This window comes from Rheinheimera sp. SA_1, from assembly GCF_001669775.1.
In the GTDB taxonomy this organism is placed as follows: Bacteria; Pseudomonadota; Gammaproteobacteria; order Enterobacterales; family Alteromonadaceae; genus Pararheinheimera.
In genome coordinates, this window is sequence record NZ_LXWK01000001.1 from 1 (window position 1) to 105464 (window position 105464).

Genomic DNA, 105464 nt, shown 5'->3' on the forward strand with positions numbered 1-105464 from the left:
GGGATTTAAGAACGCAACCAATGTTGCGTTCTTCCGGCGGAACAATCCCGAGCTCTGCGAAGGGCATGAAGGCTCCCAATAAAGCCAGAAAGGCCCAGTCTAACGACTGGGCCTTTTTGCTTTATGGAATTTGGCGGTGGATTGCTTGGAGAGTAGTACAGTGAAGACGGGAATTAGAGAAGCCAACAATTTGGCTGCTCTCCGGCTGAACGCCCTGAGCTCTGCGAAGGGCATCAAGGCTCCCAATAAGTCAACAAGCCCGCTCACTGAGCGGGCTTTTTGCATTTTAAATCGGAAAAAATAGCGTATTTAAGCCATTTTGGTAGGTTTTGAATCGTACCCCAAATGCTCACCCGCCATAGGCCATTGCCGCTAACAACAAACTCACCCCAATAATCGCTGTGTTAACCGCAACTTGCTAGCCAGCAATCGTAAGCAGACCCTAGTATCTGGTGAAAATAATAATCACCAGAGAGATCGACCGTGCATTCTTTCATCCAGGGTTTACTACTGACAGCTGTATCAGGTGCCAGTTTTGCGGTTCATGCCAATCAGCCGCTGCAATATGAAGATGTGTTCCAGCTAGAATTTGTCTCACAGCCGCAGCTGAATAAAGCTGGCAGTGAAGTGGTGTTTGTGCGCAATCGTTTTGATCAGACTCTTGATAAAAGAGTCGGCTCATTATGGCTGAGCAATACGAAAACCGGCCAATTACAGCCGTTAGTGGCAGAGCAAGCTGACATCAGCTCACCGCAATGGTCCCCAGATGGTAAGAAATTACTGTTTGTATCTGCGGCATCCGGCAAACCACAAATCCATTTGCGCTGGTTGGACAGTGGTACCAGCGGTCAAATCAGCCATTTACCGCACCCACCGGCCGATATCAGCTGGTCGCCTGATGGCAAGTGGCTGGCATTTTCGATGTTTACACCGGTCAAAGCGAAAAACCCGGTGACTTTACCAGGTAAACCTGAGCAAAACGACTGGGCTAAAGCACCGGTTTATATTGATACCATGCAATATCGGGCGGATGGCCGTGGTTACTTGCCGTCTGGTTATCGCCAAATTTACCTAATGGCCGCTGATGGCGGCACGCCAATCCAGTTAACTAGCGGCGATTTTGATCATGCCGGTGAAATTAGCTGGCAAGCCGATGGCAAAGCGTTTTACTTTTCCGCCAATCGTCAGGCTGATAAACGGGCCCAGGCACAAAACAGTGATATTTATCTGCTGACCCTAGCCGACAAAAAACTGACCCAAATCACTGATCGTTTTGGTCCGGACCAATCACCTTCATTATCTGACGACGGCAAATGGCTAGCCTATCTTGGATACGATGATAAAAAACTCGCCCACCAAGCCAGTCAGCTGTACGTCAAAAACTTAAAATCCGGTGAAGTGCGTAGCTTGACCGCTGATCTTGACCGCAATATCGATAGTTTTGAATGGGATGCCGACGGTGATGCCCTTTACATCCAATACGATGATCAAGGTCAGGGCAAAATTGCGCTGCAGCCATTAAACGGCAAAGCCAAAGTAGTGGTGGAACAAGTTGGTGGTGGTTCATACAGCCGTCCTTACACCGGCGGCAGCTTTAGTGTGTCGGACAACGACAAAATCGCCTTTACCCAAATGTCGAGCCAGGCACCTGCAGAGTTGGGGTTATGGCAAAGCGGTAAAGTCACGGCGTTAACCGCGCTGAATGAAGATCTGCAACTGGCGCGTGATATCGGCAAAGTTGAAGAGTTTTGGGTCACGTCGTCCGTTGATCAGCGCAAATTACAAAGCTGGTTGATTTATCCACCTCAATTTGACCCGAGTAAAAAGTATCCGCTGATTCTGGAAATCCATGGTGGCCCACATACGGCTTATGGTCCGGTATTCGCGATGGAACTGCAGTTGATGGCGGCGCATGGTTATGTGGTGCTCTATACCAACCCACGGGGCAGTACCAGTTATGGTATGGAGTTCGCGAATTTGATTCACCACAATTTCCCAAGTCAGGATTACAACGATCTGATGGATGCAGTGGACGCGACAGTGGCTAAAGGATTTATTGCACCTGATCAGCTATTTGTCACCGGTGGTAGTGGCGGCGGTTTGTTGACGAGCTGGATTGTTGGCCATACCGATCGTTTTAAAGCTGCGGTGGCGGTGAACCCGGTGATTAACTGGTTTAGCTTTGTATTAAACGCTGATATGTATAACTATTTCAGTCAATATTGGTTCCCGGGTATGCCGTGGGAAAAGCCGGAGCATTATTTAAAACATTCGCCGATCAGTTATGTTGGCAATGTCAAAACTCCAACGATGTTGATGACTGGCGAATCTGATCATCGCACGCCGATTTCTGAGACCGAGCAATTTTATCAGGCGCTGCAGCTTCGTGGTGTCGACACGGCTATGGTCCGGATCCCAGGCGCATCGCATTCAATCCATGCAAGGCCCAGCAATATGATGGCGAAGCCTGCCTACATTGTGTATTGGTTTGACAAGTATCGATTGAAAAAGGCTGAATAATCAGTTTCTTAGCACTATAAAAAATCCCCGAATAATCGGGGATTTTTTCACTGACCGACGACATTCGGTATTAGTGAATTAAGTAGGCATAAGCGGTAGTAAATGCGGTTTCCTGGAAGGCTTTCAGGCCGGTATCTTTAAACACCACCGGAATTGGATGGGCTGCCAGCTTGTCTTTAATCGCCGCGTTGGTGCAAATGACGGTATCGACGCTGGTGATCAGCTGCAGAGCTGCTTCGATTTTGAAACCGATGGCCGAACCAGCAAACTTGCCTTTTTGCGCCCGCTCGCGGATCACGAATTTAGAAATCTTGTAATCTTCTGCCAGTTTTGCCATCGAAAACTGAAACTTACGCATTTGTTCGGTATCTTGATCTTTTAACAGCGGGAAACGCACCTGGCGGCAGTCTGGTAAATCAAACAGGCCATCTTGCATTTCCATTAAACATAAAATGATTTCACTGCCTTTAATATCTACGCCACATACCCGCATGTTTGCCACCCACTAAAAAATTTCAACGGGCGCTATTATGCCATGTAAAGCGGTAGACAGCGGTATTTATTGCGGAAAAGCCACCTGAGCTGAGCCTGCAGTATCACAAGCTTTCAACTCAGGTGAGCAGGGTTTATTGATCATCATCGAGGTCCCACTGACTAATCGCCAGGTCCCGATAGAAAGACCAACTTTCTTGCAGTGACAACAGGCAATGCTCAAAAAGCGACTGCAAGTTGCTGGTTTGACTAGGTAATATGCTATTAAAACTTTTCATCATTGGCTCCTGATGGAATATTTCCAGAAACATCAGAGGCCACAGCCATTTTAAGCTGTCCCTCTGATGCCGGCGTTGCCGAAGATTTGCACTCTGCTTTGCATCTGCAGTTATTCCGGAGAACTGGTTTGCAGCATGGCGGTGCGGCCTTCGACCGGACCATTTAATTGCGCTACCAATTTACTCAGGTTGTGCTGACTGACGGCGCTGCTTTCAATTTCATCCGCTCGCTGGAAATCGGCCAGAGCGCCAATATTGTCGCCGGTCAGCATTTTGGCAACGCCGCGGTTGCTGTAAGCATAAGATTTAAGCTCACGGTCTACTTCGGTTGGACGCGTCGCATTCTGACGGCTGACGATGACTGCTTTATGACAGGCCTTGGCGGCTAAATCGAATTGTTCGGTTTTAGCGTAAGCAACGCAGAGGCTCATTTGACGCGCAAACACATCATCGGTTTTTGCCAACGCTGGGTCGGCCAGCACGCTGCCAATATTGCCTGCACTGATTGCTCCGGCAATCAGGTCTTCTTCAATCACCACCATCTTATAACCATTGCTGCCAGCGATACTGGCGAAGCTGGCCAACAACAAAGAGGTGGCCCATAAGGTATGACGTGTTTTCATGGTCGAACTCCCGGTTGGTACACAGCAATCCGGTTGATTGCTGTTGAACCAACTGTAGAGAATCTGACCCCGGGCTGACAAACGAGAAAATTACACTCGACGGCTGAATTGTATTCAACTGTGCTCAAATTCAACTGTGGTTATGCGCACAAAACCGCGCCAGCACCCAGTCGATCAACAACTGAATTTCCGGCCGGCCTTCGCTGCTATCGTGTTGCACCAGATAATAATGGTCGCGGGTATGTAACTCTTCGGCAAATAACCGCACCAGACTGCCGCTGTCGAACCAGGCCTGACTGATCGGTAGCGGAATAAGGGCCACCCCAAGCCCTTGCTGCGCAGCACGAGCGACGCTGAACATACTGTCGAGCTGGATCATCTGTTTTGGCCGAAAATCTTCATAACCGGCCTGATCGGCCCATTGATGCCAACACCAGGGGCGCGCCTGATGGACAATCAACGGCACGGTTTCCAGCGCAGGTAACTCGAGCGGGTCGACCATCAAGCGTTGATACCATTCGGCGCTGCACGCCGGCACATAGCTGATTGGAAACAGCTGGTGAGCTTTTTTGTCAGTCGGTTTGCTGCTGGCGAGGATAATCTGCAGATCGGTATGTTTGGTCACTTCCTGTCGCGACTTGACGGTTTCCAGGCGTAAATTAATCGCCGGATGTTGCGCTGACCAGCCGACTAAGCGCGGCACGAAAAACTCACTGGCGAAAAACTCCGGCAAGGTAATGCTGACCACTTGCTCACGTTTGGTCTGGCAAAATTCGGCAACAGTGGCGGATAAACCCTGCATCAGCGGATTAATCGCCTGATAAAAACGGCGGCCTTCAGCCGTCAGAATCACCGCCCGGGTTTGCCGTTCGAACAAACTCATGCCCAGGCTTTCTTCTAACTGTTTGATTTGATGACTAACAGCAGATGGTGTCAGATACAGCTGACTGGCGGTTTCTTTAAAACTTAAACATTCGGCGGCAACGCAGAAACAACGTAAGCCGCGCAACGGGGTGTGAACTGGCATTTCAGAATGCTCCGTGCTCGGTTTGATCCCAAGTGAAAGCAATTGCTGAACCAAGTTTTAACTGATTGAAATGTATGAATATTAATATGTGTGAAGTTGTCGCGATGCCCACGATGGTCGCAGATTTGCACCAAAATGGCGCGTAGGCTGCCGCTATAGCAGCCCGCTGATTTTCATCCGTTCCAGTTCACAGCTGATCAAAAACTCCCAGGCTTCGAGCTGCCGTTTGGTGTGTTCCAGGCTCTCGCCCCAGACATACAAACCATGACCCCGGATTAGCAGACCACTGGCAAGTTCGCCAGCGCGGCGATTGATTTCGGCAGCTTGCAGCTGCATTGGCTGGAGCGGATCAATAATGGCCAGACTACAACTATGGCGGTGCGCTGGTTGCTGGCTGATGACCGATTGCAGCTCATAACCATTGAACAGATAGTGATCGGCTTTAATCAACCGCGACCAGACATTCGCCGCCACCGACTGCGTTTGCAGTACCACTTTGGCCGCTGGAAACGTTTGATATAAAGCCACATGTAACAACACGCTGTCTGCCGCTTCGGTACTGAATTCCACTTCACCACGACTCCAGCTGATTTGCACCAAGTCATGTGGACTCAGTTCGCCTTTGTCTTTATGGGCTCTGGTGATCAAACAACTTTGCTCGCTGCTACGAATGGAAAAGTTACCGCTGCCAGCGGGCGCCCATTGTTTAGCGCTGATCCAGCGGCTTAAAGTGCATAGCTGAATGGCATAAGGATTTAATTGGTGGTTGGCTGTCGTGTTCATCTTTATGTTTAGACGTCTATACGTGAAACTGTCTGAATGATAGCATCGCCGTCCTGCTGCGGCCAAGACGTTTTTTGTTATTGGGGCAGACTGTCAGCTCGAAAAAAATGCTAGCATCAGAGCTAACCGCCCGCAAAAATCCAGTCAGCAAGGAGCATTATGGAACTGCGCAGTAAATTACCCTGGGTGGGTACTACCATTTTCACCCAGATGTCTCAGTTAGCGACTGAGCATCAAGCGATTAATTTGTCTCAAGGTTTTCCCGATTTCCCAGCATCTTCACTGTTGTTAGACGAACTGAATCGTCAGGTGTTCGCTGGCAATAATCAATATGCGCCGATGACTGGGGTTGCGGTATTACGCCAGCAAATTGCCGCTTTGACCGCCCGTTGTTATGGCCGTCAGGTTGATGCTGACACTGAAACTACAGTGACATCCGGTGCCACTGAAGCCCTGTTTGTCGCTATTCAAGCCGTGGTGCGACCCGGTGATGAAGTGATAGTGTTTGATCCGGCCTACGACAGCTATCAACCAGCGGTGGAACTGGCTGGCGGCAAAACCATTCATATTCAACTGGCGGCGCCCGATTATCAGATTGACTGGCAAGCGGTGAATCGACGGGTCACCGATCAAACCAAACTGATTATTGTAAATAGTCCGCATAATCCGACCGGCATGGTGTTCAGTGCCGCTGACTGGCGGGCTTTGGCCGATTTAGTACAGCAACACGGCTTATTTTGTATCAGCGATGAAGTATATGAGCACATGGTGTTTGATGGTGCGGCGCAGCTGAGTGCCCATCAGCAGGCGGCGATGTTGGACCGCACTTTTGTGGTGAGTTCATTTGGCAAAACTTTTCACGTCACTGGCTGGAAATTGGGTTATTGCATTGCGCCGGCCAATTTAAGTCTGGAATTTCGGAAAATCCATCAATATGTAACCTTCTCCAGTTTCACGCCGGCGCAATTTGCCATTGCGTCGGTGCTGGAGCAAACACCGGATTTAATCTCGGAACTGGCTGGCTTTTACCAGCAAAAACGTGACCAGTTTGCCGGTTTGTTGCAAGGCAGTGCATTCAAACTACTGCCGTGCAAGGGGACTTATTTTCAGCTGGCCGATTACAGTGCGGTAAGTACTTTAAATGATGTGGAATTTTGTCATTGGCTGACGGTTCAGCACGGTGTCGCTGCGATACCCTTGTCGGTGTTTTCGCGCCAGGAGCAGGACAGTAAAATTATCCGGTTTTGTTTTGCCAAACAACCTTCAACACTGGAACAAGCGGCGGAGCGTTTATGTCGATTAAATCCGTAACAGCAGAACTTAAAATCGCCATTATTCAGAGTGAACTGGTGTGGCAGGATGCGAAGGCCAATTGTGATAATTTTGCCAGTTGTTTTGCACAGCTGCGAGACGTTGATTTGGTGATTTTACCTGAAATGTTTAACAGCGGCTTTTCGATGCAAAGTGCCCAGATAGCAGAGCCGATGACCGGACCGACAGTGCTGTGGTTGCAGCAACAAGCGCAGTTTTATCAAGTTGCGATTGCCGGATCGCTCGCCATCAGCACTGAACTTGGGGTGGTCAACCGGCTGATGTTTGTTCATCCTGATGGTAGCTTAGAGTATTACGACAAAAAACACCTGTTCCGGATGGCCGGTGAACATCAACATTATGCGGCGGGTTCGGCGCGTAGTGTGGTGTTGTATAAAGGTTTCCGGCTGAATTTGCAGATTTGTTATGACTTACGCTTTCCGGTGTTTGCCAGAAATCAGGGCGATTATGATGTATTGATTTATGTTGCGAATTGGCCGGAACCACGGCGCCGCATTTGGTCGACATTACTGGCCGCCAGAGCGATGGAAAATCAGGCTTTTGTGCTTGGTTGCAACAGGGTCGGGCAGGATGGCAATCAATTCAGCTACAGTGGTGACTCGGTGGCACTGAATTATCTGGGGGAGCCAATGGCAGAATTTCCTGCCGGGCAAGCCGGGATCCTGATCGCAACTTTGCGTCTTGACGATCTGCTGAAGTTTAGACAGCAGTTTCCGGCGGCGCTGGATGCTGATGCTTTTGTGTTACTCGACAAAGAAAGCTAAATCCAGCGTTGAGGTTTAGGTCTAGTACCAGACATTTTCGGCCAATCATTGCACTTTTCGTAATTTAATTTCACCTTTTCTAAAAAGTTAAGCGCTTACTTGGCGAAATGATCGGGTATAATGTAATTTAATTACCAAATTGAGTCTGAACCATGTCCCGCTTCCACCCAACCGCGTTAATTTTTTCCGGATTCTTCTTATTGGGGATCCTGATTATTTTATGGGGCGTGTTGCTGCCGGATTTAGCCAAATCGTTGCAAATGACCTCAGCGCAGAGTGGCTGGTTTTTCCTGGTGATGGCGCTTGGTACTGTTTCCGGCGCCTACCTTGGCGGCAAATATGTACAGAAATTCAATTTCCTAAAATTGTTTGCCGGCTTGGCGCTGACCGAAACTGTGTTGTTAACCTGCTTGTCGTTGGTCACCAGTGTGACGCAGCTGCTGGTCGGCATTTATCTATTTGGTTTGTTCTGCTCAGTGATGTTCACCATTGGTCATACCCTGATTGCCCGTTTACATGCCAATAAAAGGGCGCAAATGATGGGGTTAATGGACTTTATGTTCAGCCTCGGCACTTTAGCGGCGCCGTTTTTGGTGGTGATGTTGTACTGGTGGCAGGAAGACTGGCGCTGGCCGCTGCGGATTCTAGCGGTATCGCTGATTGGTCTGGCGGCCTATGCCTTGGTGATAGCCCGCGCTATTAAAGCCGGTCCTGCGCAGGCTGAACCGCCACGCAAAAGCCTTTCTTACACCGCAGTACTGAAACAACCGGCTTTTGTCGCTTTGGCCTTGGCGATGTTTGGGTATGGTGCGGTCGAGTGGGGTAACGGCAACTGGTTTGTCAGTTATGCCAGCACCGCTTTGGAATACCCGACCGAGCAAGCCCGGCTGGTGTTCGCCTGGTTTACCGGCGGCATGGTGATTAGCCGGTTATGTTTTTCCTGGTTAATTCCGGTGTTTGGTGCGCGGCATTTGTTGCGGATTCTCGCTAGTTGTATGCTAATCGGCGCTTTATTGCTGAAGTTAGCCGACAGTACTCTACTGCTCGGCGGCGGTAATTTCTTGCTGGGCTTAGGTCTTGGTGGTTTGTTCCCGTTATTATTAGCCACGGCGATGGATTTAGATCCACAAAACGGTGCTGTGCTGTCGGGCTTGTCGAATATCGGCGGTTCTTTAGGCTGCCAGGTGGCGGGTTTAGGCACCGGATTATGGGCGAATAGTGCAGGTATTGGCACGGCGTTTTGGCTAATGCCACTGTCTGCGTGCTGGTTATTTGCGACGGTGTGGCTGTTTAGCCGCCGCGCCACGCCCAGAGCTGTTGTGGCATAACTGCGGATGTTTGTCTGATCAAGGTGAACGATGGCTAAGCCGATTTAGCCATCTGGCAGTGTAAATGTTGCTGCCTCTTGGCAATTAGCCACAAAATATTAGCAATTTCTGCATTAACACCCCGTCAGATCTTGATTCTGTCATCAAATCAGGGCATAACAGGCTGCCCATGGTCACTATGAGTTTTCACTTGATGAACACATCAATTGATTGGGCTTTACTGCAACAACAAGCCCGTGCTGCCTCTGAGCAAGCCTATGCCCCTTACAGTCATTTTCCGGTTGGTGTCGCCATTCAGGCTGGCAGTGGCAAAATTTATACCGGTTGTAATGTCGAAAACGCCTCTTATGGCGGCACTATTTGCGCAGAACGTAATGCGATTGCTGCGGCAATCGTTGCCGGTGAACGCGAGTTTCAGGCGTTGGTAGTATTTACGCCACAAGAACGCCTGACGCCACCTTGTGGCATGTGCCGTCAGGTCATCGCCGAATTTTTTACCCCCGAAAGCCCGGTTGCCAGCTGCAATCATCTGGCGCAAATCCAACAATGGTCGGTTGGTGAATTATTGCCAAGTGCTTTTACGCCGCTCTATCTGGCACAAAGCGCCAAAGTCGAAACCCGTAAGCTATTTGACGCAACCGAAGCAACTGGTCCAACTGAATCATCGAATTAATCGGAGTCTGTTTTGTATTTACCTCAGGAAATTATCAAATTAAAACGTAACGGCGGTCAGCTGCCAGAAGCCGCAATTCAGCAATTTGTCAGCGGCATTACCGACAACAGCTTCAGTGAAGGTCAAACTGCGGCACTGGCGATGGCGATTTATTTAAACGGCATGGCGACTGAAGAAACCGTGGCGCTGACTCGTGCGATGCGTGACTCCGGTGCAGTACTGAACTGGGCTGGCAAACTGAATGGTCCGGTGGTCGACAAACATTCCACCGGCGGTGTGGGTGATAAAGTCAGTCTGATGCTGGCGCCGATGATTGCCGCTTGTGGTGGTTATGTACCAATGATCGCAGGCCGTGGTCTGGGTCATACCGGCGGTACTGTCGATAAACTGGAAACAATTCCGGGTTATAGCTGTACCCAGCCGCTGGCAAAAATTCAGGCCGAAGTGGCGCGGTTAGGCTGTGTCATTGTCGGCCAAAGTGCTGAATTAGCGCCGGCCGATCGTCGTTTGTATTTAATCCGCGATGTAACGGCGACGGTTGAATCCATTCCACTCATTACCGCCTCAATATTGTCGAAAAAACTGGCCGCTGGTTTAGATGTACTGACGATGGACGTGAAAATCGGCTCCGGCGCCATTATGAAAAATGTCGCCGATGCTTCAGCTTTAGCGACCAGCATTGTTAATACTGCTAAAGGCGCTGGTGTCAAAACGCAGGCACTGCTGACCGATATGAACGAATGTCTGGGCGCAACCGCCGGTAACGTACTGGAAGTCATTGAAACGCTGGATTACCTGACTGGTAAATACCGCGAACCTCGCTTGCATCAGGTCACGTTAGAACTTGGTGCCAGCATGCTGCAATTGTCCGGTTTATTTGCTGATAAAAGCAGTGCAATCGCGGCACTGGAACGCAGTTTAACCTCAGGCAAAGCCGCCGAAATTTTCGCGCAGATGGTCAGTAGTCTGGGTGGTCCGGCAGATTTATTTGAAAAACCAGCACAGTATTTGGCTGCAGCACCAGTCGTGGTGGATATTCAGGCGCCACAAGCGGGTTATTTGGCGGCGAGCGATACTACGGCTGTTGGTATGGCAGTGGTCCGCTTGGGTGGTGGTCGGGCGCACCCGGCGCAAGTTATTGATCCAGCTGTTGGTTTTAGCGATATCGTTGCGCTTGGCGGCAAAGTCAGTCAAGGTGATGTGATAGCGCGGGTGCATGCTGCGTCGGTGGAAGCCGCGCAAAAGGCCACTTCGGAATATCTGGCGGCTTTAAGCTGGTCTGAATCTGCACCGCAGCTGCATCCAATTGTGCATAAAATTATTGATTAAGCAGGAAGCATAATGAGTATCGGGAAAATGCATGAAAGCTACCCATAACCCATGGCTGGTCTGGGGCGCTGTTGCGACTGCGCTCGCCGCCTTATTGCACTTGCTGATTATCGCCGGTGGGCCGGACTGGTTCCGGTTTTTTGGCGCCGGTGAAGGCATGGCGAAATTGGCGGAGCAGGGTGATTGGTATCCGACCGTGACGGCGGTTGCGATCTCGGCCATGTTGTGGGTGTGGGCGATCTATGCCTGGGCTGGCGCTGGTTTAATGCCAACCTTGCCATTGCAAAAAACCGTGTTAGCGCTGGTGACTGCGATCTTTTTTGGCCGGGCGTTAATGGGCTTTTGGTTGGTGCATGCGCCACAGATGCAAGCTTTTGCTGAATTGCAGCAACGGCCGATGTTTTTGTGGGTGACATCACTGATTTGTCTGGCGCTGGCGTGCTGTTATGGCATTGGTCTTCGCAAGCTCTGGCGCTTACAGCAGATAGGCCGGCTGGCATGACTTTCTGGCAGTGGCTGACCGCGTTGATGCCTCTGCTCAGTGTTTTTAGTTTGTTAGTTTTACTGCGTCTGCCTGCCCGTCAGGCCATGCCACTTAGTTTATTCGTCACGGCAATCCTGGCTTTTGTGGTTTGGCAGATGCCCGCACTGCAATTGGCCGGTGCTGTGGCCGAAGGGCTGGTGATTGCAGCTACGGTGTTGTGGATAGTGTTTGGCGCTTTGTTGCTACTCAATGTACTGACTGATACCGGCGCGATGGACAGCATCAAAGCAGGCTTTTCGGCCATTTCGCCGGACCGGCGGGTGCAACTATTATTGATTGGCTGGTTGTTTGTGGCTTTTCTGGAAGGTGCCGCTGGTTTTGGCACTCCGGCAGCGATTGCCGCACCGTTACTGGTGGCACTTGGGTTTCCTCCGGTCGCTGCGGTGGTGTTAGCGCTGATTGCCGATTCCAGCGCGGTGTCGTTTGGCGCTATTGGTACGCCGGTATTAGTTGGCCTCGCGCAAGGTGTGCCGGGTTTAACCGAAGCTGATTTACGACAAACAGTACTCTACGCCGTCGGCACCGATGTGCTGGTAGCCAGTTGGTTACCAGTCATGATGTGTGGGCTACTCAGCCGATATTTCAGTGAAGACAAAAGCTGGCGCCCAGGCTTGGCTATTGCACCTTTTGCCTTGTTGTGTGGTTTGTCTTTTACTTTGTCTGCTTATGCAGTGGCTTGGTTTTTTGGCCCTGAATTCCCCTCTGTGCTGGGGGCGCTGGTCGGCTTGATGCTGATGACGCTGCTGGCGCGATATCGGATTTTGTTGCCGGCCACGCCTTGGTACTTTTCGGCGGACGATCAGGCGCAATCTGATGTTTTTAAATCCAGATCTCCCACCACCAAAGCCATCAGTCTGAGCCGGGCCTGGCTGCCATACCTAATGCTGGCGGTGCTGCTGGTGCTTAGCCGTATTCCGGAACTGGGTTTAAAAGCGATGTTGCAGTCGGTGCAATGGCAATGGAGCGCGATTTTTGGCACAAAGCTACAAGTGGCGGTGCAACCCTTATATTTGCCTGGCAGCATCTTTGTACTTTGTGCGGCCATTGCTTCAGTGTTGCTGTCACAACCACTATCACTATCACAATCACAGCCCGTCAGTCGCTGGCAACCTTTTACCGCCGCCTGGCGCCAGAGCGGCCGCATGTTGTTGCCGTCAATAATTGCACTGGGGGCTGCTGTGCCGATGGTGCGGATTTTTTTACATTCCGATGTCAATGCTGCAGATTTACCGGCGATGCCGCTGGCGCTGGCGGAGCAGGCTGCGCTTTATCTGACGAATAGCTGGGTGTGGTGCGCGCCTTTGGTTGGTGCTTTGGGCTCTTTTATCGCCGGCTCCGCGACTTTTTCAAATCTGATGTTTGGCTCCTTTCAACAGGCGATGGCGGATAGTTCGGGCATGCCAACGCCTATCGTGTTGGCGCTGCAGATGTTGGGCGCCAATGCCGGAAATATGATTTGTGTGGTGAATGTGGTCGCTGCGGCCAGTGTGGTGAATTTAGCCGGTCGCGAAGGTGAGATTATCCGGTACACCCTGGCGCCGATGTTGTTGTATTGTGTTGGCGTCAGCGCCGTGATGTGGCTGCGTGGTTTTGGTTGAAGTTTTAAAGTGGAGCCTGATGCTAAATGAAAACACTTGGCTTAATTGGTGGCATGAGCTGGCAATCGACCATTCCGTATTATCGTGAAATTAATACCCAGGTGCAGCTCCGTTTAGGCGGACTGCACAGCGCAAAAATCGTGCTGGCGAGTGTCGATTTTGCTGAAGTGGAACTGTTGCAGCGGCAGGGTGACTGGCAAGCTGCCGGCAATTTATTGGCGCAACAAGCTTTGGCATTACAAGCGGCCGGCGCCGAAGCGATCGTGCTTTGTACCAATACCATGCACAAAGTTGCTCCAGCGATCGAAGCTGCAGTACAAATTCCTCTGCTGCATATTGCCGATGCTACTGCGCAGCAAATTCGGGCACATGGTTTACAGCGAGTGGCGTTATTGGGTACGCGCTTTACCATGGAGCAGGATTTTTACAAACAACGGCTGCAAGATCGCTTTGAGTTGCAGGTGTTGACGCCGAACGAAGCGGATCGGCAATTAGTGCACGACATCATTTACCAGCAGCTGTGCCATGGCATTATTCGTGATGATTCCCGCCAGGTGTATCGGCGGATCATGCAGCAACTGGTGCAGCAAGGCGCAGAGGCGATTATTCTGGGTTGCACCGAAATTTCGCTGTTGGTTGGTGCTGCCGATGCGCAGGTATTGTTATTTGATACCACGCAAATTCATGCGCAGGCTGCAGCGAACTGGGCATTGGCTGGTTGATTAAAATAAGCTAAAGTTTCACCTCCTGCGACATTGGTCGCAAATAATTCTTGCCATACTGCGACCATTGTCGCAGTATGCGATTAACTTCTTTCTGAACAGCCGTTCCGCTATGCACCAACCCACCGCGCCTGAACTGGAAATTCTCAAACTACTTTGGCAAAAACAACCGTTAACTGCCCGCGAATTGCATGACGAGCTGGAAACTGTGCTCGGCTGGGGTTATTCATCGACCCGCAAAACACTGGAGCGGATGGGCGAAAAAGGCTTTGTATCAGTGCAAGTGCAGGGCAACAAAAATATTTACCTCGCAACGTTGGACAAAATGACCACGCTGGCTGGTTTTGCTCAGGACTTTGCCAAACGGATCTTCGAAATCGATGGCCCATTGCCGGTGGCGATGTTCGCCGATAGTAAACTGGTCAGCGCCGCTGAAATTGCTGATTTAGAACAGCTGTTACTGCAGCTTGCTGCCGCTCAGGCAGCAACCAAACCGGCTGATTCTGAGGAGCCTTGAATTGTTAAGCCTGCTACTCCTGAAATTATCAGCTTTTGTGCTGTGGACGACATTGCTGTCACTGGTTTTGGTGGTATTGCAACGTCGCAGCGCACCACTACTACAATGGCCGACTTTGTATTGGTGGCTATTGCTGCTGGCCTCGGTGCCGTTGTGGCCACAGTGGCAATGGCCGGTTGTAATCCAGTTGCCGGAGACCTTTTTATTGGATGCTACCGAGCAGATCGGGCAACTGACGGTGACGGCGCAACACCCTGCACTCGTTAAATGGCAGCCGCTGGACTGGTTGCTACAAACACTGTTTGTGGTGGTTGTACTCGGCACATGCTGGCAGTTATGGCGGCTGACCCGGCAGTATTTGCAGCTTCGGGCTTTATATCATCTGGCGCAGCCCGTTTCACTTGCAGAGCTGTATACACTTGAGCCGATGACTCCAGAGCAAGCGATACCAAGCCTTGACTCGCGACTCCAGCATATTCAAATCCGGCAGCACGGCCTGGCGATATCACCTTTTATTTTTGGAGTCCGCCAGGCCGTGCTGATGTTGCCGGCTTATTACTGGCAATTTAACAATCAGCAGCGTGCCTTGTTGCTGGCGCACGAATTACAACATTGGCAGCGTCGTGATCCCTGGCAGTTATTGGGCTGGCGGTTGGTGGTAGCTGTCTGTTGGTTTAATCCGGCGCTGCGGCATTTTGAGCGATGTTTTGGTCAGGCCATGGAACTGGCGGTAGATCGGCAAGTGCTGGCGGCACAACCGCAACAGGCATTGTTATATGGCCTGACACTCGTCGGCAGTCTGAAACTTTGCCAGCAACAAGCGACTCCCGGACTTGCCAGTTTCACTCAGGCCAGTGGCGATGAAGCAAGTTACCGGCAGCGACTGGCGGCTTTGTTTCAAACCAACAATATCAATGCCCGATTGCTGCTCTGGTTGCCGCTTGTGCTATTGAGCCTGGCGTTACTGTTGAATATCGGTTGCAGCGTGCTGCAGGGGCAGCTTGGGCCTTCTGGTCAATGGCAATTACCGGTGGCGCAGGCGAAGGTGAATTCCGGCTACGGCACCGTCAGCCCCATCCGGCAGAATCGACCACATCAGGGTATAGATTTTGACGGTAGCACCGGTGATCCGGTGTTTGCCAGCGAAGATGGCGTGGTGCTGATTGCCGATAGTCAAAGCTTGCATTCACGCTTCGGCAAAGTCGTACTGCTGGACCACGGTCAGGGTTACCAAACCTTGTATGCGCATCTGGACAACTTTTCGGTGCAATCTGGTTCGCGGGTGAGCGCAGGTCAGCAGATTGGCGCTGTGGGTGCGAGTGGTATTGCGACTGGCCCACATTTACATTTTGAGTTGCTGCAACAGGGGCAGCAGCTTGATCCTACACCCTTGTTGCAATGGAACCGTTAGTTTTGTTCGTACTTGATTTTATTTGCTGACAATACGGCAAAGCACAGTACGGTAGCGTGCTGACAGACTTTTGATTGGATTGGAGTTTTTTGATGGGCCTTTTTTGCTCGCGGTGTGTGTTGCTGATGTTGGTGTTGTGTTGTTTTCGAGTGTTTGCCAGTCCGGCGGGTCCATCAGAGCAGCAATTGGTGGCAGCTTTTGAACAGGAATTTCAGCAGAAGCTGCAAAAAGCCAAAGTGCCTGGCGGTGCTTATGCCATTGTCAAAAACGATCGGATCATCAAAATTGGCAGTTATGGCGTGCGGGTGGTTGGCGAAAAAGCCAGGGTCAATGCGGATACCGTATTTCGGCTGGCCTCGGTTTCCAAAACCTTTGCCGGTGTGTCGCTGGTGCAGGCACAGGCACAACAGCAATTGCAGTTACAGCAACCCTTGACCCGCTATGTGCCCGAGCTGAAGTTACGCACACCACAGCTGTCGCAAAGTTTGACCATGGAGCAAGTGTTGTCTCACAGCAGTGGTTTTTGGGCGCACGCCTTTGAGGATTTGATCGAAGCCGACAAAACGCCGGCGCAAATCTTACCAAGATTAAAAGAACTCAGTCCGGTATGCCCGCTGGGTCGTTGTTACAGTTATCAGAATGTGTTTTTTGGTTTGCTGGGTGATGCGTTGGAGCGCGCCACTGGTCTGAATTACGCTGATTTACTGCAGCAACGGGTGTTTAAACCGCTGGGGATGCAAACTGCATCGGTCGGACTGGCGCCGTTATTGGCGTCACGCAATAAAGCCATGCCGCATCAACGTGGTGGGAAAGGCTGGCGGGTGGTGAAGCCCAAAGCGAATTTTTACCGCTTTGGCGCTGCAGCAGGTGTAAATGCCAGTGCCCGTGATTTGGCGGTGTACCTACAAGCAATGTTAGGACAGCAACCAACGGTATTGCCTGAGTCTTTACTGAGTCAGTTGCAGCAACCTTTAACGAAAATGCCGGGCAAACCACGTTGGCCGGTGTGGCAACAATTTAAACAGGTCAGTGCCTGGTATGGTCGGGGCTGGCGGATGGTGCAATATGATGGTCAGTCGTTGTACTACCATGCCGGAGTGGTGGATGGTTATCGCCCCTATATCGCTTATTCGCCGCAAACAGGTTACGGTTTAGTGCTACTGACCAACGCCGAAGCCGATGTCACCGGGCCTTTGGCCGGTTGGTTCTGGCAGCAATTGTTGCATCCGGTGAAACAGTCGGGTCGTTTGACGCAACAAGGCAGATCCGCAGTCAAAGCAACCGGCAAAGCCAGAAGCTAAGGACAACATACCAAGGGCAGGTGATGAAACCTGCCCTTGGCGATATTCAGTGCAACGGCTATGGAAATTGTGGCTGGTTAACGCCCAAGATGGACACGTCTTCTGACTAAACCTTTTTGCTCGAAATCTTCCATATACTGCGCTAAATCATTCTTCCAGCGCTCGTTTTCGTCACTACCTTCCGGGCTTTGACTGGCTTCAATATGATCTTTGCGAATTAACAGTTCATGCGCCCGCTGATGTAACTCGAGGGCGACTTCGGCGTAAATTTGTGGTTCGCCAGCTAATGCGCAGAGCTTGGTATGAAAATGATACGAAATCATCAGTAATGAGAGTGAAATTAACACCAAAATAAATTCCATGTCAGGCTCCCGTTGCGGCGATATTGATGGTCTTTCTATATTCATACAGCCAGAGATAAGTGACGACTGGAATAATGGCGATATTCGCCGCAGGAATAAATAATTGGTAAAAGTTTGCCATCAGCCCGCTATTGGTCGTTGCTCGGTCAATAAAGTCGACGGCTTGTACTACGCTGATTGCTAGGATTAACGTCGACACCGCTATTGCAACTGAGGATGCGCGAAGTTTTTGTACCGAATGAAACTGATAGATCATCCAGATAAAAAACAAATTACTAATGATCCAAGTGCCATACCACGAAAACTTATAAAGGATGCCTTCATTGGATGCGAGTTGGTACAAAAAAGGGGTGACTGCGATGGAAAATGCCTGCCAGCAACATAGGGCAAAGAATGCAGTGGTAACTGACGACATTTTTTTATACACAACAATTGAGAAACACAATAGTAAGATAAACCCAAAAAATAGGTGGTTATCAAAGCTAACCATCAGCGTAACAAATTCGTTTTGCATATTTTTCAGTGACTTACTTAAGGGGTTAATGAGGGGCTAGTTGCCGTATCGCTGTCAACTGCCGGTGCTCCCGGTGGTCTGATCCCCGTTCCTGAACCAAGTGGTGTCACGTCAATTGGAGGGGTTGGTTCTGATGTCTGTTGTGACAGAGCAATAGCCTCTGCACTTAGCGTTAAATTTTCACCGCGGCCTGTAATATTAGCTGTGGTCTCTGCTGCAGCGCCCATATTAATGTTACGGGGCTGATTATTAGTTTGCGCCAGAGACGTGCTATACAACGCAGCATAACTATTCTGAATATTAAGATTAATTCCAGTCATCGGGCTATTCCTCTTGGGTCGGTCGTGTCATTGCAGATGAATTACAGCTAAAAGTATGGCTGCAGCATCAATGTAAAAATGTGCCTGTTAACTCATCTAAATAGTTGATAATAATTTGATATTTGTTTGATATTTGTATTGTAGGTGGTTTTTTCTATTCAGCCTCAAGTCTTTGGCGCTGGTTGATATGAGTCATTTCAGGTAAAACTATTCAGTCGTGGTTCTTTCTGGGCATCAAATTTTTATTTTTGGAGAGCATATGCACACAGTGATTAAATCGGTTTTGGTGATGGTAAGCCTTGGGGTTAGCACAGTTTTAGCAGCACAAAATTTCGGAGGAAAAGTCGACCACACAGCATTAACGCCCATTTCCAGTATCGTCGCAGCGCCGGACAAGTATCTGGCGAAGCCAGTGACAGTGCAGGGCGAAATTATCAGTGTCTGTAGCAACAAGGGCTGCTGGATGCAGTTGGCGTCCGATGCTGCAGAGCAACAATTCAAAATTAAAGTGCGGGATGGCGATATGGTATTTCCGGTGAGTTCCAAAGGAAAAAAAGCCTTTGCCACCGGTCAACTAGTGAAAACCGAACTTGATTTAGAGTCCAGCCGAGAACATCTGGCGGAAATTGCCGAGCGAAATAACACGGCTTTTGATGCTGCCTTGGTCACCAAACCGATTGTGTTATTGCAGTTAATGCCAACCGCTGTTGAAATCAGTGAGTAAAGTTTGACGGTGCCACATCTCTGTTGACGGGCAATGGAAAGTCATTGAAAGTTTATCTGACGATATTTGGCGCTTTAATATTGAATTAATGCCGATTTTGTGTTTCATTTGCTTTCGAACTTGTGGGTGTCACCCGATAATTCTGGTGCTGCTGACAATAGTTAAAGCAACTTCTGACACAGGACCAGACATGACCGATTTTAACCGCCGCCATTTTATGAAAGCTTCGCTGGCTACAGCGGCGCTTGGCGTACTCGCCAATACCGTCGCTTGCAGTCAAACCCAAAAACCACAACCCAAAGCGCTGGGTAAATCGGTGATGGGTCTGGTGGTGCCCGCTATGCCGTTGGTGCGGATTGGTTTGATTGGTGTTGGTGAACGTGGTGTTGGTTACATCGGGCATTTTTCCAATATCGAAGGGGCGCTGATTACGGCGATTTGTGATACCGACCCCATCACCATTGCCCGTGCCAAAGAAATGTTCCAACAAAACGGTAAGCCAATACCAGCCTGGTATGGTGATCATCCGCAATCCTATCTGGAATTACTCAACCGCGAAGACGTCGACATTGTGGTGATCGCAACGCCATGGCAGTGGCATCATCCGATGGCAAAAGCGGCGATGCTGGCAGGGAAACACGCTTTTGTGGAAGTGCCGCTGGCGCTGACGCTAGAAGAGATGTGGGATCTGGTGGATACCGCCGAGCTGACCCAACGTAATTGCATGATGTTGGAAAATGTCTGTTATGGTCGTGACGAACTGATGGTGCTGAATATGGTCCGACAGGGCGTATTTGGCGAGTTATTGCACGGCGAGGCAGCGTATATTCATGAATTACGCTGGCAAATGAAAGAAATTGAGCGCAAAACCGGCTCCTGGCGTACCGCTTACCAAGCAAAGCTAAACGGAAATTTATACCCAACCCATGGCCTTGGGCCTATCGCGCAATATATGAATATCAATCGCGGCGACCGCTTTGATTATCTGAATTCAATGAGTTCACCAGCATTGGGCCGTGCTGCCTACGCCAAACGTGAGTTCCCGGCGGATCACCAACGTAATCAACTTAATTACATTTGTGGCGACATCAACACCAGTATCATTAAAACCGTGCAAGGCCGTACGATTATGCTGCAGCATGATACGACCACGCCAAGACCATACAGCCGGCATAATTTGATCCAGGGCACCAATGGCGTGTTTGCCGGTTTCCCAAACCGGATTGCGCTGGAGCAGGGCGGCAATGGTGATTATCACCATTGGCAAACCGATATGGAGCCTTGGTATCAGCAGTATGATCACCCGCTATGGCGGAGAATGGGCGCCGATGCCGAGCGCAATGGCGGGCACGGTGGCATGGACTTTCTGATGTGCTGGCGGTTGATTTATTGCCTGCGTAACGCCGAACCGCTGGATCAGGATGTATATGACGGTGCGGCATGGTCAGCGGTACTGCCGTTGTCGGTCGCATCTGTATCGGATCGTGGCAATAGCAAAGATTTTCCGGATTTTAGCCGGGGAGTCTGGCAAACCGCCAAACCATTACCGGTGATTGGCGGTTAACTTACTGTTCTTGCTGTTGTTCACCCGGTTGCGTGCATTGGCTAACGTAACCAACCACGGCTAATGTGGCGGAACTGGTCGGTAGCGGCCTGTTCCAGCCATTCAAAAGCCAGCATTTCCTGACTGATGATCTGCGCGCCGGCCTGTTGCAACCGGCTGAGCGCTAATGCTTTATTGGCTGGAGTTCTTGAACCAACCGCTTCTTCAACCACAAAGACTGAAAATCCAGCTTCGATTAAATCCATCGCCGTTTGCAGTACGCAGACATGCGCCTCGGTACCTAGCAACACGAGTTGTTGTTTTTTAAGCTGCTGTATTTTGTGTTGAATAGCCGGTTCGCGCCAGGCACTGAAATGGATTTTTTCCAGAACTGTTGCTTCGGCGAGCAAAGTCGCAACCTCTGGGACTGTTGGCCCCAGACCTTGCGGGTATTGCTCGGTGCAAAGTACGGGTATGCGCAGCTGATTGGCGATTTGCAGTACCCAGCAGGCAGATTTCATGACGGCTGCAAGCTGATGGATGGCTGGCGCCAATTTTTGTTGTAAATCAATCACCAGCAGTACAGAACGGTCTTTATGCACTAACATCAATACCCCCTGACATTGCGTGGACTGCTTTAAGAGGCACGCAGGCATGATTCAACACAAAACCTGACGGCAGCATATTTGGTTTCAACTGTGCTGCAATAACCGGCTAACGCTCATCCGGCTCGTCAGCAGCCTGCTTGCGTTCCTGGCGCTCGACCATTTCAGCAAAGGCGGCTTTGATTTCTTCCAGCACTGAGTCAACATCAGCCGCTTCGGTTGGATCGGTAAACTCACCGGTCAGTTCGGCTTCCGGATCAAAATCACCCGCCTGATATAGCGCCCAGATTTCTTTGGCAAAACGGGTTTGCAACAGTTCCGGTGCATACTGGCCGTAGTACTGGGTCATATTGTTAACGTCCCGTTCCAACATCCAGCCGGCATTGTTATTGGCGGCGGCATCAACCGCCTGCGGCAAATCAATCACCACCGGGCCGTAGCTGTCGACCAACACGTTAAATTCGGATAAATCACCATGTACTAAACCTACGCCCAGCATGCGCATAATGTAACGCATCATAATGGCGTGATCTTCAATGGCCTGTTCGGCTGACATGGCAACATCATTGAGTCTAGGTGCGACATCCCCGTCAGCATCGGTCACCAGCTCCATCAGCAACACGCCGTCGAAGCAGCCATAAGGTTCCGGCACCCGCACACCGGCATCGGCCAGTTTATACAGGGCACTGACTTCGGCATTCTGCCAACTGTTTTCTTGTTGTTGCCGGCCGTATCTGGAGCCCTTTTCCATCGCGCGGGCACGACGGCTGCTGCGAACTTTACGGCCTTCCTGATATTGCACGGCTTGCTTGAAGCTGCGGTGATCGGCATCTTTATAGACTTTGGCGCAGCGAATATGCTCGCCACAACGCACGACAAATACGGCAGCTTCTTTGCCACTCATCAGCGGACGCAGCACTTCGTCGACCAGGCCTTCGTCGACCAGCGGTTGGATTCGTTTTGGAATTTTCATCAAGCCGTTATACCTTGTTTCGTGCGGTGTTGGAATATCCGGTTGCAGAAATCCCTGAGCCGGGAAGAAGGACGTCATCAGCTTGTCGAAACAGTTTGCACTGGCGAACCAGTTCGTTTAAAAAAGCTCTGCTGTTAACCTTTTCTTTGTACCGGCGGTCCAGGCTGGTTAAACATCTTCAACAGGAAGTTCGAATGAATCTCAAAATTACATTATTAATAGGCTTGTTACCGCTGATCCCTGCCTGTGCCACTGTGGCAGAGGCGCCTGCAACGGTCACTCGTGCCGGAAAAGTTTCCCCGGCAACAACGCTACCAACGGCTGCAGTTGCACCGGTTCGTCAGACAGAACAGCGATTAAAAGCTGGTGATTTAATGCCGCTGACCACCCTGACGTCGATTGAAAACCAGCAAGTTTCACTGACCCAGCCTAACCAGCGCAAACTGGTGATTTTCTTTGGCACCACTTGCCACGATTCACAACGTGCCTTTCAGAAAATTATCGCATCACCTTTGGTTCATCAAAAAGACCTGCAAATTGTTGGCATCGGCCGCGAAGAAAATGTGGCGAGTCTGCGCAAGTTTGCAGCTGATTATCAGGTGAAGTTTCCGCTAGTGGTTGACGCCGATCGGGCGATGTATCATCAGTTCACCAATGTCGGGATCCCACGAATTGTGCTGGTCGATGAAAACAATCGGATCGTGAAAAGCTTTTTGGGCGAGATCCCTGATGTGCTCACTGAAATTCATTGGTAAGTTCTGGCAAATAAAAAGCCCGGTACAGAACCGGGCTCGTAGCTTCAGTGCTGGGTTTAGTCTTTCTTCGCCAGCAAATAACTGACCAGTTCCTTTAACTCGGCATCAAAGTTTTCCGGATCAAGTTTGTCGAATTTCAGCTTATATTTACCGTTGACCAGCAGCGTCGGTACGCCGGTTAATACTCTGTTTTGACTCCAGAATAGTTGATGCTCTTTCATTTTTGCCGCGGCAGACAACACCGGCATGCTGTTGAAGTTCTTATCAAAAGTAGCGGCGTCAAAATCGTTCACTAACAACAAGTTGCGGATATCGGAATCTGTTGTGAAAGTGGCTTGTTGGCGATGAATATAATTAAAAATCATCGCCGCAACCTGTTCGCCCTGGCCAGCATTTTTGCCGACAACATAAGCGCGGGACAAGGCAGCTTGCATTTCCGGACTCGCGGCTGGCAGGAAATCGACATGCACTTTTTCCAGCTCAACCCCTTGTGGCAGGTTTTTGCTTAATTTGTGGGCGAAAGGTTCGAACGCGAAACAATGGCCACAATAAAAAGAAAAGAATTCTTTGATTTCCGGCTTGCTGGTGGACTTCTCTGCCACGACTTCGTAATGCTCGCCAGCAACAAACTTGTTGGCATTCGCATCACAAGCATACAGTGACAACGCGGCAAGCAAACTGATAAAAGTACGATAGAACATAACGTCTCCGGCGCGATTAAGGTTGTTGCAATAAGAAGTTGATCAGGTTTTTGAAGTCCTGTTCCTGATTGTTCCGGTCAAGTTTCGCGACGTTAATTTTGAAACGACCATTCACAATAAAAGTTGGTACGCTGTTTAACACTCTGGATTTGGTGAATGTAGCTTGCTCTTTCTGGATCAGATTCACCTGAGTTTTCACCATGAAATTATTCAGATGTTTATCATAAGCTGCGGCATCAACACCGGCTGCCACCACCACGTCACGGATTTCGGCGTCATTGGCAAAGGCTTTACGATCTTTATGAATATGGTTAAAAAAGGCTTTGTTTACTTCATCGCCTTTACCCTGAGTTTTAGCCAGCACCATGGCGGTGGTTAAGGTTTTTTGAATCTCCGGAGAAGCTGCACCCATAAAATCGACATGATATTTTTTAAAGGTGGTGCCTTCTGGCAATGATTTCATCACAGTTTGCACCACCGGGTCGATCGCATTACAGGCTGGGCAATAATAAGAGAAGAACTCTTTCACTTCCGGTTTAGCGCTGCGCTGCTCAGAAATCACTTCGTAGTGTTCACCTTCTTCGTAGGTCGTTTGCGCAACCAAAGCTGGTGCCATGAACAATGCCGCGACCAAAAACATCAATTTCTTCATCGTGTTATTCCACCTTTATCATCAAATCAGCTCAGGCCCACCTGCGGCGAACCCACAATTTAAAACTTGCGCACAGCTTACACCAGCAGAATTTACGCTGTACAGCAGCACGACAAGTTAATAATCATATGGATGTAAGCGCAGCGGTGGTTGCTGCATGCGCAGGCACTGATCCTGCAACACTACCAACTGCTGCTGCCAATAAGCATCGGTATTAAACCATGGGAAATGCAGCGGAAAAGCCGGATCCGACCAACGCCGTGCCAGCCACGCCATATAGTGCACCATCCGCATACTGCGCAGTGATTCAATCAGTTGTAGCTGGCTAAAATCAAAGTCACAAAATTGCTGGTACTCTTCGAGCAACAGTTCTAGTTTGTAGCGTTGTTCAATGGCATCCCCGCCCAATAACATCCATAAATCCTGCATCGCTGGCGCTTGACGGCAGTCGTCTAAATCAACAAAAAACGGCTGCTGATTAAAAAACAAATTACCCAGGTGGCAGTCACCATGGGTACGAATAAGCTGTTTTGGCCGGAATTGCTGGAGGCAAAGTTGGGTAAGCTGTTCAAGTACAGTGTTGAGTTGTTGTTCGATATTGCGGCTTAACAGCCCACTCGACACTAAAAACTGCTGACTGTCGATAATAAATTCCTGTACCGATAAAGTTGGGCGTGCGGTAAAGGGTCGGGCACTGCCTAGTTGGTGCAACTGACCTAAAAATCGCCCGAGCTGGCAAAGTTGCTCGTCATCATCGGCTTCCAGGGCGCGTCCGCCACGGCTGGGGAATATTGCAAACTGATAACCCAGATAAGGTAATAACGACTCGCCTGCCACCTTCAGCGGCGCCACCACCGGGATTTCTGCCGCCTGTAGTTCAAAAGCAAACTGATGTTCTTCCTGGATTTGCGCCGCAGACCAACGCTGTGGCCGGTAAAATTTGACGACATAACGCTCGCCATCATCGGCTTTAAACTGGTAAACCCGGTTTTCGTAACTGTTTAAAGCCAATAAACCAGACTCGGCATAAAAGCCATAATGCTGGCAGGCATCAAGAATTATATCAGGGGATAATTCAGAAAAATCAAAGGCTGCAGCCATGGTTGACCTCATATTCACAAGGCGCCAGTGTAACGGCTTCCCAGGGTTGCAGCTATCCATTTATACCCTGCATCCTTGAAGATGTGGGGTTGTTACCTTCGCTCGCTCGCTGGGGCGCCAGTCCGACCCAGTCACATAGGACAACTATGCTCCGGGCCGGGCTGGCGCTCCAGTCTCGCTCACTTGTCGCCTACCCACATCTCCAATGATTTTGGGTATACCGGGTCTGTTCGTTGCTGACAGACCCGTTCAGGTGGCTACCGCCCGGCGAAAAACTTGCTACCTTGGGTCAGTTCAATATCGGCATCAGCTTTATTTCGCACCTGAAACTCGATATCCAGCACCGGTTTGGTCGCGTCGGCCGGGTCCAGGGATAAGCTGATCGGAATACCAGCTGTGTCGCCGCCTTTAATGGTGACTTCCTGCTCGCCAATCCAGCTTGCTTTTTCAATTCCGGTGAAACTCAGCACAAAGGTTTGATCTTGTTGTGATTTATTAATAATTCGGATGGTATAGGTGTTTTCAATCAGTCCTTCATCTGTTTCACGGAACAAGCTGCCCCGATCACGGACAATATCCAGTTCTGCCGGCACCCGCGTCCACAAAGTAACGCCAAAGGCTGCAGTCACCACCACCAACACCATAAAATAACCCAGCAGTTTTGGCCGCAATATTTTGCTTGGTTTACCTTGCAGGCTATGCTCGGTGGTGTAGCTGATTAAGCCTTTGGGGTAACCCATTTTGTCCATTGTATCGTCACAGGCGTCAATACAGGCGCCGCAGTTAATACATTCGTATTGCAAGCCGTTGCGAATGTCGATACCGGTAGGGCATACATGCACACACAGATTGCAGTCGATACAATCGCCAAGCCCTTTTTCCTTGTAAGCTGCATCTTTACGGGCACGTGGCCCACGATTTTCGCCCCTGGCACTGTCATAAGTGACGGTGAAGGTGTCTTTGTCAAACATCGCCGACTGAAAACGGGCGTAAGGGCAAATATGGGTGCACATAATTTCCCGCATCCAGCCCGCATTGCCATAGGTACACACCATAAAAGTAATGACACAAACCATGGCCCAGAAGCTGGCGTTACCGCTGAAGAAATCAATAAACAAATGTTCAACTGGGGTGAAATAACCGACGAAAATCAGCGATGTCAGCAGCGAAATCAGCAACCAGCTGACATGCGTGAAGGTTTTTTTCGCGACTTTACTGAGCGACCAGGGTTCTTTATCCAGTTTCATCCGCTGATTGCGAGTGCCCTGGACTTTTTCTTCGACCCAAATAAAGAGGAAAGTCCAGACGGTTTGTGGACATAAATACCCACACCAGACCCGGCCATAAAAGGTGGTGACAAAAAACAATGCATAAGCGGAAATAACCAGGATCCACGCCATAATGGTGAAATCCTGCGGCCATAAGGTCATGCCGAAAATATGAAACTTCTGCTCGCCGATATCAAATAAAATGGCCTGATGCCCCTCAAACTGCAGCCAGGGCAACAGCATAAACAACCCTAAAAATACAAACCCCATATAACGTCGGAGTTGTTGATGTAAGCCTTTGACCGCTCTGACATAAATCCGATCACGAGCCGGGTAGGCCGCGGCATCTTTCGGATTGTACATGTCTACTTTAATCGGAATGGGTTGATGCTTGGGTTGTTCAGTCACTTGTTACCTCGGTTGCTGCAACGGTTGTCACTTCAGCAGGAAGCGTCAACTGTCGGCGATTATAGCAGTAAATGTTGACAGATCATGGTCTTGGCAACCTCATACTGGATCTGTCAATGTTATCTTTAGTCGAATACTCATGGATTATGCAAAAGCTGAACCAGAACGGAGGTTGTCTGTAATTCATTGAAATAGATAAAAATAATACTTTTCTACTAAGGTTGTTGCCATCTTTGTTGATAGCTCACTGTCAACGACGGTGACAGCCTGCAGCCAGGTTCATCCTCGTCTTGCCAGAAGATTTGGTATTTAGTGGATTCGCTGTACAATAAAGCCGTGCTGAATGATTGACTGAAAAGATGTAAGGTGTAGTCATGAAAAAACTATTGTGGATTATAGTCGCTGTATTACTTCTGGCGACGTTTTCGGACCATCCGGTGCTGCTGCCCTACAAGCAAAAGCTATATGCTAAATTTACCGACACTACCCATAACGCCAGTCAGGTAAAAGCCGAACAAGCATTACAAAAACTGGCGAATCGTTTACAGGAGTTTGGGGCTACCTTGGGTAAAGGCCAACAAACTGAACTGCAAAAAGTCGGAAGCAGTAAAGCTGCTGTGCTGGAATTTCAACAAGCTTACTGCATCGACCGCCAGTTCCACCCGCTGTTTTACGGCGAGCCGATCGGTAAAGTTTGTACCATTATTCAGGATTCAAGCCACGGGCTGTAACTTCAGCCCGTGTTATACCCGTCATCCTTGAAGTTGCGGGGGTGTTGACTTCGTTTACTCGCTGAAGCGTCAGTCCGACTGGAACGCCAGCGCGGCCAGTCACATAGAACGGCGATGCTCTTGGGTCGGGCTGGCGTTCCAGTCTCGCTCACTCGTCGCCTACCCGCATCATCAATGCTTTTGGGTATTTCTTATTCAACTTTCTTCACCACCACAGATTTAACCGAAGTGGCCGCCGAACTTTGGTTTTGTTCGTTAACGCTCAAAATAAGCTGGCGGATTAACTTAGATTTAGACACGCCGCTTTCTTTACTTAATTTATTCAACACTTCGATAGCTTCAGCACTTAAGGTGAAAGTGGCATGCCGCATCGGGCCGCGGCTCAACAGATGTGTTGAGTCTTCGGCTGGTGCCTGCCGGATACTAACGATTTGGGGAATACCCATCGCATAGTTTTCAGCATCGGCAATAAATTCTTCCACGGTAAAAGTACGTTTATTCGATCGTGTTGAATTTTTTTTCAGATCGGTCAATGCCATCTTCTTGAATTGCCTTCATTGCCATCAGTTCAATAATTATGTCTTTGATTTCTGTAGCGGCTTTGCCATCCGGCTCAGTATCCATCACAGACATACCTTTTTCTTCGCTGTCGTCGTAGATGTTGCGGCTGTAAGTGACACCGTTCAGTACTCTTAAAGTAAATGAACGTACCACTTCTTTGGCGTCCAGGATCCGGCTCGCCTGATTTGGCAACGACGGACATTGCGTCATCACGCAAGCGACAATCATATCCGGGTTCACCACATTACAATTGCTGACCAGATCTTCCAGGTGTTCCAGCGTTTTTAAATCCCGACGTTTCGGTCGCAGCGGCAACAGCACATGTGATGCAACTGACATAGCTGAGCGCAATGCAACGCTGTCCTGTCCACCGCAGTCGACAATGACATAGTCATAATGGTGTTCCAGACTTTTCAGCTCGTAGCGGATTTTGCCGTACATCTGCACACAGTTAATCCATTGGACATTGGGTGACAAATGGCGTTCCTGTACCCAATCCGACGTTGTTCGCTGTGGATCACAATCGACCAGAATCACATTAGCGTTCTTCTGGGTTGAAAAATACACGGCGATATTTTGCGCCAGGCAACTTTTGCCACTGCCGCCTTTTTCCCCACCGACTAACAAAATCATGTACATTTCCTCATTGTTGCGACCACGACAATTCAGCACTGCTGTTGCAGAACTGCAGGTTGAGCTGAGCATAAGACCGAATATTCAATGTTGCTTATGATCAGTTTTACAGTGTAGGAGACAACCGGGCAGACTGGCAAAGTTTGGTTTGCGCTTTCTTTCGTTGTTGTGTCCTGTTAAAGCTCCATTTTTATAGTTCGACTTCGATGGCAGCAATCACCCGCAAAGCTTTATCTACCGCGGCCTGTACTGTGTCGGCCTGAGCCAAACCCACACCAAGCCTGCGTTCGCCCTGAATTTCGGGTTTACCAAAAATACGAATTTCAGTATCCGGCTCGGCCAGTGCCTGCTGAATATTGTGGTACACCATTTGTTGCGATTGGCCGCTAGCCAGCAATACCGCCGAGGCCGTTGGACCTAATTGGCGAATAACCGGGATTGGCAGACCTAAAATAGCGCGGGCATGCAGCGCAAATTCTGACAGATTTTGCGACATCAGCGTCACCATACCGGTATCGTGTGGCCGTGGTGACACTTCACTGAACCAGACGTCATCACCTTTAATAAACAGTTCTACGCCAAAAACACCAAACCCACCGAGTGCAGCGGTAATGCTGCGTGCATAGTCTTCTGCTTTGGTCAAAGCTGCCACTGACATGGCCTGCGGTTGCCACGACTCGCGGTAATCACCTTTTTCCTGCCGATGACCAATTGGGGCGCAAAATTGGGTGCCGCTGATAGAACATACTGTCAGCAACGTGATTTCGTAATCAAAATCAATAAAACCTTCGACAATGACCCGGCCTTTGCCGGCCCGGCCGCCTTCTTGGGCATAAAGCCAGGCGGCAGCTAAGTCAGCGTCACTTTTCAGCACCGACTGGCCTTTACCTGACGACGACATGATAGGTTTGACCACGCAGGGATATCCGATGGCGGCAACTGCTGCCAAATAGCTGGCATGATCATCAGCAAACTGAAACGGCGATGTTGGCAGTTGTAGCTCTTCGGCGGCAAGGCGGCGGATGCCTTCACGGTTCATTGTTAGATTGGCGGCACGTGCACTTGGGATCACGTTGAAGCCTTCGAGCTCCAGTTCCAGCAAAGTTGCAGTCGCGATGGCTTCGAGCTCGGGTACAATCAGATCAGGTTTTTCTTTGATCACCAATTGCCGCAGGGCTGCGCCATTTAGCATTGAAATGACGTAGTGCCGATCCGCGACTTGCATCGCTGGCGCATTGACATAACGATCCACTGCGATAACTTCGCAGCCGTAACGTTTTAATTCAATACAGACTTCTTTTCCCAGCTCGCCGGCGCCTAATAACAGCACTTTCGTGCTCGTCTGGCTGGCAGGGGTGCCAATACGGGTCATAACAACTCCAAACGCAATTGATCTGTGGGTGATGTGATCCCACGCCTGAAAAGATAGATTACCAAGAAAACAGCATCTTGCATGCAGTTTTTTACGAGGGAACGGACTATGTTGAAGGGATAATTTTTAGAGGCAAGAACAAACGGGAATACGATTTTGATACAGAGTGAAATAAGCACGAATTGCAGTCATCGAGATATAAACCTCAATGACTGCAGAGGTAAATATATTTAAGCAAATTGTGGCTGCACAATTGCTGTCGAAGGAAACAATTGGCGACGGCGGAACCATAACAAGCTGGCCAAGGCCGCGAGGAACAACGCGACCACAGGCGGTGCTGCGACGTCTGGCGTACCATCATCGCGTGGTGTCAGTCGACCGACGTTAATCTGCGCATTACCAACCCAGGAGTTCGCAATTACCTGGCCCCAAATCGGTGCGGTCGTTGAGTGGATAGCTGCTTTTGGCGCCAGCACAGTACCAAAGACGTTTGATGCCAGTTTTACATTGCTTAAATCATTAAAATTAAACAGTACTTGCTTGGCAAGTGGCGATGCATTGCGATCTTTACTGGTATCACCCGCAGTATTTACCCCGTTAAATTTAACGGTTTCTAATTTCAGCACAGCACAGCCGGTGTCACCGGTTTTACAAAAACCACCGTTGCTGTAATTTTTCATGGCGTATCCAGTGGTATTGCTGACATTAAATACCACCAACGCATCGGATTCGACACCTTCGATATTAATGCCGTAAGAGCTGTCTAACATTTCTTGAGTTAATTCAAAGACGTAAACTTTATCAGCGCTTGGAACTGCCGGCCGGAAAGTTAAAGAAGCATTGGCACCCGGTGTGGTGGTGGCCGATGCGGTCATTGCGGCAAGCTGATCTGAGAGTGAATTTAAATGTTTAAATGCGGCGTCAAAATCGACCGGTAACTCAGACTTATTCACTTTGCTGGCGGTGCCGCTGCCAATCTTGTGGCCGTTGACCAAGGTGCCGCTATAAACGGCGGTGCCATGGTCGATGCCGGTATTATGGATTTGCAGTCCGCCGCCTTGTGCATGCAGTTCGATATTGCCACCCACCACTAACGACGGGGTGCCTGGAGCATGCACCATATCGCCAACACTGTATCCGGCATTGGTTTTATCGTGACTGTACTGATGAGGTTTCACGATAAAATTGCCACCGACCGCAATTCGACCCTGAGTGTCAGAAGACGACACCTGGAAGTTGTTCTGTACAAAAGCGTTATATTCGGCAGCCTGACCCAGATTGATCTGGGCAGCGAAACCTAAAGGGCTTAATAACAGGCTGAATACGGCGCTTAACAGCGACAATTTTTTCATAGCAGGACGTCCGGAATTGCTGAAATATTGCGCAATGATAACTGATCAAATAACTAAATGACAACGTTGTCTTTATTAAATATTTGCGAATGCCACGCTGTGGCTAACTACTGCGACAGTTATTAATTAAATCAATTAATTAGAGTTTCAACTAAATTAGATAAATACATAAAATTAAGAAAATTATGTATTTAACGTAGCTGTTTTCGCGATGTTAGCGCTTACGGTCAGTCCAAGTTGGCATTTATCTTGTCTGCCAGCCGCTGTTCCGCTGGCTGCAGCGTTTTGGATTGAATTTTCTGCATTAAAGTCTTTGCTTCAGCCACCCGATTGAGCAGGCGTAAAGTCTCGACTAAGTGTAATTGAATCATCTGGTTATCCGGTGAGCGAATCTCCGCGTCCCGTAATACACCCAAGGCTTGTTCTGGTTTTCCTGAACTCGTTAATGCCCAGCCATAGGTATCAATAATTTGTGGATGTTGTGGCAGTAACTGATAAGCCTGGCTGGCAAATTTTAAGGCAGACTCTGGTTGTTGCGGTAGTAGCAAAAAAGCCAAATTATTCAGTAGGATCGGTTGTTTTTCTAAATCAGGTGCCTGTTGATACAGCTGCTGAGCTTGCGCCAGGTCACCTTGTTGGGTCATTAAATCTGCCAATTCCAACCTTGCCGCAAGGTCTGAGGGGTTTTGCTGCAGATAATCGGCCAATAGCTGTTGTAAGGCTTTGAGATCGCCGGCGGCACGATAGGCGGTGATTAACATGGCAAAATAACGTCGATCAGGAGTTTGTTGATATAACCCGCTTAGCAAATGGATCGCAGCCGGGTATTTGGCGGTTGCCAATAACAGATGTGCGGTCAGTTCCTGAAACTGTGCGGTTTCGCCGCTGTGTTGTTTCAGTTGAGCAAGCTGTTGTTTTGCCTGGTCGAATTTACCTTGTTGCAGCGATAGTCTGGTTTTCAGACTGAACAAATCACCGGCAGGGGCGGCCAGTTCCATCAGCCGTTGAATAGATTTTTCTGCCGCTTGATACTCGTTATTACGTAATTGTAAATCAGTCAGCGTTACCAGTTTTTGTGGATTGTCGTACCACAACCCAAACAAAATTTCTGTGTTGTGGCGCGCAAGTGCAGTGTTTTTCTGCAGCATCGCCAGCTTCACTTTCGCCTGGTAGATTTCTGGTTGCAAATCAGATTGTTGCTCCAGTTGCTGCAGTAACAACATGGCTTTTTCGGTCTGATGATCAGCGAAATACAGCTCGAGCAGTGCCAACCGTGCCGGGAACAAACGGTTGTCTTGTGCCGATAATTGCTCCAGCGCTGTGATAGCGCTACTGACATCTCCTGATTTTAATGCCGCATCGGCCAGTAACTGCAAGGTCAGGCTGTCGTTTGGGACATTTTCCAGAATTTGTTGGTAATAACCGATGGCTTGTGTCCATAACTGTTGATTAAGTGCGATACCAGCCAGCGACAATAATGCCGGTTTAAAGGTTTTATCCAGTACCAGTGCTTGCTGAAAAAACTTGCTGGCTGCAGCGGAGTCGCCGCTGCGAAGTGTGACGTCACCGGCAAACTGGAAAATTTCCACTTTTGACTGATCCAACTCCAGCAGTTTGCTGGCATTCGTTGAGGCTTCATTGATGCGGCCTGCTTCCAGTTGCAGATAACCCAACTGTAGTAATTCAGCCAGTGGATTGTCGCTGGAAGTAGCGCTGGCCAGTACTTGTTGCGCCTGGGTCGATTGGCCGGCACGCACCAGTGCCTGGGCGTAAGACTGACGCAGTAAATCATCGCCGGGTGCTTGCTGATACGCTTTTGCTAGCAGCTGCAGTGCTTCGTCGTGTTTGTTTGCTGCTTGTAAAATTGTCGCGCCAATGAGCACCAGATTTTCATCATCCGGGGTCAATGCTAACGCCAGTTTTACCTGGGTTTCGGCTTCACTCAACGACTGTAAAAAGAAATGACTTTGTGCCAGCAACTGATGCACGCGGGCATTGGCCGGATACAACGTCAGATATTGTTTGAGTTTGCGGATAACCTGCGCAAATTGACCTTCGCTAAAGTCAAGAATGGCCGTAAGCATTAACAGTTCCTGCTGCTCTTTTTGCTCGTTGGACAGTCCAGACAGCTGCTGTTGCACCTGTTTGATCATCCGGTCGCGCTCAGTACTATTGCCTTGCTGTCCGACTAAAGCGGCGTGGATCAATTGGCCATAAGGATTATTCGGATATTGTTCACGGAAATTTAAAACCAGCTGTAAGGAAGCGTCGATCTGACCGGTCTGTAGCAACAACTGAGCTTTGGCCAGCAAGGCAGCGGCGTCTTTTGGGTCTTTTTTCAGCAGTTGATCATAAATCTGCAAAGCTGCGGCGGGTTGTTGTTTCTGTTGCAACTGCGCCAATAAGTATTGCGCTTGACGGAAATAACCAGAAGCGGCGGGGACTTTGCGCAGACTATCGCTGGCTGCAACAGATTGTTGTTTAAACTGCAATTCTCCCAGTTCAAACCACACTTCGTCGGCGAGGGCGGCAAGCTGGGGATGTTGTAAAGCCTGTTGGAAAAACTGGTTCGCTTCGTTGAACCGGCCGTTGGCTTTTTCGACTTTGCCTTGCATGATGAGATAAGCTGGCTGATTAGCAAACTGCTGATATTGTTTTAATAAGTCGTTGGTTTCGGCAGTTTTTTGTTGTGCCAGCAGCGCCCGCATTAAATCAAATACCAGTGGATCGGCTGCCGCACCACCCTGAAGTGCCAGTTGCAGCTCTTTTTCTGCGGCTGGCCATTGCGCTGATTGCAATAATACCTGGCCGAGCAGTAATCTGGCTGGCAGGTAATCTGGTTGTTGTTGCAGGCTGTTACGAAGTTCCAGTTCTGCTTCCCGGAATGCTTGTTGCTGCATGTGTTGCAGCGCCTTTTCATAGGCACTGGCGGCGGTATTCGCGAGCAGCGGATGACTTTGCAAACTTAACCAGCAAACCAGCGGCAATAGATAAATTTTCATCAGCGGCTCCTTTCTCAGCAGGCGCACACTTTAAATGATAGCGTTGTCATACGTAAAGTAGTGTTTCCGGCAGGTGAATGGATGGTAGGACGTCCAGACAAGGATAAGATACATTTTATCGTTATCTGGGTATTAAGTGTGACATGAAGTGCCAGCAAGGTTTTGCCGGTGCAAGATCAGCGCTGCAGGCGTTAACTCAGTTCCCTGACAACTTAGACCAGTGGAGTATTTATCGTGACAACAGCCGCCATCGTTCATCATCCGGACGACCAATGTTTTGTTCTGGAATGGCAAGGCCAACAAGCCCGGCTTGATTATCAATTGCTGAGCGCGAGGGGTTTATCACCAGCGTCGCTGGATTTTACGCACACCTTTGTGCCCCCTGAATTTCGTGGCCAAGGGCTGGCGGCACAGCTGGTGCAATACGGTCTTCGCTGGGCGGCGCAGCAACAGCTGCAGGTGCAGGCCAGTTGCTGGTATGTGGCGAAAGTGATGCGGGACAATGCAGCTGCTACTGTGGAAAAGCAAGCTGACGAAGTCAATCACAACAAGGATTTGGGATAATACCGCATGCAAAAAAATGATTGGAGTCTGTCTGCGATTGTCGCCGGTTTTGTCGCGGTGTTGGTTGGATTTGCCAGCTCGGTTGCCATCGTGTTTCAGGCCGCGGCTGCTGCGGGCGCCAGTGCAGAAATCACCGCCTCCTGGGTTGGAGTGTTGGGCTTTGCGATGGGGATCAGTTGTATTGGTTTTTCCTGGTACTACAAAGCGCCAATCCTGACCGCCTGGTCAACGCCTGGTGCGGCGCTGCTGGCGACCAGTTTGCAAGGCATTAGTCTGGCCGAAGCAGTTGGGGTATTTATATTCAGCGCAGTGCTGACTACCGCACTGGGGCTCAGTGGCTGGTTTGACAAACTGACCCGGCGCATTCCGTTGCCGATAGCGGCTGCGATGCTGGCAGGTATTATGTTGAAGTTTGGGCTGGATATTTTCACCAGCATGCAGACTTCGCCGATACTGGTATTGCTGATGATAGGTGTTTTTTTGCTGGCAAAACGGTTTTGGCCTCGTTACGCGGTGCCACTGGTTCTGCTTACAGGCGTATTGTTTTGCTTTAGCCAGCAACAGCTCGATTTTAGCAGCGTTGAGCTGAGTTTGGTGCAGTTGGTGTGGGTGTCGCCTGCCTGGTCCTGGTCCGCTATTTTGGGGGTTGGGGTGCCACTTTTTGTGGTGACGATGACGTCGCAGAATATTCCTGGATTGGCGGTTTTACGCTCGAGCGGCTATCAGACGCCGGTATCGCCGATGTTAAGCTGGACCGGTTTGATCACGCTAGTCAGTGCACCTTTTGGCAATTTTTCAATTAATTTGGCGGCTATTACTGCCGCCATCTGTAGCGGGCCGGAAGCGCATCCGGATCCAGACAAACGGTACACTGCCGGTATTGCGGCCGGGGTATTTTATTTACTGACCGGGTTGGCTGGTGCCACTGTGGTTGCGCTGTTTGCAGCCTTTCCAAAAGAATTGATTGCTACTGTGGCCGGATTGGCGCTGCTTGGTACCATTGCCGCGAATCTGGCAACGGCCACTGTTGAAACCAAACATCGGGACGCGGCGATCCTGACCTTGTTGATCACCGCTTCTGGTGTGAGCTTTTTTGGTATTGCTTCGGCGTTTTGGGGCTTGGTGGCAGGGTTAGTCACCACTGGCTGGTTTAGCTGGCGCCGGAGTCAGGCATGAGTTGCCCGCGCTGTGGTGCTGATAATCAATGTCAGGTGGCGTCAGCGACAAACGCCGGCACCAGTGTCAATGCCAAGACCGCCGTCTGCGCCGGAGATCTAAGTTGCTGGTGTTTTCAGGTGCCGATAACGGCGGAACAACGTTTGTTGTTACCAAAAAGCGACAGCTGTTATTGCGCTGCCTGCCTGGATGCGTTGGTGCGGGAAATAAAAACTTAAAAAAACGGTGGCAACAATGGCATCCAAAAATGCTGTTGTTGCCACCGCCGCAGAACTAAATCTTGTTTTTACGTTGGGCGCGACGGCCAGTCCATAACAACAAACCAGCCAGTAAACTCAGCACACCCAAGCTGCCGCCTGAGGATGAATCGTTATTGGCGACTGGTGCCGTGATCAGTGTGTTTGGCTTCGGTTGTAAGCTGGCAGCGCTGTTCACATCGTTGTTGATGACGGTAATACTTTCAATCACCACCAGATGGGCTGCAGTTACCGGCACCTTGGCTTGCGCATCGGCCGCCGAGTAATTACGCAAAGGCAGACTGGTAAAATTAGCGATGGTTGATAATTGGTTCGGCAGCGCGGCGATGGCATCGACGACTTCCATGCCGGTTCCGGTAACCTGACCGAAGACAGTGAAACCGCTGTTTTGTAAATCGAGATTACTGCTGTTATCAGCAAGGTTGATAAACCATTGATTGGTGGCGCTATTGGCATTTCCTGAGACTTTTGCCATGGCAATGGTGCCACGCACATTAGACCATTTGGGTTCGTTTTTAACCGCGGCTTGAGTGGCTACTGCGGTAAAAGGCGCCGCGTTATTACCGCTGAAACGAAAACCACCAGCCTGAGCGACAAAGCCTTTTTCGGTGCGGTGGAAAATAGTGTTCTGATAACTACCGTTGTTGACGTAACTTAAAAAGTTAGCCACATTCGCCGGTGTAGTCTGGTCATAAAGATTGACTTCAAAATTACCCAGGCTGGTTTTAACCAGTACCACGGTGGCATTGGCAGACAAGGCGGTGAACGACAACAAACTGGTGACTACTAAACTGCGGAAAATCGACTTCATAGGTTTACCGGATCCTGAAAATTTGATATCCGGCAGCTTAAACCAGGCTGATAGACCTGCGCCAGCATCATTACAAATAGTCACTAAACTCATACAGATGGTTGTAAAAACTCACGCTATTGATGATGTTCCGTACTTTGTCCTGGCTGCGTGTTACTGGTTGGGGCTGTTAATTCGGGCCATTGCTCCAGAAAACGTTGGGCGTTTGGATGCTGCCGGGCTTTTTCAAAATAGCCTTTGGCTTTTGGGTAATCCTGCGGCACCATTTTACCTTCAAAATACAATAAACCCAGGTAATAGTTGGCGCTGGTGCTGCCTTTGGCGGCGGCTTCTGTAAACAACGCGATGGCTTTGGCGGGATCAGCTGCGACGCCTTTGCCAAATAAATATAACAATGCCAGTCGGTTGATTGCCGGTGCATAACCACGTTCGGCGGCATAACTGAAAAAACGAAAGGCATTTTCATGGTTTTTCGGTACGCCATCGCCATCATCCAGCATCACACCGGCGTTAAAAGCACAACTGCTGTTTCCTTGTTTGCTGCAGAGTAAATACCAACGATGAGCCCGTTGTAAGTCTTTGGGAAGCAGGGTTCCTTCTTGATGAATTGCCCCCATTCGTAACATCGCCCTTGGATAAAACCGTTCGGCAGCACGCCGGAAATTTGCCAGTGCCAATCCGGTTTTTTCAGCGCCGAACAGACCATCTTCATAGCCGTAAGCCAGCAAGTAAAAGGCTTCGGGGTGATAATTTTGTACCGACTGTAATAAATATCGTTCGACTTCCATTGCCTGCAGTGGCGTTATGTCCTGCTGCATCATTTGTGAGGCATAGAGGTATGCTGCTGCCGAGCCGCCCTGATCAGCCAGCTTTTGCAGTTGTTGATTGAGTTCTTTTTCGGTAAGTTTTTCTTTTTCATGGGCCGATAACGCCCAAAAAGCGCTGGCATCAGCAAAACCGGCTGCAGCAGACTGCTGTAACCAATAATCACCCTGCATGGCATCTGCATTTTGATAACTTTGATTGTAGTAATATCGGGACAGTTGCAGTTCAGCCTGGCCTGGCTCGGTCATCGCTGCGATATATTTTCTGATTTCAGCGACTTTGGCTGGATCAGCTTTCCCGAATTGCCCGTTGTGATGCAAAAAGTGCAATAAGTGCAGTGCCGGTACGTAATCGCTGTCTGCCGCTTGCAATAACTGATGTTCACATTCTTTTTTTGGCAGCACATGCTGACTAATGGTGCGATAACACATCTCGGCGAATTTTACTTTTGCCTGCAGCGAACCACCGGCAATTGCCTGTTGATACAAGGATACAGCCTCTTCCATCCTATTGCCGGCCAAGGCTTCGGCGGCGCGTGGTAACAACAAAATGTGATTGGAACGGGTATTTTTGGTCAGCAACAATTCTTTCCAACCATCGACTAACCCCATAAAAGGGAAGGGGATTTGATCAATTGCATGCAAATAACGCTGATTTTCAAAGTACAAGGTACGGAATTTTTGTTGAGTCGGGTCGTAGACCTGAAATACGTAGTGCAATGCATTATTGTCAGATGAAAGTTCAGTGTAAAAATCGACGGTTTGCACTTCCAGTAACCGGACTATTTCATGCGCGTCGAAATAACTGTTCAGCTGATAGGCACTGTAGTTCGCTTTGCCATTGCCGCTTTGCAGGATACCGTTGGTGACATATTGCTGATACTCGCGAAAGCGTTTGATTTCTGCTGACGCCGGATGTGCGGTAAAACACTGCTGAAATTGTTGGTAAAAAGTAAGATTCCAGAACTGTGTCGGTAGTTGCTGTTGCCATGGCAACTGCTGGCAATTTTCCGGATCTGCGGCCAACAACTGTTGAAAACTCAACCAGGCGGCGGATGTTTCGAGGACTTTCGGGCTTTGCAAATAACTCTGATACAGCTTGGCATAAGGCGGTAACTTTGCTGCTTCAGGCAAAGCTGCCAGTTGTTGCAGGTACAAATTATCAGTAGTTGAGGTTGCAGGCCGGTTTTGACAGGCAGCTAACATCAACAGAAAAAAACAACTGCAAAGTACGCGAAATATCACAAGGTGTGTCCTGCTACAACGATAGAAGTGACCACGATTTGCATCATGGTAGTTAGCAGCGTCAGCTTATACTTTTCACCCTTGAAGACGCGGGGTTGTTGGTCGCGCGTTCCAGTCTCGCTCACTTGCCGCGGTTCCAATGTGGCCATTTCGCATCTTCAATGATTTTGAGTTTATTCTTCGCCGAGCCACGGTGTTTGTGGCAGTAATTCCAAATGCTGCTGATAACGCGCCAGATTAAACTTTTGTTCCTGTTCAATGACCGCCACCATTTCTGGGGCGAGGGCGCACGCCATTAGTTCCAGCGCATCTTCGCGGCTATGACCGGTCATACAAAGTCGTAACAAGGTTGCTTTGACGAACGCGGGTTCACCATCGGCCAGCTGATTTTCAATCACTTCAAATAACAAACTCTGGTCGATCAAATCCTGTTCAGGTGCAGACATTTCTAGGCTCCGGCAGAAAAGTTGCAGCATGCCAGAATTGGCAGACCTTGCCTAGTTCCTGAATAGGTTCTAAAACTGGTTTGGTCGATAATAACTGTCAGTTTTGCAGCTGAATCTGCAACTCTCGATAAAAATGCCAAAGGCCAGTAGCCCGCTGCTGAAGGGATCGGCTAGAGTGAGCACCAGGCATTCACAACCACAACTATAAACCTATGTCACATTCCGATTTATCCTCAACCGGCCTTCGCGCCAAACTGGCGGCTTTAGGGCCAGGCATTCTACTGGCAACTGCTGCCATTGGCGGTTCTCATATTGTCGCTTCAACTCAGGCCGGCGCCTTGTTTGGCTGGCAACTGGCCTGGCTGATTTTGCTGGTCAACGTACTGAAGTACCCGTTTTTCCGCTTCGCAGTGGAGTACACGCTCAATCATGGCGAAAACCTGTTGGTTGGCTATCAGCGCAAAGGGCGTTGGTATCTGCGCGGTTTTGTGCTGTTAAATCTGATTGCGGCGGTGGTGAATACTGCCGGTGTCTTGCTGTTGACCGCCAGTTTACTGAAATACTTTTTGCCCTGGTCATTATCGTTGCCGGTGCTTTGTTTGTTATTACTGGCGGTTTGTTTAGCTATTTTGCTGGCAGGCCAGTACAAATTGCTGGATCAGGTATCGAAGTGGATCATGGTGCTGCTGACCATCACCACTTTGGTTGCGGCCTTTATTGCCTGGCAAAACGGCCCGGCAGCGCCGGTTGATTACGTAGGCCCATCGCCCTGGACTTTAGCGGCTTTGGGTTTTCTGGTGGCCTTAATGGGCTGGATGCCAGCGCCGATTGAGGTGTCGGCGATTAACTCGTTATGGTTACAGCAAAAGCAGCAACAAGGGAGCATCAGCAAAGCCAATGGTTTGTTTGATTTAAACCTCGGTTACTGGAGTACCACAGTGTTAGCCTTGGTGTTTCTGGCTCTGGGAGCGCTGGTGCAATTTGGTTCAGGCCAGCCAATCGAACTGGCAGGTGCAGCTTATACCGAACAGTTTGTCGGTATGTATGCCAGCACTATTGGCGATTGGTCGACCTTGCTGGTGGCCGGCGTGGCATTTTTATGTATGTTTGGGACAACCATCACAGTGTTGGATGGATATGCCCGTACCTTAAACGAATCGATGACATTGCTCGGGGTGCAAAAAAATGCTAACCAGCGCAGTTACAGTTATTGGTTGATGGCACAAGCCGCCGCTGGTTTTGCCGTGATCCTGTTTTTTAAATCGGCGTTAGGGCCAATGTTGACCTTCGCCATGAGTCTGGCGTTTGTGACCACGCCGGTGTTTGCCTGGTTGAATTTCAGTCTGATGCAGCAATACAAAGGCACCGCTCATGGCATCAGTAAAGCCATGCAATGGTGGTCGTGGCTGGGGCTGACTTATCTGTTTGGTTTTGCCTTATTATTTGTGATCTGGTGGTTTATTGGCCGTTAATTGCTGCAGAATCGTCTGGTAACGCCCTGATTGCGGTGATTGGAAAGATCGGTCAATAGAGAGGTCATCAATGCGGTTCACCGAGCAATGTAACCGCTTACTTAAATTGCACTTGCCAGCCGCCTCTACTGCAGATAAGGTGGAATGATAATTCTACGAACCGGTAAAAGCTGGTCGCGCCTGAGCCTCTTCAGGTGAATCAAACAAAGTTGCCACTGCCTTACTTTGTCGCTTCTAAAAATTAATCAACAGCGAGACAGATCTATGACAAATATGGAGCTGGCCTGGGCTTTTACCCAGCAGTTAGTGCTTATTCTGGTGGCCGCACAGCTATTCGGTTATCTGGCGAAATTTATTGGTCAACCCAGAGTGGTTGGCGAAATGATCGCCGGCGTGGTGCTTGGCCCTTCCTTGTTCGGCTTGTTTATGCCGGAACTGCAAAAAAGTATCTTTGTCGCTGACACCATGCCGATTTTGTATATCGGTGCCCAGATTGGTGTAGGTCTATATATGTTTCTGGTCGGTCTCGAATTTAACACCCAGTTATTTAAGCAACAAGCACGCAGCGCCATCGGCGTATCGCTGGCGGGCATGATCGTGCCTTTTATTGTTGGCGCCTTGTTATGTCTGTGGTTATTAGATCAACCAGGTTTATTTGCTCCGAATATTTCATACGCCAACGCCGCGCTGTTTATGGGAGCAGCCATTGCCATTACCGCCTTTCCAATGCTGGCGCGGATCATTTATGAACGTAAACTGGCAGGAACAGCTTTAGGAACTTTGGCGCTGGCGGCGGGTGCGATTGACGATGCGGCTGCCTGGATAGTACTGGCGGTGGTGCTGGCGAGTTTTGGCGGCGGGACTATTTTGGCGATTAAAGCGGTGATCGGCGGCACTATTTACGCCTCGTTTATGTTGATCAAAGCGCGAGCCTGGTTACAGCCATTAGCGGATAAAGTCGAGACCAGTGGCGTGCTGACTGCACCGCAGCTAGCGTTAGTGTTGGTGCTCTGGGCCGCATCAGCTTATTCGATGGAATGGGTGGGGTTGCACGCTGTGTTCGGTGGTTTCCTGTTAGGGATTGCCATGCCACGTGGCAAGTTAACCGAACTTATCAACACTAAGCTGAATAAAATCACCGTGTTTTTGCTACTGCCAATGTTCTTTACTTATTCCGGCCTGAAAACCCAGCTCGATGTTTTGGGCTCGTGGCAGGTACTATCGATTGCGCTGGTTATTTTAGCGGCATCGATTTTCGCCAAAGGCATTGCCTGCTGGGCCGCCGCTCGAATGGGCGGAGCTGATAACCGTACTGCGATGGCCGTTGGCGCTTTGATGAACTCGCGTGGCCTGATGGAACTGATTATTATCAATATTGCGCTGAGTTACGGCGTGATCCAGCAAGGATTGTTCTCGATTATGGTACTGATGGCTATTGTGACGACGTTGATGGCCACACCATTGTTTCAGCTGGTTTATGGCCGGCATATGCCAAAACCACAGCAGCCGGATCAGCAAGACCCGCCGTTGGATGCCACAGCACTAAAAGTCAGCTGAAGTATTTTGCGGCTTTGCCACCGGACTGTTGACTGACTCAGGTCGCAGCACAGTCCAGTGGGTTATTTCAGGATTAAAAAAACCACATTCCTGATAAGCGCTGGTCAGCTTGCCTTGTCGACGTAGAATAGCCAGCCCTTGTTGCAGAGCCGCAAAAACCGGCTCAGCCAGCGGATGTTTTTTCGCGACAATAAAATGCCGGCTATCGTCTAATAACACTTTGACCCCTTCGACCGCCACCAGCTCGATGCCGGGCGCCTGATAACCAAAAGGCCGGTGTTGCGGGAATGGTGCCAGCATAAAATCGACCCAGCCCCGACTCACCAACATTGCCATCGACGACCAGTTATATTCATCCCGCAGTTCTCGTAACGGCAATTGTTCTAATAAATGCCAATCTTCTGCAAAAGCGCGGGAACTAACCGCCGTTAAGCCACTAAAATCGCTGAGCTGGCGGATGGATTTGGTTTTTTGATTATTCGGTGAAGTGAAAATGGCAGCAACATAATCGCCACGTTCAATCACCGCTGAACTTATGTAGACATGCGGTTTGAGGCTATGGGCGGTCTTGCCCCACACCGAATCAACGCTGATTAACACTTCGCCGCGGACAAATAACTGCACGCTACGTGCACTGCTGTCAGATGGAACAAAGTTAAATTGCAGTGGATAACCACCCAGTTGTAATGCTTGTTGCACCAGCACCATATCCACCACATCACGACGGGTACCTGCGTGGTCAAAGCTCTGAATATCGTACACTGAACCTGAACCAATAAAACGGCGGTAATCGTCGTAAACGGTACTTTCGATGGGAATATCGACCACAGCGACAGGCTCGAAAGCCAAAGCGCTATTCAAATTCAGACTGCCATATATCGCCAACCAGCAACAAAAACGAAGCATACCGGAACTCCTGAAAAACTATTTTCAAGCTTAGTTCAGTTGACCGTGTTCAGACAGTGGGAAGGCGGTGCAGTTTTGGTAAAACCGGTTGCCAGATAACTCAGGGATCTGACAACCGGCAATTAGGATTTGGCTATAGCGCCAGAGATCGCTCACCCCGTGAAATTCCGGACACGCCAGTGCGAACCACTTCCAGAATTTGCGTGTTACACAGCGCCTGAATAAAAGCTTCCAGCTTGTCCGAAGTACCGACCACCTGAATAGTGTAAGTGGTCGGCGAGACATCGATAATCTGCGCGCGGAAGATATCGGCGCAGCGTTTTACTTCTTCACGCTGATCGCCGCTGGCTTTGACTTTCACCATCATCAGTTCGCGTTCGATATGCGCGTTGTCGCTTAAATCGACCAACTTCACCACTTCAATCAGCTTGTGCAGCTGCTTGGTGATTTGCTCTATCACCTGATCATCACCGCGCGTCACCAAAGTTAACCGTGATAAGGTTGGATCTTCAGTGGCGGCAACGGTTAAAGAATCGATGTTATAACCACGCTGGGCGAATAATCCAACCACGCGGGCCAGGGCGCCGGACTCGTTTTCCAGCAAGACTGCGATAATATGCCGCATATTAAGTCCGCTCCGTTTTGCTTAAAAACATTTCATTCATTGCGCCGCCAGGTACCTGCATCGGGTAAACGTGTTCTTTTGGATCAATATGAATATCCAGGAATACTAAGCGGTCTTTTAAGGCAAAAGCACGTTCCAGCGCCGGCTCTAATTCTTCCGGTGTGGTGACGCGAATACCGACATGGCCATAAGCTTCAGCCAGTTTGACAAAGTCTGGCAGCGAATCCATATAGGAGCTGGAGTAGCGCGAGTCATAATTCATATCCTGCCACTGTTTTACCATGCCCAAATAACCGTTATTGAGGTTAATGATTTTCACCCCCAGGCCATATTGTTTACAGGTCGACAGCTCCTGAATATTCATCTGGATCGAACCTTCGCCGGTAACGCAAACCACTTCAGCGTCAGGGTAATGCAGTTTGACGCCCATCGCTGCCGGCAGACCAAAGCCCATGGTGCCAAGGCCGCCGGAGTTGATCCAACGGTTTGGTTTATCAAATTTGTAATATTGCGCCGCAAACATCTGGTGCTGGCCAACGTCTGAAGTGACGTAAGCATCGCCTTTGGTGTGACGGTGCACTGCTTCAATGACCGCTTGGGGCATCAGCAATTCAGCACGCTGCTGATAACGGCCGCCATGCACTTCACGCCATTGATTAATCTGGTTCCACCAGTTGGCAAGCGCAACTTGATCCAGCTTACCTTCGGCTTTGCCTTGCAGTTTATCCAACTGGCTGAGCATTTCCTGCAGCACTGGTTTCACCAGACCGACAATCGGAATATGCGCATTAATGGTTTTGGAGATGCTGGCCGGGTCAATGTCGATATGGATAATGGTGGCATTGGGGCAGAATTTTTTGGTGGCGTTGGTGACCCGGTCATCAAAACGGGCGCCGACAGCAAAAATCACATCAGCGTTATGCATCACCTGGTTAGCCTCAAAACTGCCGTGCATACCAAGCATGCCGATAAACTGCGGATCAGACGCCGGATAAGCACCTAAGCCCATCAGCGTATTAGTGACCGGTAAATTCAGTCGTCGGGCAAGTTCGGTCAGCTCGTCTGAAGCACGGCCGAGAATGACGCCGCCGCCAGAATAAAGCACCGGTTTTTTCGCCGCCAATAAGGTTTGCAGCGCTTTTTTAATCTGACCCGGATGGCCTTTGGCGTTCGGGTTATAAGAGCGCAGTTTGATATCTTTTGGATAATCGTACGGGAATTTCTGGCTCGGGATGGTCATGTCTTTTGGAATATCCAGCACCACCGGGCCCGGGCGGCCGCTTTGCGCGATATAAAAGGCTTTTTTCACCATCATCGGAATTTCAGCAGGATTACGCACCGACATATTGTGTTTCACGATAGGGCGGGAAATGCCCATCATATCGGTTTCCTGGAAAGCATCGTCGCCAATCAGATGACTCATCACCTGACCGCAGATCACCACCATTGGGATTGAATCCATATAAGCAGTCGCAATACCGGTGACGGCATTGGTCGCGCCAGGGCCTGAAGTGACGAGCACGACGCCAGCTTTGCCGCTGGCACGGGCATATGCGTCCGCCATATGGGTTGCTGCTTGTTCGTGGCGGACCAGCACATGCTTCACATCATTTTGCTGAAACAGCGCATCATAGATATGTAACACGGCGCCGCCGGGGTAACCATATACATATTCCACGCCCTCATCGTGCAGGGCGCGAACTAGCATGGCACCGCCAGACAGCATTTCTGGTTGGTTTTGTTGGCTCATGACTCAGGTCTCATAGTTTGCGTATGCAAAAATTACGGCGTCGCTTTTTGTTTTAAAAACTTGTTGTTTAAAAAACGGGCGGCGCCGGTTGGGTCTTGTCGAAACAAGAAATTCTTTTTTGCTACGTGGACAGGTTGGCAGTTAAGGGTACTGGCAACAAATTTTCAAACTAATCGAATCATGACGGCGCTGATTATAGTGGCGACTTCTATCGGGAGAAGTTCATTCTGGAGGCTCGTCAGGCGTTACTTTACGGGAAAATCCAGGTTATTGTCGACCCTTTTTTAGCGGAAACACCACAAGCAGCAAAATTGCGGAGAAAACCAGCACTGGTGCGGCCTGCGCTTGCAAAATCGACTTGCTGACCACATAGTAAGAACCATTCTGTTCGCCAACTCACAGGTGTTAAGTTGCTTAATCAGGTAGAAGTCAGTTTCGAAAATGTGCGTGAATTGCTCGATATGTCGCAGCATAAGCTGGTGGTGTTTGCGTTTTGGTCGGAACGCTCAGAGCCAAGCAAGCAACTGCTGCAGACATTAAGTACCATTTGCCAGGATCATCCGCAGCATTTTGTGCTGGCGAAGGTCAATTGTGACCTGGATCAGGAACTTGCGATGCAATTTGGCGTCAGAAGCCTGCCAACGACGATGTTTATCCAAAATGGTCAACCGGTCGACGGTTTTGCCGGCGCTGAAAGTGATGCGCAGATCCGGCAGCTGTTACAGCCGTATTTACCTGCACCGGAAGAGCTGTTAATGCAACAAATTCAGCCGTTGTTGGAGAATCAGCAATGGGCAGAAGCTTATCCTTTGCTCAAACAAGCACAGCAACTGGCGCCAGCGCGGGTTGATATTTGCAAATTGTCGGCGCTTTGTGCCGCTACGCTCGGGCAAATTGAACAGGCGAAAACGCTGTTAAGCACGGTGTTGCTGGCGGATCAGGATAGTTTGTATCAACAAGTGCAATCAGTGATTGAACTGGCGGAACAAGCCGCTGACAGTCCGGAAATCCGTGCGCTTGAGGCAAAGCTCGCGGCGACACCGGACGATTTACTACTGAAGCAGCAATTGGCGGTGCAGTATCAGCAAGTGCAGCGTTCCGGTGAGGCACTGGCGCTGTTGTTTAGTATTTTGCAGCAGGATTTAAACTTCGGTGACAGTAAAAAGTTGTTTCTGGACATTCTTGCGGTATTACCCAAGGGCGATGCGCTGGCTGGCACTTATCGGCGGAAACTCTATAGTCTATTGTATTGATTGAATGTTCGTGCAAAACAAGGAAAATTGATGCGCGCTTTGTGGTGGTGGTGGTGTGGTTTGTTGTTGCTGGGCAGCGCAAATCCGGTAGCAGCTGATTCGGCGGAACAATTGTTCGCCCGATACGAGCCTGCGTTGTTACAGGTCAGGGTGCTGGAAAAAGCTTCAGGGGCCAAAGCCTCCATCGGCACCGGTTTTGTGCTGGAGCAGCCCAATCTGCTGGTGACGAATTACCATGTGGTGTCCGAAGCCGTATTATTTCCGGACAAATATCAGCTGGAATATCTGGCGGTTGGTCAGAAAAAAGGCCAGTTAAAAGTGGTTGCCGTTGATGTGATCAATGACTTGGCTTTGGTCAGCACCGACTACCAACCCGAGCAACGCTTTAGTATTCAAAATGAGCGTCCGGTGCAAGGTGCCACCATTTACTCATTGGGCAACCCGCATGATTTGGGAATGATCCTAGTGCCTGGTACCTACAATGGCCTGCAAAAATACAGCTTTTACCCACGGATCCATTTTACCGGCGCAGTCAATGCCGGGATGAGCGGCGGCCCGACGGTTGATGCTGCCGGCAAAGTGGTGGGCGTGAATGTTGCCTCTGCTGGCAATCAGTTGGGTTTTCTGGTGCCGGCCGACGCGCTGCAAGCTTTATTGCAACGCTTTATCAAAGATGGCGAAGTGGCTGACTTTAAACAACAAATCGACCAACAACTGGTGAGCAGTCAGCAAAAAATGTTCGAACAGATCCTCAGTGCCGATTGGCAACTGAAAGATTTTGGCCCGGGCAAAGTACCGGACGAAGTGGTGCCCTTTATCCGTTGTTGGGGCGAGTCGAATGTTGAGAAAAATAAAGATCAGCTGAAAAAAGTAGCGGCTTTCTGTAGTCAGTCGGAAGAAATTTTCCTGTCACAGCAGTTCACCACCGGTCGGATTGAAATGCAGTTTGAATGGCTGCATGCGCCGGATTTACACCCCCTACAGTTTTTCAGCCGTTATCAGCAAAATATCAGCAGCGCCAACCCTGATAATCAGGCAGGCAAAGAAGATGTCACCGCCTTTGAGTGTCAGCATAAAGTGGTACAGCAGCCCAATGGCCAGCACGCCAAAACGGTGTTCTGTGTCCGGGCGTACCGCAATTTTGCCGGTTTATTTGATGCACTTTATTTATCGGCTTCGCTGGATCACGACAAACAAGGTTTGATTAGCCATTTCACTTTGTCCGGCATCACTCAGCAAACAGCACAGGCCTTCAGCCGTAAATTCAGCGAGGCCGTGTTATGGCAGTAATTATCGAAGTGCTTAATAAACAACACAAAGTAATTGAACGGCATAAGTTTGCGCAGCAACAAGTGGCCTTCGGCCGCGCCTACGATAACGACGTCATTTTGTACGATAAACATGTTTGCCCACATCACGCCAGCTTACAGCAGGACGAAAACGGCCAGTGGTTGTTGCGTGATTTGTCATCGATGAACGGCAGTTTTATTGAGCCGCGTGAACAAGTACAACAGGCACAGGCGCTGCGCTCGGGGCAAATTTGCTGGTTGGGTGAGCAGGCACTGCGCATTTATGATGATCAGCATCAGGTGGCACCAGCACAGCCGTTTAACCGGATTGAACAGAAGCTGCTGAAACTGGGACATCTTGGGCTGATAGCAACTTTATTGCTGTTGGTGTTGCTGGAAGAAGTGTTCAGTCTGTGGCTGGTGTTGCCGGATAAACAACAAGCGCAGTGGTCGCGTAGTCTGATTGATTTGCCGTTAATGCTGCTGGTTTTGACCTTATGGCCGGCGGCGCTCGCCATGTGGTCGAAGCTCAATCAACATGAAGCGCGGTTTTTACCGCAGTTGGGGATCACCTTTTGCGGTATTGCGGTGATGGCGTTGTGGCAATTGCTGATGACCATCCTCAATTTCAGCCTCGATGGCGCAGAAACCGTAGCCTGGCTGCGTGAATCCGGTAGGTTGATCTTGATTGTGTTATTGCTAACGGCGAACTTCTATCTGGCACTACAACTGACGGTGCCGAAAAAAGTGATGCTGGCGACCGGTTTAGGTTTGATCCTGAGTCTGCAAAGTATGGGATTAAGCCTGTTGTTTGACGATATGCGCCGGATGGCACCTCGTTTTGACAGCAGCTTATTGCCGATGAGCTTTTATCTGAGTAAACCGGTTAGTGCCGACGAATTCGCCAAAGCCAGTGACGAGTTGTTTAGCTCCACCAGCGCTAAACGAGCCGACGAAGATTAATAGCAGCGCTAGCGACTACTCTGTGCCAAATTGTCGAGCCAGATCTGCCGGATCTGGTTCGACAGCGTCATCGGGTCAAAGGGTTTGACCACCACATCCTGGGCGCCAAGCGCTTTGTAGGATTCGATTTCATTGGCCTGCACTTTAGCGGTCATAAACACCACCGGTACTTGCCGTAAATCATATCGTTGTTGCAGTTGTTTGAGCGTGGTTGGCCCATCCATGCCGGGCATCATCACATCCAGCAGCACCAGCTGTGGCTGAAACTGGCTGAACTGGTCCAGCGCGTCCTGGCCACAACTGCAGGTATTGACCTGAAAACCGCCGACGATTTCCAGTGCCACCCGCACTACGTCCTGGATCGAGCTGTCATCTTCGACGTGCATGATGCGTACTAAACTGTTCATATCTGAGTCCTGTCGTCTGACTGAAATTAAAGTTTGGCATAACGTGCCCGGACAAGCCAGTCCGCCTATGGCGCGTGCAACAATACTGCAGCTTCCGGGAAGGCAGGTATATAATGCCGCCATTGCCAGCTTGTATGAAAGCTAAACCCATGTCTGAGTTGTTTGCATTTTTTGCCAGATTAGATCAGCTATTGACTGCGAATCAAGCGCTATGGCGATTACAACCGCTGCAACTGGCACAAATCCCCTGGGCCGAATCCAAGCTACTGAAACTGCTGGATAATTTATCGCTGAACGATTGCGAGCAAATTGACCAGTCACCCCAGCTGCAACAACAAACCTTCGGTGGACTCTGGCCGGAGCTATTTGTTGACGAAATAGCTCCGCCTGCAATGTTTCAGCCGCAAGGGCTCAGTCCGCCATTCTGGTTGGCAACCGATATTGGCGGCCGAAAATGGCAGCAAATCTTGCTGTTTGCCGAAGCGACTGCGCAAGCTAAGTTGCCGGTGTTGGAATGGTGTGCTGGCAAAGGCCATTTAGGACGGGTGTTGGCACAACAGTATCAACACAAAGTGAGTTCGGTAGAGTGGCAGCAGCAACTTTGTCAGCAAGGTGAAATCATTGCTGAGAAATTACAGCTCACACAGCGTTTTATTTGTCGTGATGTCCTCAATAATCCGATCAAGGATTTATTTGAACAGCAGCAACAAGTGGTGGCGTTACATGCCTGTGGCGATTTGCACCGTAGTTTATTGGTGCAGGCAGCAGCGGCACAAAGTCAGCAGGTGGATATTTTGCCTTGTTGTTATCATTTGCAGCAGGCGATGGACTATCAGCCCATGTCAGCGCCAGCACAACAGAGTTTGTTGAAGTTGACCAAAACCGAGCTGAAGCTGGCGGTACAAGGCCAGGTGACAGGTGGTGAGCGGGTACGGCGTTTACGGCAGACGGAAATGTTGTGGCGGCGGGCTTATCAGCTTTGGCGTCTAGAAGTGACCGGCGATCCCCAGTATCAGCCATTAGCTTCGGTGCCAAAACATTGGTTTAGTGGCGCGTTTCGGCCATTTGCTGAATGGGCTGCAGCGCAGCATCAGTTGGTATTGCCGTTTGACGATGATGGCAGCTGTTATCTGCAACAGGCTGAGCCATTACTGCTCACCCAGCGCCGAATTGAACTGGTGCAACATCTGTTTCGTCGACCGCTGGAATTATGGCTGGTACTGGACCGGGCTTTGTATTTGGCAGAACAAGGCTATCAGGTGCAATTGCAACAGCTGTGCGACACAGCACTGACCCCTCGTAATTTATTGATTAGCGCCCGTAAGTTGCCTGTAGCGGCTCCCTTATAACGACGACGAACAATCCAGTTCGGTGCTCAGCGGGCTTTCGGCTGCGCCAAGATAAGCAGCAATTTGCTGATCTTTGGTGACCCAACGCTGGTTCAGCCACTGCTGAAAACGTTGGCGATAGGCCGGGTCGTTAAAATAATCACCGATAATACTGTCGTCGACCGGCAGCACTTCAACCTGAATCACCACCCGTTTTAAGCGGCCGAGCAGCATATCCAGCGCCACATGGCCTGGGTTGTCAGGGTAGATCAAGGTCACATCCAGTACCGCATCAAATTGACTGCCCATGCTTGCCAAAGTGAAGGCAATACCACCGGCTTTGGCTGGCAACAAATGCTGAAACGGACTGTTTTTGTGGCGTTTTTTCTGCGGCGTAAAACGGGTGCCTTCGACAAAATTGATAATAGTGGTTGGCTGATGGCGGAATTTCTCGCAGGATTTTTTGGTGGTTTCAATATCTTTGCCTTGCAGCGCCGGGTTTTTCGCCACTTGCGCCTGGCTATAACGTTTCATAAAAGGCATATCGAGCGCCCAGGACGCCGAGCCAATAAACGGCACCCATTTCAGTTCTTCTTTTAAGAAAAACTTCGGCTCCGGAATACGCGCCAGCGCAAACTGACTTAACACCGGAATATCCAGCCAGCTTTTGTGGTTTGAAATCAGCAGGTACCAGCGGTCTTGTTTTAACTCGCTCAGGCCACTCAGTTGCCATTCTACCGGGTTAAACAACTCAATTAACTGGCGATTATGCCAGGACCACCGGCGATAAGCCCAGTGTGCCAGGCGCGAACAAGCGCGTTGTAATGCCGGCAGCGGCAGAATTTTCAATGCACCGCAGAGCGTGACCACAACTCCCCACAGGCTCAGATTGAGACTGAATAAGGCAAACGCGACAGGCGCCAACAAGGCGCGTGGTGAAAAAGCAGATGCAGCAGACATTTAGCGCGACTCTCCTTGTTGCAGTTCCAGTAATTGCTGGTTTTTATCCAGCCATAACTGATTAACCCATTGCTGAAAACGGGCGCGATAGTGAGGATCTTCGTAATCACCAATCAGCTCTGCATCGATCGGCAATACCCGCACTCTGACTTTAATCTCGCGAACTTTTCCCGAGATATAGTCCCAAAAGCTAGGCGCACCTTGTGGGTAATAAATCGTCACATCCAGCAGCTTGTCTAACCGTTGGCCCATGGCATTCAGCACAAAAGAAATGCCGCCGGCTTTGGGTTTAAGTAAATACGGAAACGGCGATTGTTGCTGTTGATGTTTTTCCGGGGTAAAGCGTGTGCCTTCGAGGAAATTCATTACCGATACCGGCTTAAACTGAAATTTTTCGCAGGCTTTACGGGTGGTAATAATGTCCTGGCCTTTCAGCTGTGGGTGTTTTTTCAGAAAAGCCGCGCTGTAGCGCTTCATAAAAGGGAAATCGAGCGCCCACCAGCACAAGCCAATCACCGGCACATACAGCAGTTCTTTCTTCAGGAAAAATTTCAAAAACGGTACCTGCCGATGCATCACTTTTTGCAGCGCCAGAATATCGACCCAGGACTGATGGTTCGCGACTACCAGATACCAGTCTTTCACTGATAACTGCTCCAGGCCTTTAACATCCCAGTGAATGTTGCTGAACAGACGGCTGGTCAGATTATTCAGCGCAATCCAGGCAGTAGCGCAATGATCAATCAGGTAAGTGATGCCAACCCGCCATGGTCGGATCGGTAGCAGCTTCAGTACCGCCAACAATAAAATCGGTATCGCCCAAAACAGGGTATTTAATAGATAAAGCAAAAAAGAAATAACGCCAATCAACGGTTTAGGTAAAAAATTCAACATCGGACCGCGGCCTCCTTTTTACTTGCATCAATAGTTTGCATGGTAGCTATTACGGCTATTCCAGATACAAAAAGAGCAGGATAGCCTGCTCTTTTCTTTTTGATCACAGTTCGTTCGAACTGCTCTGACCTGTGCAGTCTACCTTAATCTTCGAAATAGGTATAACCATAAACACCGGCTTTTAATTCATCCAGCATCGATGCTTGTTGCGCGGCGCTGAACTTCGATTTGGCCAGTTGGTTCTGATATGACTGCAACAACTTATCAGCATCAAACTGCACATAACGCAGCACATCGGCCACGGTATCGCCTTTGATGGCGTTGGTCAGTTTGTAGCTGCCGTCGCTGTTCAGTTCAACGTGAACAGAATCGGTGTCACCAAACAGGTTATGTAAGTCGCCCAGGATTTCCTGATAAGCGCCGACCATAAACATGCCCAATAAATACTGCTCGTCTTCTTTGTAGATTGGCAGCGGCAAACTGGATTCAATCCCGTTACCGTCAGCGTAGCTTTTCAGCGCGCCATCTGAATCGCAAGTGATATCCTGAATAATGGCACGATGTTCCAGCGACTCGTTCATCCGCTCCAACGGCATCACCGGGAACAACTGATCAATACCCCAGGCATCTGGCATCGACTGGAACAATGAAAAGTTCACGAACAACTTATCGGCCAGTTTTTCGTTCAGTTCGTCGTGAATTTCACGGTGCGAACGTGAAGATAAATCGAGTTTATCTTTCACTTTGTTGATGGTGGCAAAGTAAATCTGCTCCAGCAACGACCAGTCTTTAAGCGTCAGCAAACCATGCACATACTGTGCGTGCGCATCGGTGAAATAATGCACCGCATCGTGGTAAGCCTCAACCGCTGAGCGCGAGGTAACATTCTGGTACGAATCCCACAATGCCCAAACCACTTGTGGTGAATCTTCGCTTGGCTCTGGCAAATAACGCAGGCCAGGTGCGCGTTCAACGTCGATTGCATCGGTCACCAGTACGGCGTGGTGCGCAGTCATGGCGCGGCCAGATTCAGTGATGATGTTCGGATGTGGTAAGTCGTATTCGTCACAGACTTCTTTTAAACCATAAACCACGTTACGAGCATATTCGTACATGGTGTAGTTCATCGAACAGGCAGAACGGGAGTTTGAACCTTCGTAATCGACACCTAAACCACCACCCACGTCAACCGTGGTGATTGGCACGCCTAAAGTGCGCAGTTCAGCATAATGCCGGGCACATTCGCGGATGGCGTTGTGAATATCGCGGATATTGGCAATTTGCGAACCGATATGGAAATGCACCAGTTGCAGTAAATCTAATTTGCCAGCTTCTTTTAAAATATCAATGGCTTGTAGAACCTGAGTGGCGGTTAAACCAAACTTGCCTTTTTCGCCGCCGGTATTTTGCCATTTGCCTTTACCGACTGAGTTCAGCTTAATGCGGATACCGATATAAGGCGCTGCTTCCAGGCTGTCGATTTCACGTAATAAGGTTTTCAGTTCGGATAGTTTTTCTACCACCACGTAGACACTGTGGCCCATCATCTGGCCGATAGTGGCTAAACGTAAGAATTCACTGTCTTTATAACCGTTACAGACGATACGCAGTGGTTTTTCGGTGACGCCTAAAATGGCCATCAGCTCAGGTTTGGAACCGGCTTCTAAACCGACTTTGCCACTGTGATGGCTAATCAGTTTACTCACGACGGAGAATTGCTGGTTTACTTTGATTGGATAAACCGCAGTGTATTCGCCCTGATACTCGCGCTCTTGCTTGGCTTTGGCAAAAGACGTGATCAGCGTATCAACACGGTGTTCCAGAATATCGGTGAAACGCACCAATACCGGCAGCGTTAATCCTTCTTCTTTAAAACGTGCAGTCAGCTCTGGAAAACTGATGCCTGGTTTGCTGTGATCCTGATCCGGATAAGCAACGAGGTCGCCCTGTGCGTTGACGTCAAAATAGCCTTCGCTCCAGACTGCTACGTTATAGATGGATCTTGCTTTGTCGATACCCCAATCTGCCATTGTCGTGCCCTTTAAAAAATCAGGCTGCTATTTTAAGTGCAATAGCAGCAAAAAAACATGAAAAGTTTGTCCCAAAGCTTAGTAGCTGGCAAAATAATTGCCCCCTTGGTGCGCATCAGGACCTGAACATGTCTGAACAAAACTCACATACGCCTTTACAGCAAAAATCACAACTCAATCCACAACAATGGTTTACTGAGATTTTCGCGCCAAGTGGCAGTGCTTTTTCCCTGGAAATCACTGAAAAATTAGCGGAAGTTCAATCGCCGTTTCAGCACATCGAAATCTATCAAACCACCCAGTTTGGCAAGCTGATGGTGATTGATGGCGTGATTATGCTGAGCAGTCGCGACAATTTCCTGTATCACGAGATGTTAAGCCACCCGGTGCTGTTTACCCACCCGGATCCAAAAAACGTGGTGATTATCGGTGGCGGTGACTGCGGTACCTTACGGGAAGTGTTGAAACACCGATCATTAGAATCCGTCACCCAGATTGATATTGATGAACAAGTGACCCGGATGGCGGAACAATATTTTCCGGAACTGTGCGCCAGTAACCAGGATCCACGCGCCACCTTACTGTTTGATGACGGTATCAAATATATGCGTGAAGCTGCGCCAGCCAGTCTGGACGTAGTGATTGTCGATTCCACCGATCCGATAGGCCCTGGCGAAGGTTTGTTTAACCGGGCTTTTTATCAGAGCTGCTTTGCGGCGCTCAAACCAGGCGGCGTTTTAGTGCAACAAAGCGAATCACCGCTGATTCATCTGCAATTGTTAAATGACATGCGTCAGGCGATGAAAGATGCCGGTTTTGCTGCACTACAAACACTGAATTTTCCGCAAATGGTTTACCCAAGTGGTTGGTGGACCTGCACTATGGCGCGTAAAGGACAGAATTTTGACGAGTTCCGTCATGATGACGTGCAAAACGCCACTTTTGATACCGAATATTACAATGCGGCAATTCATCAGGCGGCGCTGGCGCTACCGAATTTTATGCTGCGACAGCTAGTCGGTTAAGGTGAAAGCTACCGTAAATTATTGATTGCTAACAGATGTTGACCTTATATTAGATTTTTGGCTTGGAACTTGCGTAATTCTCATCTTTTCTGTACATTTAACAGCCAAGTTGAGGGTTTCCTAATGAAGCATTTGATCATCATCGGCATCGCTTTGGCAAGTTTGCAGTTGCAAGCGAATGTTTATCAATGTGAACTCAACGGTAAAGTCACCTTCAGCCAATTCCCTTGTGAAGATAACGCCACGCTGACGCAAGAAGTCAGCAGTGGCAATGTTGTACTCACCACCAGCAAAAAACCAGATCAACAAATGGAAACGTTGCGCAAAAAGTCGCGCTATCTGGAATATCAATTGGCGCAGCTGGAACAACAGCAAAAACAACAACTTCAACGCTACGAAGATGAAATTTATCTGGCCAAACGCCGCGGTGAAAAGTCTAATTTCGTGGCGATGATGAATCAGAAACTGCACAAAATGCAGCAGGATTTTGAGCAGGCGAAACTACAACGTCAGCAAGAGATCGCCGGATTACAGCAACAAATGACTAGCATGCAACGTCAGTATGCGGTGCAGTGATTGCTAGCGAAAGCTGAGCGTTGTCAATTTGCCTAAGCTAGCTACTTAGTCATTCAACTCTGTCATTAAATTCAGTCATTTAACTCAGTCGTTTCGCCCAGATTAAACTCAGCACCATTAACACAGTCCCGGCAGTAAACTGCCACCAATCGACAGCGTGTTGCCAGAGCACAAAATTAACCAATAAACCGGCGGGTATCAGCACATTGTTCATCACGGCCAATTGATTGGCATTAACCTGTCTGGCACCTGCGTTCCACAGCCAATAACCTAAACCGGATGCGACCAATCCGAGCCACAGTAAAATCAGCCACTCGGTGGTGGTCGTTGGTGTCTTTTGCCAATTGGCGAATAACGCGCAACCAATCGTTGCGATGATGCTGGCTCCTACAAAAAACCAGCCAAAACTTTGGCTTTGTTGCAGGCTGCTGCCGAGTTGCAATTGACGGTAAGCGACCTGGCCAAAGGCAAAACATAAATTTGCACCTTGTACCAACGCCAGTCCCAGCCAAAAATCAGTGGTCGGCGCTTCAAACCGGATCACCAGCGCAGCTAATACCGCCAATACCGCTGGTCCAACCCACAATAAACTGATGCGACGATGGCGCAAGATTTGGTCAAAAATGGTCACATAAACCGGCGTTAATATCGTAAAAAGCAGCACTTCAGCCACGGTAAGGTATAAAAAGCTGTGATAAAAAAGCAGATACATCAAACCAAGTTGGATAGCTCCAATCCCAGCCAGTGCCAACGCCTGTTTCACCGGTGTTGGTTTGAACACCAACAAGGGTGCAAACAACAACAACGCCAGCGCCATGCGGCTACCAACTGCCACATAAGGGTCGACCTTGCCGGCCAAAAACTCGCCAATCAGTGAAAAGCTGAACGACCAAATCAAGGTGACCCAAAGCAACAATTGCATCCGTTATTCCTATGTTGTTCCTATGATTGCCGGACAGGATCTGCCTGTCGCTGACTGAGCGCAGCATACCATTGCGGTTGGTCAGAGACCAGCAGACAACAACATTCAAATAAGTTGTTTAACGACCATTAATTATCGAAAAGCAATAATTAATTACTCTTTACAGCCAATTTTTGCTGAGTTAATGTACGGTTTTACTTCAGCAGGGATTATTGATGAAAAGTTTATTAGCGATGAAAGCTGCAGTACTCAGTCTGCTACTTCTGAGTGGTTGTACCGTCAAACTGCAGCAACAACATTTTATCCGGCCGGATCAGCCCGTGACGCAGCAGTGGCTGACTGAGCAGCAACAAGGTCAGACGTTGCATGCGTATCAGGTGACGACCGGCGATGGCGAAGTATTACATGGCAAACTGATCCGACATCCGGATGCGCGGTTCACGATGATTTATTTTGGCGGCAATTTATTTGATAGTGGTCGCGACAGTTTGTCGGTGGTGAAAGCGCTTGGCCAATTCCAAAATAACATTCTGATGCTGGATTATCGCGGGTACAACGGCAATGGCGGCAAGCCAGATGTCACGAATCTGGCCAGTGATGGTGTGGCCATTTATGACGCAGTGGTGGCCGATGCGAGTTTGGGCCAAAAGCCGGTATTACTACACGGTTTTTCGCTCGGTAGTGTGGTTGCTGCGCATGTGGCCGGGCAACGTCCGGCCAAAGCGTTGGTATTACAAGGCAGTCTGACCAACGTCTCGGAAATGGCGAATGCCAGAGTGCCGTTGTTGATGCGACCTTTTGTAAGTTTCGAAATTGCCAAAGAGCTACAGCAAGTGGATAACAAAGCCGTGCTGGCGCGGATCCGGACGCCGGTGCTGATTTGTGTCGGCGCGGATGATAGTGAAACCCGGCCGGTGATGTCTGAAGATTTATTCGCCGTATCCGCCAGTCCAATCAAACAACTTTATATTGCCCGTGACGCCGGTCATGGAAATTTATTCGCTGCCGCTGAAGCTGTGGCAGAATATAAAACCTTCTTAGCCCGGGCAATGACAGGAAGCTGATAATGCCAATAGTCCGACTCAGTCAAATTATTTGTGGCCTGTTACTGCTGGCGTTGTTGTTTCAACTCTGTTGTTTGGCAATCGGTGTGTTGCTGCAGAATCAACAGCTGGCGCTTGGCGGCGGCGACATGCAGATTGGCATTTACCCGCCGGATTACGGCCTGCAGGTGCTGCCGCTGTTGCAGCAATCCGGCTACAGTGAATTGTGGCTGAGTCTGCCGGAGCAGTGCTTTTTTCTGCTGCTGAATTTCTGGTTGTTCCGACTGTTTTGGCTGTACCGGCAAATGCAAATCTTCACCCGCCAAAATGTGCAGTATTTTCAGCTGATTGGGATCTTGTTGACGGTGTGGGCACTTTGGCAGGTGTTGTATCCACCGCTGTTGGTGGCAGTGGTCAATTGGCTGCAACATACTGATCAGACAAGGTATATTACGGTGCATGATTATCAGCTGTTATTGTTCATCGTCGGGTTAATTGTCTGGGCGATGGGCCGGGTCATGGCTTATGGCCTGCAGTTACAACAAGAACAGGATTTGGTGATCTGATGCCGATCGTGGTGGAACTTGATGTGATGCTGGCCAGACGCAAAATGAAAGCCAATGATTTGGCGCAGGCCATAGGTATTACGCCGCAAAATCTGTCGGTGCTCAAAGCCGGCCATGCCAAAGCTATCCGCTTTTCAACGTTGCAAAAAATTTGTCGGCATCTGGATTGTCAGCCTGGAGATCTGCTGGTGTATCGGCCAGGGCCGGAAGATGATTTGGTGGAGCAGGAATAACGCAGAAAAAAGGGCAGTTACGAAACATCAGTAAACTGCCCTGGGGACTAAAATCAAATATTCATTTGTTTATTGCGTGACCGGTTCGATATGAATTTCAACCCGGCGATTGGCCGCACGGTTGGCTTCATTGGTGTTCGGAACCGCCGGATAATTAGGGCCAACGCCGCGGGTTTCTAACCGAATCGGATTAACCTGCTGCGCAATTAAATACTGCTTGACGCTGTCGGCACGGCCTTGCGATAACTGCATATTCAGCGCCATCGGGCCGGTGTCGTCCGTATGACCGGTGATCACCAGCATGGTTTTTTCATATTCACTCAGCACTTTGGCAATGTCGTTTAATACTGGATATAAGTCGGCGCGAATGTCACTGCGACCTACCGCAAAAGTGACTTGCGCTGGAATATCCAGCCGCAGAATGTCACCATCTCGATAAACTTTGACGCCGGTGCCAGACAGTTGCTCCCGCAATGCTTGTTCCTGATTATCCATATAACGGCCCACGGCAGCGCCAGTTAAAGCGCCGATTGCCGCACCAATCGCCAGACGTTTATTTTTGTGATTACCGGTGGCTTTGCCGGCAACCGCGCCAACCACAGCGCCAATAGCAGCACCCCGGTTGGTATTGTTGTTTTCAATGCTGGCACAACCACCAAGTGTCAGGGTGGTGGTTAATGCTGCAACCAACAAATGATTCGAGTTCATCAGTAATCCTTCATAAAAGCTTTAGGGACAGACTAGGCAGCTGCAGCTGAATTTTGGCTGAACTGACTGCTGGGTTCACTGCTGCACAATTTTGGTGCTGATCAACATGGCAACAGTGAATAAAGTAAAAAGCGGCAGTGTAGTCAGCTGTGGTCGACATAGCCAGCGATTGCGGTTAATGCGCAGCGGGCTCCGCCAAATGGTATGTGACATGCAAAGCTACTTATATTCAACTGGACATTCATACGGCTAAAAAGTAAGCTCCAAGGCCAGAAATATACCCAAAATCATTGAAGTTTCGGGTAGGCGCCAAGTGAATGAGACCCCAGGAGCATAGCTGTCTATGTGACTGGGGCGAACGAACGAAGGCAACAACCCCGAATCTTCAAGGATGCCGGGTAAATCAGTCTCAGGCTTTATCGACAGAGGGTTTTACACGCATGGCCGCGCTTCGCTGGAAACGTATTGTGATCAAAGTGGGCAGTGCTTTAATTGCGCCAGCCGGAAAAGGGTGCTCGACCCGCTATCTGTTGGCGATTGCCCGTTTCATCAGCGAGTGCAAGCTGCAGGGCACAGAAGTTGTGCTGGTTTCCAGCGGCAGTGTCGCGGCAGGTCGGGCGGCTATTCCTTTCAGTCATCAGCCGCTGCCAATTAATGTGAAACAAGCGATGGCGGCGATTGGCCAAAGTCAGATGATGATGATGTGGAGTCAATTGCTGGATTGTCCGTGTGCGCAAATTCTGCTGACCCACGACGATTTACGCGACCGCAAAAGATATCTGAATATCGACAACACCTTGCGCACCTTACTGAGCCATCAGGCTCTGCCGATCGTCAACGAAAACGACACCGTCGCCACTGCTGAATTAAAGGTGGGTGATAACGATAATTTAGCCGCCATGGTCGCTATTGTGGTCGACGCTGATGCGCTAATTATTTGCTCAGATATCGATGGTTTATATACCGCGAACCCGCGAACGGATGCTAACGCCAGATTTATCCCCAGAGTCGATCAAATCAACGCTGACATTTATGCCATGGCTGGCGGTAGCCATCATGCCGTCGGCACCGGCGGGATGGTCACTAAATTACAGGCTGCTGCTAAGGCGTCAGCACAAGGTATTGAAACGCTGATTATTAACGGTCAGAAAGCCAGTAGCTTTGATGCCTTACTGAATGGCGAAAATGCCGGTACCTTATTTTGCGCCCAACCCGGTAAACAAAGCGCCAAAAAACACTGGTTATTGCACAGCAGCAAAGCCACGGCGCAGGTGATGCTGGATGAAGGTGCTGTGCAGGCACTGTTGCATAAAGGTGCGTCGTTGCTGGCCAAAGGCGTGACGCAAGTGATCGGTGATTTTGACAAAGGCGACGCTATCTGGCTGGTTGATACCAACGGCGTCAAACTGGCCAAAGGGGTCAGCCAATACAGCGCACCGGAGCTGAATAAAATTAAAGGTATCCATAGCAGCGGTATCGAAGCCGTGCTGGGCTATTGCCCAAGTGAAGTGGCGGTGCACCGCGATGATTTAGTGCTGATGGAGCAGGGATTATGAGTCACAGCGAAACTATAAATACCGCAGCTGCAGCTTTTGATGTGGTTGCCTTGTGTCAGCAAGCCAGAATCGCCAGTCGGCAGTTGGCGCAAATGGGCGAAGGTGAAAAAAACCAGTTATTACTGGCAATGGCGGACGCTCTCGTTGCAGCTACTGCAGAAATTCTGCAGCAAAACCAGTTGGATATGCAAAATGCCATAGCAAATCAGCTTGCTGAAGCGATGCAAGACCGATTGTTGTTGACCAGCGAACGCATCCAATCTTTAGCCGCCGCTGTGCGACAAATTGCCAGTTTGCCGGATCCAGTCGGGCAAATCCGGCAGTTAGCGCCAAGGCCAAACGGCATTCAGGTCGGTAAAATGCGTATTCCGCTTGGCGTGATTGCGATGATTTACGAAGCGCGGCCGAATGTCACCGCAGACGCTGGCGCCTTATGTTTAAAATCCGGTAATGCGGTGATTTTGCGTGGCGGTCGGGAAGCGCTGAATTCCAGTCTGGCAATTGCCAAAGTGCTGCAGCAAGTGTTGGTGGCGCATCAGGTGAATCCGGCGGCCATTAGCGTATTACCGGTGCCGGATCGCGATATTTTGTTGCAGTTGTTGCAGCAAGACAGCTATGTCGATTTGGTGATCCCGCGCGGTGGTGAAGGCCTGATCCGTTTTGTCAGCGATAACAGCCGTATCCCGGTGATCCAGCATTACAAAGGCATTTGCCATTTGTTTGTTGATAAAGCCGCCGACTTCGATAAAGCTTTGGCATTGCTGCTAAACGGCAAAACTCAGCGGCCTGGCGTCTGTAACGCACTGGAAACTTTGCTGGTGCATGCCGATATTGCCACTACGTTTTTACCACTGGCCGAAGCTGCGCTGAGCGCTAAACAGGTCGAAATTTACGGCTGTACCAAGACACTGCAACATCTGCCAGCAGCCAATGCCGCGGCTTCGGATCAGTTTGATATTGAATACCTGCGCCTGGCGCTGTCCGTCAAAGTAGTCGACAGTTTTGCCGCTGCCGTCGCCCATATCGAACAATATAGTTCCGGTCATACCGAAGTGATTTGTACCCAGGACATTAGCCGGGCACAACGTTTTATCAAACAGATCAATTCGGCAGTGGTGATGGTCAATGCTTCATCGCGGTTTTCCGATGGCGGTGAGTTGGGTTTAGGCGCCGAAATTGGCATTTCTACCAGTAAACTGCATGCTTATGGCCCGATGGGGCTGGAATCTTTGACCACCGAAAAATACATTGTGATTGGCGATGGGCAGATACGAAGCTAAGACGGATGTCTGAGGTTTATCGTGCGACCAGGGCAGCAGCGGAGACAAGCTATTTATTGAAAATGCAGACGTTATCGTGTGACAACGCCTGCTGCAAACATCAACCGCGGTATGGATCCGTTGCGTTCAAGTAGGCTTTTAAATCAGCCAGATTCGGTTGTTGCTCTAACCAAAGCCTGAATTCACGGACTTTTTGATATTGCTCGTCACCAAATTTCTGCGCATAAATGCTGGCAAGGTGCTGCTTGCTGGCATCCCGGCGTAATTGATGTTGGTAATGATTGCTTTGCTTTTAACGAGTTATCGAGCGCCGTAGGTAACAGTTTTCCTAAGTTGCAACTGGTGCAGGCAGTCATGCGATCGTCATTTGAGATGTGTGATTCTATCCATAAAGAGTAACGGGATTTTATCTCTCAAATCAATAGCGAGCGGACCCGCTTTCGCGGATCCGTGCTGACAAACGGCATAAACCTAAATTAACCCAACCAAGGCGTCGCTTGTTTACGCGCTGCTTCATACTGGCCAATCTGCGGGCTCAGGGTTTCGCTGGCACCGATAAAATCCAAGCCTGATAGCAGTCGTTGTTTCACATCCTGATCCATGGCAAAACCGACAGCGGCGTTATTACCGAGCAGAATTTCCTGATTGGCCAAATCAATTTGCCATTGTTGCGGTCCTTGTTTGCAGCGATTGAACAAAAACTCAATATTTGAGGCGCTTAAACTAATCAGCAACATGCCGTTATTGACGCTGTTATTAAAGAAAATATCGGCAAAACTTTCGGCGATAATCACGTTAAAACCATATTGCTGAATGGCCCACGGTGCGTGTTCGCGTGATGAACCACAACCAAAATTGGTGCGGGTCAGTAAAATCGACGCGCCTTGGTATTGCGGTTCATTCAGAATAAATTCCGGATTGGCGCTGCCGTCGGCCTGATAACGCCAGTCAAAAAACAGTGCTTCGGCAAAACCGTCACGGCTCACTGAGGTCAAAAACTGTTTAGGGATAATTTGGTCAGTATCGACGTTATTTTTATCCAGCGGGCAGACTAACCCCTTGGCGAAAATCTGGCTCATGCCTGCGCTCCTTGTGGTGCTTGTACTGAGATTTGGGAAATATCGACAAACTTACCGGCAATAGCGGCAGCAGCGGCCATCGCCGGGCTGACTAAATGGGTGCGACTGCCACGGCCCTGGCGGCCTTCAAAGTTACGATTAGAAGTGGAAGCGCAGCGCTGACCGGCATCAACTCTGTCATCATTCATACCTAAACACATCGAACATCCCGGTTCGCGCCATTCAAAACCGGCGGCTTTAAATACATCCGCTAAACCTTCAGCTTCGGCCTGACGTTTCACCTGGCCAGAACCCGGCACTACCAAAGCGCGCACACCAGCGGCAACTTTTTGCGTGCCAACCACGGCGGCGGCGGCACGTAAATCTTCAATCCGGCTATTGGTGCAAGAGCCGATAAACACCACATCAACGCTAATATCGGTCAGCTTCTGACCCGCTTCCAAGCCCATGTAGGTCAAAGCGCGTTTGGCGGCATCGGCTTTGATCAAATCTTTAAAGGATTCCGGCGCTGGCACCGGTTGATCGACGGCAATCACTTGCTCAGGGTTCGTACCCCAGCTGATTTGTGGCCGGATCTGACTGCCATCAATGCTAACGACAGTATCAAAAACTGCATCCGCATCTGAATACAGCGATTGCCAGTAGGCAACGGCGGCATCCCAATGTTCAGCTTTCGGCGCATGAGGTTTACCTTTCAGATAGGCAAAAGTGGTGTCATCCGGGGCAATCAAACCGGCTTTAGCGCCCATTTCGATGCTCATATTACACAACGTCATCCGGCCTTCCATCGTCATGCCACGAATGGCTTCACCACAGAATTCCGCGACATAACCGTTGCCACCGGCGGTGCCTAACTTACCGATAATCGCCAGGATCACATCTTTAGGCGTGACAAAAGGCGATAACTGACCGGAGACTTCCACCTTTAAGGTTCGGGCCACTTGTTGCGGCAGCGTTTGGGTGGCCAGTACGTGTTCCACTTCAGAAGTACCGATACCAAAGGCAATAGCGCCAAAAGCGCCGTGAGTGGAGGTGTGCGAGTCACCGCATACAATCACCATGCCGGGCTGGGTCAAGCCAAGCTCAGGGCCAATCACGTGCACAATGCCTTGATCCGGATGATATAAATCCAGCAGCTCAATGCCACTTTCGGCGCAGTTGGCGGCCAGGGCTTCCAGCTGTTTACGCGAAGTTTCACCAGCGGCATCGTAGCTGCGCACCTGGGTTGAAGTATTGTGATCCATGGTGGCGAAGGTTAAATCCGGCCGCCGAACTTTGCGACCGGCTAAACGCAGGCCGGAAAATGCCTGTGGACTGGTCACTTCATGAATAAGATGGCGGTCGACAAACAATAAATCGGTACTGCCGTTTAAAGAACCGACCACGTGGCTTTGGTAAATTTTTTGGTACAGGGTTTTACCTGAAGGCTGGCTCATTTTTATGCTCCTGCGCGAATAGCATTAACAATAGCGTTGCCGATATCGTCAGTGCTGTAAGTCGATTGTGGGTTGATATCGCGGGTCACAATGCCACGCTCTAAGGTCTGTTCAACCGCGGCTTCGATGGCGCGGGCAGCGGCTTCTTCACCACAGCTAAAGCGAAGTAATAAGGCGGCGGATAAAATTTGCGCCACCGGGTTAGCAATGCCTTGGCCTGCAATATCCGGCGCGCTGCCACCGGCCGGTTCATATAAACCAAAATTGGAGCCGTTTAAGCTGGCGGACGGTAACAAACCAAGTGAACCGGCAATAGCAGCGATTTCGTCGGATAAAATGTCGCCGAACAGGTTGTCGCAGAGCAGCACGTCGAAGTGTTTAGGTGCGCGGATTAACTGCATTGCGGCGTTATCTATATACATATGCTCCAGTTCAACGCCCGGATAATCTTTGGCGATCCGCGAAACCACTTCGCGCCACAGCACCGAAGTCGCCAGCACATTGGCTTTATCAATCGAAGTCACTTTGTTATTGCGCTTGGTGGCCGCTTCAAACGCCACGCGACTGATCCGCTCAATTTCTTTCACGCTGTAGGTTTGAGTATCAAAAGCGCTGTCTTGCGAGCGGCCTTTTTCACCAAAATAAATGCCGCCGGTCAGTTCGCGGACACACAAAATATCCATGCCCTGACTGCTGGTGCGTGGGTGTAATGGCGATAATTCAGCAAAGGCCGGGTAAATTTTGCCGGGGCGTAAATTACAGAATAAATCGAAGGTTTTACGCAGTGGTAATAAAGAAGCGCGCTCTGGCTGCTGCGCTGGTGGCAGGCTGGTCCATTTTGGGCCGCCGACTGAGCCAAATAAAATGGCGTCGCTGCGTTTACACAAGTCTAAAGTGCTGGCGGGCAGGGCTTCGCCGTGTTCGTCGATGGCGGCGCCGCCGACTAACGCCGCTTCGCTTTGAATAGCAAAACCAAACTTGTTGGAGACTACTTCCAACACTTTTAACGCTTGTTGCATCACTTCAGGGCCGATGCCGTCGCCGGCCAATACTGCAATTTTATAAGTCTTCATGTGTTTCTCTATTTCTATAATCGTTTTAATACTGGATTTGGTAATGAATTTAACCGGGTTACGCCTGACGCCGTGCTTGCTTCACGGCATCAATACGTTTACTGCGTTCAATCAGGTTGAGTACGTGCACATAGGCCAGCACCGACGAACGGACAATATCAGTGGCCAAACCGGCACCGTGATAACGACGCCCCTCATATTCAGCGATGATATCGACCTGACCCAAAGCATTTTCACCTTCGCCTTTGGCCTGTAAGTTGTAATCGACCATCTTCACATCTAATTTGGCGACCCGGTGGATGGCCGAAAATGCCGCTTCGACCGGGCCATTGCCGGTGGCAGCTTCAGTGAAGACTTCACCGCCGGCTTTGATGCCAACAGTGGCGCTGGCGACGTGGCCGGTGTGGGTGCTGGAACTTAAGAATTCTAATTTGTAATGCTCGTCGTCATCCTGCAAATTCTGGAAAAACACCAGCGCTTCTAAGTCGTAATCAAACACGCGGCCTTTTTGGTCGGCCAGTGCGATAAAAGCAGCGTAAATCTGTTCTAAATCATAATCTTCCTTGCCGTAGCCCAATTCGGCCAAGCGGTGTGAAATCACCGCACGGCCCGAGCGTGACGTCAGGTTCAGTTCGTTCTGGCGAATACCGACCTGCTCTGGTGACATAATTTCATAAGTGTTTTGCGCTTTTAACATGCCATCCTGGTGAATGCCGGAGCTATGGGCAAAGGCGTTCTCGCCGACAATGGCTTTGTTCGGTTGAATGGGCATATGGCAAATCTGGCTGACCAAATGGCTGGAGCGGTAAATCTCAGTGGTTTTAATGTCGGTGTAAAACGGCAATACATCGGCGCGGGTTTTGATAATCATCGCCACTTCTTCCAGCGAACAGTTCCCCGCACGTTCGCCAATGCCATTGACGGTACATTCAATCTGCCGCGCGCCAGCCTGAATGGCGCTGATGCTATTAGCGACCGCTAAACCCAAATCGTTGTGGCAATGCACGCTGATAATCGCCTGATCGATATTTGGTACTTTGTTGCGCAGGCCAGTGATGATCTGGGCAAATTCATTTGGAATGGTGTAACCCACGGTATCCGGAATATTAATGGTGCGGGCACCGGCTTTAATCGCCGCTTCGACAATCCGGCATAAATCATCAATTGGCGTGCGGCCGGCGTCTTCACAGGAAAATTCCACATCATCAGTAAAACGACGCGCTAACTGAATCGCTGCAACGGCTTGTTCGGTGGCTTGTTCTAAAGTGCGGCGTAATTTGTATTGTAAATGCAGCGGCGAGGTGGCGATAAAGGTATGAATACGGCGGCGTTCGGCGTCTTTTAATGCGGCACCACAGGCTTCAATATCTGCGCTGACGGCGCGCGCCAGGCCACAAATAATCGGCCCTTTGACGCTTTGGGCTATGGCTTGCACCGATTCAAAATCGCCAGGTGAGGACACCGGAAAACCGACTTCCATCACATCGACGTTTAATCTGGCAATAGCATGCGCCAGCTGGATTTTCTGCTTATGGCTTAAGCTGGCGCGCAGTGCCTGCTCGCCGTCACGTAAGGTGGTATCGAAAATCCAGATTTTGTCTTGGCCGCTCATAGTTTGTTCCTCGTTCGCTGATTTTTTATCCCGTTATCAGACCTGGAGGTAACAAAAAACCCCGGCCTGTGGCTCGGGGTTTTTGCTGGTTCCGGTAAACGCGTGTTACCAATGCACAAAACCCCGTGGCCTGAGTAGGAGCACGAGGAGGTTGAGAATAATTGCGTTTAAACGGGTATTCATTGTCATAAGAGTTTTCTTAAAAATTCTGGTCAAAACTGCGTCAGATGCGCGGATGTCATTAGTAATAACATGGCAATTTTGGAAATGCAACAGTATAGATGGCCAAACCAGATGGTTATCTTCTGAGCGGTTTTACTGATATAGCCCATTTGTGTAGCCAGATCAGCGGCTTTGGTCAGAACAGATTTGACGCTGTGCTGCATAAAAAAACAACAAACTCGCTGGTTTTGCAGAATAATGACAAAAATAACATGACAATTGCGCCTGCTGCGGCTTAAAATGCTCGCCGTTCTGCCAAGTGCTCCTGCACACGCAACTCTGCCCGGGTGGTGAAATCGGTAGACACAAGGGATTTAAAATCCCTCGCTCGAAAGGGCGTGCCGGTTCAAGTCCGGCCCCGGGCACCATTTCTGCATCAAACTAGGGTCTGTTGATCTTTGTTGTTCACAAATCAACTTTGCCACATACGAAACCGCATAAAACAACAGACCAGCGCCAGCATGCTGACGTAATTCTTCGCAAGTTTTTCTTAACGCGTAGCAATGGCCCGATAGTGTTTTAATCGGACGAACGCATTCTCAACCAGATGGCGATATTTGTATAAACTCCAATCACCATTACCAACTTTCGAATTTCGTTTTCTCTGCATTATTGGAATGGCTTTTTTGTTGCGCACAAGCTCACGTTACCGCTCGCTATCGTAGCTTCGGTCAGCAATGACACGAACTGCATCTGGTAATTTTTCAATTAATTCAATGGCTGCTTTGCAGTCATGAACTTCTCCACCCGTCAGGATGAATTCTATTGGTAGCCCGTAGCTATAAACAGCCAAATGTATCTTCGTAAAGTTGCCCAGACTTTTCCCAATATTCATCTTCTGCTGTACATCCGTCCGCAGCATGCTGGTGCGCTTTGATGATGCATTAATCGATAAGTTCACTTTCTAAATCAGTATCTTGCCTGAGGGATCCCTACAAATGTGGTAGTTAAAACAAATAGTTAGGCGAGAAGGGGACATTCACGGCAGTTCCTGCTCTGATCATTCGCCAAAATAAATTTAACCGAAACATGCCATAAACGTTCAAAACATGCTCGCCGATTTCCTCTCGTTTATCACCCTCCAAAACATCCAAAACATCCACAACACCAGAATGGCTTCACTTTGTGCATCATTGCAAAGTTTGGTGGCCAACGGCAAAAGCATAGTGACCGCCATTGGACGCGGAATTCAAAGTGCTGCCACAGAAAAATCTTGTATTAAACGAGCCGATCGCCTGCTGAGTAATGAAGCTTTCCAAGACGACATTCCGTTGATTTAGCGGCACTAACTAAAGTATTAGTTAAAACAAAACAGCCACTTATCTTGGTTGACTGGAGTAACTCCGACAATAAAAAAACGTCATTTTATCTTGCGTGCCAGCTTGGCTCTTGAAGGGCATTCGTTGACTTTGCTGCAGGAGGTTAAGGGGGTTGTGGATTACAACAGTCCGATGGTACATCAGCACTTTTACGCCGTCTTAAAGCGAGCGTACCGACTGATTGCAAACCAATTATCGTCACCGACGCCGGTTTTAAGATGCCATGGTTGGGATTATATAGTGTGGGTACGTGGTAATCAGGCACTGCAATTGCCAGGAAGCTACATAAGTGTGACAAACATAAGTCTTATAAAGTGCCATGATTACTGGTCATAGCGCATTTAACTGATTATCTTTTAAAAATATCAAAGTGTTACAACACCAGAATGTAATTTGAAGAATGCTTTCGTGATCAGAAATCCAGATGTATGTTCTTGGAGGTAGCGCGCATCAGATGTGAAGTATTGAACGACTTAAAGCATTACTGGTGCTTGCGGCACTGGCCAATTGGCTTGGGGTTACGGTAGAAGTCAGTGGAAAACATGGTACGTTGCAGGCAAACAGCATCAAACACCGGCGGTTAGGATGTCGCCTGGCACGAATGGCTATCTAAGCGCGGGATATCCAGGCTGTTATTAGGCAAATCATGTCTTGAACAGACAAGTGAGATTAGAATAATGTTAAATCGGTAAGTTGTTGATATGGTTGTATGTTTTATGGGTGTGCGTCACGTTAGCAGTGTCAGTGAACACTGCCTATATCGTTATTAAGGTTCTGATAACAGCCAGTGTTGCTGTTACTTTAGTTTTTGCTCTTTAATATAGTTAAGCAGATGCTCGAATGCTTCATTCACGGCTTTTGGAAGTTCCCAGTCCACTTGATTCCAATCAATGCCACAGTCAAGTTCCAGCAGGTTTTCTGTCAGGATAAATTTCATCAGTTCTGGCGATTCGACAGTTCCTAAACGATAACGTTTTTTCTTCTCGACAGTCACTGGGGTTTTAATATTGTTAAGAATGTCTTGAATTTTTTTATTAACTGCTCTTTTGTGCTCCACATTCAGGATAGTCTGGCCGGTTTTTTTGCGGATGCGCTGCTCTTCGCTAAGTACGATTTTCTTCATCGCGATAAAAGGCAACGAATTGCCGTTTTGAAAAGCCTCAATCACGGCCGGATATCGCGTCAGCACGTTGTAGTTGTCAAAAGCTCCCATGGATATGCCTAACAAACTGGCTATTTCCCGAACTGTTAGTCCTTTATTCTCGGTTCGTTGTCGCATTGCACTTAACGTTTCCAGTTCAAGAATTGCTTCTTGAAATGCCTGCAGTTTACCATACTGTGGTAAATCTTCGCGGCTGGCGTTTTCTTGAAATTGTTTAGTGCGTGGTAACGATGGTTTTTGGTTGTAAACTTTAAAGTGCGCGGCGCCGTCAATGCCGTTGGCGTAGAGCATCGCGAAAAAACGGCGGTGGCCAGTCAGCAACTGGTAGCTGTTGTCATCGAGTGGATAAATAGTCGGAACCTGAATCAGCTCAGAGACGGATACGTTTGCTGCCAATTCAATGATAGATGCAATACTGGCATTGGCTTTTTTCCAATCGAAACTGCTGCTGTGAAAGCAGTTCAGAATACAGGATTTGCCAATCACAACTTGATCGCGGCAATCCAACCGTTCGATCAGTTGTGCTTTTGACAGCCTTTTAGTTGCGATCTGATAAGCAAGCTGGTCCGGTACTATTACGGCTGGGAAGAAACGGGCATTTTTCTGGTCAGGTTGGATGCGGTTCAGAAAAATTGACTTGTATTCATACGGCTGCTCAATGAGAATTTTGGAAAAATCCATACGATTCAGTTCGGCAGTTAGTTTCTGTTCCAGGGATGGGCCACTCAATAGTTTTCTCCACTCATTTCATAAGATTTATAAGTATTTTAGAGTGAGTAGTCTTTGGCAGCAAGCAATCTGGCTGCCAAATTAAGGAGGAGTAGGGCTTAATGCAGGTCGACAGGACTTGAACAGAGCGTAAGGGTAGGCAAATCTCCGAGCAGAGATAATTTTTTTGCGACATTTTCGTCGGTAAGGTAATTATTAAATACCAACTGTGGCTCGATGTGCAACCCCTCCAAACCATCTTGTCGGCCTTGCAGATATGCATCTTTGTATAGTTCACGTAATAAATTTGATAATTCATCCATGTTTATTGCCTATATTGTAGTTGTAAATAACTGATGGATTTGAACTGTTGATACTGACCAGTAAACGCTTGAATTAGTGTTAGGCGCAGGTTCACCGCTACAAAAATGCTATCAATCGCGCTCGATAAAGATCATACCAAAGGTTGATAAATTTATTATATTTACGTTATATCGCCAAATGTAACAAAATTGAAGCATTGCAGGGCCATGTGTAATCTGAATACTTTTGGTAAGCCGCAAAGCGGTTTTATGTTGCCTGTGTTGCTGCATAGAATCATCTGAAGTTGATTGCGTACCGGGTGTCCTTGGACTGCGTCAGCGATTTTCTAATTTGCAAAGTGGCCAGTCGACGCACTGTATATCGTACGCGGCGCAGGTGGCCAGGCATCCGAGACGACCGGAACAAGTTGAACAGTTTCCGAGCCACAATTTATGTTTCGAAGTGAATTCTGCAGATCATTTACGACTCTGACTACATTACCAAACCGAACTTCAACCGGGCTCTTAAACAACAAGCAGGGATCTCGCCCAGCATTTACTGAATCCAGAATGCAGAACCTGCCATAGCGACAGCTCTTTTAGCGAGTGTGTTCATCGCAAGTGAAATGCCAGTACCGCAGGGAATACAACACTTGCTATTGATTTGGGAAAAGATATAAAGTCCCGCCGAAATGACGTCATGCTGTGGCGCAGAACTCATTTGAGTATGCTATTGCAGTTGTTCTCGCTGCGAACGACGTCACGTCAAGGCAGGGTATTTCTGCTAACGAGCTAGGTAAAACCGTGCTGCTTTGAGCTATCCCCGACGGTTTACTATCGCGCATATCGTGCCTTGCTGCTATAACTAACACCAGTTTTACCAAGATATGAGTGTGCCAATGCCCCATTATTCCGCTGATTTTATTAAAGAAATGCCTAAGTCTGACCTGCACTTGCACCTTGATGGCAGTTTACGGTTAGAGTCGCTGATTGAGATGGCCAAACGCAGCCAACTGACATTGCCTTCCAATACTGTCGCTGGTTTAAAAGAGTTGGTATTTAAAGAGTCCTACAATAACCTTGGCGAATATCTGCATTGCTTCCAATACACCTGTGGTGTGCTTAGGAATATGGAAAATCTGGAACAAGCTTCCTACGAGCTGGCGATTGATAACCAGCTGGAAGGCGTCAATTACATCGAAGTACGATTTGCTCCGCAATTGCTGATTGATTTACCGGCCGGCATTACTTTTGACAAAGTAATGCATGCGGTGAATAACGGCCTGAAGCGCGCCCAAACTGAATACAATCAGCAAGCTGTAGTAATTGCCGGCGACAAACCACCTTTTGCTTACGGCATTATCAACTGCGCGATGCGGATGTTTGGCGATAAAGGCTTTTCTCCTTATTACACCAACTTGTTCCAGCTAATGCGTGATTTTGAGCCGATGCAGGTGATCAAACTGGCTGCGATGGAACTGGTGCGTGCCAGTGTGCGGTTACGCGATGAAGAAGGAGTGCCGATTGTCGCGCTCGATTTAGCCGGGCAGGAATCGGGTTATCCGGCGCATAATTTTAAAGAAGTGTATGAGTATGCTCATCAGCACTTTTTATTAAAAACTTTGCATGCCGGTGAAGCCTACGGCGCTGAGTCGGTGTTTGAAGCCATCACCGAATGTTATGCCGACCGAATTGGCCATGGTTATTCGATGTTTATGCCGGAAATGATCCGTGACCCCAATATTCTCGATAAACAAAAATATATCAAAGAGTTAGCTTCTTATATCGCCGATAAACGCATCGCCATTGAAGTATGCTTAACCTCAAATCTGCAAACCAACCCGGCCATTACCGATATCAAACAGCACAAACTGCGCGATATGCTGGAAAACCGTATCGCCACAGTCATTTGTACCGACAACCGTCTGGTGTCGAATACCACTGTTAGCCGCGAATATCAGCTAGCTGTTGATAACTTTGATATTCCGCTGAAACGCTTAAAAGACATCGTCGCTTACGGTTTTAAGAAAAGCTTTTTCCCCGGCAGTTATGTCGAAAAACGCGAATACGCCAAACAGTGTCTGGAGTATTTTGACAAAGTCGCGCGTAAATACGGTTTTATCTATTAAACAGTCGATGTTGCGTGCTGAGTGATTTGAACAATTTAGATTCTGATGTAGATCACTCGATAAACAGCCTCGCTCTGCGGGGCTGTTTGCTATCTGTCACTCGAATATTCTCTGACGGCTTCGCACGAAGTCGCAATAGGGTGAATTTCAGCCTGAAATAGTCATGGTTAAGTCATTGATTTAAAATTTAAATTTTAAATAATCTTCCACCCAGCCAAAACTGTCGCAAAAGAGATACAGTCTAAGTTGTTGAATTATATAGATATTAAAAATACCCCCAGATCGCTGTCTCTAATTAGCAACAGATCCTCAGCCTCAACTCAGTAGCAGTACCGAGTATTCTGATGTTTACTTTCTTAAGCTATTGAAATAAAACGATTATTATTTAATTCAAAAAGTTGGCACAAGCCGTGCATTAAACAGATTGTCCAGGTAAATAACGCAAGTGATACAGTAGGTTCCACTTCCGTTTTTTACCTGATGAAGCGAATCAGTGAAGTTAAAATTTTAAAGTCCAGCTGAGGCTGGCAACATGAGAAGAGGCACACCATGGACACATTTTTAATCGCAGCAGCAGTATTTTTCGCGGTCAATGCTTTTGTGTTTGTTACTTACTTACGCAAAATTGATGTAAACGGTACCGCCGTTCGTCAGCTGGAAAAAGCACAATTTGCGGATGCTTACAACCGTCAGTCAGCTAAAGTACGTAAAGCCCGCGCCGCTGGTGTTGCTGCCCGCGCATAATAGTTTCAAATCCCTTCAGGGTCGGTTTCATCACCGGCCCTTTTTTTATGCCCAGAAAAATGGACGACACGTCGAAAATGCCAGGAGCATTTTACAGTCCTGTAAAGATCTAACGGCGGTGCTCTTACATCGTTATTCTTTGCCGAATTGCGCCCAATAAAAAACCTCTGTTGCAGCAGAGGTTTTTTCTATGTGATCTAAAACTGAATTTAAGCCCGGCGGCGCGACCAGCCAAAAGCCGCTAAAGCGAAACCAAATAGTGCAATGGTGCCTGGAGCTGAAACTGTCCGATCCACACCAGCTACCTGGATCACCAGGTTATCAATTTCAAAGGCATAGCTACTTGAGGTAAAGACCAGTTTGTCGAATTGCTCGTCTTCACCGAAAAACAAATTGACGTAGCGGTTAGTGCTTGGATTGGACTGATCGCCGGAGTTCCCCCCAAATTGCAGGATGTCAGCGCCGTTTAACTGAGTTTTATTCAAAGCTGAACCATTGATGCTGGCAATGTTGATAGCGACGCCTTTTGAATAAAAAGTAATGTCGTTATAGCCATCAATGGAGCCCCAATATAAACCTAAATAATTGATTTTTTTACCAGGTAAATTGGTCGCAAGAAAATTGGTCCAATCGATAGTGACAGAGTTTTCGCTGGCGATACTGCTCAAACTTGCCGGGCCTGCGGCATAACAAGTTGTGTCATTCGCCGGAGGTGCTGCCAAGCCAGGACTCAGACCTTCTGCCAGCCAATAATTACCAGAGACTTCAATACCTTGCGCTGCTGAGTTAACTGCGCAGCCACCTTGGCCATCATCAAAAGTTTCGTTAAAAATACCCAACGCCGGATTAATTTCGTTGGTTGGTGTTAAAGCGCTGGTTAAAAAGGAGCCATCTCCTGGGTTCACGCCGCCGAAGGTAATGACAACTGCCTGCGATGAAAAGCTGAATGCTGCTACGGTGCTCAGTATTGCGGTTTTCAGTAATGCTTTCATTCGATGATTCCTAAATTAGTATTTTCACAACAAAGCTGAAACGCAAACTTAATGCCAAACTTGCGTAAGCTCTAAAACACTAATTTAAACAATTGCTTATTTATTGCTGTCTGATTTTTGAACAAGTGGTTGTATAATTATTTGACAGTATGGGCATGGCTGTTTGTTTGACGTTGATGGCGCAAGAGTGCAGCTATTGATGTCGTTGTGCTGTTGTTGGATTAGATCCTCGCCCGACTGAGTTTGTTGAAGCCACCACCAACAACTGCAGCTGTCTGATGAATCTCGTTGGGGCTGTTGCATTAATCCGTTATGATAGAAAGCGATAGTCCTCGTTACTGCCGTATGAAGTCAGGAGATCCCATCGTTATGCGTATGCCTTTTCAGCCTGCTTCTTTGCGGCAATTTATCCTGCTGAGTTTTTTTCTGGCGTTAATCCCGCTTGCAGTATTGTTGTGGCAAAGCAACAGCGCATTGTCCGACGTGAGTCGATATGCGGTTGCCGAAGCTGAAACTTCTGTTGGCAGCGTCAAAGTCACTGAAAATATGCAAAATGTAGTGATAGACATTGAACGGGCGGTGCGCCAGTTCAGTATTTTGCGCACTGACGCCTTAAGCCGGCTGGCCGGTACTCATATTCAAAATTATCAGCAGATGCTGGATACGTTGTGCCAGAGTCTCAATGCCAAAAATTTATGTGAACAGCAACAGCGGCAAGTCGCGGTATTGCTGCAGATTTACCTGCAAAGCAGTATTGAAGATTTATCGCCGTTATTACTACAAATCCGTCAGCAACAAGGGCAACTGACCGAACAAACCTGGAATTTACTGGAAGAACGGCTGCAAGCGCAGCAAAGTTACGTGGTGGCGGCGCAAAACCAGCTGGCGTGGCAGAGCGTCGCGCTGGTGATCCTGACGTTATTGCTGGTGTTGTGGGCGTCTGCGCGCATCGCCTCGCCGATTAAACAGCTTGATACCATGATCCGTTCTATCGGTCAGGCCAGTCATCATTTCCCGAATGAACAAGTGGAAGGCCCGCGCGAACTGACTGAATTAGGTGAGCAACTGCGCTGGTTGGCGTCACGTTTGCAGCAGTTAGAAGCGCTGCGGCTGATCCTGCTGCGGCATGCTTCGCATGAACTTAAAACACCTTTGTCCAGTATTAAAGAAGGTTGTGCGCTATTATCGGAACAAGTGGTGGGTATGCTGAACCCGCAGCAAAAAGAAGTGGTGACTTTATTAAGCGGCAGTGCTGATCGCTTAAGTCAGCTCACTGAACAACTGCTCGATTACAACCGGTTATTACAGCAGGCAAAACCGGAGTTCGCCTGGCATGACAGCCAGCAATTGTTGCAAAGTTGTTTTAATGACCACGCTTTATCATTGCAACAGCGTCAGCAATACATCGAACTGGATTGTCAGCTGCCGCGGCTGTATACCGACGCCATGTTGTTCCGGCGTATTCTGGATAATCTGATTAATAATGCCCAGGCATATGGCGGACAGTCGAGCCCGGTGTGGGTGGTGCTGCGGCCGCACGATAAATTTATGTTATTAGACGTCGCGAATAATGGCACGCCGATCCCGGCGGAAATGCGGGCTAAACTGTTTGAACCATTTCAGCGTGGTACAGCGCCACGTTTTGACGCCATTCAGGGGTCGGGTTTAGGACTTTCGATCGTGGCAGATTGCGCCCGTCTGTTGGGCGGGCTGGCCGAAATTGTGGATGTGAATTATGCAGATGTCTGTATTCGCATTCGATTACCTATGGTTGAGGATTCGTTATGAAGTTATGGTCTGTACTGGCTGGCAGCTTGTTGTTAGCCGGATGTCAGGGGACTCCGGTGTCATTACCTGTGATAGTGAAACCAAAACCTGAGCCGGAGAAAGTGGTGGAATTACCACGACAGGCACCTGAGCCAGTGAAGCCGGCACTTGCAATCAGCGATGATGTGGCAAGCCTGACTGCCTGGAGCGAGTTTCGTGGTGAACTGCTAAAAATGACCGCCAAACAACGCGACAATCTGAGTAAAAACCTACAGTACGGTCCTGTGGTGTCATTGCAGCAGCTACTAATCCGCATCCATCCGGACAATCCTTATCCGGTACGCTTTAAAGCACAAACCCAGCTTGGCGAACAGCTGAGTCTTTTACCTGCCGGGCTGGCCGAGATGTTGCGTTGGGATCATGCCTATAACCAAAAATTACTGGAATCCGAATCTGCGGTCAAAGCATTGGGCCGATTAAATGGCCAGCAGCAAGATAATCTGGAACGTTTACAGAAGCAAAATGCTGATCTTCAAAAGAAAATTGATGCACTGACCCAAATCGAAGCCAAGTTGAATCAAAGTGGCGGAGGTTAAGGATGAGCGGAAATAACGCCCGATTATTACTGGTTGACGATGATCCGAGTTTATTGCGGCTAATGACTTTACGCCTTGAAGGTGAAGGTTATCAGGTAATTAGTGCCGATTGCGCCGAAACTGCATTAACCATGTTGGCTAAACAACCGGTGGATGTGGTGCTGAGCGATTTGCGGATGCCCGGCTTAGATGGCATGGCGCTGTTTGATGAAATTGCCAAACGAAACCCCGGGTTACCTGTGGTGTTGATGACCGCTCATGGTTCTATTCCGGAAGCCGTTGCTGCGACCCAGCGCGGTGTATTTGGTTTTTTAACCAAGCCGCTGAACAATGTTGAACTGCGCGATATTCTGCAAAAAGCAGTGCATCAGTCGCACGTGCCAAGCAAAGACGAATGGCGCCAAGCCATTGTTACCCGCAGTAAAGGTATGGATCAGCTGCTGGAGCAGGCCTACCGGGTGGCGCAGCGCGACGTCAGCGTGTTGATCACCGGCGCCAGTGGTACCGGCAAAGAGTTATTGGCCAAAGCCATTCATCAGGCGAGCCCGCGTGCCCGTCGCAACTTTGTGGCGATTAACTGTGGTGCCTTGCCGGAGCATTTGCTCGAGTCCGAACTATTTGGTCATGCCAAAGGTGCCTTTACCGGTGCGGTCACCGAGCACGCAGGTTTATTTCGGGAAGCCGATGGCGGCACTTTGTTCCTCGACGAAATTGGGGATATGCCACTACCGCTGCAGGTGAAATTGCTGCGCGCACTGCAGGAGCGGCAAATCCGCCCTGTAGGCAGTGCCAAGTCAATTCCGATTGATGTCAGGTTGATTTCCGCTACCCACCGCGATTTAAAACAAGCGATGCAGGAACAAAGCTTCCGTGAAGATTTGTACTACCGATTGAATGTGGTGAATCTGCAGCTGCCAACATTACGCGAACGGGCCGAAGATATTCCGTTATTAGCGCGGCATGTACTGGCGCAAAGTGGTGAGCGTCATCATGTGCAGGTGAATCGTTTTTCTGAAGATGCGATGCAGGCGTTAGTTACAGCACAATGGCCGGGTAATGTGCGGCAACTGGTGAACGTGGTCGAGCAGTGTGTGGCGCTGACCAGCAGCCCAGTGATTAGTTTAGCACTGGTTGAACAGGCACTGGCACAAAACCGTAGTTTCTGGCCGACGCTGAGCGAAGCACGTGATCAGTTCGAGCGGCAGTATCTGGTACGGGTGCTGAAAATGGCGGAAGGCAATGTCACGCGCGCGGCGGAACTTGCCGGACGTAACCGAACGGATTTTCATAAGCTTTTGAAAAAACATGAATTAAGCGCGTCACAAGTGTCAGAGCAAGGTGATGAGCCAGAATAACTGGCCTTATTTAGTATGAATAAATCGGCAGTGAACAGAAAGTGTATTGGTAGCAAAGCGATATGAACGAAAATTTTGACGTTGAACCTGATGTATTAAAAGCGAAAATTACTGCTGAAACGGCGTTGATCAGCTGGCTGGAATTGCAAAAATTCTACGCGGCTGGTGATGTGTTGCAAGTGTCGGCAGCACTTGATTTGATTGATGTGGCATTCGGTTTTGCCACGGATGCCAAGCCGCAGGTTGCGGCCTGGCTGACGCAAGGCCAGTTGGGCCGGGTTGAATCCGATCAGGCTCAAGTCTGGTATCAGCAACAAACGACGTTGTGGGCGGTGGTGATTTCGCCCTGGGTGCTGGTGCAGGACAAAACAACTTTTTCGTAAATCGCTTAGCCACAAACATTGAGGCCGCATTAGTTGCATGCGCCAGTTAGAGCTACAATCGTCAGTGTCGTTGTCACATTTTTGAAAAGGTAATGCATGTCGGACACCCGTGGTTTATCCGCCTGGATGAAGTTGCTGCTCAATCAAAAGCTGCCATCCATTAACAGTGTGGTGATGGAGGTCTGTCAGCTCAATGACAGCAGTGAAAGTAGTGCTGACGATTTGGCACAAATCATTTTACGTGACGCCAATTTAACATCCAAAGTACTGCGGGTGGCCAATACCGTGCACTACAACCGTTCCAGTAAACCGGTGCAAACGGTGTCGCGGGCGATAGTGCAGATTGGCTTTATTGAAGTAAAAAACATTACGCTCGCCAGTGTGTTGATTGATAGTTTCCTATCCGGCAAACCCAAAGCGATGCTCATCCAACGACTTGCCCGGTCTTTTCACGCTGCGGTACAGGCGCGGGCGATGGTACCCAAGTTAGATAGCGACCGGCGTGAACAGGTATTTATTGCCGCTTTACTGCGCCAGGTGGCCGATTTGGCACTGTTAGCCAGTCAGGAAAGTGCCGCCGAGCAATTTATTGTCGAACGTGATTTGTACCCTGATGATGAACATGCCATTGCAATGAAATATCTCGGCGTTGGCATTGATACCTTAAATAAAGAACTGATCAAAGAATGGAAACTCGGTGATTTATTGCTGGATGCGGTTAGTCCGGTGCATAAATCCGGCACTTTAGCTGGCATAGTCAATCTGGCTGATCAGATAAGTCAGCATATTGAACAAGGTCTGACATCACCGCAAATGAGCGACCACTGCCAGCAACTGGCGAAAATCTGTCAGCTCAGTCTGGAAGAAAGTCAGCAACAAATTTTACTGATGGCGGACGAAGCGGCTGCCATCGCCAGCAGTTATGGTGCGGATAAAATTCTGCCGCAATTGCCGGGTCGTCAGCAAATTCTGGAAGCGACAGCGCAGTATGCAGTGACCGATCATGAGTTGGTGCGGCATCTGAACTTGTTGTTTAAGTTGTTTCAGCTTGGCGACAATCTGACAAAAATTCTGCATTCGGCGGTGCTTTGTCTACACGAAGGTGCTGGACTTGCGCGTGTCAGCCTGATGTTGATGGACTATAAAAGTAAGTCGTTCGAACCGCGGTATGTCGCAGGTCGTGACACCTTGCAGTGGCGGCAGCAGTTAAAAATTGAACTGGATAAGCTGCATAAAGGCGAGTTGCTACATGATTTACTGCTGAAACAACAACCGATTTGGCGGCCTAAAAACACGGCTTCGCAGCCGCTGGCCGGGCTTGAGGTATTGTTACCGCAGGATGGTGATTGTCTGGTCGCCAGTCTTAAAGTGGAAAAGCGGATCTTTGCGTTGTTTTATGCTGATGCTGCCGGAAAAGCGGTGACGCCACGACAATTCGCCGAATTTCAGCTGGTGGCAAATACCCTGCAATTAATGCTGCAACAAAATGAAACTGCGGTGTGAGTTTTTAGCAGCGTCATCTGCTTAAACTAACTATCTGTGAAGATTTCGTCCGCTGTTCACCTGCGATGTGGGAATAAAAAAAGGGAGTAGTACCAGGCTACTCCCAAACTGCAGAAACGCATAACCCGCCATCCTTGAAGCTGCAGCTTTGTTGCCGTCACTCGTTCACCACAATCGCATTGGACAACTATGCTCATGTGGATGCTCTCGTTAGTCGCCGCGCTGCAACTTCAATGATTTAGGGTACAAACACCGTGGATTTCGGATCCTTCCGCAAACCGTGCAAGTACAGTTTGTCTCCATGACCTAAACACTATACAAGCCCCAAATCCGTATTGCAAATGATTCTCATTTAAAATATGCTGTTTTTAACGACAACAAGGTCTCCATTAGGCAGCAACCAGGCTGCACAGGTGTGGGTTGTTGTTAAAACAGGGAGTTGCCTCGTGTTCAGTTCAACCAATCCGCTGCTATTGATGTGGCTGCAATTAGGCTGGATGTTGTTACCTGCCGGCTTGTTGATGGTGATTGATTACTGGTTATATCAATCGCTGGACAGGCGGGTCTGTTTGTTGGCCATCTTGCTGGTTTTGTTACTATTGTGTTGTGGTTTTTACCAGTGGCGTGCCGGTTTTTGAACAGCTATTGCAGCGTTGTCAAAAAGCATCAATACTAGGCCTTAAACTCGCCTGACCGGAAAAAATGCTGATGCTGTGGGAACCTGGGTGGTTGTTACGCTGCTGGTTGTTGATGTCGTTGCTGGCGCCCATGCTGGTCAATGCTGTTTCACCCCACAATTTGCCGTCGCAGGAAAGTTCTGCCGCTTTATCACTTCACAATGTTGCAACTACAACTACAACTCCAGCCTCGGTTGAAGTTTACAGCCGTTTTATGCAACTCGGCCGGCAACACCCGTTTTTATCCCAGGCCACAGCTTTGGTGCAGGATGCACAAGGATTTTTGTGGATTGGCACTCAACATGGTCTGTACCGGTATGACGGCCAGGTGGTGGAAATTTTCCGCGCCGATCCGACCGATGCCAACAGCTTGTCCTCAGACTGGATTTCTAGCTTAATGCTGGACCGCCGCGGTCAGCTGTGGGTAGGTACCCGCTACGGCGGACTGAATTTATTTGACCCGGCCACCGAGCGTTTCAGCCGGATTGCCATTCCGCGCTCGCAAGGCATAGTGCAGCAGGTCGAAATTAGCGCTTTGTATCAGGATAAAAATCTGCAGATTTGGGTTGGTACCTTTGGCGCCGGTTTATATCGCTGGCAGGCAGAAAATCAGCAGCTGGAACTGGTACAACTGCCCGCGGCCGCCCGCGAAATTGATGGTTTGTTTATCAACAGCCTGCTGCTCGATGATGAAGGCTATTTGTGGATCGGCACCGGCAGTGCGCCACTGCGAAACCGGGGTCAGAATAAAGGCGGCGCTTTGCGCTGGCATCCGCAGCGGCTGGATAAACAGTTATTTAGTGTCGACAATTCCGCCCTAAAAGTGGCAGCAGTCACCACCATCAAGATGGATGCAACCGGCCAAATCTGGTTAACAAGCTATGGCGGCGGTTTGCTGAAGTATCAGCAAAGCAGCCAGAAATTGCAGGTGGTTGCGCAACAACCGGAACTTTTGAAAAACGGATTGCTGACGGATTTATGGTTTGGCAAGGACGGCGGTCTGTGGATCAGCAGTTATGACCATGGGCTCTGGTATTTGCCGGCCCCGGACCAACCCTGGCAACAGTTTCGTGCCAATCCGATTGTCGCGCATCAAATTCAGAGCAATAACCTGACGGGTTTATGGCTGGATAATCAGCAAACATTGTGGGTGAAAAGCCCGGCTGGTATTTACGGCTTGTCGGCCATCGCCCAAAAAGTTCGGAATTTGCCGGTGGATCCGAATAACCCGGCGTTGTTGGCGCACAATGACGTGTTTGGTATGTCGCATAAATCCGGCCAAACCTACTGGTTGGCCAACCGCGATGCCGGTGTCGCTGAAGCTGATTTAACCACTGCGACGGTTAAGCGCTGGCCCATCCGGCTGGCGCAGCCACAAGAAAAAATGCCAACGCTGGTGCGACAGGTGCTGCAAGACCACCTCGGGGTGGTATGGATTGGCACCGATTCCGGTTTATTCCAGCTGGATCAGAGTACCGGCCTGTGGCAACGGTACTTGCTGACCGATGCCGACGTACAGCCGCATATTGGCGTGTTGTATCAGGATGCGCTCAACCGGTTTTGGGTCGGCACCCGTGGCGAAGGTTTGTTTTTGCTCGATGGCAGTACCAAAAAACAATTCCGTCAGGATCTAGCCTCCGATATAGGACTAGCCAGCGACACCATCAGCACCATGCGGGCCGACGAGCACAACGATTTATGGATAGGTTACGCCGATCAGGGTCTGTCCAGACTGGAGTTACCAAGCGGTAAAGTGCAGAGCTGGCGCGAAGGCACTCAGAGTGCGGCCGGCCTGCGTTTTAATGGTATTCAGCTGATTTATCCCGAAGGTGGTGAGTTGTGGATCCGAGCCGGCAATGTCAATCACCGGGTGCTGCGCAGTAAAGACGAACCAAAGAAAATCGAAGGATTTAAAGCCTATGTTGGCAGCGATGATGCGGATATTTATCTGCGTAAAGCGCCAAATTTTTTGTGGTTGTACCGCACCCAGCTGCAGAACCAGGATTTAGTCCAGTTTAACGAAGCTCATGGTTTTCAAGTGACCACCTGGATTGGTTCATGGCTGGTTAGGCAGGATGGCCAGCATCTGCGGGGTGGGAATCAGGGGCTGGATTATTTTTATCCGGCTAAATTTTTGCTGCATCAGGAACCATTGGTCGTTCGATTGACCGGTTTTAATGTGTTTAACAAAAAAGTCCGGCCGGCGCAGGATCAAAAAAGTGTTTTACAGCGGGCGATTGGTTATGCCAGCGAAGTGCGGCTGAACTACGAACAGGACATGTTTACGCTGCAGTTTTCGGCACTGGATTTTGTGCAGCCAGGACAGACCCGCTATCGCTACCGGCTGTCGGGTTTTGACCGTGACTGGATTGAAACCGATGCCAGCAGCCGTCAGGCCACCTATACCCGGTTAGCACCGGGCGATTATCAGTTTGAAGTGATGGCGCGCAGGCCAGGTCAGAGCTGGCCAGCCGATGGTGCAACACGGGTGCTGGTTAAAATTCTGCCACCCTGGTGGTTAACCTGGTGGGCGAAAATCGCCGCTGCGTTGCTGACCTTTGGTGCGATCTGGGCTTTCCTGCACTTTCGGCTGCGCAATGAACGGCAAACCCGCAACTGGCTGGAGCAAGTGGTCAGCAGCCGTACTGCCGAATTACAGACCCAAAATCAGGCGCTGGCGGAATCGTACCGCGATATGACTTTGCTGCAGATGTTGGCCAAGCAAATCACCGCGTCCTTGGATCTGCAGGAAATTCTGTTTTTGTGCCATAAAAGCCTGAATGAAATCATGGATGTCCATGTGCTGGCGATCGGTATCTTCCGCCCGGAAACTCAGAGCCTGGAATTTAGTCACTGGCTGGAAAATGGCCGCTTGATGGAGCCCTTCGAGTTGAAGTTGCAGCCTGAAGTGAATCTGGCATCAGTCAGCTTTAATCAGCAGCGCGAAATAAACATTCAGCAACGTGAGCAGTTTTTACAATATCTGCCGGAAATCCCACCGCCGATTAATGGTGCGCCGATGCAATCGGTGTTGTATTTCCCGTTGGTGGTGGATGGTGAACACATTGGTTGTTTAAGCCTACAAAGTCCAAGAGTGGAAGCTTTTGCGCCCCAGCAGACCAATTTGGTACGGACTCTCGCCAGCAATATCGCCATTGCCGTGGCGAACGCACAAATCGTCGCGCGGCTGCAACAAACGCAGCAACAGCTGGTGATGCAGGAAAAAATGGCATCGTTGGGCGGTTTAGTGGCGGGTGTGGCGCATGAAGTAAATACGCCGCTTGGCATTTGTGTCACAGCTGCCAGTCATTTACAGCTTGAACTTTCTGCGATCACTTTGGCGCATCAGCAGCGCAAATTGCTGGTGCCAGAGTTTGAACGTTTCCTGGAAACCGCCAATACCGCCGCTTTGATGCTGACGCAAAACACCGAACGGGCGGCGGCACTGATCAATAGCTTTAAGCAGGTCGCAGTAGATAAGTCGGCGATTAGTCTGCGTGAATTTGATGTGGCGGAGTACTTAAAAGAAGTGATCCGATCGTTGCAGCCGGAGCTGAACCGGCGGCAATGTCAGCTGCAACTGTTATCAGACCCTGGCATTACTTTATATGCAGATGCCGGCTCGCTGGCGCAATTACTGACCCATTTGGTGATGAATTCGCTGCAACACGGTTTTACCGCGGAGATGCGCGTGCCACCGCTGATTGAGCTCAAAGTACAAAAAACGCCGGCGCACATTCAGCTGGAATACCGTGACAATGGTTGTGGTATGAGCGCAGATACGCTCAAACGGTTATTCGACCCGTTTTTCACTACCAAACGCAGTGAAGGCAATAGCGGTTTAGGCGCGCATATTGTCTACAATCTGGTGACAGCACAGCTCAACGGCAGCATTTACGCCAGCAGTGAGCCAGGTCAGGGTTTGTATTACCGGATTTTATTGCCACAGCTGCGACGGCCTGATTAATCGTGCTGCCGCTGCTGGTGAATAATTGCACCAAATCTGCAGCGCAAAGCCGATATTTTGATTGCAATTATCTTTCGAGTGTCTAAAATGCCTTTCGAAATGATTGAATATCTTTCGAAACGAAACTTTAAGTTCGAAATCTTTAGTTTAGAACATTAGCTTCAAATCATTAAGCGGATAGCATGAACAAACGGAACACCCAACAACGTCGTCGCGCTATTGTCGAATTACTGACCCAACAAGGGGAAGTGAGTGTCGACGAGCTTGCTATGCGTTTTGCTACCTCTGAAGTGACCATTCGTAAAGATTTAACCGCGCTTGAGCACACTGGTTTGTTGCTGCGCAAATACGGTGGTGCGGTGTCATTGCCGCAAGAACTGATGACCGAAGCCGTGGTTGAACGAATTTCAGCCAGAAAACAGGCTCTTGCCAAAGCTGCAGCCGGGTTAATCCGCGACCACTACCGCATTATTATTGATAGCGGCAGCACCACCGCTGCTTTGTTACCAGAATTATCCAACAAACAAGGTTTGGTGGTGATGACCAACTCGCTGTTTATCGCCAACAGCCTGCGTGAGCTTGAACACGAACCCAAATTACTGATGACCGGCGGCAGCTGGGACGCGCAGTCTGAGTCCTTTCAGGGCCAGCTGGCGGAACAGGTGCTGCGCGCCTATGATTTTGACCAACTGTTTATCGGCGCCGATGGCATCGATTTACAACGCGGCACCACCACCTTTAACGAACTGACCAGCTTAAGCCGGGTGATGGCGGAAGTGGCACGCGAAGTGGTGGTGATGGTTGAATCCGATAAAATCGGCCGCAAAATCCATAATTTAGAACTGCCGTGGACGTCGATTAAAATCCTGGTAACAGACGATAAGTTACCCGACACGGCAAAACGGCAAATAGAACAGCAGGGGGTCAAAGTGATTTGTGCCCCTGTCCAACCCAATACGGATAAACCGGAGTAAATATGTGTGGAATAGTCGGCGCTGTAGCGCAACGTGATGTGGTAGAAATTCTGGTCGAAGGTTTACGTCGCCTGGAATACCGTGGTTATGATTCAGCCGGTGTGGCCGTGATCAGCAACAGCGGCGAATTACAACGTCTGCGCCGTTTAGGCAAAGTCAAAGAACTGTCTGATGCGGTGAAATTAACGCCAACCCCAGGCGGCACCGGTATTGCGCACACCCGTTGGGCTACCCATGGTGAGCCATCTGAGCGCAACGCGCACCCGCATGTTTCGGAAAAAATCTCGGTAGTTCACAACGGCATCATCGAAAACCATGGCCCGCTGCGCGAAATGCTGAAAGGCAAAGGTTATGTGTTTAATTCTGACACAGACACCGAAGTCATTGCGCATTTAGTCGAAGAAGAATTAAAAACTTCAGAATCATTGTTAGCTGCAGTGCAAAAAGCGGTGAAACAATTCAACGGTGCTTATGGCACCGTGTTGATGGACCAAACTGATCCAAGCAGGTTAGTGGTGGCGCGTTCAGGCAGCCCGCTGGTGATTGGTTTAGGCATTGGCGAAAATTTTATCGCTTCTGATCAGCTGGCATTATTGCCGGTGACCCGTCGTTTTATGTTTTTAGAAGAAGGCGACGTGGCGGAAATTACCCGCACCACAGTTCGCATTTTTGATAAAAACGGTGCGCCGGTGGAGCGCGTGGCGCATGAATCGAACGTCAGTTATGACGCCGGTGACAAAGGCCAATACCGCCACTTTATGCTCAAAGAAATCTACGAGCAGCCATTTGCCATCAACAACACGCTGGAAGGCCGCTTAAATGCCGAATCCGTGCTGGACGAAACCTTTGGTAATGGTGCGGCTGAGCTGTTCAAAAAAGTAAAACACGTACAGATCGTCGCTTGTGGTACTTCTTACCACTCAGGTATGGTCGCGCGTTACTGGTTAGAATCGCTGGGCGGCATTTCCTGTAACGTCGAAATCGCTTCAGAATTCCGTTACCGCAAATCTTTTGTCCAGCCAAACAGTCTGTTGGTCAGCATTTCGCAATCAGGCGAAACCGCCGATACATTGGCCGCGCTGCGTCTGGCGAAAGAAGCCGGTTATGTCGGTAGCTTAACCATTTGTAACGTGGCTGGCTCTTCCTTGGTACGTGAATCAGATTTAGCCTTTATGACCCGCGCTGGTGCTGAAATCGGCGTAGCTTCGACCAAAGCTTTCACCACGCAGTTGGTTGGCCTGGCAATGTTGACGCTGGCGATTGGTAAATACAACGGTTTAACCGCTGCCCAGCAAAAAGACATGGTCGAAGCGCTGCGCTCATTACCAGCCAAGTTAGAGCAAACGCTGGAACTGGCTGGCAGCATTGAAAAGCTGGCAGAAGAATTTGCCGACAAGCACAATTCACTGTTCTTAGGCCGTGGCGATCAATACCCAATCGCAATGGAAGGCGCGCTGAAACTGAAAGAAATTTCCTACATCCACGCCGAAGCCTACGCCGCCGGCGAGTTGAAACACGGCCCACTGGCGCTGATTGACGCACAAATGCCAATCATCGTGGTCGCACCAAACAACGAACTGTTAGAGAAGCTGCAGTCGAACGTTGAAGAAGTCCGCGCCCGCGGCGGCATCCTGTACGTCTTCGCCGACGCCGATGCCCACTTTAAATCTGACGCTACCCAGCGCGTCGTGAACGTACCCCACGTCCACCCGCTGATTGCACCGATTATCTATACGATTCCGCTGCAGTTATTGAGCTACTACGTCGCCATCATCAAAGGCACCGATGTAGACCAGCCGCGGAATTTGGCGAAGTCGGTAACTGTTGAGTAAGCTGAGCACAGTCGGAACTGATTTTGTGGGGTGAAAATAAAGTTTCACCCCACAAAATAAAGTCCCATCATTGAAAATAAAGTTTCATCACGCCATCTTCCCTTTCTGGAAAAATAGCCTTTCGCCATTTAGGCCCAACTACAGCATGGGCGATTACTAATATGTCACTTGACAAAAATCCATTCTGTAATACTCTAAAAAAAGCGCTTCCACTTAAGCGTGTTTCACGCCTACATAGGCGAAATCCGGTTTTGGATATAGTGATTCAAATATATCAACTAGAACATGCATTAGCATGGTTTTGATAATAGGCGTGGTCATTGCCATGATGGAGATAATGTATGTCCGTTCCTTTTTTACCTACTGGTATTTCTGTTTCGCAAGCGAAAAAAGATGCTAAGAAATTAGCTCAAAATCGTGGCGTCCCCTTGCACGAAGCTCAAGATCAATTAGCCCGCAAGCATGGTAGAGCTAAATGGTCTGTTCTGATGAATCAATTATTAAAACAGAACCATATTAAAGTGCGCTCTGAGTCTGCAGGTCATCTGCCGAAAGAGAGCAACATAGCCACTTTATCGTTGAGTATGAAGGGGCCTAAATCTACAAAAGTTATTGTTGGTTCCCCTTTAATTGGGGCGTCATTTATATCTGCGGGAATATGTGAAAGTTTATTGAGATCCAATGTTCCAGTTGTTTATGTAACATCAGCATCCGAAGATCAGTGCTCTGGTTATTTACAGGCACTCTCTGACCGTTTTAAAAGCCATCTTAGCCTGTACCGTGCTAAGGATATCAGCGATCTAGATGTTATTCAGTTGGATGGTGCAGTTCTAATTATCGATGATATTTCTTTTTGCGATGATGTAAGTAAAAAAAGTGGCCTAGAGCGACTCATACATACCTCCATGCATACGGTTATTCGAGTTGATACATTGAAGGAGGTTCGTAGTGGCGGCCTGTCCCGTTTACTGGAGGGTGATGTTCAGTTTTTGATGCTTGCTACAAGTAACCCTGGTAGTGAACTTGAAGAGGCGATGTTAGATCGGCGTCATTCTTTTAAAGCTAAGCAGTTACTCTGGTACGCGGGGCAATACACAGATTTTCTCTTGGTTGATAAAAAAGATTCGGTCATTCAGCGTTACTATTTCCCCAAATCAGTGGAAAAAATAAAGTCTAATATGGGTACTTGTGCGTTGTGTGATGCAAAAGAGGTTGAATTAAGAGAGTCACATATAATTCCAAAATTTGTTTATGACTGGATTAAAGAAACCTCAATCACTGGTCATTTGCGGAGCTCTGAAGACATAAATATCAGATCTCAAGATGGGCTTAAGGTGCATTTACTCTGCAGCAAATGTGAACTTTCTCTTTCAAAACTAGAGAAGCAAATGTCCAGTTATTTATTTAAGGCTATAGCTAACTATCAAAAGCCAAAAAAAGAAATACAAATTAATGACGATGTCAGATTGGGCATTTTATCAATATTTTGGCGTATCTTGGTTGCTACAACTGAACGTGAGTGCAACTGGGTGGCTGAAGATGTGCGTGCTATGAATGCCTTCACGAATAATCTGAAATTACAACTTCTTAGTAAGAACTGCGATACGAAGATACATTTTGCACCCTTCTTTGGTGAACCACCATATTATGGGTTTCCACTTGAGTTTACTTATAACCTTGAGCGTTCAGCGGGTGGTCATGACATTCGGTTTTTTGACTCTCCGCACAGGTTTTTCGCTGTTTTTAGTATCCCATTTATGTATTTTTACGTATTTGGTGACGGATGGGATGCGTCAGAATTAGACAAATCTACAGAGCTCTCAACCGGTAAAATAGACTTAAGCAAAATTAATTGTATCCCTGATGTCCTTCGTAATTATATTCATCACATGCATGAGTCGTTTTTGAAAGATAAAAGAACTATGAAGCCTTCTGTTCAGGAAAAAATTAACAAGGACGTTGAAAAAGTTAAGACTGTGACAGGATCACATAAATCTTTGGCGCGGTCAGGAATGAAGGTAAAGACTGATGTAGATTAGTATCACTTTGTATTATTGAGTCGAAGCAATATATGCATAAAGCATTTCGGGGCCTGGGCCCCGAACAACTCAAAAAACGTATTAAAGAAGGCCGTGGCCAAGGTGAAGGTCGACATTACAAGCCCTGGATCCAAACCTGGGATATATCTTCACTTGGCCGGTCTCACCGGATATTTGGCAACCGCAGTCGCCGGTTGCATCACCTGCTTTCTGATCTGGAACTCGCTATTTTTCTGACGCTGGACTGGCAACACTCAGTGCTCGATATCCGTGAACAGTTTCCGCTGCGTGTCGAAGATACCACCCGCATTGCTGATGAGCTCGGTATTAGTCACGCCGTCTTCAAAGGCACTCCTCAGGTGTTGAGCTCAGACTTTCTGGTCACGTTCGACCGACAAACTCAACCTTTAATGGCGTTTCAAGCTAAATACAGCTCTGATTTATCCAAACCTGAAGTGATTGAGCGGCTGCAACTGGAAAAACGATACTGGGAAGATAAACAGATACCATGGGCTATTATCACTGAGAAGGAAATCAGCAAAGAGGTGGTGATGAATATTCAGTGGCTTTATCCTGCAGAAAGCGAAAAGGTTGCTGAAGCCGAGTTGCATCACCAATTCCAACTGTTTCAAACCCAGTTTAATAAACAACCAAACGACTCCATCATCAAAATAGCTCAGCAGTTAGACCTTGCCTATAACCAGGAACCCGGTCAGGCATTGTTCTGGTTGCGCCATCTGCTTGCCAGACGTTATTTCCAGTTTGATATTAGTCTGCCCTACCGAAAGTTAATTGCAGCAAATCTCATCGCTACTACCTTTGAGAAGGAGATCACGGAGGCCAACTATGTTTCCGGTTAACCAGGTTTTTAAACGTGGTGAGTTGTTCTACCGGCTGTTGTGGCTGGATGGCGAACTTTCATTTTGGATTGATCTGTATTCGAAAACAGCATGGCCAGAGCAGATTACTGTAACTGGTATTGAGCAATTATTAATTCAGCAGGAAATAACCCGGGTTGATGACCCCTGCTTCAGTCTTGTTGCGCGTAGTGTAGAAGAAGGCTCGACTGACTGGCAAAAGCGCGAGTATGCCTGGTCCATTATTAAAGATGAAATTGAAAATACTGCCCTGTTTTATCCTCGAGAGCGCGGCGCCGCTGTAAAACGCATGATGGCTGTGAGTGGTGCCACTCACCAGACGATAAACCGTTTTATTCGTCGCTACTGGCAGCGTGGTATGTGTAAAAATGCGTTGCTACCGGATTATGTCAACTCAGGCGCTAAAGGCAAACCTCGACAGTCTGAAAAAGCAAAGCTGGGCAGACCACGGACTGTACGAACAGGTGTGGGCATCAACATTACACCCGTGATCGAGAGAGTGTTTCACCAGGTAATTACCAGCAAACTACTCATCGAAAAGAATACGGCCGTAAGCCAGGCCTATGCCAGTGCGTTGAATTTGATTGGCGCACTGATGCCAGAGCTCCAACCTGAAGAACTGCCAACACCTGAACAGTTCCGATACTTCTATCAAAGCCGCTATGCCAAAACGCTGGTTGTTGAAAAGCAGCATTCAGCGGTCAAATTTGCCAAAGATATCCGGCCATTAAAAAGCACGTCGACAGCAGAAACCTTTGGCCCAGGCCACAGGTACCAGATTGATGCCACCATTGCTGACGTTTATCTGTTGTCTGAGCATGACCGCAGCCGGATTGTTGGCAGGCCAGTGATCTACATAGTGCAGGATGTATTCAGCCGGATGGTTGTTGGCCTCTATATCGGCTTTGAAGGGCCTTCATGGGTTAGCGCGATGATCGCACTTGCTCATATAGTTGAGGATAAAGTGGCGTACTGCCAAAGGTTTGGTATTGAGATCTCAGAAGATGATTGGCCCACCAAAGGCTTACCTGCAGTTATTCTGGCTGATAAAGGGGAAATAAACGGGACCAAGGTTGAAAAGTTTGCTGAGGCTTTTGGGGTTCGTATTGAAAACGCTACCGCCCGTCGTGGTGACGCTAAAGGTATTGTCGAACGAGCCTTTAGAACAGTTCAGGACGAATTTAAACCCTACACTCCTGGCGTTGTTGAAGCGGTGATGAGTACAAAGCGCGGTGGTCATGATTATCGTCAGGATGCAACGCTGAACTTGCCAGAGTTCACCCGAATTATTCTGGCCTGCGTGCTTTACCACAATACCGATAAAGGTTTGGAAGGATATGACCGTACTGAGGATATGCCGACTGACTTACCCTTAATTCCTATCGAATTGTGGCGCTGGGGTGTGTCGAATCTGACTGGCAGGCTTCGCACTGCGCCAGAGCAGTTGGTCCAGATTAACCTGATGCCGCACTTTGAGGCGACAGTTTCAGAGCTTGGCGTCAATTTATTCAACTGTTTCTACACTTGCCCTGAATTGATTAAAGCCGGCTGGTTACATCGCTCCGGAACCAAAAGGCCTGACAAGGTATTGGTCGCCTACGATCCAAGAACTGCAGATCATATCTATATCAGACCTTCTTCCGATTTAAGTGAATACTGGGTTTGTGACCTTACCGATCGCAGCAGGCGTTTTCGTGGTTTGTCATTTTGGGATGTTTGGCTTATCACCAAAGAAGAGCGAAAAACCGATGCCAAGGTGCGGATGAGTACTGCGGTAGCCAAAGGGAAGTTGATTCAGCAGATTGAAAACATTGTGGCTGAAGCCGATGAAAAACGTACTGAAATTAAGCGACCAGGAGTTAAAAAACTGGGCCAGCATATCAGGCAAAACAAACAGTTAGAAAAGTCAGTAGAGCGACAGGTGACAGCGTTCAGACCGGAACGAACAGAAACCAGTACGCCAGCACAAGTGGTGCCTATTCGTAGCAATGCTAATGAAGATTGCCGCTTCCCGGATATGACGGATTTGATTTTTGGGGAAGACACAGGCAATGAATAACTCAGTGCAAGGCCGCATCCCTCATGCTGAATATATAGACCCTGGCTTGCCAGAGTATCGGGATAACCCTCTCATTTCTGCTTTGCCGCCAATATATGATGTTAAGCAAGTCGTCGAAAAACTAAGACTTAAACCTTTGTTTGATGCTGCAGAGCGAAATTTGGATGGACGGCTCAGAGTTCATACCATAGCCAGATTACTGAATCATTTCTTTCAGCCGTTGAATCACCATCTGGAACTTGAGCAAAAAATATCGCTGATATTGCGCCAGGGCTATCTCAGTAGAAATCCTGCGCAGGGTGCTTATCACCTTCACCTGCAAAATGGATACAAACGGGTCCAGGACGAAGACCTTGATGCTTATGTGTTTGACCAAGTTCGCTCCAGTGCAAATAGTTTGTCATTATTTGGTTGCTCAGGGTGCGGCAAGTCCGAAACCATCAATCGAATTTTTTCGGTCTATCAGCAAGCCATATTCCATCCCGAGTACAACATAACTCAACTGACCTATCTGAAAGTGGAATGTCCGGGGGACGCTGATCTGGATGAACTCTGTCTTAGCTTTTTTAACGAAGTCGACCGGGTTTTGCATACTCAATACAGCATCTCTCACGGGCGGAAAAAGCTTGGTACTAAACGGCTGATGGCCAGCATGTGCCAAATCGCCAATTTGCATGCGTTAGGGGTTTTGGTTATTGATGAGGTGCAAAACCTTAACGAAGCCAGGTCGGGGGGTGCAGAGAAGATGCATAACTTCTTTGTGTCCCTGGTGAACACTATTGGTGTGCCGGTGATCCAGATTGGTACTCATCGAGCTCGTAAGTTTTTCCAGCGAACTTTTCGCGCTGCGCGGCGTATTTCAGGGTTTGGCAGTTTGCTTTGGGACAGGTTACCCAAAGACAAGCAGTGGCAGTTGCTCCTAAAGCAACTCTGGGAATACCAGTGGTTGCGCAAGGCCGAGCCATTCACTGACGAGCTCAGCGATGTGATGTACGACCTGACACAAGGCGTCATGGACATAGTAGTGAAGCTTTATGTGTTGGCCCAGGTCAGAGCTATTGTGACTGGTATGGAACGTATCACTGTTCAGTTGCTGAAGCAGGTGTATGACGATGAGTTTAAACCTGTACATCCCATGCTCGCCGCGCTTCGCAGCAATAATCCGAGCTTAATAGATCAGTATGATGATCTGCTGATGCCGGATATTGAAGCACGACTATTCTCCATGATGTCGTCACTGGAAGAGACAGTTCCCGAAAATATTCGCTCAGAGGTGTCCACTGATAAGAGCAAAAAGCTGCTTGCGCTGTTGTTGCAAATGGACATCCCAGAGGATATTGCTATTCCGCTTGTTGATCGGGTTGTTCTGCAGCATCCTGACCTGTCAGTGGCCGCCTTGGTACATAAAGTTACTGAATACACAGCAGATGTCAGTAAAGAACCACCAAAAATCAACCGGATAAAAAGAACTCAATGGCTGGAATTACCAACCAATGATTTACGTTATGTGTACGCCAGTAGTGATAAAAACAATGTATATCAGCTATTCAAAGAGCAGGGGCTGATTTACGACCTGAAATCAGTCAGGGACAGGACTGGCTAGCTATGCTGGCTTACTTCCCCAAGCCTTATCCGGACGAGCTGTTGTACAGCATGCTCGCCAGATGTAAGGTTCATATGGGGATAGAGAGCCCTAAACATTTGCTGGATCTGCTCTACCAAAAACGCACCGTCATTGCTGTACCAGACTTACCAGCTCAACTGCAGTTGTTGTGTAACAGTCTCCAGCAAGTGCAGCAGCTAAACGCTAAACAACTTCTCTACCAAAGAACCTTGTTCCCGCTGTATGCCCCTTTTATTCCCGAAAGCCGTAAGCAACACCTGACTGATTTGCTGATCAATAGTGACGGCTCTGCTGTGTATGTGGAGATAGGTATGAGCGCTGGTACGGTAAAGCTACCAGCGTTTTTCCGATATTGTCCTTTGTGTATGAATGAGTTGCAGCAAGAGTATGGCGAGTTTGCCTGGTTACGGCGCTGGCTGGTCCCCGGTTATCAGGTGTGCCATTTCCACGGTTGCGAGCTTTGTGATTCTATACTGCCGCTGAGATCTATCCATCGCCACGAATATTTAGCGGCATGTCCTCAGTATTGTGAAGACTTCGCTGTAAACACAAACCACAGTTCTAAACTGGCACAACTTTCTTCCAGTATTATGGAGTTGTTGGCCATAACCGTAAACCAGAGCCCTACATATCACCAATGGACGTTGTTCTATCGAGAACTGGCTGCTGAAGCCGGTATGCAAAATGGCATGCAGGTGTCAGGTACTAAGCTTCATAGCAAGTTCAGAAGTTACTGGCCAAATTCATTTTTAGTGCCACTGAACCTGGTGCCAGTGGGACCCAGCTCCTGGTTATTAGCCATGTTTCGCAAACACCGGAAATCTTTTAGTTATCTGCAGCATTTGCTGATTTGGCAGGTACTTAAACCTCAACTCTCAATATCGCAAGTACTGGCTTGCGTAAACTCATTCCCTGAATCAGCCAGCGTCTCACAGAAAGTGGAACCAGAAGGGCCAATTAACCAGGCAGATCGTGATCGCTGGCTGCAGTTGTTGCAATCTGGTCTTAGCGTAAAGCAAGCAAGAGTTCTCTATGACAAAGCCTTGTATGCCAGATTGTATCGACATGACCGAACCTGGTTACTGGAGACTAACAAGGGCTGGCATTTAAAAAGAACAAATCACAGCAATACGAACTGGCAGGCCAGAGATAGGCAATATTTGCGCCGGTTGTACCAAATGTTGGCGTTAAGGGATCTTGAGCTTAAAACGCCAAGGCAGAGTCGGAATTGGTTATTAAAGCAGCTCACGCGCTCATCGACCGCTGAAAAACATTTATCAAAATTACCCCTTTGCCAATCCTTCCTAAATAGGTACAGTGAGACGGTTGCTGAATTTCAAATACGGCGATTAACCCATCAGGTTTTGCTAGATCGTCAGAATAATCAAAGCCATCTGTGCTGGGAGTTAGAGCGGTTGTGTGGATTAGCCACTGGCCGCACTCGACCGCAGACACTGAGGTTTATGGAGTTGTTAGAAAGGGAAGCTTTGTTTATTAATGCAAAAAAAGATCTTTAAGAGAATTCCACCTGAGGCAAAGTTAGTCGCGTTAGGCAACCAGTTCAGAAAGGATGAACCTTCTTCATTCTGGCGTTTCTCAACATTTTTCAGCAGACTCGATCGCCAGGAATACACTGAAAACTTCGAGCTGGAGGCCCTTTGTGTTATGGGGCTCGGCCGAAAATTTATACAAAATACAGAGCAGCTGTATATATCCAGTGGTTTCCATCAAACACTCATTTTTCCTCCTGTTGAACAATGGGAAGAAAAATTGCTTGGGGATTGTCCTCGATTAGCTAAACGCCTAGCTGCCAAATCGGAAGTCGCCAATCAAAGATGCTTTGTATTCACAACTGGTGGAGTAAAAGTATGGCTGCCAAAGCTTGAACTCGCGCGAAAACTGTTTTTCCATGCAGGGTTTATGGTTCGAACGGCCTATTTACCGAATGGTCTGGATAATTTGTTCCATATGCATTTGGGGGCAGACAAACTTTCATATGACGTATTTACACCCAGTCGAACCGGGGTCCCGATAGCTTTTTTAAAACAGCCTGCTTATCGGGAGTTTTTTTCTTGGCTTTTGGTGAACAAAGATATACGCAATTCGTTTGAATCTATCTGGCAGAAGTTAAACGCAGAACAAACGATTAAAAATGGCTACTGCCGTTGGGTGTTTAACTTCAACCCACCGACCAGCATGGTTGGAGTGGAAGCCATGTTCCGTGGGATATACAACCATGAAGAAAAAGAGATGTTGGTGTGGGAAATTGCATCGCTTTCCGGTTTGCCATACAACACCCTCCTCACAGTTATATTTAGCCATCCCCAATTAAAACAACCAGTAAAAAATGAAGGATCTGCCGGAGGTGGTGTAGGTGGAGGTTCCCCAGCTGCCATTGAGATTGACACCGAAGATGAGCCATCCGGAGATAATGAACGGATTCGGATCGAATTACCCAGCGAAAGCCTGTCCTTCGACCGGGAAATAAAAACCAAAGTAAACTACAAAGGACAGAAGGGATATCTCGGAGGTAAAGAGGATGGGGAGAGCTTGTCGGATGCTGGAGCTGTTCAGGCTGTAAGCACGAAAGATGATGCTATTGATGGCTGTGGACGAGCTGGGGATTTTGATCAATTAGGATTTGGTCACGAAAGCGGTTCGAACCGTTATGCTGAACGTTTTACTGCATTGATTGATGTTATACAGCAATTGTCAAATGATCAGCGTTTAGAGTACTTAGGAACAAAAATTGAGCCATTACCCGTGGTTAAGCGTTGTAGCTATCATAAAATGAATGATGAGCAGCCAAGGTGCTATTTACTTGCCAAGTTTAGGCGAATTGATGGTGAGGTGCGATATATACTGGATATAGATACTTCAGATGGTGCCAGAGCTATTTCAACTCTAGTACTTCACTCCTGTCCGGACCTTGATGTGTTACTTGAAAAAACGCTTGCTTTGACTTTAAAAAAATCATTGAGATGGAATGTAGTAAAATCAATTAAATTTGTTACGGTTAAACATCCTGAGTTTAATAGTGCTGGATCGCGGCCGACAACAATTCTGGAATCATGGGTGTTACGTTTTCTAAGAGTACTAATTGACATATGACATGTATGATTTATTCGGTTTTAACGTAAAAAGATAGACATTTGTGTCTGGATGTGGAAAATTATTTTTTCGATACAAGGTAAAAGTTATCAGAAACCCAATGTCATCAATAAATCAGAAGCGCCGGGTTTCTGCCGTAACTTTATTTACGAAAATATTTTTGTACTTAAACTTATAGAATAAACGTATTTATATATTTGTAGTTCTTTTTAAGTTTACGCTAGGTGATTCGTAGTGGAATTTTGTGAATGGATAAATTTATTTATTATATCGGAAGTTAAAACAAAATAATTACAGGACTATAAATGGCAACTATACCTTTTAATGTATCAGCAAGGACTGCGCTTCTAATTGGACGAGAGAATATAGCGAATGCAAAAGGTGCGGTAATAGAGTTAGTTAAAAATTGCTATGATGCCGATTCTCCTTTTTCAATAATAGTGATTGATAACAGATTTTATTCGGCACCAACCATTATATCTCACAATTATTACTTGAAATTTAAAAAAGTTTATGAAAGTGAAGGGAAAAGTATCGACAATATTTACGCTAGGAGTGGTGAAGGTTATTCACTTGTAGCAGATACCGATTCTCAAATATTTTGTGAATTTGAGCGTGTAATATCTGTGCTTAACTCGATATATATTATCGATAACGGTGAAGGCATGACTGAAGCGCTGATTAGAAAAAACTGGATGACAATAGGCACGGATAATAAGTTGCAAAATGCTACTACGCCCGGAAAACGTGTAAAGTCAGGCGCTAAAGGTATAGGAAGGTTTGCATTAGATAAATTAGGTGAACAGTGTGAGTTAGTTAGTATACCAAAATCGAATTCAACGGATAATGCTGGGAAAGGAGTGTTTTGGACTGTTAATTGGTCTGATTTTGAAAGACCAGAAACAACAATTGATAAAGTAAATGCAAGAGTTGAGGATATTAAATCCGGCGATTTGTTTGAAAGTTGTAGTGAGTTTTTTCTGCAGTATGACTTTGACCTAAATGAAATAATTGCTAGGGCCAAGCAGTTGTCCAGTGGACATTCAGGTTTTGATTGGGTATCTGATGATATACTTAAGCACGGAACGGTTATAAGAATATCTCGGCTACATGATATTTGGAAAGATACCGCCGTTAAGCAACTGTACCAAGATCTAGAGGTTCTCGTTCCTCCAAGGGATGTTGAAGAGTTTAGCATTCATATACTATCAAATAACAACCCCAATTCCTATGGTGAGGTGTTGAGTAGTGTATGCGATGATTTTGACTACAAATTGCATGCCTATGCTGACAAAGAGAAGAATGTGGTTATATCTATTTATCGAGAAGAGTATGACGAAAAAATAATACCAAGAGAGTTTTTTGAAAGAGCATCCATTAATAAAAATGATTTTGTTGAAGGTGCAGGATTAAAGAAAATGTATACAGAAAGTTACACATTTTCTGAACTGATGCCTGGTGTCGTAAATTCTACTATTTTCGATAGCATTGGTTCATTCGAATTCATTCTCTACTATCTGAAAAAGGGTACCGACTCGATTAATAGAAAACGATTCTTTTATAAATATTTCGAGGCATCAGAAAGAAAACAGTGGTTAGAGAAGTTTGGTGGAATAAAGCTTTATAGAGATAATTTCAGGGTGCGTCCATATGGTGAAGTTGGCGAACCGGCATTTGACTGGCTTGGGCTCGGTGCAAGAAAGGCTAGTAGTCCTGCAGGTGTGACCAAGCGTGAGGGTGGCTATCGGGTGGAACCAGAGAATATAGCTGGTCTGATAAAAATATCTCGACTAAGCAATATTGCATTTCAAGACAAGTCTAGCCGAGAAGGCCTGCAAGAGTCTGATACGCTTAAAGTTTTCAAAGAAATTATTAAAAATATTTTATCTAAGCTTGAGGACGACCGTTCAACATTGGCAAGAGAGTTTGATATCTATTATAACGAGAAGTATGGCCATATTAAAGATAGAGATAAAGCAATAAAGCTGGCTGAATCTATTGCAAGTAGAAGTAAGATCACTGACGATAAACAAAATCATGCCAGTCGACAGAGCTCAAATCATACCGAAGATGTTCTTGCTCAAACAGTTATTGATCTTAAAGAGGACTTAGAGCAGCAGGCGAATGAAATAACCTTGCTAAGGGGGCTTGCCAGTAGTGGAATTATGTCGGCAGCATTTAGTCATGACTATGGAAAAATTAAGGCCAATTTGCAGTCGCGTGTTTTCACTTTAAAATCAACTTTAGATAGCTTAATTGATGTTAAAAACTTAACGATTCCAGATTATAAAAATCCTTTCATTTTACTGAACACTATGGAAGCCACTGATAGAAAGATAGCGACTTGGCTAGGATTCTCTCTTGGGTTCACACGTAAAGACAAGCGTAATAGAAAAAAAATATGTCTAAAACAATACGTTGGAAGATTACTTGAGGACTGGAGAGGGACATTTGACGAAGTTGGAATAACACCAGAATTATTATCTGACGATAACGTGTTTACAAAAGCTTTTGAAGTCGATTTTGACAGTGTATTCATAAATTTGTTTACAAATTCTATGGCTGCTTTTGAGTTGCCGTCATCCAGACGTGATGGCAATAGAATAAATATATCTATTAGAGCCACAACTTCAAAAATAACAATTACATATCAAGATAATGGGCCTGGTATTCCAAAAGAAATAAAAGACCCTAACTCTATTTTCCTTCCCAAAATGACAACAAAAAGAGATCCAAATACAGGAGAGGAAATTGGAACTGGGTTAGGCATGTGGATATTGAAAAAAATAGTTGAAGAATATAAAGGTGAAGTTAATATCCTAAGTGGAATTGAAAGTGGTTTTGGATTATCGATAGTTATGCCTAAAGTTCAAAATGTAGGGAAAGCAGATGAAATTTAAAATTTTAGTAATTGATGAAGAATTAGCCGAAATAAGGAAGGTTCAGTCTGAATTCGATCCGATGATAGTAGCTGAAGAAGTTGAGGTTTTGGAGTTTTTGCCAAAACCAGAGCTTGGTGAAATGATTGATAGTATCATTTCAGAAAATCCTGATGCACTAATTGTCGACTATCAGCTAAATACTATCAAAACTGATATAGGACGTAATACTCAAATTAATTATACAGGAGCAGATTTGGTCGAAGCATTTCAACGGCGCCGACTTAATTTCCCTTGCTTCATAGCTTCAAGCTTTGAAGATACAGCTGTCGGCGATAAAAACACGTCTGATGTGAATATTGTATACTCTAAAATTGAATTAAATAATCCTCAGATACAGAAGATAAAGTTTAGAGATAGAGTGAGGATGCAAATAGTAAAATACAGAAATATCTTAGAAGAAAAGGAGTCTAGATTAAATGATCTTCTCGAAAAAAAGAGAACTGGATTGGTTTTGTCTCTCCAGGAAGAAGAGGAAATTGTAGATTTAGATTCCTTTATTGAGCACTCATTAGACATAGAAAGTGCCGTTCCGAAGGAATTGAAACGTATTTCAAATCAAGACAAATTGAAGGAGCTGATAATTATTACGGAGAGTTTTATAAAAGGAGTTAAAGGTGAGTGAAATTAGAAAATTTAGAACGGCCCACCCTAAGCGTACATGTACAAAATTATATGAAAATTACTCACAATATAAAGACTATTTAGCTGCAGATTTTAATGGACGATGTGGTTATACAGATTGCCCTGACTACTTTTTTGGTGGGAAGCGGACTTTTCATATCGACCATTTCAAACCGAAAGTACATTTCAAAGAGTTAGAAAACAATTATGCTAATTTAGTGTATTCCTGCTCTTACGTTAATATTAAAAAATCAAAATCTACGGTGGAGATATTAGACCCTTGTGAAATTGATTTTAATGAGCATTTTTATCGAGACGAGTATGGTAATATAATCCCCTATCCGACAAGCAACGTAGCCTGCGAAATGAGTCGAATTATGGGGTTGCAATTAAGCCGCTATGGCATAGTTTGGATGTTGGAAAATTTGGAAAAACTTAAACAGGCGGTGTATGAATTTTGCGAAGGCGGAAACGAATTCGCCGACTGTGATCAAGACGCGCTTATTTTGCATGCTAAGTTGTGTAACGCCTATGATCAATACATGCGTTATCTGAGGTTGGAGCTTTAATGGTTGAACAGAAAAGGACAGGGTCATATTACACTCCCCCTGTCATAGCTAAATTTTTGTGCGAACATGTCTCTCGTAAGCTTATTGGAAAAGAAATTTCAGTTCTTGAGCCCAGTGCTGGTGACGGCGTTTTCGTTTCAGAAATTGGAGCTTGCCAGCTTTTAGGAACTCAAGCGCTGTCCATAACCGCAATTGAAATATCTAATACTGAAGCAGGTAAGATTGAAAATATTCATGTACCCAACCACGTGTCGATTACAGTGGTAAATGAAGATTTTCTTAATTACCAGGACTGTTGTACAGAAAAGTTTGATTTAGTAATAGGTAACCCTCCATATATAAAACTTAGTTATTTGACCGATAGTCAAATCAGAATATGCAAAAATATTAATAGTGCTTTTGATTTAGAGCTTGTGAGTGGCGTGAAGAATATTTGGAGTTCTTTTTTATTGTCATCAATTCGTTTGTTGAAAAATGATGGAATTGTTGCCTTTGTCCTTCCTGCAGAATTTTTACAAGTTAATTATGCTAAACCTATTAGAGACCTTCTATTGCGGGAGTTTGAACGCGTTGAAATATTAACATTTAATGAGTTGGTTTTTGAACAGTGTAAAGGTCAAGATACAGTCATTGTTATTGCTGAACGTCAATCAAATGAAAAAGGTTTATTTTTCCATAATGTATCAAATTTTAATCGGATTGGCGACAATATAACATTCGTTAAGCACGATTCTTACAGTAGTTTAAAGTGGACCAGCCATGTATTATCCAAAGAACAAGTGAATTTGCTTGAAAAACTATCGGGGCAGTTACCTTCAATTTCTGAATTATGCACATCAAAAACAGGAATTGTGTCTGCTGCAAATAATTTTTTTATTATCAATAGAGAGACCATAGAGGATCTGGAAATCCCAAATTTTCTCTATAAAGGCATCATACAAAAATCATCTTTAGTTCCAAAAGGTAATGTCGTTAGTAATGAGCTGGTTACAGATCTAGCTGAGCGAAACACCCCATGTTATTTACTTAGTTTAAGTGGAATTAATATTGCGTCTTTTCCTAAGCTTGTTGATTACATAAAATATGGCGAGTCTTTATCGCTTAACGAAAGATATAAAATGCAGAAAAGAAACCGGTGGTTTGACGTTCCTGGCATATCTGAATCGTCACCAGTTTTATTTTTCAAGCGCAGCCACAAATGCCCTCGGTTTGTTTTAAATGAGACTGATTTTTTAGCCACTGATAGTGCTTATCTTGTGTATCCCAAGCTAGGCGTTGATCCACGAAGTTTGGTATTTTGTTTTTACAACTCGCTTACCTTAGCAATGGCGGAGATTCAGGGGCGGTATTATGGAGGTGGTGTACTCGAATTAACTCCATCAGAATTTAAAGGCTTACCTCTTCCTATGTCTGAGATTAACGCCGAAGATTTTGATAATTTGTCAGGTGCATTATCGTCCGATCAAGAGTTTGCTAGATTGCTTGAAAAAAATGATTCCAAGCTACTGAGGCATTATTTTCCGGATATCAGTCATCATGAGCTGAAGGAACTTGCAAATATACGAGAGCAGTTAGTAAATAGACGGCAGCGCCTCTAATCTTTACTACCTCTAAAGACCATTGCCATTTTTTCGTAGTCCATTCAGAAGATTTCATCGTTGGTGTAAATTAGTGCTATTTGAGAGGCATCGGTTTTTATTGTTTTAGGTGGCTATTGTTAATCTTTATTTTAGGAACTGCTTAGAGCAGAAAATTGATCTGCTGTTGTTGTGATGAAACTTTCACTTATTAGTCGTAAAAATTTAGGTTTCTCTATGCTACCTGCGTCTGTTTTTGTGATGAATCTTTGTTTTCGAGTAACAGATTTTTGTGGTCTGACATAATAGTTCTAAACAAGACAAAATAGTCTTAAAGCGTGACGGCAAAGAACTAAACAGAACAAAATAGTTGTAAACCATTAAAGTCCAGTTGTGCTGTTTAAAAAGCATACTGGACTTTTTTTATGGCTAGAGCGCAGCAATCGCTTTCAGAAACAGAAATTGCCCCTCGCATCAAGAATGGATGCGGCTAGGGCCGTGGACGATCTTACAATCAAGGTCCATGGCAGCTTAGTTGCTATCGAGTCAGGCAAAAGCGCCTTCAAGTTTGGCGCTTTTTACTTTAAGCATTGAACAGAGGGTAATCCCCCCTCAAATTAACTGACGTCAAAAGTAGAATTTTCTCGTAACATAAACGCAGGAGATTCACTATGAAAACATCAAAATTCACCGATAGCCAAATCATGGCAATCCTTAAACAAGCTGA

The 105464-nt window shown here is 48.1% G+C and carries 91 protein-coding genes, 1 tRNA gene and 1 pseudogene; 55 read left to right on the forward strand and 38 right to left on the reverse strand.

The features are described 5' to 3' along the window. The first annotated feature begins 483 nt into the window (after positions 1-483). Positions 484-2520: a S9 family peptidase gene (locus tag A5320_RS00005; protein ID WP_157605545.1), complete on the forward strand. Its 2037-nt coding sequence runs from the start codon at positions 484-486 to the stop codon at positions 2518-2520. 70 nt (positions 2521-2590) lie between these two features. On the opposite strand, the gene A5320_RS00010 is transcribed toward A5320_RS00005, so the two are convergent. The 4 genes from A5320_RS00010 to mtnB all read right to left on the reverse strand — a co-directional run bounded on the left by A5320_RS00010 (position 2591) and on the right by mtnB (position 5723). After that, positions 2591-3013 (reverse strand): DUF3010 family protein, encoded by a 423-nt coding sequence (locus A5320_RS00010; protein WP_068059289.1) that lies wholly within the window; start codon positions 3011-3013, stop codon positions 2591-2593. A gap of 387 nt (positions 3014-3400) precedes the next feature. Beyond that, the gene (locus A5320_RS00015) at positions 3401-3913 is read right to left on the reverse strand and encodes a hypothetical protein (RefSeq protein WP_068059293.1); all 513 of its coding nucleotides are present in this window, start codon (positions 3911-3913) and stop codon (positions 3401-3403) included. A 130-nt stretch (positions 3914-4043) separates the two neighbouring features. Further along, on the reverse strand, positions 4044-4940 hold the full coding sequence (locus A5320_RS00020; protein WP_068059297.1) for a LysR substrate-binding domain-containing protein: 897 nt from the start codon (positions 4938-4940) through the stop codon (positions 4044-4046). Between the two features lie 153 nt (positions 4941-5093). Continuing rightward, positions 5094-5723 carry a methylthioribulose 1-phosphate dehydratase gene (gene mtnB, locus A5320_RS00025; RefSeq protein ID WP_068059302.1) on the reverse strand — a complete coding sequence of 210 codons (630 nt, stop codon included), beginning with the start codon at positions 5721-5723 and terminating at the stop codon, positions 5094-5096. A gap of 159 nt (positions 5724-5882) precedes the next feature. On the opposite strand from mtnB, the gene A5320_RS00030 reads away from it, so the two are divergent. The 11 genes from A5320_RS00030 to A5320_RS00080 all read left to right on the forward strand — a co-directional run bounded on the left by A5320_RS00030 (position 5883) and on the right by A5320_RS00080 (position 17242). After that, positions 5883-7034, forward strand: a complete 1152-nt coding sequence (locus tag A5320_RS00030; protein WP_068059305.1) for a methionine aminotransferase — start codon at positions 5883-5885, stop codon at positions 7032-7034. Next, positions 7016-7819 (forward strand): amidohydrolase, encoded by an 804-nt coding sequence (locus tag A5320_RS00035; protein WP_197489931.1) that lies wholly within the window; start codon positions 7016-7018, stop codon positions 7817-7819. Before A5320_RS00030 ends, A5320_RS00035 begins: the two co-directional genes overlap by 19 nt. 152 nt (positions 7820-7971) lie before the next feature. Continuing rightward, positions 7972-9147 carry an MFS transporter gene (locus A5320_RS00040; RefSeq protein WP_068059308.1) on the forward strand — a complete coding sequence of 392 codons (1176 nt, stop codon included), beginning with the start codon at positions 7972-7974 and terminating at the stop codon, positions 9145-9147. Between the two features lie 112 nt (positions 9148-9259). After that, positions 9260-9820 (forward strand): cytidine deaminase, encoded by a 561-nt coding sequence (locus A5320_RS00045; protein ID WP_442966037.1) that lies wholly within the window; start codon positions 9260-9262, stop codon positions 9818-9820. 12 nt (positions 9821-9832) lie between these two features. Further along, entirely contained in the window at positions 9833-11149 is a 1317-nt protein-coding gene (gene deoA, locus A5320_RS00050) for a thymidine phosphorylase (protein ID WP_068059310.1), read from the forward strand. Between the two features lie 31 nt (positions 11150-11180). Beyond that, complete coding sequence (locus tag A5320_RS00055; RefSeq protein ID WP_068059313.1) at positions 11181-11651, forward strand: hypothetical protein; 471 nt, start codon at positions 11181-11183, stop codon at positions 11649-11651. Beyond that, the gene (locus A5320_RS00060; RefSeq protein ID WP_068059317.1) at positions 11648-13291 is read left to right on the forward strand and encodes an L-lactate permease; all 1644 of its coding nucleotides are present in this window, start codon (positions 11648-11650) and stop codon (positions 13289-13291) included. Before A5320_RS00055 ends, A5320_RS00060 begins: the two co-directional genes overlap by 4 nt. 26 nt (positions 13292-13317) lie before the next feature. Beyond that, the gene (locus tag A5320_RS00065) at positions 13318-14013 is read left to right on the forward strand and encodes an aspartate/glutamate racemase family protein (RefSeq protein ID WP_068059320.1); all 696 of its coding nucleotides are present in this window, start codon (positions 13318-13320) and stop codon (positions 14011-14013) included. Between the two features lie 112 nt (positions 14014-14125). Next, positions 14126-14530 carry a BlaI/MecI/CopY family transcriptional regulator gene (locus A5320_RS00070; RefSeq protein WP_068059323.1) on the forward strand — a complete coding sequence of 135 codons (405 nt, stop codon included), beginning with the start codon at positions 14126-14128 and terminating at the stop codon, positions 14528-14530. Position 14531: 1 nt separating this feature from the next. Beyond that, positions 14532-15941: a M23/M56 family metallopeptidase gene (locus tag A5320_RS00075; RefSeq protein WP_068059326.1), complete on the forward strand. Its 1410-nt coding sequence runs from the start codon at positions 14532-14534 to the stop codon at positions 15939-15941. A gap of 92 nt (positions 15942-16033) precedes the next feature. Next, positions 16034-17242, forward strand: coding sequence for a serine hydrolase domain-containing protein (locus A5320_RS00080; RefSeq protein ID WP_068059328.1), 1209 nt, complete (start codon positions 16034-16036; stop codon positions 17240-17242). Between the two features lie 77 nt (positions 17243-17319). On the opposite strand, the gene A5320_RS00085 is transcribed toward A5320_RS00080, so the two are convergent. Genes A5320_RS00085 through A5320_RS00095 form a run of 3 tightly spaced genes read right to left on the reverse strand, consistent with a single transcriptional unit; the run spans position 17320 to position 18438 of the window. Continuing rightward, positions 17320-17604, reverse strand: coding sequence for a hypothetical protein (locus A5320_RS00085; protein ID WP_068059331.1), 285 nt, complete (start codon positions 17602-17604; stop codon positions 17320-17322). A gap of 1 nt (position 17605) precedes the next feature. Continuing rightward, complete coding sequence (locus tag A5320_RS00090) at positions 17606-18118, reverse strand: hypothetical protein (protein ID WP_068059334.1); 513 nt, start codon at positions 18116-18118, stop codon at positions 17606-17608. Positions 18119-18135: 17 nt separating this feature from the next. Further along, on the reverse strand, positions 18136-18438 hold the full coding sequence (locus A5320_RS00095) for a hypothetical protein (protein WP_068059336.1): 303 nt from the start codon (positions 18436-18438) through the stop codon (positions 18136-18138). Between the two features lie 259 nt (positions 18439-18697). Here A5320_RS00095 and A5320_RS00100 point away from each other — a divergent pair, with 259 nt between their 5' ends. Both A5320_RS00100 and A5320_RS00105 read left to right on the forward strand, forming a co-directional pair. Next, positions 18698-19162, forward strand: coding sequence for a DUF4920 domain-containing protein (locus A5320_RS00100; RefSeq protein ID WP_068059339.1), 465 nt, complete (start codon positions 18698-18700; stop codon positions 19160-19162). 190 nt (positions 19163-19352) lie between these two features. Then, positions 19353-20726: a Gfo/Idh/MocA family oxidoreductase gene (locus A5320_RS00105; protein ID WP_068059342.1), complete on the forward strand. Its 1374-nt coding sequence runs from the start codon at positions 19353-19355 to the stop codon at positions 20724-20726. Positions 20727-20767: 41 nt separating this feature from the next. Here A5320_RS00105 and A5320_RS00110 read toward each other — a convergent pair whose 3' ends face one another. Together A5320_RS00110 and A5320_RS00115 are read right to left on the reverse strand one after the other, a co-directional pair. After that, the gene (locus tag A5320_RS00110; RefSeq protein WP_068059345.1) at positions 20768-21313 is read right to left on the reverse strand and encodes a hydrolase; all 546 of its coding nucleotides are present in this window, start codon (positions 21311-21313) and stop codon (positions 20768-20770) included. A gap of 106 nt (positions 21314-21419) precedes the next feature. Beyond that, positions 21420-22283, reverse strand: coding sequence for a PA4780 family RIO1-like protein kinase (locus tag A5320_RS00115; RefSeq protein WP_068059348.1), 864 nt, complete (start codon positions 22281-22283; stop codon positions 21420-21422). Between the two features lie 194 nt (positions 22284-22477). Here A5320_RS00115 and A5320_RS00120 point away from each other — a divergent pair, with 194 nt between their 5' ends. After that, positions 22478-23038, forward strand: coding sequence for a TlpA family protein disulfide reductase (locus A5320_RS00120; RefSeq protein WP_082971457.1), 561 nt, complete (start codon positions 22478-22480; stop codon positions 23036-23038). A 56-nt stretch (positions 23039-23094) separates the two neighbouring features. Here the strand turns inward: A5320_RS00120 and A5320_RS00125 are convergent, their stop codons facing one another. The 4 genes from A5320_RS00125 to ccoG all read right to left on the reverse strand — a co-directional run bounded on the left by A5320_RS00125 (position 23095) and on the right by ccoG (position 27168). Beyond that, on the reverse strand, positions 23095-23739 hold the full coding sequence (locus tag A5320_RS00125) for a thiol:disulfide interchange protein DsbA/DsbL (RefSeq protein ID WP_068059351.1): 645 nt from the start codon (positions 23737-23739) through the stop codon (positions 23095-23097). A gap of 16 nt (positions 23740-23755) precedes the next feature. Continuing rightward, on the reverse strand, positions 23756-24391 hold the full coding sequence (locus A5320_RS00130) for a thiol:disulfide interchange protein DsbA/DsbL (RefSeq protein ID WP_068059353.1): 636 nt from the start codon (positions 24389-24391) through the stop codon (positions 23756-23758). Positions 24392-24508: 117 nt separating this feature from the next. Next, positions 24509-25492: a serine/threonine protein kinase gene (locus tag A5320_RS00135; protein WP_197489932.1), complete on the reverse strand. Its 984-nt coding sequence runs from the start codon at positions 25490-25492 to the stop codon at positions 24509-24511. A 257-nt stretch (positions 25493-25749) separates the two neighbouring features. After that, complete coding sequence (gene ccoG, locus A5320_RS00140; RefSeq protein WP_231916625.1) at positions 25750-27168, reverse strand: cytochrome c oxidase accessory protein CcoG; 1419 nt, start codon at positions 27166-27168, stop codon at positions 25750-25752. A 374-nt stretch (positions 27169-27542) separates the two neighbouring features. On the opposite strand from ccoG, the gene A5320_RS00145 reads away from it, so the two are divergent. Then, positions 27543-27899: a hypothetical protein gene (locus A5320_RS00145; RefSeq protein WP_068059359.1), complete on the forward strand. Its 357-nt coding sequence runs from the start codon at positions 27543-27545 to the stop codon at positions 27897-27899. 191 nt (positions 27900-28090) lie between these two features. On the opposite strand, the gene A5320_RS00150 is transcribed toward A5320_RS00145, so the two are convergent. The 5 genes from A5320_RS00150 to prsT all read right to left on the reverse strand — a co-directional run bounded on the left by A5320_RS00150 (position 28091) and on the right by prsT (position 34819). Beyond that, positions 28091-28438, reverse strand: coding sequence for a CopG family transcriptional regulator (locus A5320_RS00150; protein WP_068059362.1), 348 nt, complete (start codon positions 28436-28438; stop codon positions 28091-28093). Beyond that, a complete protein-coding gene (locus tag A5320_RS00155; RefSeq protein ID WP_068059558.1) occupies positions 28395-29093 on the reverse strand; it encodes a nucleotide-binding protein in 699 nt (232 codons plus the stop codon). Before A5320_RS00155 ends, A5320_RS00150 begins: the two co-directional genes overlap by 44 nt. Positions 29094-29283: 190 nt before the next feature. Continuing rightward, a complete protein-coding gene (purT, locus tag A5320_RS00160; RefSeq protein WP_068059365.1) occupies positions 29284-30465 on the reverse strand; it encodes a formate-dependent phosphoribosylglycinamide formyltransferase in 1182 nt (393 codons plus the stop codon). Positions 30466-30695: 230 nt separating this feature from the next. Next, positions 30696-31817, reverse strand: coding sequence for a choice-of-anchor A family protein (locus tag A5320_RS00165; protein WP_068059368.1), 1122 nt, complete (start codon positions 31815-31817; stop codon positions 30696-30698). Between the two features lie 227 nt (positions 31818-32044). After that, positions 32045-34819, reverse strand: a complete 2775-nt coding sequence (gene prsT, locus A5320_RS00170) for an XrtA/PEP-CTERM system TPR-repeat protein PrsT (RefSeq protein ID WP_068059371.1) — start codon at positions 34817-34819, stop codon at positions 32045-32047. A gap of 234 nt (positions 34820-35053) precedes the next feature. Between prsT and A5320_RS00175 the strand changes: the two genes are divergently transcribed. The 3 genes from A5320_RS00175 to A5320_RS00185 are packed head-to-tail and all read left to right on the forward strand — an operon-like array spanning position 35054 to position 36777. After that, positions 35054-35383: a GNAT family N-acetyltransferase gene (locus A5320_RS00175; protein WP_068059375.1), complete on the forward strand. Its 330-nt coding sequence runs from the start codon at positions 35054-35056 to the stop codon at positions 35381-35383. Between the two features lie 6 nt (positions 35384-35389). Beyond that, a complete protein-coding gene (locus tag A5320_RS00180) occupies positions 35390-36559 on the forward strand; it encodes a benzoate/H(+) symporter BenE family transporter (protein WP_068059378.1) in 1170 nt (389 codons plus the stop codon). Beyond that, positions 36556-36777, forward strand: a complete 222-nt coding sequence (locus A5320_RS00185; RefSeq protein WP_068059381.1) for a cysteine-rich CWC family protein — start codon at positions 36556-36558, stop codon at positions 36775-36777. Before A5320_RS00180 ends, A5320_RS00185 begins: the two co-directional genes overlap by 4 nt. A gap of 55 nt (positions 36778-36832) precedes the next feature. Here A5320_RS00185 and A5320_RS00190 read toward each other — a convergent pair whose 3' ends face one another. The 3 genes from A5320_RS00190 to A5320_RS00200 form a co-directional block, all read right to left on the reverse strand. Next, positions 36833-37627, reverse strand: a complete 795-nt coding sequence (locus A5320_RS00190; protein ID WP_068059561.1) for a peptidylprolyl isomerase — start codon at positions 37625-37627, stop codon at positions 36833-36835. Positions 37628-37743: 116 nt separating this feature from the next. Then, positions 37744-39657 (reverse strand): tetratricopeptide repeat protein, encoded by a 1914-nt coding sequence (locus A5320_RS00195; protein WP_157605547.1) that lies wholly within the window; start codon positions 39655-39657, stop codon positions 37744-37746. Between the two features lie 212 nt (positions 39658-39869). Continuing rightward, positions 39870-40142: a hypothetical protein gene (locus A5320_RS00200; protein WP_068059388.1), complete on the reverse strand. Its 273-nt coding sequence runs from the start codon at positions 40140-40142 to the stop codon at positions 39870-39872. A 212-nt stretch (positions 40143-40354) separates the two neighbouring features. Between A5320_RS00200 and A5320_RS00205 the strand changes: the two genes are divergently transcribed. Beyond that, positions 40355-41614: an NRAMP family divalent metal transporter gene (locus tag A5320_RS00205; RefSeq protein WP_068059391.1), complete on the forward strand. Its 1260-nt coding sequence runs from the start codon at positions 40355-40357 to the stop codon at positions 41612-41614. Positions 41615-41878: 264 nt separating this feature from the next. Then, positions 41879-43171, forward strand: coding sequence for a cation:proton antiporter (locus tag A5320_RS00210; RefSeq protein WP_068059395.1), 1293 nt, complete (start codon positions 41879-41881; stop codon positions 43169-43171). Here A5320_RS00210 and A5320_RS00215 read toward each other — a convergent pair. The 3 genes from A5320_RS00215 to A5320_RS00225 all read right to left on the reverse strand — a co-directional run bounded on the left by A5320_RS00215 (position 43157) and on the right by A5320_RS00225 (position 46452). Next, positions 43157-44077 (reverse strand): hypothetical protein, encoded by a 921-nt coding sequence (locus tag A5320_RS00215; protein ID WP_068059399.1) that lies wholly within the window; start codon positions 44075-44077, stop codon positions 43157-43159. The two genes, A5320_RS00210 and A5320_RS00215, sit on opposite strands and share 15 nt — an antisense overlap. A gap of 133 nt (positions 44078-44210) precedes the next feature. Beyond that, positions 44211-44702, reverse strand: a complete 492-nt coding sequence (ilvN, locus tag A5320_RS00220; protein ID WP_068059403.1) for an acetolactate synthase small subunit — start codon at positions 44700-44702, stop codon at positions 44211-44213. A 1-nt stretch (position 44703) separates the two neighbouring features. Then, positions 44704-46452, reverse strand: a complete 1749-nt coding sequence (locus A5320_RS00225) for an acetolactate synthase 3 large subunit (RefSeq protein WP_068059405.1) — start codon at positions 46450-46452, stop codon at positions 44704-44706. Between the two features lie 410 nt (positions 46453-46862). Between A5320_RS00225 and A5320_RS00230 the strand changes: the two genes are divergently transcribed. The 3 genes from A5320_RS00230 to A5320_RS00240 are packed head-to-tail and all read left to right on the forward strand — an operon-like array spanning position 46863 to position 49957. After that, positions 46863-47705: a tetratricopeptide repeat protein gene (locus A5320_RS00230; RefSeq protein ID WP_068059408.1), complete on the forward strand. Its 843-nt coding sequence runs from the start codon at positions 46863-46865 to the stop codon at positions 47703-47705. Between the two features lie 30 nt (positions 47706-47735). Further along, positions 47736-48995, forward strand: a complete 1260-nt coding sequence (locus tag A5320_RS00235) for a S1C family serine protease (protein WP_068059411.1) — start codon at positions 47736-47738, stop codon at positions 48993-48995. Continuing rightward, on the forward strand, positions 48986-49957 hold the full coding sequence (locus A5320_RS00240) for an FHA domain-containing protein (RefSeq protein ID WP_068059415.1): 972 nt from the start codon (positions 48986-48988) through the stop codon (positions 49955-49957). Before A5320_RS00235 ends, A5320_RS00240 begins: the two co-directional genes overlap by 10 nt. Before the next feature lie 8 nt (positions 49958-49965). Here A5320_RS00240 and A5320_RS00245 read toward each other — a convergent pair whose 3' ends face one another. Continuing rightward, complete coding sequence (locus A5320_RS00245; RefSeq protein WP_068059418.1) at positions 49966-50364, reverse strand: response regulator; 399 nt, start codon at positions 50362-50364, stop codon at positions 49966-49968. 149 nt (positions 50365-50513) lie between these two features. On the opposite strand from A5320_RS00245, the gene A5320_RS00250 reads away from it, so the two are divergent. After that, the gene (locus A5320_RS00250) at positions 50514-51713 is read left to right on the forward strand and encodes a methyltransferase (protein ID WP_157605549.1); all 1200 of its coding nucleotides are present in this window, start codon (positions 50514-50516) and stop codon (positions 51711-51713) included. Here A5320_RS00250 and A5320_RS00255 read toward each other — a convergent pair. From A5320_RS00255 to speA, 3 genes are all read right to left on the reverse strand, one after another. After that, complete coding sequence (locus A5320_RS00255) at positions 51708-52652, reverse strand: acyltransferase (RefSeq protein WP_068059421.1); 945 nt, start codon at positions 52650-52652, stop codon at positions 51708-51710. The two genes, A5320_RS00250 and A5320_RS00255, sit on opposite strands and share 6 nt — an antisense overlap. Continuing rightward, positions 52653-53546 (reverse strand): acyltransferase, encoded by an 894-nt coding sequence (locus A5320_RS00260; protein ID WP_068059424.1) that lies wholly within the window; start codon positions 53544-53546, stop codon positions 52653-52655. A gap of 143 nt (positions 53547-53689) precedes the next feature. Continuing rightward, positions 53690-55576 (reverse strand): biosynthetic arginine decarboxylase, encoded by a 1887-nt coding sequence (gene speA, locus A5320_RS00265; RefSeq protein WP_068059427.1) that lies wholly within the window; start codon positions 55574-55576, stop codon positions 53690-53692. A gap of 128 nt (positions 55577-55704) precedes the next feature. Here speA and speE point away from each other — a divergent pair, with 128 nt between their 5' ends. Next, positions 55705-56601 carry a polyamine aminopropyltransferase gene (speE, locus tag A5320_RS00270; protein WP_068059430.1) on the forward strand — a complete coding sequence of 299 codons (897 nt, stop codon included), beginning with the start codon at positions 55705-55707 and terminating at the stop codon, positions 56599-56601. Between the two features lie 123 nt (positions 56602-56724). Continuing rightward, positions 56725-57177, forward strand: coding sequence for a DUF4124 domain-containing protein (locus tag A5320_RS00275; RefSeq protein WP_068059433.1), 453 nt, complete (start codon positions 56725-56727; stop codon positions 57175-57177). Between the two features lie 79 nt (positions 57178-57256). On the opposite strand, the gene A5320_RS00280 is transcribed toward A5320_RS00275, so the two are convergent. After that, positions 57257-58099, reverse strand: a complete 843-nt coding sequence (locus A5320_RS00280) for an EamA family transporter (RefSeq protein ID WP_068059436.1) — start codon at positions 58097-58099, stop codon at positions 57257-57259. Between the two features lie 215 nt (positions 58100-58314). On the opposite strand from A5320_RS00280, the gene A5320_RS00285 reads away from it, so the two are divergent. The 3 genes from A5320_RS00285 to A5320_RS00295 are packed head-to-tail and all read left to right on the forward strand — an operon-like array spanning position 58315 to position 59941. Then, positions 58315-59163, forward strand: a complete 849-nt coding sequence (locus A5320_RS00285) for an alpha/beta hydrolase (RefSeq protein ID WP_068059439.1) — start codon at positions 58315-58317, stop codon at positions 59161-59163. Positions 59164-59165: 2 nt separating this feature from the next. Further along, positions 59166-59708: a DUF2975 domain-containing protein gene (locus A5320_RS00290; protein ID WP_068059442.1), complete on the forward strand. Its 543-nt coding sequence runs from the start codon at positions 59166-59168 to the stop codon at positions 59706-59708. Next, the gene (locus tag A5320_RS00295) at positions 59708-59941 is read left to right on the forward strand and encodes a helix-turn-helix domain-containing protein (RefSeq protein ID WP_068059445.1); all 234 of its coding nucleotides are present in this window, start codon (positions 59708-59710) and stop codon (positions 59939-59941) included. The genes A5320_RS00290 and A5320_RS00295 overlap by 1 nt, the downstream gene beginning before the upstream one ends. Before the next feature lie 69 nt (positions 59942-60010). Here the strand turns inward: A5320_RS00295 and A5320_RS00300 are convergent, their stop codons facing one another. After that, positions 60011-60649 (reverse strand): OmpA family protein, encoded by a 639-nt coding sequence (locus tag A5320_RS00300; RefSeq protein WP_068059448.1) that lies wholly within the window; start codon positions 60647-60649, stop codon positions 60011-60013. 440 nt (positions 60650-61089) lie between these two features. Here A5320_RS00300 and proB point away from each other — a divergent pair, with 440 nt between their 5' ends. Together proB and A5320_RS00310 are read left to right on the forward strand one after the other, a co-directional pair. Next, on the forward strand, positions 61090-62205 hold the full coding sequence (gene proB / locus A5320_RS00305; RefSeq protein WP_068059451.1) for a glutamate 5-kinase: 1116 nt from the start codon (positions 61090-61092) through the stop codon (positions 62203-62205). Then, positions 62202-63485, forward strand: a complete 1284-nt coding sequence (locus A5320_RS00310) for a glutamate-5-semialdehyde dehydrogenase (RefSeq protein WP_068059454.1) — start codon at positions 62202-62204, stop codon at positions 63483-63485. Before proB ends, A5320_RS00310 begins: the two co-directional genes overlap by 4 nt. A gap of 476 nt (positions 63486-63961) precedes the next feature. Here the strand turns inward: A5320_RS00310 and leuD are convergent, their stop codons facing one another. The 4 genes from leuD to leuA are packed head-to-tail and all read right to left on the reverse strand — an operon-like array spanning position 63962 to position 68685. Continuing rightward, on the reverse strand, positions 63962-64564 hold the full coding sequence (leuD, locus tag A5320_RS00315) for a 3-isopropylmalate dehydratase small subunit (RefSeq protein ID WP_068059457.1): 603 nt from the start codon (positions 64562-64564) through the stop codon (positions 63962-63964). Next, on the reverse strand, positions 64561-66000 hold the full coding sequence (leuC, locus tag A5320_RS00320; RefSeq protein ID WP_068059460.1) for a 3-isopropylmalate dehydratase large subunit: 1440 nt from the start codon (positions 65998-66000) through the stop codon (positions 64561-64563). Before leuC ends, leuD begins: the two co-directional genes overlap by 4 nt. 2 nt (positions 66001-66002) lie before the next feature. Continuing rightward, on the reverse strand, positions 66003-67073 hold the full coding sequence (leuB, locus tag A5320_RS00325; protein ID WP_068059463.1) for a 3-isopropylmalate dehydrogenase: 1071 nt from the start codon (positions 67071-67073) through the stop codon (positions 66003-66005). Between the two features lie 58 nt (positions 67074-67131). Then, positions 67132-68685: a 2-isopropylmalate synthase gene (gene leuA, locus A5320_RS00330; protein WP_068059466.1), complete on the reverse strand. Its 1554-nt coding sequence runs from the start codon at positions 68683-68685 to the stop codon at positions 67132-67134. Positions 68686-69188: 503 nt separating this feature from the next. Between leuA and A5320_RS00340 the strand changes: the two genes are divergently transcribed. Next, positions 69189-69275, forward strand: a tRNA-Leu gene (locus A5320_RS00340). A 44-nt stretch (positions 69276-69319) separates the two neighbouring features. On the opposite strand, the pseudogene A5320_RS22195 reads toward A5320_RS00340, so the two are convergent. Beyond that, a pseudogene (locus tag A5320_RS22195) lies at positions 69320-69833 on the reverse strand (IS5 family transposase); the annotation flags it as partial. Positions 69834-69956: 123 nt separating this feature from the next. On the opposite strand from A5320_RS22195, the gene A5320_RS21850 reads away from it, so the two are divergent. Then, positions 69957-70187: a hypothetical protein gene (locus tag A5320_RS21850; RefSeq protein ID WP_157605553.1), complete on the forward strand. Its 231-nt coding sequence runs from the start codon at positions 69957-69959 to the stop codon at positions 70185-70187. 835 nt (positions 70188-71022) lie between these two features. Here A5320_RS21850 and A5320_RS00350 read toward each other — a convergent pair. Both A5320_RS00350 and A5320_RS00355 read right to left on the reverse strand, forming a co-directional pair. After that, complete coding sequence (locus A5320_RS00350; RefSeq protein ID WP_231916626.1) at positions 71023-72117, reverse strand: hypothetical protein; 1095 nt, start codon at positions 72115-72117, stop codon at positions 71023-71025. Between the two features lie 98 nt (positions 72118-72215). Continuing rightward, positions 72216-72419, reverse strand: a complete 204-nt coding sequence (locus tag A5320_RS00355; protein WP_068059479.1) for a hypothetical protein — start codon at positions 72417-72419, stop codon at positions 72216-72218. An 878-nt stretch (positions 72420-73297) separates the two neighbouring features. Between A5320_RS00355 and A5320_RS00360 the strand changes: the two genes are divergently transcribed. Both A5320_RS00360 and A5320_RS00365 read left to right on the forward strand, forming a co-directional pair. After that, on the forward strand, positions 73298-74527 hold the full coding sequence (locus A5320_RS00360; protein ID WP_068059567.1) for an adenosine deaminase family protein: 1230 nt from the start codon (positions 73298-73300) through the stop codon (positions 74525-74527). A gap of 549 nt (positions 74528-75076) precedes the next feature. Next, a complete protein-coding gene (locus A5320_RS00365) occupies positions 75077-75271 on the forward strand; it encodes a hypothetical protein (RefSeq protein ID WP_068059482.1) in 195 nt (64 codons plus the stop codon). Between the two features lie 209 nt (positions 75272-75480). Here A5320_RS00365 and A5320_RS00370 read toward each other — a convergent pair whose 3' ends face one another. Continuing rightward, positions 75481-76263 carry a PEP-CTERM sorting domain-containing protein gene (locus A5320_RS00370; protein WP_068059485.1) on the reverse strand — a complete coding sequence of 261 codons (783 nt, stop codon included), beginning with the start codon at positions 76261-76263 and terminating at the stop codon, positions 75481-75483. Between the two features lie 369 nt (positions 76264-76632). Between A5320_RS00370 and A5320_RS00375 the strand changes: the two genes are divergently transcribed. The 19 genes from A5320_RS00375 (at position 76633) to A5320_RS00465 (ending at position 104758) form a co-directional block, all read left to right on the forward strand. Continuing rightward, on the forward strand, positions 76633-78051 hold the full coding sequence (locus tag A5320_RS00375; protein WP_068059488.1) for a sensor histidine kinase: 1419 nt from the start codon (positions 76633-76635) through the stop codon (positions 78049-78051). Beyond that, positions 78048-78626, forward strand: a complete 579-nt coding sequence (locus A5320_RS00380; RefSeq protein WP_068059491.1) for a hypothetical protein — start codon at positions 78048-78050, stop codon at positions 78624-78626. Before A5320_RS00375 ends, A5320_RS00380 begins: the two co-directional genes overlap by 4 nt. A gap of 2 nt (positions 78627-78628) precedes the next feature. Next, on the forward strand, positions 78629-79981 hold the full coding sequence (locus A5320_RS00385; protein WP_068059494.1) for a sigma 54-interacting transcriptional regulator: 1353 nt from the start codon (positions 78629-78631) through the stop codon (positions 79979-79981). 62 nt (positions 79982-80043) lie between these two features. After that, positions 80044-80364 carry a DUF2288 domain-containing protein gene (locus A5320_RS00390; protein ID WP_068059497.1) on the forward strand — a complete coding sequence of 107 codons (321 nt, stop codon included), beginning with the start codon at positions 80044-80046 and terminating at the stop codon, positions 80362-80364. A gap of 96 nt (positions 80365-80460) precedes the next feature. Then, positions 80461-81867, forward strand: coding sequence for an HDOD domain-containing protein (locus tag A5320_RS00395; protein ID WP_068059501.1), 1407 nt, complete (start codon positions 80461-80463; stop codon positions 81865-81867). Positions 81868-82313: 446 nt separating this feature from the next. After that, a complete protein-coding gene (locus tag A5320_RS00400; RefSeq protein WP_068059504.1) occupies positions 82314-82505 on the forward strand; it encodes a hypothetical protein in 192 nt (63 codons plus the stop codon). A gap of 70 nt (positions 82506-82575) precedes the next feature. Beyond that, positions 82576-86511: a two-component regulator propeller domain-containing protein gene (locus tag A5320_RS00405; protein WP_197489933.1), complete on the forward strand. Its 3936-nt coding sequence runs from the start codon at positions 82576-82578 to the stop codon at positions 86509-86511. 182 nt (positions 86512-86693) lie between these two features. Beyond that, entirely contained in the window at positions 86694-87485 is a 792-nt protein-coding gene (locus A5320_RS00410) for a DeoR/GlpR family DNA-binding transcription regulator (protein ID WP_068059509.1), read from the forward strand. Positions 87486-87487: 2 nt separating this feature from the next. Continuing rightward, positions 87488-89317 carry a glutamine--fructose-6-phosphate transaminase (isomerizing) gene (gene glmS / locus A5320_RS00415; RefSeq protein WP_068059512.1) on the forward strand — a complete coding sequence of 610 codons (1830 nt, stop codon included), beginning with the start codon at positions 87488-87490 and terminating at the stop codon, positions 89315-89317. A 341-nt stretch (positions 89318-89658) separates the two neighbouring features. Then, positions 89659-91356 (forward strand): hypothetical protein, encoded by a 1698-nt coding sequence (locus tag A5320_RS00420; protein WP_068059515.1) that lies wholly within the window; start codon positions 89659-89661, stop codon positions 91354-91356. A gap of 257 nt (positions 91357-91613) precedes the next feature. Further along, positions 91614-92216, forward strand: a complete 603-nt coding sequence (locus A5320_RS00425; protein ID WP_231916627.1) for a TnsA endonuclease C-terminal domain-containing protein — start codon at positions 91614-91616, stop codon at positions 92214-92216. Then, complete coding sequence (locus A5320_RS00430; RefSeq protein WP_068059520.1) at positions 92203-94293, forward strand: Mu transposase C-terminal domain-containing protein; 2091 nt, start codon at positions 92203-92205, stop codon at positions 94291-94293. Before A5320_RS00425 ends, A5320_RS00430 begins: the two co-directional genes overlap by 14 nt. Further along, on the forward strand, positions 94286-95896 hold the full coding sequence (locus A5320_RS00435; RefSeq protein ID WP_068059522.1) for an AAA family ATPase: 1611 nt from the start codon (positions 94286-94288) through the stop codon (positions 95894-95896). Before A5320_RS00430 ends, A5320_RS00435 begins: the two co-directional genes overlap by 8 nt. A 2-nt stretch (positions 95897-95898) precedes the next feature. Then, on the forward strand, positions 95899-97434 hold the full coding sequence (locus tag A5320_RS00440) for a TnsD family Tn7-like transposition protein (protein WP_068059527.1): 1536 nt from the start codon (positions 95899-95901) through the stop codon (positions 97432-97434). Continuing rightward, a complete protein-coding gene (locus A5320_RS00445) occupies positions 97415-99028 on the forward strand; it encodes a Tn7-like element transposition protein TnsE (protein WP_068059530.1) in 1614 nt (537 codons plus the stop codon). Before A5320_RS00440 ends, A5320_RS00445 begins: the two co-directional genes overlap by 20 nt. A 305-nt stretch (positions 99029-99333) precedes the next feature. After that, entirely contained in the window at positions 99334-101928 is a 2595-nt protein-coding gene (locus A5320_RS00450; protein WP_068059532.1) for a sensor histidine kinase, read from the forward strand. Beyond that, positions 101918-102592 (forward strand): hypothetical protein, encoded by a 675-nt coding sequence (locus tag A5320_RS00455; RefSeq protein WP_068059534.1) that lies wholly within the window; start codon positions 101918-101920, stop codon positions 102590-102592. The genes A5320_RS00450 and A5320_RS00455 overlap by 11 nt, the downstream gene beginning before the upstream one ends. Further along, positions 102585-103160 (forward strand): hypothetical protein, encoded by a 576-nt coding sequence (locus A5320_RS00460; RefSeq protein ID WP_068059537.1) that lies wholly within the window; start codon positions 102585-102587, stop codon positions 103158-103160. The genes A5320_RS00455 and A5320_RS00460 overlap by 8 nt, the downstream gene beginning before the upstream one ends. Beyond that, a complete protein-coding gene (locus A5320_RS00465) occupies positions 103160-104758 on the forward strand; it encodes an Eco57I restriction-modification methylase domain-containing protein (RefSeq protein WP_068059540.1) in 1599 nt (532 codons plus the stop codon). Before A5320_RS00460 ends, A5320_RS00465 begins: the two co-directional genes overlap by 1 nt. Positions 104759-105464 lie beyond the last annotated feature (706 nt).

Excerpts from the sequence above, each read along its gene's own strand:
- A5320_RS00010 (WP_068059289.1), bottom strand. The coding sequence starts at position 3,013 with ATGCGGGTATGTGGCGTAGATATTAAAGGCAGTGAAATCATTTTATGT.
- A5320_RS00015 (WP_068059293.1), bottom strand. The coding sequence starts at position 3,913 with ATGAAAACACGTCATACCTTATGGGCCACCTCTTTGTTGTTGGCCAGC.
- A5320_RS00020 (WP_068059297.1), bottom strand. The coding sequence starts at position 4,940 with ATGCCAGTTCACACCCCGTTGCGCGGCTTACGTTGTTTCTGCGTTGCC.
- mtnB (WP_068059302.1), bottom strand. The coding sequence starts at position 5,723 with ATGAACACGACAGCCAACCACCAATTAAATCCTTATGCCATTCAGCTA.
- A5320_RS00030 (WP_068059305.1), top strand. The coding sequence starts at position 5,883 with ATGGAACTGCGCAGTAAATTACCCTGGGTGGGTACTACCATTTTCACC.
- A5320_RS00035 (WP_197489931.1), top strand. The coding sequence starts at position 7,016 with ATGTCGATTAAATCCGTAACAGCAGAACTTAAAATCGCCATTATTCAG.
- A5320_RS00040 (WP_068059308.1), top strand. The coding sequence starts at position 7,972 with ATGTCCCGCTTCCACCCAACCGCGTTAATTTTTTCCGGATTCTTCTTA.
- A5320_RS00055 (WP_068059313.1), top strand. The coding sequence starts at position 11,181 with ATGAAAGCTACCCATAACCCATGGCTGGTCTGGGGCGCTGTTGCGACT.
- A5320_RS00060 (WP_068059317.1), top strand. The coding sequence starts at position 11,648 with ATGACTTTCTGGCAGTGGCTGACCGCGTTGATGCCTCTGCTCAGTGTT.
- A5320_RS00065 (WP_068059320.1), top strand. The coding sequence starts at position 13,318 with ATGAAAACACTTGGCTTAATTGGTGGCATGAGCTGGCAATCGACCATT.
- A5320_RS00070 (WP_068059323.1), top strand. The coding sequence starts at position 14,126 with ATGCACCAACCCACCGCGCCTGAACTGGAAATTCTCAAACTACTTTGG.
- A5320_RS00080 (WP_068059328.1), top strand. The coding sequence starts at position 16,034 with ATGGGCCTTTTTTGCTCGCGGTGTGTGTTGCTGATGTTGGTGTTGTGT.
- A5320_RS00085 (WP_068059331.1), bottom strand. The coding sequence starts at position 17,604 with ATGGAATTTATTTTGGTGTTAATTTCACTCTCATTACTGATGATTTCG.
- A5320_RS00090 (WP_068059334.1), bottom strand. The coding sequence starts at position 18,118 with ATGCAAAACGAATTTGTTACGCTGATGGTTAGCTTTGATAACCACCTA.
- A5320_RS00095 (WP_068059336.1), bottom strand. The coding sequence starts at position 18,438 with ATGACTGGAATTAATCTTAATATTCAGAATAGTTATGCTGCGTTGTAT.
- A5320_RS00100 (WP_068059339.1), top strand. The coding sequence starts at position 18,698 with ATGCACACAGTGATTAAATCGGTTTTGGTGATGGTAAGCCTTGGGGTT.
- A5320_RS00105 (WP_068059342.1), top strand. The coding sequence starts at position 19,353 with ATGACCGATTTTAACCGCCGCCATTTTATGAAAGCTTCGCTGGCTACA.
- A5320_RS00110 (WP_068059345.1), bottom strand. The coding sequence starts at position 21,313 with ATGTTAGTGCATAAAGACCGTTCTGTACTGCTGGTGATTGATTTACAA.
- A5320_RS00115 (WP_068059348.1), bottom strand. The coding sequence starts at position 22,283 with ATGAAAATTCCAAAACGAATCCAACCGCTGGTCGACGAAGGCCTGGTC.
- A5320_RS00120 (WP_082971457.1), top strand. The coding sequence starts at position 22,478 with ATGAATCTCAAAATTACATTATTAATAGGCTTGTTACCGCTGATCCCT.
- A5320_RS00125 (WP_068059351.1), bottom strand. The coding sequence starts at position 23,739 with ATGTTCTATCGTACTTTTATCAGTTTGCTTGCCGCGTTGTCACTGTAT.
- A5320_RS00130 (WP_068059353.1), bottom strand. The coding sequence starts at position 24,391 with ATGAAGAAATTGATGTTTTTGGTCGCGGCATTGTTCATGGCACCAGCT.
- A5320_RS00135 (WP_197489932.1), bottom strand. The coding sequence starts at position 25,492 with ATGGCTGCAGCCTTTGATTTTTCTGAATTATCCCCTGATATAATTCTT.
- A5320_RS00145 (WP_068059359.1), top strand. The coding sequence starts at position 27,543 with ATGAAAAAACTATTGTGGATTATAGTCGCTGTATTACTTCTGGCGACG.
- A5320_RS00150 (WP_068059362.1), bottom strand. The coding sequence starts at position 28,438 with ATGGCATTGACCGATCTGAAAAAAAATTCAACACGATCGAATAAACGT.
- A5320_RS00155 (WP_068059558.1), bottom strand. The coding sequence starts at position 29,093 with ATGATTTTGTTAGTCGGTGGGGAAAAAGGCGGCAGTGGCAAAAGTTGC.
- purT (WP_068059365.1), bottom strand. The coding sequence starts at position 30,465 with ATGACCCGTATTGGCACCCCTGCCAGCCAGACGAGCACGAAAGTGCTG.
- A5320_RS00165 (WP_068059368.1), bottom strand. The coding sequence starts at position 31,817 with ATGAAAAAATTGTCGCTGTTAAGCGCCGTATTCAGCCTGTTATTAAGC.
- prsT (WP_068059371.1), bottom strand. The coding sequence starts at position 34,819 with ATGAAAATTTATCTATTGCCGCTGGTTTGCTGGTTAAGTTTGCAAAGT.
- A5320_RS00180 (WP_068059378.1), top strand. The coding sequence starts at position 35,390 with ATGCAAAAAAATGATTGGAGTCTGTCTGCGATTGTCGCCGGTTTTGTC.
- A5320_RS00185 (WP_068059381.1), top strand. The coding sequence starts at position 36,556 with ATGAGTTGCCCGCGCTGTGGTGCTGATAATCAATGTCAGGTGGCGTCA.
- A5320_RS00190 (WP_068059561.1), bottom strand. The coding sequence starts at position 37,627 with ATGAAGTCGATTTTCCGCAGTTTAGTAGTCACCAGTTTGTTGTCGTTC.
- A5320_RS00195 (WP_157605547.1), bottom strand. The coding sequence starts at position 39,657 with ATGTTAGCTGCCTGTCAAAACCGGCCTGCAACCTCAACTACTGATAAT.
- A5320_RS00200 (WP_068059388.1), bottom strand. The coding sequence starts at position 40,142 with ATGTCTGCACCTGAACAGGATTTGATCGACCAGAGTTTGTTATTTGAA.
- A5320_RS00205 (WP_068059391.1), top strand. The coding sequence starts at position 40,355 with ATGTCACATTCCGATTTATCCTCAACCGGCCTTCGCGCCAAACTGGCG.
- A5320_RS00210 (WP_068059395.1), top strand. The coding sequence starts at position 41,879 with ATGACAAATATGGAGCTGGCCTGGGCTTTTACCCAGCAGTTAGTGCTT.
- A5320_RS00215 (WP_068059399.1), bottom strand. The coding sequence starts at position 44,077 with ATGCTTCGTTTTTGTTGCTGGTTGGCGATATATGGCAGTCTGAATTTG.
- ilvN (WP_068059403.1), bottom strand. The coding sequence starts at position 44,702 with ATGCGGCATATTATCGCAGTCTTGCTGGAAAACGAGTCCGGCGCCCTG.
- A5320_RS00225 (WP_068059405.1), bottom strand. The coding sequence starts at position 46,452 with ATGAGCCAACAAAACCAACCAGAAATGCTGTCTGGCGGTGCCATGCTA.
- A5320_RS00235 (WP_068059411.1), top strand. The coding sequence starts at position 47,736 with ATGCGCGCTTTGTGGTGGTGGTGGTGTGGTTTGTTGTTGCTGGGCAGC.
- A5320_RS00240 (WP_068059415.1), top strand. The coding sequence starts at position 48,986 with ATGGCAGTAATTATCGAAGTGCTTAATAAACAACACAAAGTAATTGAA.
- A5320_RS00245 (WP_068059418.1), bottom strand. The coding sequence starts at position 50,364 with ATGAACAGTTTAGTACGCATCATGCACGTCGAAGATGACAGCTCGATC.
- A5320_RS00250 (WP_157605549.1), top strand. The coding sequence starts at position 50,514 with ATGTCTGAGTTGTTTGCATTTTTTGCCAGATTAGATCAGCTATTGACT.
- A5320_RS00255 (WP_068059421.1), bottom strand. The coding sequence starts at position 52,652 with ATGTCTGCTGCATCTGCTTTTTCACCACGCGCCTTGTTGGCGCCTGTC.
- A5320_RS00260 (WP_068059424.1), bottom strand. The coding sequence starts at position 53,546 with ATGTTGAATTTTTTACCTAAACCGTTGATTGGCGTTATTTCTTTTTTG.
- speA (WP_068059427.1), bottom strand. The coding sequence starts at position 55,576 with ATGGCAGATTGGGGTATCGACAAAGCAAGATCCATCTATAACGTAGCA.
- speE (WP_068059430.1), top strand. The coding sequence starts at position 55,705 with ATGTCTGAACAAAACTCACATACGCCTTTACAGCAAAAATCACAACTC.
- A5320_RS00275 (WP_068059433.1), top strand. The coding sequence starts at position 56,725 with ATGAAGCATTTGATCATCATCGGCATCGCTTTGGCAAGTTTGCAGTTG.
- A5320_RS00280 (WP_068059436.1), bottom strand. The coding sequence starts at position 58,099 with ATGCAATTGTTGCTTTGGGTCACCTTGATTTGGTCGTTCAGCTTTTCA.
- A5320_RS00285 (WP_068059439.1), top strand. The coding sequence starts at position 58,315 with ATGAAAAGTTTATTAGCGATGAAAGCTGCAGTACTCAGTCTGCTACTT.
- A5320_RS00290 (WP_068059442.1), top strand. The coding sequence starts at position 59,166 with ATGCCAATAGTCCGACTCAGTCAAATTATTTGTGGCCTGTTACTGCTG.
- A5320_RS00295 (WP_068059445.1), top strand. The coding sequence starts at position 59,708 with ATGCCGATCGTGGTGGAACTTGATGTGATGCTGGCCAGACGCAAAATG.
- A5320_RS00300 (WP_068059448.1), bottom strand. The coding sequence starts at position 60,649 with ATGAACTCGAATCATTTGTTGGTTGCAGCATTAACCACCACCCTGACA.
- proB (WP_068059451.1), top strand. The coding sequence starts at position 61,090 with ATGGCCGCGCTTCGCTGGAAACGTATTGTGATCAAAGTGGGCAGTGCT.
- A5320_RS00310 (WP_068059454.1), top strand. The coding sequence starts at position 62,202 with ATGAGTCACAGCGAAACTATAAATACCGCAGCTGCAGCTTTTGATGTG.
- leuD (WP_068059457.1), bottom strand. The coding sequence starts at position 64,564 with ATGAGCCAGATTTTCGCCAAGGGGTTAGTCTGCCCGCTGGATAAAAAT.
- leuC (WP_068059460.1), bottom strand. The coding sequence starts at position 66,000 with ATGAGCCAGCCTTCAGGTAAAACCCTGTACCAAAAAATTTACCAAAGC.
- leuB (WP_068059463.1), bottom strand. The coding sequence starts at position 67,073 with ATGAAGACTTATAAAATTGCAGTATTGGCCGGCGACGGCATCGGCCCT.
- leuA (WP_068059466.1), bottom strand. The coding sequence starts at position 68,685 with ATGAGCGGCCAAGACAAAATCTGGATTTTCGATACCACCTTACGTGAC.
- A5320_RS21850 (WP_157605553.1), top strand. The coding sequence starts at position 69,957 with ATGCTCGCCGATTTCCTCTCGTTTATCACCCTCCAAAACATCCAAAAC.
- A5320_RS00355 (WP_068059479.1), bottom strand. The coding sequence starts at position 72,419 with ATGGATGAATTATCAAATTTATTACGTGAACTATACAAAGATGCATAT.
- A5320_RS00360 (WP_068059567.1), top strand. The coding sequence starts at position 73,298 with ATGCCCCATTATTCCGCTGATTTTATTAAAGAAATGCCTAAGTCTGAC.
- A5320_RS00365 (WP_068059482.1), top strand. The coding sequence starts at position 75,077 with ATGGACACATTTTTAATCGCAGCAGCAGTATTTTTCGCGGTCAATGCT.
- A5320_RS00370 (WP_068059485.1), bottom strand. The coding sequence starts at position 76,263 with ATGAAAGCATTACTGAAAACCGCAATACTGAGCACCGTAGCAGCATTC.
- A5320_RS00375 (WP_068059488.1), top strand. The coding sequence starts at position 76,633 with ATGCGTATGCCTTTTCAGCCTGCTTCTTTGCGGCAATTTATCCTGCTG.
- A5320_RS00380 (WP_068059491.1), top strand. The coding sequence starts at position 78,048 with ATGAAGTTATGGTCTGTACTGGCTGGCAGCTTGTTGTTAGCCGGATGT.
- A5320_RS00385 (WP_068059494.1), top strand. The coding sequence starts at position 78,629 with ATGAGCGGAAATAACGCCCGATTATTACTGGTTGACGATGATCCGAGT.
- A5320_RS00390 (WP_068059497.1), top strand. The coding sequence starts at position 80,044 with ATGAACGAAAATTTTGACGTTGAACCTGATGTATTAAAAGCGAAAATT.
- A5320_RS00395 (WP_068059501.1), top strand. The coding sequence starts at position 80,461 with ATGTCGGACACCCGTGGTTTATCCGCCTGGATGAAGTTGCTGCTCAAT.
- A5320_RS00405 (WP_197489933.1), top strand. The coding sequence starts at position 82,576 with ATGCTGTGGGAACCTGGGTGGTTGTTACGCTGCTGGTTGTTGATGTCG.
- A5320_RS00410 (WP_068059509.1), top strand. The coding sequence starts at position 86,694 with ATGAACAAACGGAACACCCAACAACGTCGTCGCGCTATTGTCGAATTA.
- glmS (WP_068059512.1), top strand. The coding sequence starts at position 87,488 with ATGTGTGGAATAGTCGGCGCTGTAGCGCAACGTGATGTGGTAGAAATT.
- A5320_RS00420 (WP_068059515.1), top strand. The coding sequence starts at position 89,659 with ATGTCCGTTCCTTTTTTACCTACTGGTATTTCTGTTTCGCAAGCGAAA.
- A5320_RS00430 (WP_068059520.1), top strand. The coding sequence starts at position 92,203 with ATGTTTCCGGTTAACCAGGTTTTTAAACGTGGTGAGTTGTTCTACCGG.
- A5320_RS00435 (WP_068059522.1), top strand. The coding sequence starts at position 94,286 with ATGAATAACTCAGTGCAAGGCCGCATCCCTCATGCTGAATATATAGAC.
- A5320_RS00440 (WP_068059527.1), top strand. The coding sequence starts at position 95,899 with ATGCTGGCTTACTTCCCCAAGCCTTATCCGGACGAGCTGTTGTACAGC.
- A5320_RS00445 (WP_068059530.1), top strand. The coding sequence starts at position 97,415 with ATGCAAAAAAAGATCTTTAAGAGAATTCCACCTGAGGCAAAGTTAGTC.
- A5320_RS00450 (WP_068059532.1), top strand. The coding sequence starts at position 99,334 with ATGGCAACTATACCTTTTAATGTATCAGCAAGGACTGCGCTTCTAATT.
- A5320_RS00455 (WP_068059534.1), top strand. The coding sequence starts at position 101,918 with ATGAAATTTAAAATTTTAGTAATTGATGAAGAATTAGCCGAAATAAGG.
- A5320_RS00465 (WP_068059540.1), top strand. The coding sequence starts at position 103,160 with ATGGTTGAACAGAAAAGGACAGGGTCATATTACACTCCCCCTGTCATA.